This is a genomic window from Phytohabitans houttuyneae, from assembly GCF_011764425.1.
Lineage (GTDB): Bacteria > Actinomycetota > Actinomycetes > Mycobacteriales > Micromonosporaceae > Phytohabitans > Phytohabitans houttuyneae.
Genome location: NZ_BLPF01000002.1, coordinates 57672 through 173014, shown reverse-complemented (window position 1 = coordinate 173014; position 115343 = coordinate 57672). Strand labels below are relative to the sequence as shown.

At 72.2% G+C, this 115343-nt stretch carries 76 protein-coding genes and 11 pseudogenes (2 of these 87 cut by a window edge); 38 read left to right on the top strand and 49 right to left on the bottom strand.

Annotated features, from left to right (window positions below; genetic code table 11):
• Together Phou_RS24350 and Phou_RS24345 are read left to right on the top strand one after the other, a co-directional pair.
• On the top strand, positions 1–1086 hold the 3' portion of the coding sequence (locus tag Phou_RS24350; protein ID WP_173059248.1) for a VWD domain-containing protein. Its footprint begins 750 nt before the window's first position; the window shows 1086 of its 1836 coding nt (coding positions 751–1836); its start codon lies off the left edge, out of view; it ends in the stop codon at positions 1084–1086.
• Positions 1087–1294: 208 nt separating this feature from the next.
• On the top strand, positions 1295–2263 hold the full coding sequence (locus Phou_RS24345; protein ID WP_173059245.1) for an NAD(P)-dependent alcohol dehydrogenase: 969 nt from the start codon (positions 1295–1297) through the stop codon (positions 2261–2263).
• Between the two features lie 15 nt (positions 2264–2278).
• On the opposite strand, the gene Phou_RS24340 is transcribed toward Phou_RS24345, so the two are convergent.
• The 18 genes from Phou_RS24340 to Phou_RS24255 form a co-directional block, all read right to left on the bottom strand.
• Entirely contained in the window at positions 2279–3412 is a 1134-nt protein-coding gene (locus Phou_RS24340; RefSeq protein WP_173059242.1) for a cellulose binding domain-containing protein, read from the bottom strand.
• A gap of 75 nt (positions 3413–3487) precedes the next feature.
• The gene (locus Phou_RS24335) at positions 3488–4555 is read right to left on the bottom strand and encodes a Gfo/Idh/MocA family protein (RefSeq protein WP_173059240.1); all 1068 of its coding nucleotides are present in this window, start codon (positions 4553–4555) and stop codon (positions 3488–3490) included.
• On the bottom strand, positions 4548–5702 hold the full coding sequence (locus Phou_RS24330; protein ID WP_218579173.1) for a Gfo/Idh/MocA family protein: 1155 nt from the start codon (positions 5700–5702) through the stop codon (positions 4548–4550). Before Phou_RS24330 ends, Phou_RS24335 begins: the two co-directional genes overlap by 8 nt.
• 9 nt (positions 5703–5711) lie before the next feature.
• A complete protein-coding gene (locus Phou_RS24325) occupies positions 5712–6641 on the bottom strand; it encodes a hypothetical protein (RefSeq protein WP_173059234.1) in 930 nt (309 codons plus the stop codon).
• Positions 6642–6650: 9 nt separating this feature from the next.
• On the bottom strand, positions 6651–7505 hold the full coding sequence (locus tag Phou_RS24320) for a carbohydrate ABC transporter permease (RefSeq protein ID WP_173059231.1): 855 nt from the start codon (positions 7503–7505) through the stop codon (positions 6651–6653).
• Positions 7502–8404, bottom strand: a complete 903-nt coding sequence (locus Phou_RS24315) for a carbohydrate ABC transporter permease (RefSeq protein ID WP_173059228.1) — start codon at positions 8402–8404, stop codon at positions 7502–7504. The genes Phou_RS24320 and Phou_RS24315 overlap by 4 nt, the downstream gene beginning before the upstream one ends.
• A 70-nt stretch (positions 8405–8474) precedes the next feature.
• Positions 8475–9677, bottom strand: a complete 1203-nt coding sequence (locus tag Phou_RS24310) for an extracellular solute-binding protein (RefSeq protein WP_173059225.1) — start codon at positions 9675–9677, stop codon at positions 8475–8477.
• 146 nt (positions 9678–9823) lie between these two features.
• Entirely contained in the window at positions 9824–11110 is a 1287-nt protein-coding gene (locus Phou_RS24305) for an FGGY-family carbohydrate kinase (protein ID WP_173059222.1), read from the bottom strand.
• Complete coding sequence (locus Phou_RS24300) at positions 11107–12156, bottom strand: zinc-dependent alcohol dehydrogenase (RefSeq protein WP_218579172.1); 1050 nt, start codon at positions 12154–12156, stop codon at positions 11107–11109. The genes Phou_RS24305 and Phou_RS24300 overlap by 4 nt, the downstream gene beginning before the upstream one ends.
• A 17-nt stretch (positions 12157–12173) precedes the next feature.
• Positions 12174–12962: a class I fructose-bisphosphate aldolase gene (locus Phou_RS24295; RefSeq protein WP_173059216.1), complete on the bottom strand. Its 789-nt coding sequence runs from the start codon at positions 12960–12962 to the stop codon at positions 12174–12176.
• A 15-nt stretch (positions 12963–12977) separates the two neighbouring features.
• Positions 12978–13988 carry a zinc-dependent alcohol dehydrogenase gene (locus tag Phou_RS24290; protein WP_173059213.1) on the bottom strand — a complete coding sequence of 337 codons (1011 nt, stop codon included), beginning with the start codon at positions 13986–13988 and terminating at the stop codon, positions 12978–12980.
• Positions 13985–14965, bottom strand: coding sequence for an amidohydrolase family protein (locus Phou_RS24285; RefSeq protein ID WP_173059210.1), 981 nt, complete (start codon positions 14963–14965; stop codon positions 13985–13987). Before Phou_RS24285 ends, Phou_RS24290 begins: the two co-directional genes overlap by 4 nt.
• Complete coding sequence (locus Phou_RS24280; protein ID WP_173059207.1) at positions 14962–15918, bottom strand: acetylxylan esterase; 957 nt, start codon at positions 15916–15918, stop codon at positions 14962–14964. Before Phou_RS24280 ends, Phou_RS24285 begins: the two co-directional genes overlap by 4 nt.
• 1 nt (position 15919) lies before the next feature.
• The gene (locus tag Phou_RS24275; RefSeq protein WP_246273845.1) at positions 15920–16573 is read right to left on the bottom strand and encodes a type 1 glutamine amidotransferase domain-containing protein; all 654 of its coding nucleotides are present in this window, start codon (positions 16571–16573) and stop codon (positions 15920–15922) included.
• 17 nt (positions 16574–16590) lie between these two features.
• The gene (locus Phou_RS24270; protein WP_173059204.1) at positions 16591–17655 is read right to left on the bottom strand and encodes a phosphotriesterase family protein; all 1065 of its coding nucleotides are present in this window, start codon (positions 17653–17655) and stop codon (positions 16591–16593) included.
• A complete protein-coding gene (locus Phou_RS24265) occupies positions 17652–18071 on the bottom strand; it encodes a DJ-1/PfpI family protein (protein ID WP_173059201.1) in 420 nt (139 codons plus the stop codon). Before Phou_RS24265 ends, Phou_RS24270 begins: the two co-directional genes overlap by 4 nt.
• 81 nt (positions 18072–18152) lie before the next feature.
• Entirely contained in the window at positions 18153–18575 is a 423-nt protein-coding gene (locus Phou_RS24260) for a GlcG/HbpS family heme-binding protein (protein ID WP_173059198.1), read from the bottom strand.
• Between the two features lie 17 nt (positions 18576–18592).
• On the bottom strand, positions 18593–19339 hold the full coding sequence (locus tag Phou_RS24255) for an SDR family NAD(P)-dependent oxidoreductase (protein WP_173059195.1): 747 nt from the start codon (positions 19337–19339) through the stop codon (positions 18593–18595).
• A gap of 143 nt (positions 19340–19482) precedes the next feature.
• Here Phou_RS24255 and Phou_RS24250 point away from each other — a divergent pair, with 143 nt between their 5' ends.
• Both Phou_RS24250 and Phou_RS24245 read left to right on the top strand, forming a co-directional pair.
• Complete coding sequence (locus Phou_RS24250) at positions 19483–20577, top strand: C45 family autoproteolytic acyltransferase/hydrolase (protein ID WP_173059192.1); 1095 nt, start codon at positions 19483–19485, stop codon at positions 20575–20577.
• A 66-nt stretch (positions 20578–20643) separates the two neighbouring features.
• Complete coding sequence (locus Phou_RS24245; RefSeq protein WP_173059189.1) at positions 20644–21342, top strand: FadR/GntR family transcriptional regulator; 699 nt, start codon at positions 20644–20646, stop codon at positions 21340–21342.
• Between the two features lie 128 nt (positions 21343–21470).
• On the opposite strand, the gene Phou_RS24240 is transcribed toward Phou_RS24245, so the two are convergent.
• Genes Phou_RS24240 through Phou_RS24220 form a run of 5 tightly spaced genes read right to left on the bottom strand, consistent with a single transcriptional unit; the run spans position 21471 to position 24935 of the window.
• A complete protein-coding gene (locus tag Phou_RS24240) occupies positions 21471–21923 on the bottom strand; it encodes a S26 family signal peptidase (RefSeq protein ID WP_173059186.1) in 453 nt (150 codons plus the stop codon).
• A gap of 10 nt (positions 21924–21933) precedes the next feature.
• Positions 21934–23664 (bottom strand): ABC transporter ATP-binding protein, encoded by a 1731-nt coding sequence (locus Phou_RS24235; RefSeq protein ID WP_173059184.1) that lies wholly within the window; start codon positions 23662–23664, stop codon positions 21934–21936.
• Positions 23664–23840, bottom strand: a complete 177-nt coding sequence (locus Phou_RS24230) for a hypothetical protein (protein ID WP_173059181.1) — start codon at positions 23838–23840, stop codon at positions 23664–23666. The genes Phou_RS24235 and Phou_RS24230 overlap by 1 nt, the downstream gene beginning before the upstream one ends.
• On the bottom strand, positions 23837–24382 hold the full coding sequence (locus Phou_RS24225) for a hypothetical protein (RefSeq protein WP_173059178.1): 546 nt from the start codon (positions 24380–24382) through the stop codon (positions 23837–23839). The genes Phou_RS24230 and Phou_RS24225 overlap by 4 nt, the downstream gene beginning before the upstream one ends.
• A 19-nt stretch (positions 24383–24401) precedes the next feature.
• Entirely contained in the window at positions 24402–24935 is a 534-nt protein-coding gene (locus Phou_RS24220) for a MauE/DoxX family redox-associated membrane protein (protein ID WP_173059175.1), read from the bottom strand.
• A gap of 387 nt (positions 24936–25322) precedes the next feature.
• On the opposite strand from Phou_RS24220, the gene Phou_RS54520 reads away from it, so the two are divergent.
• Positions 25323–25448 carry a VOC family protein gene (locus Phou_RS54520; RefSeq protein ID WP_281365082.1) on the top strand — a complete coding sequence of 42 codons (126 nt, stop codon included), beginning with the start codon at positions 25323–25325 and terminating at the stop codon, positions 25446–25448.
• A gap of 327 nt (positions 25449–25775) precedes the next feature.
• Here Phou_RS54520 and Phou_RS24205 read toward each other — a convergent pair whose 3' ends face one another.
• Together Phou_RS24205 and Phou_RS24200 are read right to left on the bottom strand one after the other, a co-directional pair.
• Positions 25776–26765: a zinc-dependent alcohol dehydrogenase family protein gene (locus Phou_RS24205; RefSeq protein ID WP_173059172.1), complete on the bottom strand. Its 990-nt coding sequence runs from the start codon at positions 26763–26765 to the stop codon at positions 25776–25778.
• A 145-nt stretch (positions 26766–26910) separates the two neighbouring features.
• Positions 26911–27561, bottom strand: coding sequence for a hypothetical protein (locus Phou_RS24200; RefSeq protein ID WP_173059169.1), 651 nt, complete (start codon positions 27559–27561; stop codon positions 26911–26913).
• Between the two features lie 233 nt (positions 27562–27794).
• Here Phou_RS24200 and Phou_RS55610 point away from each other — a divergent pair.
• From Phou_RS55610 to Phou_RS24165, 7 genes and pseudogenes are all read left to right on the top strand, one after another.
• A pseudogene (locus tag Phou_RS55610) lies at positions 27795–27950 on the top strand (hypothetical protein); the annotation flags it as partial.
• Between the two features lie 22 nt (positions 27951–27972).
• The gene (locus Phou_RS52930; protein WP_173058948.1) at positions 27973–28203 is read left to right on the top strand and encodes a hypothetical protein; all 231 of its coding nucleotides are present in this window, start codon (positions 27973–27975) and stop codon (positions 28201–28203) included.
• Positions 28204–28328: 125 nt separating this feature from the next.
• Positions 28329–31142 carry a beta propeller repeat protein gene (locus Phou_RS24185; protein WP_173059166.1) on the top strand — a complete coding sequence of 938 codons (2814 nt, stop codon included), beginning with the start codon at positions 28329–28331 and terminating at the stop codon, positions 31140–31142.
• Positions 31143–31151: 9 nt separating this feature from the next.
• Entirely contained in the window at positions 31152–31964 is an 813-nt protein-coding gene (locus Phou_RS24180) for a carbohydrate ABC transporter permease (protein WP_173059163.1), read from the top strand.
• Positions 31964–33280 carry an ABC transporter substrate-binding protein gene (locus Phou_RS24175; protein ID WP_173059160.1) on the top strand — a complete coding sequence of 439 codons (1317 nt, stop codon included), beginning with the start codon at positions 31964–31966 and terminating at the stop codon, positions 33278–33280. The genes Phou_RS24180 and Phou_RS24175 overlap by 1 nt, the downstream gene beginning before the upstream one ends.
• On the top strand, positions 33277–34278 hold the full coding sequence (locus tag Phou_RS24170; protein ID WP_173059157.1) for an ABC transporter ATP-binding protein: 1002 nt from the start codon (positions 33277–33279) through the stop codon (positions 34276–34278). The genes Phou_RS24175 and Phou_RS24170 overlap by 4 nt, the downstream gene beginning before the upstream one ends.
• Positions 34279–34298: 20 nt before the next feature.
• Positions 34299–35174 (top strand): carbohydrate ABC transporter permease, encoded by an 876-nt coding sequence (locus tag Phou_RS24165; protein WP_173064416.1) that lies wholly within the window; start codon positions 34299–34301, stop codon positions 35172–35174.
• Here Phou_RS24165 and Phou_RS24160 read toward each other — a convergent pair.
• Positions 35155–36027 carry a DUF8832 domain-containing protein gene (locus Phou_RS24160; RefSeq protein WP_246273844.1) on the bottom strand — a complete coding sequence of 291 codons (873 nt, stop codon included), beginning with the start codon at positions 36025–36027 and terminating at the stop codon, positions 35155–35157. The two genes, Phou_RS24165 and Phou_RS24160, sit on opposite strands and share 20 nt — an antisense overlap.
• Positions 36024–37364 (bottom strand): choice-of-anchor B family protein, encoded by a 1341-nt coding sequence (locus tag Phou_RS24155; protein ID WP_246273843.1) that lies wholly within the window; start codon positions 37362–37364, stop codon positions 36024–36026. The genes Phou_RS24160 and Phou_RS24155 overlap by 4 nt, the downstream gene beginning before the upstream one ends.
• A gap of 263 nt (positions 37365–37627) precedes the next feature.
• Here Phou_RS24155 and Phou_RS24150 point away from each other — a divergent pair, with 263 nt between their 5' ends.
• The 3 genes from Phou_RS24150 (at position 37628) to Phou_RS24140 (ending at position 40621) form a co-directional block, all read left to right on the top strand.
• Entirely contained in the window at positions 37628–39403 is a 1776-nt protein-coding gene (locus Phou_RS24150) for a gamma-glutamyltransferase family protein (RefSeq protein WP_173059154.1), read from the top strand.
• Positions 39404–39758: 355 nt separating this feature from the next.
• Positions 39759–40220 carry a MarR family winged helix-turn-helix transcriptional regulator gene (locus Phou_RS24145; RefSeq protein ID WP_173059151.1) on the top strand — a complete coding sequence of 154 codons (462 nt, stop codon included), beginning with the start codon at positions 39759–39761 and terminating at the stop codon, positions 40218–40220.
• Between the two features lie 35 nt (positions 40221–40255).
• A complete protein-coding gene (locus Phou_RS24140) occupies positions 40256–40621 on the top strand; it encodes a VOC family protein (protein WP_246273842.1) in 366 nt (121 codons plus the stop codon).
• Positions 40622–40648: 27 nt separating this feature from the next.
• Here the strand turns inward: Phou_RS24140 and Phou_RS24135 are convergent, their stop codons facing one another.
• The gene (locus Phou_RS24135) at positions 40649–41146 is read right to left on the bottom strand and encodes a GNAT family N-acetyltransferase (protein WP_246273841.1); all 498 of its coding nucleotides are present in this window, start codon (positions 41144–41146) and stop codon (positions 40649–40651) included.
• A gap of 23 nt (positions 41147–41169) precedes the next feature.
• On the bottom strand, positions 41170–42027 hold the full coding sequence (locus Phou_RS24130) for a phosphotransferase family protein (RefSeq protein ID WP_173059145.1): 858 nt from the start codon (positions 42025–42027) through the stop codon (positions 41170–41172).
• A 3-nt stretch (positions 42028–42030) separates the two neighbouring features.
• On the opposite strand from Phou_RS24130, the gene Phou_RS51250 reads away from it, so the two are divergent.
• Entirely contained in the window at positions 42031–42261 is a 231-nt protein-coding gene (locus Phou_RS51250) for a nucleoside/nucleotide kinase family protein (protein WP_218579406.1), read from the top strand.
• 149 nt (positions 42262–42410) lie between these two features.
• Positions 42411–42638 (top strand): hypothetical protein, encoded by a 228-nt coding sequence (locus Phou_RS24120; RefSeq protein WP_173059142.1) that lies wholly within the window; start codon positions 42411–42413, stop codon positions 42636–42638.
• 49 nt (positions 42639–42687) lie between these two features.
• Here Phou_RS24120 and Phou_RS24115 read toward each other — a convergent pair whose 3' ends face one another.
• Positions 42688–43257: a hypothetical protein gene (locus Phou_RS24115; RefSeq protein ID WP_173059139.1), complete on the bottom strand. Its 570-nt coding sequence runs from the start codon at positions 43255–43257 to the stop codon at positions 42688–42690.
• A 163-nt stretch (positions 43258–43420) separates the two neighbouring features.
• A complete protein-coding gene (locus Phou_RS24110; protein WP_173059136.1) occupies positions 43421–44158 on the bottom strand; it encodes a hypothetical protein in 738 nt (245 codons plus the stop codon).
• Positions 44159–44206: 48 nt separating this feature from the next.
• Between Phou_RS24110 and Phou_RS55605 the strand changes: the two genes are divergently transcribed.
• The 3 genes from Phou_RS55605 to Phou_RS24095 all read left to right on the top strand — a co-directional run bounded on the left by Phou_RS55605 (position 44207) and on the right by Phou_RS24095 (position 47014).
• Positions 44207–44563 (top strand): transposase, encoded by a 357-nt coding sequence (locus tag Phou_RS55605; RefSeq protein WP_173064408.1) that lies wholly within the window; start codon positions 44207–44209, stop codon positions 44561–44563.
• A 136-nt stretch (positions 44564–44699) separates the two neighbouring features.
• Positions 44700–46376 (top strand): hypothetical protein, encoded by a 1677-nt coding sequence (locus Phou_RS24100; protein ID WP_173059133.1) that lies wholly within the window; start codon positions 44700–44702, stop codon positions 46374–46376.
• An 8-nt stretch (positions 46377–46384) separates the two neighbouring features.
• The gene (locus Phou_RS24095) at positions 46385–47014 is read left to right on the top strand and encodes a hypothetical protein (protein ID WP_173059130.1); all 630 of its coding nucleotides are present in this window, start codon (positions 46385–46387) and stop codon (positions 47012–47014) included.
• Here Phou_RS24095 and Phou_RS24090 read toward each other — a convergent pair.
• The 9 genes from Phou_RS24090 to Phou_RS24050 form a co-directional block, all read right to left on the bottom strand.
• Positions 47007–47384 carry an ester cyclase gene (locus Phou_RS24090; RefSeq protein ID WP_173059127.1) on the bottom strand — a complete coding sequence of 126 codons (378 nt, stop codon included), beginning with the start codon at positions 47382–47384 and terminating at the stop codon, positions 47007–47009. The genes Phou_RS24095 and Phou_RS24090 overlap by 8 nt on opposite strands.
• Positions 47385–47533: 149 nt before the next feature.
• Positions 47534–50212, bottom strand: coding sequence for a fumarate reductase/succinate dehydrogenase flavoprotein subunit (locus Phou_RS24085; protein WP_173059124.1), 2679 nt, complete (start codon positions 50210–50212; stop codon positions 47534–47536).
• A 12-nt stretch (positions 50213–50224) separates the two neighbouring features.
• Positions 50225–50950 (bottom strand): ABC transporter ATP-binding protein, encoded by a 726-nt coding sequence (locus tag Phou_RS24080; protein ID WP_173059121.1) that lies wholly within the window; start codon positions 50948–50950, stop codon positions 50225–50227.
• Positions 50947–51807: an ABC transporter permease gene (locus Phou_RS24075; RefSeq protein ID WP_173059118.1), complete on the bottom strand. Its 861-nt coding sequence runs from the start codon at positions 51805–51807 to the stop codon at positions 50947–50949. Before Phou_RS24075 ends, Phou_RS24080 begins: the two co-directional genes overlap by 4 nt.
• On the bottom strand, positions 51804–53225 hold the full coding sequence (locus Phou_RS24070; protein WP_173059115.1) for an ABC transporter substrate-binding protein: 1422 nt from the start codon (positions 53223–53225) through the stop codon (positions 51804–51806). Before Phou_RS24070 ends, Phou_RS24075 begins: the two co-directional genes overlap by 4 nt.
• A gap of 5 nt (positions 53226–53230) precedes the next feature.
• On the bottom strand, positions 53231–53458 hold the full coding sequence (locus tag Phou_RS24065; protein ID WP_173059112.1) for a 4Fe-4S dicluster domain-containing protein: 228 nt from the start codon (positions 53456–53458) through the stop codon (positions 53231–53233).
• A gap of 12 nt (positions 53459–53470) precedes the next feature.
• Positions 53471–54220 (bottom strand): GntR family transcriptional regulator, encoded by a 750-nt coding sequence (locus Phou_RS24060; protein WP_173059109.1) that lies wholly within the window; start codon positions 54218–54220, stop codon positions 53471–53473.
• A 596-nt stretch (positions 54221–54816) separates the two neighbouring features.
• Positions 54817–56859 (bottom strand): molybdopterin cofactor-binding domain-containing protein, encoded by a 2043-nt coding sequence (locus Phou_RS24055; protein ID WP_173059106.1) that lies wholly within the window; start codon positions 56857–56859, stop codon positions 54817–54819.
• Positions 56856–57365: a (2Fe-2S)-binding protein gene (locus Phou_RS24050; RefSeq protein ID WP_173059103.1), complete on the bottom strand. Its 510-nt coding sequence runs from the start codon at positions 57363–57365 to the stop codon at positions 56856–56858. The genes Phou_RS24055 and Phou_RS24050 overlap by 4 nt, the downstream gene beginning before the upstream one ends.
• Before the next feature lie 729 nt (positions 57366–58094).
• On the opposite strand from Phou_RS24050, the gene Phou_RS24045 reads away from it, so the two are divergent.
• Both Phou_RS24045 and Phou_RS24040 read left to right on the top strand, forming a co-directional pair.
• Entirely contained in the window at positions 58095–60809 is a 2715-nt protein-coding gene (locus Phou_RS24045) for a helix-turn-helix transcriptional regulator (RefSeq protein ID WP_173059100.1), read from the top strand.
• 110 nt (positions 60810–60919) lie between these two features.
• Positions 60920–62343: pseudogene (locus Phou_RS24040) on the top strand (acyl-CoA carboxylase subunit beta).
• 87 nt (positions 62344–62430) lie between these two features.
• On the opposite strand, the gene Phou_RS24035 reads toward Phou_RS24040, so the two are convergent.
• The gene (locus tag Phou_RS24035; protein WP_173059097.1) at positions 62431–62664 is read right to left on the bottom strand and encodes a DUF5988 family protein; all 234 of its coding nucleotides are present in this window, start codon (positions 62662–62664) and stop codon (positions 62431–62433) included.
• 153 nt (positions 62665–62817) lie between these two features.
• On the opposite strand from Phou_RS24035, the gene Phou_RS24030 reads away from it, so the two are divergent.
• Entirely contained in the window at positions 62818–63609 is a 792-nt protein-coding gene (locus Phou_RS24030) for a thioesterase II family protein (protein WP_281365117.1), read from the top strand.
• A 53-nt stretch (positions 63610–63662) separates the two neighbouring features.
• Here Phou_RS24030 and Phou_RS24025 read toward each other — a convergent pair whose 3' ends face one another.
• Positions 63663–64418: an AfsR/SARP family transcriptional regulator gene (locus tag Phou_RS24025; protein WP_218579169.1), complete on the bottom strand. Its 756-nt coding sequence runs from the start codon at positions 64416–64418 to the stop codon at positions 63663–63665.
• A gap of 294 nt (positions 64419–64712) precedes the next feature.
• Here Phou_RS24025 and Phou_RS24020 point away from each other — a divergent pair, with 294 nt between their 5' ends.
• The 15 genes and pseudogenes from Phou_RS24020 to Phou_RS23955 all read left to right on the top strand — a co-directional run bounded on the left by Phou_RS24020 (position 64713) and on the right by Phou_RS23955 (position 101761).
• Positions 64713–66050: a cation:proton antiporter gene (locus tag Phou_RS24020; RefSeq protein WP_218579168.1), complete on the top strand. Its 1338-nt coding sequence runs from the start codon at positions 64713–64715 to the stop codon at positions 66048–66050.
• Positions 66051–66114: 64 nt separating this feature from the next.
• Positions 66115–72474 (top strand): annotated as a pseudogene (locus Phou_RS52920) (type I polyketide synthase); the annotation flags it as partial.
• Positions 72475–72500: 26 nt separating this feature from the next.
• On the top strand, positions 72501–79607 hold the full coding sequence (locus tag Phou_RS54515) for a type I polyketide synthase (RefSeq protein WP_178134978.1): 7107 nt from the start codon (positions 72501–72503) through the stop codon (positions 79605–79607).
• Complete coding sequence (locus Phou_RS24000; protein ID WP_371872198.1) at positions 79604–86056, top strand: SDR family NAD(P)-dependent oxidoreductase; 6453 nt, start codon at positions 79604–79606, stop codon at positions 86054–86056. Before Phou_RS54515 ends, Phou_RS24000 begins: the two co-directional genes overlap by 4 nt.
• Before the next feature lie 3 nt (positions 86057–86059).
• Positions 86060–88605 (top strand): annotated as a pseudogene (locus Phou_RS51240) (type I polyketide synthase); the annotation flags it as partial.
• Positions 88606–88617: 12 nt separating this feature from the next.
• A pseudogene (locus Phou_RS51235) lies at positions 88618–90594 on the top strand (SDR family NAD(P)-dependent oxidoreductase); the annotation flags it as partial.
• 362 nt (positions 90595–90956) lie between these two features.
• Complete coding sequence (locus Phou_RS52910) at positions 90957–91268, top strand: acyl carrier protein (RefSeq protein WP_246273839.1); 312 nt, start codon at positions 90957–90959, stop codon at positions 91266–91268.
• The gene (locus Phou_RS23990; protein ID WP_218579166.1) at positions 91265–91720 is read left to right on the top strand and encodes a nuclear transport factor 2 family protein; all 456 of its coding nucleotides are present in this window, start codon (positions 91265–91267) and stop codon (positions 91718–91720) included. The genes Phou_RS52910 and Phou_RS23990 overlap by 4 nt, the downstream gene beginning before the upstream one ends.
• Positions 91713–92207, top strand: coding sequence for a nuclear transport factor 2 family protein (locus Phou_RS23985; protein ID WP_173059082.1), 495 nt, complete (start codon positions 91713–91715; stop codon positions 92205–92207). The genes Phou_RS23990 and Phou_RS23985 overlap by 8 nt, the downstream gene beginning before the upstream one ends.
• 105 nt (positions 92208–92312) lie before the next feature.
• Positions 92313–93737, top strand: a complete 1425-nt coding sequence (locus Phou_RS23980; RefSeq protein ID WP_173059079.1) for an NAD(P)/FAD-dependent oxidoreductase — start codon at positions 92313–92315, stop codon at positions 93735–93737.
• Positions 93738–93778: 41 nt separating this feature from the next.
• Positions 93779–98377 (top strand): annotated as a pseudogene (locus Phou_RS23975) (type I polyketide synthase); the annotation flags it as partial.
• Positions 98378–98390: 13 nt separating this feature from the next.
• On the top strand, positions 98391–99260 hold the full coding sequence (locus Phou_RS23970; RefSeq protein ID WP_173059073.1) for a 3-hydroxyacyl-CoA dehydrogenase family protein: 870 nt from the start codon (positions 98391–98393) through the stop codon (positions 99258–99260).
• Complete coding sequence (locus tag Phou_RS23965; RefSeq protein ID WP_173059066.1) at positions 99257–99541, top strand: acyl carrier protein; 285 nt, start codon at positions 99257–99259, stop codon at positions 99539–99541. Before Phou_RS23970 ends, Phou_RS23965 begins: the two co-directional genes overlap by 4 nt.
• The gene (locus Phou_RS23960) at positions 99534–100658 is read left to right on the top strand and encodes an acyl-CoA dehydrogenase family protein (protein ID WP_173059063.1); all 1125 of its coding nucleotides are present in this window, start codon (positions 99534–99536) and stop codon (positions 100656–100658) included. The genes Phou_RS23965 and Phou_RS23960 overlap by 8 nt, the downstream gene beginning before the upstream one ends.
• Before the next feature lie 20 nt (positions 100659–100678).
• Positions 100679–101761, top strand: a complete 1083-nt coding sequence (locus tag Phou_RS23955; protein ID WP_173059060.1) for an HAD-IIIC family phosphatase — start codon at positions 100679–100681, stop codon at positions 101759–101761.
• Positions 101762–101795: 34 nt separating this feature from the next.
• Here Phou_RS23955 and Phou_RS23950 read toward each other — a convergent pair whose 3' ends face one another.
• The 7 genes and pseudogenes from Phou_RS23950 to Phou_RS55590 all read right to left on the bottom strand — a co-directional run.
• The gene (locus Phou_RS23950) at positions 101796–102461 is read right to left on the bottom strand and encodes an O-methyltransferase (RefSeq protein WP_173059057.1); all 666 of its coding nucleotides are present in this window, start codon (positions 102459–102461) and stop codon (positions 101796–101798) included.
• A gap of 3 nt (positions 102462–102464) precedes the next feature.
• Positions 102465–103526, bottom strand: a pseudogene (locus Phou_RS56190) (beta-ketoacyl reductase); the annotation flags it as partial.
• Positions 103527–104279: 753 nt separating this feature from the next.
• Positions 104280–106862: pseudogene (locus Phou_RS56185) on the bottom strand (type I polyketide synthase); the annotation flags it as partial.
• A gap of 125 nt (positions 106863–106987) precedes the next feature.
• Entirely contained in the window at positions 106988–107734 is a 747-nt protein-coding gene (locus tag Phou_RS56075) for an acyl carrier protein (protein ID WP_246274064.1), read from the bottom strand.
• 57 nt (positions 107735–107791) lie between these two features.
• Positions 107792–108295: pseudogene (locus tag Phou_RS55600) on the bottom strand (ketoreductase domain-containing protein); the annotation flags it as partial.
• A gap of 51 nt (positions 108296–108346) precedes the next feature.
• Positions 108347–112540 (bottom strand): annotated as a pseudogene (locus Phou_RS55595) (acyltransferase domain-containing protein); the annotation flags it as partial.
• Positions 112541–112585: 45 nt separating this feature from the next.
• A pseudogene (locus tag Phou_RS55590) lies at positions 112586–115343 on the bottom strand (type I polyketide synthase) (its annotated part continues 539 nt past the right edge of the window); the annotation flags it as partial.

Sequence of the window (115343 nt, the reverse complement as noted above, 5' to 3'; positions counted from 1 at the left end):
GGATCCGATGCCATCTTCAACCCCGACAACCCCGACAACCCCGGTCACGCTGACTACCACGATGCGGACATGCACGTCCGCACGCAGATCAACTACGGTGGCCTCAGCAAGCCCCGATGCGTCAACGGCGGCTTCTCCGACGAGGCCAACAACCTCAACTTCGTCGCCTCCAAGCCCGCCGCGACCGGGACGGCGCCGGCCATTCTCGTGCATCAAGGCTCCACCGGTGGCATCGCGCTGAACGGCTGTGACGTGGCCGCGATCATCGGCGACACCCACCAGTACACGTCCGCCGGTCTCGCCTACGACTTCCAGGCCACGGGCGACTTCATCGAGGCGCAGGTCGGCACGATGTTCGAGGTGCAGACCCGCAAGGCGAACACGCCGAGCTGGGCGAACGCCTCCGTCAACCGGTCGGTCGGCGTACGGATGAGCGGCAGCCGGGTGACCGTGTGCGACGGTTCGCGCCTGGTGGTGAACGGCACCACCACCGGCCTGGCTTCCGGTGCGTCACTGCGGCTGCCCACCGGCGTGAACATCGAACGCGTCGACAACTCCTACACCGTCAGCGACCCGTCCGGAAACGGCGTCCGCATCACCGGCTACGGCAGCCACACCGATGTGAAGGTGGGTATCGCCGACCGGTCAGCGGCCGTGCGGGGGCTGCTGGGCAACCCCGACAACGACCCCACCCGCCTCGAAGCCAAGGACGGCCGCCAGTTCACCGTCCCGGTCCCGTTCAACCTCCTCTACGGCGTGTTCGGCAACAGCTGGCGGGTCAGCCCGTCCGCCTCCCTGCTGCAACCCTGCACGACCGTCGCCGCGGCCAACCCGTCGTCGCCCTTCTACGCCGGCCACCTTCCTTCCCAAATTCGCCAACGCGCACAAGACCTGTGCAACGCCCGCGGGACCGCGCAGGGCTGGCTGGACGCGTGCGTCCTGGACGTCGTCGTGCTCGGCGATCACGCCGTCGGCGTCTACACCGACCAGCCGGAACCCGCCGTCCTCGGCAACCCTCCGCAGCCACCGATACCCTGCTCGGGGTCGGGCCCCTGTCCCCGAAACGGTCCTGTCCAGCCTCGATAGCTCCACATCATCCGCTCCGAGGATGACCACCCGTTGGTCATCCTCGGCCACCCTCGCGATGTAAAGAGTCCTTGACATGGTGTCGAAGTTGCCATACCTTCATGGTGTCAAGTTTCTTTAACATCGCAGACGGATCGGACCTGCTGATCGTGCCGGGGCACGGACTCCGCTCGGCGGCCACGGGACGCCGTGTCCTGAGGAGACAATGATGAAAGCCGCTGTGTGCGCCGCCTACGGCCTGCCCGAGGTCGTGCAGGAGGCCGATGTGGACACTCCGGAGCCCGGCCCGAACCAGATACTTGTCCGGGTGCACGCGGCGACCGTCACCGCGGCCGACCGCGCCTTCCGATCGGGTACGCCTCGCTTCGCCCGTCTCGTCACCGGCTTGCGCCGGCCGAAAAAGTCCGTGCTGGGCACGGAGTTCGCCGGCGAGGTCTCGGCGACAGGCGAGGCGGTCACCCGATACACCGTCGGGGACAAGGTTTTCGGTGCCACCGACCTCGGCCTCGGAGCCCACGCGGAATACGTCTGCGTCAAAGAGGACGCGGCGCTGGCGGCGCTGCCCACCGGCCTCGACTACGCCGAGGCGGCGACACTGGTCGACGGCACCGCGTTGGTGTTTCTCCGCGACCACGCGAAGCTCCACAGCGGACAGTCCATCCTCATCAACGGCGCGTCCGGTAGCGTCGGGGTCCACGCGGTGCAGCTCGCCCGGCACTTCGGCGCCGGCGTCACGGCCGTGTGCAGCGGCGCCGGCGCCGAGCTCGTCGCCCGTCTCGGCGCTGACCGGGTCATCGACTACACCCGCACGGACTTCACCAAGGAGGGCCGCACCTATGACGTCATCTTCGACGTGGCCGGCGCCAGCTCCTACGGCCGTTGCCGGCGCCTGCTCAAGCCCGGTGGCCGGTACCTGACCACGGTGCCATCGCCGGCCATCATGGTGCAGGCGCCATGGACCGCGGTGGCCGGCAGCCGGCGAGCGGTCATCGCCTTCACCGGGCTGCGACCGGTCGAGGCGAAGGTGAAGGACCTGGCCCTGGTGAAGGAACTCGTCGAGGCCGGCCGGATCGTCCCCGTGGTCGACCAGACCGTCCCGTTGACGCGCGTCGCCGACGCGTACCGCCATCTCGACCGCCAGGGCAAGCGGGGTACCACCGTGCTGAAGCTTGCGTAGACCAGCCGGAAGCGTCTACGCACCAGCAGTGACGCAGGGTGCGCCGTTCAGGGTGAAGCTCGTGGGTGGCGGCTGGCTTGCCGTCGATGAGCCGTACATTCCGAACGAGGTACTGCCGCCGGGCGGGATGAGCTGGTTCCAGCCCGCGTTCGACACCGTCACGGCGGCGCCGTCCTGGACGAACGTACCGTTCCAGGCGCTCGTGATCCGCTGGTTGCCCGGGAACGTGAAGCGGACCGTCCACCCGCCGACCGGCGCGATCCCAGCATTGTGGACGGTCACCGTGGCCACGAAGCCGGTGGCCCACTGCGACTGCGTGGTGTACGTGACCCTGCACGTGCTCGGGGGCGGCGTCGTCGGCGTATCGGGGCGCTCGTGGATGATCGGACCGCCGGCGGCGGAGCGGTTGCCCGCGGCGTCCCGTGCCCTTACGTAGAAGCTGTTGTATCCCGGTGACAGCGGCACCATGTGTCTGGTGCCAGTCACTGTGGCCAGAAGCGCGGAGCCGAACAGGCCGTCGAACGAGAAGACCTGGTAGTCGATGACGCCCACGTTGTCGGTCGACGGCGCCCAGGTCAGCACCGCGCTCGACGCCGTCACCACGCTCAGCGCCAGGCCGCCCGGGGCCTGCGGGGTGATGGTGTCCGGGCCGGTGTCGGTGGCCGGCGTCATCACCGCGGCGACGTTCGACGCGGTGGACCGGCGGCCGCGGTCGTCGCTGGCGATGACCGAGAACCGGTACTCCGAATCCCGCGACAGGCCCGAGATGGTCGCTGTGGTGACGTTGCCGACGTCGAGCTGCCAGACGATGTCGGTGAACGCCCGGTTGTAGATGATCGTGTAGCCCACGATGGAGCAGCATCCGCTCGTCGAGGCGGTCCAGGTCAAGGTGACCGAACCGGTCGGGACGTAGGTGCCAACCAGGCCCGCCGGCGCGCTGGGCGGCGGGGTGGCGGTCGGCGACGACGAGGAAGGTGTCACCGGCAGCGAGCACTGCACCCCGCTTGACGGCGGCGGGCAGGTGCTCAGCAACGCCGGCGGTGCGACACCGGCCGCGGCGGGCATCGTCACGAGGGCCGTGCCCGCCACCACCGCCGGAATCGCCACGACGGCCAGCGAAGCCGCCCAAACCCGACGTACCTGCCGCATGCCTCGACCCTCCATGCCCCGAGGGTCCACAACACATCGACAACTGTCAAGATAAGGGGGCCAGAAGCAGACCTTTCACGACGCGACGGTCACGGCTCGTCCGGTCGCGACCGACTCGTAGTAGGCGTCGATCGCGCGCTGCACGTGCAGTGCCGATGCGGCGGTGACCGTCGCCCGCAGGGGCGTCCCGTCGCGCAGTGCCGCGAGGAAGTGCGCGGCCTCGGCGTCGTAGCCGGTCCGCGGGGTCACCGCGGCGCGCCATCCGGTCAGGCCGGGCGGCGCGGCGGCGGGCTCCCAGCCGGCCGGCCCTTGTTCGGCGGACGTGACCAGCTCGTACCGGTCGGCGTACACGCTGAGCGTGCCGGCGGTGCCGTGGAAGGAGTACTTCAGCGGTGCCGGCCCGATCTGCCCCCACCGGGTGTCGATCGCGGCCAGCGCGCCGCTGGCGTGGCGCACGATCGCCGCCGTGTTGTCTTCGATGCCGGCCGGGATCTCCGGGTTGACCGTCGCGGCGAAGCCACTGATCTGGTCGACCGGGCCGAGGTAGCCGACCAGCGTCGTCAGCAGGTAGCCGGCCTGGTCCACAAACGACCCGCCGCCGCCGCGGGAGCGGTCGGTCAGCCACTCGGTGAAGTCGTCGGAGACTCCGGTTGCCTTGAGGCCGGCGTGACCGGCAAGACCGCGCGCGAACTGCACGGTGCCGACCACGCCGTCCCGGACGAGCTGCCCGACCTCGTCGACGAGCGGGTCGAACGCGGTGTGGAAGGCGCACATCAGCAGCCCTCCGGTGCGCTCGACCGCGGCGGCGATGACGGCCGCTTGCGCGCCGGTGGCGGCCAGCGGCTTGTCCTGGTACACGGCGACGCCGCGGTCCAGCGCGGCGACCGCGATGGCCGGCTTGGCGGCGTTTTCGGCGCAGACCAGCACGGCGTCCAGCCGCTCAGCGTCCATCATGGACCCCGGCTCCTGGTGCTCGGCTAGACCGGGCACGGCGCCGGCTGCGCGCCGCCGCAGAGCCTCCTTCGGCTCCGCGACGGCGACGACCTCGACCGCGGGCTGTGCCCGCAGCGCGGCGATGAGCGCCCACACGTGGTCGCTGGTCAGCCCCACCACGCCGATCCGGATCGGGCGTGGCTCAGCCATGGATCAGCGCACCGTCGCGCACGGTCTTGTCGAACTCGGCCGGGGTGAACGTGGTCGTCAGCTCCACCGCCTGTCCGGTCGTGCTGGCCTCCTCGGCGGCGAGCATGATCTCCAGGCCGTGCCGGGCGATGTCGAGGGTGAGCTCGTTGGGCCGGGTGCCCCGGACCACGTCGACCAGGTGCTCGACGATCAGCGCGCGCTTGAGGTTGTTGACGTGCTGCTGCGCGAACGTCAGGTCGCGGATGTCCACATCGAACCAACCGCGGGTGCCGTGCTCGTGGTCGACCCGGTAGAGCTCGAGCTGCTGGCCCTCGGTCTCGTTGAGGTTGCGCCACATGTTGAGCACTCCCTCCCGGCCGAAGATCTCCATCCGCGGCGACTTGGCGGCCCATACGTTGTACGTGCCGTCGATGACGCAGAACAGGGAGTCGCCGAAGTCGAGCAGGACGAGGTTGTTGTCGTTGGCGGTGACCGGGAACGTCAAGCCGGCCACCGGACCGGACGGGACGGTGCGGGTGGCCTCGGTGATGCCGAAGAAGCCGAAGACCCGCTTGGCCGGCCGGTTCAGGATGCCGAGCACCTCGTGCATGCTGTAGACGCCGATGTCGAACATCGGGCCGGAGCCCTTCTGGTAAAACCAGCTCGGGTCGCTCGGCCAGGCACCGGCGGCGGGACCGGGGCCGGAGCTGCGGTGCCGGACGAAGGCGACCTGACCGATGGTGTTCGCGGCGAGGATGCGGCGAGCCTCGCGACGGGTGGGGTACAGCATGTTCGGCGGCGCGCAGACCACGGTGAGCCCCTGTGCGTCGGCCGCCTCGGCGAGCGCGTCGGCCTCGTCGATGGTGACCGCGACAGGCTTCTCGGTGGTCAGGTGCTTGCCCGCCTTCAGGATCTTCAGCGACGTCTCACCGTGTACCGGGATCGGCGTCAGGTTGACCACCGCGTCGAAGTCGCCGTAGTCGAGCATGTCGTCGAGGCTGGTGAACGCCTTCGGGATGCCGAACTTCGCCGCGGCGTCCTTGGCCTTCTCCTCGACCGGGTCGGCGACCGCCGTGACGACCGCCTTGTCCGGGATGTGGTGCAGGTTGGGCAGGACGCCGTTCGGCTGGATCGCGATGTTTCCCGCACCGAGGACCGCGATCTTCATGGGCTCCATCTAGCTCGACTTCCTCTCGTCGATTGTGGACAGCTTGGTGTCCTCCTGGTCGTAGACGAACTCGTCGGGTTCGATGCCCCGGTATGCCGCGACCCGTGCGGCGATTTCCTGCAGGCCCTGCGCGACCAGCAGCTGGCCGGCGAGGGGGTCGCCTGCCACGGCCCACCGCAGCACGGGTGCCGGCGCGGGCCCGGCGGCGAGCTGGGCGGCGACGCGGTCCAGCCGTTCGCCGCCGGCGAGCACGGTGAGGCCGCCTGGCGCGGACTCCATCGGGCCGTGCAGGTAGCGGCGGGTCTCCAGCGCCTCGGCGCGGATCCGGCCGACCTCGCGGATGATCAGCGCGCCGTACTCGGCGGCCGGGAGCAGGTCCGGGTCGGCGACGACGTCCACGAAGGACAAGCTGGCGGCGTCTGTGGCCGGGAGCGGCTTTCCGACCGGGGCGGGAAGGTCCGTGGCGACGCCGGCGCACCAGTCGGCGAACACGTGGCCGGCCACGAGCAGCGCGGTGAAACCGACCGTCGAGGCGCGGCTGTCGGCCAGCCCGCCCGCGTCGACCGCTTCGCCCGCCGCGGCCGCGAGTGGCGGCGCGACGGCGTTTGTCAGCGCGAGCCCGCGGCCGCCCGGGATCGCCTGGGCCGTGGCGACGAGTTCGGCACTGCGGCCGCTCTGCGACACCAGCAGCACCGGCCAGCCGGTGCCGGCCGCGAAGGCCGGAACGTCGCCCGGCGGCAGGCTCACCGCGGCGATCCCGTTGCGGCGCAGGCGGTCCGCGGTCGCGTCCGCCACCGCCGCGCTAGCGCCGATCCCGGTACAGATCCAGCCGGTGGCAGCCCGCCACGGCCCGGTGAGCGCGTCGAGCCGGGCGGGCAGGCGGCTGGCGATGTCGCCGAGCTGTTCGAGCTGCCGCGCCCGCCCATCAACGAAACGCACGGGCGACCCTCATCCCTTGACCGCCCCGACGGCCGCACCGCTTGCCAGGTACTTGCGGATGAGCACGAAGAAGACCATCACCGGGAGCGCGAAGATCGTGCTCGCGGTCATGGTGCCGCCCCAGTCGGTGCCGTTCTGGCTGGTGAACTGCTGCAGCGCACCGGGCAGGGTCTTCATGGACTCCTGCTGGAGGAACGTCATGGCCAGCAGCAGCTCGTTCCACGAGGTGATGAACGCGAAGATCGCGCTCACCGCCACGCCGGGCAGCGCCAGCGGGAAGATGATGTAAACCAGTGCCTGAAATCGGTTGGCGCCGTCGACCAGCGCCGCCTCGTCCAGCTCCATGGGGATGCCGGCGAGGAAGCCCCGGATCAGCCACACCGACAGCGCCAGCGCCAGCGCGGTGTGCGCGATGATCACACCGGTGTACGAGTTGAGCAGCCCCATCGTCCGGTACGCCTGGAAAAGCGGGATGACGACGACGATCGCCGGCAGCATCTGCACCACGAGCAGTGAGACGGCGATGACCGACTTCGCCCGGACGGCAAACCGGGACAGCGCGTAGGCGCACATCGTCCCGAGGACGATCGAGCAGATCGTCGCGCCGCCCGCGATGATCACCGAGTTGAGCAGTTGGTGGCCGATCGCCCCCTTGAGCAGGGTGGTGTACCGGGACAGCGTCGGGTCGCCGGTCCAGAACTTCGGCGTGACCGTGAAGATCTCCGACTCGGGTTTGATCGAGGTCAGAAACATCCAGTAGAAGGGGAAGATGCTGAACAGCCCGATCCCGATGGCCGCGAGGCTGAGGAAGAAACGCCCCACGTAACGCTTGGTGAGCTGGGCGCGACGGCCGGGATCGGTCATGCCGTCTCCTCCCGCTGCAGCCGCACGTACAGGGCCGTGACGATCGCCAGCACCGCGAAGGTCAGCATCGCCAGCGCCGAGCCCATGCCGCCGTCGAGGAAGGCGAACGCCTCCAGGTAGGTCAGCAGCGACAGGATCTCGGTGGAGTGGTTGGGGCCGCCGGGCGGCACCGTCATCACGTAGATGTGGTCGAACGCTTGGAACGCCTGGATCGTGGCGAGCACGAAGAGCACGATGATCACTGGCCGCATCACCGGCACCTTGATCCGCAGCAGCACCTTGAAGGCCGATGCCCCGTCCAGCCGGGCGGCTTCGACGATGTCAGGCGGGACCGACTTCAGCGCGGCGAGCATCGCGATCGTCAGAAACGGGATCTTCGCCCAGATGATGGCGACCGCGACGACGACGAGTGCCGAGTTGCCGCTGTTGAACCAGCCGTACCCGTCGAACATGCTCAGCCCGAGGCTACTGAGCAGCCAGTTCACCACCCCGTACTGCGAGTCGAAGGCCCACTTCCACAGGATCGCCGCGGAGACCCGGGGCATGGCCCACGGCAGCACCACCAGGATGGTCAGCAGCTTCATGCCGGGCAGGCCGGAGTTGAGCACCAGCGCGATGAGCAGAGCGGCGACCATCGAGCCGATGACGGTCACCGCGGTCAGCACGACTGTGCGGACGAACGCCGCCTGCGTCTGACCGTCGGTGACCATCTCGATGTAGTTGTGCAGTCCGACCCACTCGCCGGTGCGCAGCCCTCGTCCCTCGTGCAGCGACAGCCAAACGGTTCGCACGAAGGGGTATCCGATGACCAGTGCGATGCCCACCATCGTGGGGGCCATCAGCAGCCACGGGATTATCTTGAGCTGCGCCCGGCGCCGGGCCGCCGCATCCACGGTCACTTGCTGAACGCCTCCGTGATCTCGGAGTTGAGCTTGTCCATCGTGGAGTTGAGGTCGGACTTGCCACCCATCAGGGCCTGCATGGCGTTGACGAGCGCGCCGCTACCCTCGACCTTGCCCCAGCTCGGGTCCGCCGGTACGTAGCGGGTGTGCTTGGCCTGGTCGCCGAACGGCTTGAACAGCGGGTCCGCGAACGAGCCCGAGGTCTGCTCCTCCTGGATGCCGGCCAGCGACGCCGGAAGCATGCCGATGCCCGGGTGTAGCCGGTGACGTTGGCCGGCTCGGCCATGTGCCGCACCAGCGCCCGCGCGTCATCTGTGTACTTGCAGTCCTTGAACACCACCAGGTTGCTGCCGCCGGCGAACGTGTCGTTGTTGCCGCCCGGTCCGGTGGGCAGCTCGACGACGCCGACCTTGTCCTTCAGGTCGGGCGACTGGGCGAGCATCGACTTGAGCTGGAAGCTGGCGTAGATGCCCATCGCCACCTTGCCGAGCGCGAACGCCTTGGTGCCGTCGGCGGCGACCCAGTTGGCCGAGTCGGGCGGCGACAGCTTGTCGGCGGTCAGCAGCTTGGCGTACCAGTCGAAGGCCGCCTTGGCCTCCGGCGAGTTCATCGTGGCCTTCCACGAGTCGCCTTCCTTGACCGCGATCTCGCCGCCCCAGTTCCAGACCAGCGGCACGTACTGCCAGATCTCGCCGCCCATGATGCCGAAGCCCGCGATCCCGTCCTTCTTGTTGTCGTCGTTGAGCTTCTTGGCGGCGACGGCGACCTCGTCCCACGTCTTCGGCACCTGCACGCCGCTCTTGTCCAGCAGGTCCTTGCGGTAGACGAAGGCCCGGTTGCCCACGTTGTACGGGTACCCGTAGACCTTGCCGTCCATCGTCGCACTGTCCACCATGGACCCGACGAACCGCGACTTGGCCTCGTCGAGCTTGATGTCGGCCTCTTCCAGCGCGCCCATGCTGGAGAACTCCGGCGTCCAGGTGTTACCCAGCTGGGCAACGCACGGCGGGGCGCCGCCGGCCACGGCGGTCAGGTAGTTCTGGTGGGTGTCGGCGCCGCCGACGAACCGCAGGTTGATCTTGACGTTGCTATGCGTTGCCTCAAAGTCGGTCATTACCTTCTGGATTACCGGCTGTAGCTCGGTGCCAGGGTCGTTGAACCAGACATCGAGCGTGCTCTCCCCGGACGATCCGGAATCCCCGGAGCATCCGGCGACCGCACCCATCACGCCGACCATCGCCGCCGCTATGCCCAACTTCCAGCGAGCCATGGGTTTCCTCCCTAACTTCGCCGTCGCGGTCTCTTGCCTATGTAGTTGGAGCCGGTCTGCTATCTGCTTGCCTGCCTGCCTGACAAGTTCCCTCATCCTGGCCTTGCTCGCAGGGTTGCGCAAGGGCCTGGGCCGGAGATTGTCCATTACGATCCGGCCAGCTCGGCGCGAAGCTCCGCGAAGGCGGTGTGGCGTACCGGATCGGGCTCCACGAGCGTCGCCTCCACGCCCGGGTCGTGGTCCATCGGCAGGCCGATACCGGCGAAACCGAGGCGCGCCAACCCGATCAGTCCCAGATCGGTCTCGGCGGCGACGCTCAGCGGCCGCCCGAGCGCGTCAGACAGCAGCTGGGCGAAGGTGGCATCGCCGCCACCGCCGCAAAGCAGCACCTGGTCCACCGGGCTGGCGTCGAGGATCCGGCCGACCCGGTCGCCCACCCAGACCGCGATGCCGTCGACGACCGCACGCGCCGCGTCGGCACGCTCCGCCGCCAGCGACAGCCCGGTCAGGTCGCCCTGCCCGACCACCGCCTCGCGGCTGCCGGCGGCGCGCAGCGCGCGCGGCACGAACCGCACGCCGTGGGCGCCGGGTGGTGCCGCCGCGGCGAGCGCGAGCAGGTCGGCGACCGCACCGGACGGCGGGCCGAACACGCCCGCGGCCCAATCCAGCAGCGCGCCGCTGCCGACCGCGACGGCGAGGCAGTCGACCTCACGCGGTGCGGCAAGTGCCGACCGGTCGGCGAAACCGCCGTACGCCGCCGAGGTCCCGGCGTAGAGCACACCGCGCCCGGGAAAGGCCGCCTGGGCGCCCAGGCACACGGCGAGCCAGTCACCGCTGCCGGTGACCACGGGCGTGCCGACCGACAGACCGGTCCGGTCCGCGGCCCCCGGCGTCACCGTGCCGGCGACCTCGTCCGGTGCCAGCAGCGGAACAGGTTCCACGCCGAGCCGTTTCAGCAGCGCGGCCGCGGCGGGCGAGCGGAGCCCGGCACCGCCGGCGTCGTACGGGTCGCTGGCGAGCGCTCCGGTGAGCCGGTACCGCAGGTAGTCCTTGACCGGGACCGCGGCGCGCAACCGCCCCTCGCCCAGTTCCGCCCAGGCGGCCAACCGGGCCAGTGCGGCGCTGCCGCCCGGCGACCCCGCGTCGAACTCCGGCTCGCGGGCGACGCCACGCTTGTCGCCGGGCAGGAGCACCGCTCCCATACCGCCGCCGGCGAGCACCGGGACGAGGGTGTGCATGAAGCTGGTGACCGCGACGACGTGTACCTCGGAAAGGTCGCCCAGCGCCCGGACGGCCGCGCTGACGCTGTGCCACCACTCCCGCGGCCCAAGCGTCGGAGTGCGCGAGCGTGCCCGCACCCGGCCACGACCGTCGACCAGTGCCACCTTGACCGCACTGGTGCCCAGGTCGATGACGAGCGCCAGGGGCGTCATCCCGTGATCATCACCTTGACCGCCCCGGCGTCGCGGTCGGCGAGCGTACGGAAGCCGTCGGGCAGCCGGGCCAGCGGAAGGCGATGGGTGATCAGCGCGCCCGCGGCGACGTCGCCCGCGGCGAGCAGGTCGAGCGCGCGCCGGAAGTCGGGCACGCCGCCCACGCAGGCGCCGTAGCTGTTCGACCAGCGGACGGTGGCCTCGCGCCGGTACGCCAGGAACGGGTCGAAGCTCGGCGCCGCCGGGTGGACGCCGACCACCACGACATCGCCGCCGGGCGCGACGAGCCGTAGCGACTCTTCGAGCGAGTCGACGCTGCCGGCAGCGTCGAAGACCACCGGAAAGGCACCGGCGGCCGCGTCGCGATCCTTGCGGCCGGTGGCGGTCGAGGTGTCCCAGACGGTACCGGCGGCGCCCGCGCGCAGGGCCACGTCGAGCGTCGCGGCGCGGTGGCCGAGCAGGGTCACCGGATGCCCGGCCGCCTGGGCGACCTGGCCCAGCGTCTGCCCGATCGCCCCGCTGCCGAGCACCGCCACGGGCGCGCCCGGCGGCAGGCTCACCAGGTGCAGCGCGTGCACGCCGCACGCGTAGCAGTCCAGCAGCGCGGCCTCGGCCAGCCCCACGTGGTCCGGCAGCGGGTAAAGCTGGCCGGCCGGTGCCACGTCGTACTCGGCGAAACCCTTGCTGTGCACGTGTTTCCCGTGCCGCATCCCCCGCTCGGCGCACAGGTAGCCGCGGCCGGCCCGGCACAGCGCGCAGGTACCGCAGCTGAGCAGGTGGATCGGCTCGACCGCGACCCGGTCGCCCACGGCGAACCCGGTGACCCGCTCCCCCACCGCGGCGACCCGTCCGCTCAGCTCGTGGCCGTCGCCGTCCGGGTGCGCCGGGTCGTGCTGCCACGGGCCGAGGCCGCGGTACGCGAGCAGGTCGCTGCCGCAGATACCGGCCGCCGCGACCTCGACGAGCACCTCGTCGGCCGCCACAGCCGGCACCGGTACCCGGGTGAGCCGCACGTCGCTGCCGCCATGGAAAACGGCGGCCACCATGGTGGCAACTCGCTCGCTCACAGTGGCGCGTTGAGGTGTTTCGCCGCCGCGTCCACCGAGGCACCCCCGTGCACGATCTCCACGAGCGCCTCGACCATCAGGTCCGGCCGCTCGGCCTCGACGATGTTGCGGCCGTAGACGACGCCGTGCGCGCCGGCCGCGATCGCGTCGTGCGCCAGCTGCAGCGCGTCGCGCGGCGTGGGCTTGACCGGGCCGCCGAGCGCGAGCAGCGGTACCGGGCAGGTGCCCACCACGCCGGCGAACTCCTCGACCGTCCCGACGAACTGCGCCTTGACGAAGTCGGCGCCGGCCTCGGCCGCGATCCGCGCGCCGTCGGCGACGTTGGCGACGGTGTGCGCCTCGGTAGCGGCGAAGCTGACCGGGATCGGCTCGGCCATCAGCGGCATCCCCCACCGGTCGGCCTCGGCGGCCAGCTCGCGCAGCTCGCCGAGCACGGTCCGCTCCGGGTTGCCCGGGAAGACCTTCAGCTCCAGCGCGTCGGCGCCGTACCGCACCGCTTGCTCGACGCCGTAGCCGGCGGACGGGATCTCGCTGTCGAGGGCGAGGATCAGACCGCGCCCACCGAGCTCGCCGGCGGTCGCGCGGGCGAATCCGATGCCGGCCAGCACGGCGTCGATGCCGCCGTCGACGATCCGGCGCACCGCCGCCCGGGCGTCGCCCAGGCCGGGCTTGACGCCGTACTTGAGGCCGGCGTCCAGCGCCGCGACCACGGCCCGGCCGTCGGGTGCGAAGACGTGGTGCATCCGGCGCCGAGGCCACGCCAGCGTGTGATCGGTCAATGTCATGCGGTTCTCCCCTGTTCAGGCGACGATGATCGACTTGAGGCCGGTCTGTGTCCGGGTCGTCTCGAACGCCTTGGTGATGTCGGCGAGGTCGAACCGGTGGCTGATGAGCGGTGCGACGTCGACCAGGCCGAAGCGCAGCAGCCGCAGCGCGGTGCTGAAGTCGTGCGGTATGAAGTCGTGGCTCCCGTTGATCGACACCTGGTCGTAGTGCGGGATGTCGGGGTTCACCGCGATGCTGCCCTTGGGATGGGTGCCGGCGAACAGGTTGACCGTCGCGTTCTTGCCCGCCATGGCCAGCGCCGTCTGGATCACCTCGGGGATGCCGACCGTCACGATGACCGCGTCCGGCCCGTAGCCATCGGTGAGCGCGCGGACCTCGGCGGCGCCACCGTCCTCGTCGCCGGCCACCACGACGTCGTGCGCGCCGCACGCACGCGCGACCTCCAGCCGCGCGGCGAGCCGGTCCAGCACGATCACCCGCGCGCCCCGGCTGGCCGCGACCTGGGTGTGCAGCAGCCCGATCGGGCCGGCGCCGACCACCAGCACGTCGGCGCCGAGCTCGACCGGGATGGCGCGGTGGGCGTTGAGCACGCAGGCGAGCGGCTCGCCGAAGCTCGCCGCCTCGAACGAGACCTCGTCCGGCAGCCGGCGCAGCTGCCGCAGCGGCATCGCGGTGAAGTCGGCGAAGCCGGCGATCGGGTAGGAGACCACGTTCTCGCAGAAGTTGGCGGCGCCGCGCTGGCACTGCCGGCAGGTGCCGCACACCCCGCGCCAGTCGACCGCGACCCGGTCGCCGACCGCCCACGGCGCGGGTGCGTCGTCGCCGAGCGCCTCGATGACGCCGGCGATCTCGTGGCCCGGCGTCCACGGCGCCTTCGTGGCCTTCACGCCGGTGTAGCTGCGGATGTCGCTCGGGCAGACGCCGGACGCGTGGATCCGCACCACGGCCTCGCCGGCTTTGGGGGTGGGATCGGGTACCTGCTCGACCCGCAGGTCACCCGCTCCGTACAACCGCGCCGTTCTCACCGTGTCGGTCCCTTTCCGTTTCGCTGGATCGTGATTTCTGAGCGGCTGTCGAGCCCGATCAGCGCACGTGAGTTGGCGCCGAGTCCGGCCACGCCACCGACCTGCGCGAAGGTGTCCAGCCGCCGGAACTCCTCGCGGACCGTCTCCTCGTCGACGAACGGGTAGTCGGTACCCAGCACCACCTGGTCGGCGGGCACGACGCCGAGCAGGCCGCCGAGCCCCGATCCGCTGGCCGACAGCGCCGAGTCGTAGCCCAGCCGCGCCATCGTCGCGACGACGCCTTTGACCTGGGCCAGCTCCGGCAGCGGCTCGGCGATCTCCAGCCGGCGCGAGATGTAGGGCAGCACACCGCCGCAGTGCGAGAAGACCCAGGAGATCCCCGGGTACCTGTCGACAGCGCCGGAAAGCATCAGGTTGGTCAGTGCCCGGCTCGTGTCGAAGACGTACTCCAGCAACGACGGGCGAAGGTCGATGGCACCCTCGGGCCACCACGGCGGCAGTGTCGGGTGGATGTGCACGATCGCGTTCAGCGCGTCGAGCTCGGCCAGCAGCGGGTCGAAGGACGGATCGCCCGGGTAGCGGCCGGCGTAGTTGGTGAGCAGGCTGACGCCCGCGAATCCCGGTACGCCGGCGAGCCGCCGCACCTCCGCGACCGCGGCGTCGGCCGAAGGCAGCGGCACCGCGGCGAACGCGAGAAACCGCGGATCTCTCGTCAGCTCGGCCAGCTCGTCGTTGGTGTCCCGCACCAGGGCGGTCGCGAAGTCCTGGTCGCCGAAGTAGTACCCGGGTGAGGCGGTGGAGACGACCGCGACCGCGATGCCGAGGTCGTCCAGCGCGGCCAGCGCCCGGGCCCGATCCCAGGTGGGAAACGGGATCCCGGGCTGTGCCTGTACGCCGATCGCGGTCAGCCGCTCGACGTAGCCGCGCGGGATGACGTGCTGGTGCAGGTCGACCGGCCCTGGCGGAAAGGCTGTCATAGCGCGCGCACCTCGCGGATGACGCGCAGCTGGTCCTCGGGGCCGCCGCCCTCGTGACCGTTGAACTCCCACACCGTCATCCGCTTCTCGCCGGCGTAGTCGTTGTGTCCGGCGAACACGCTGGACGGCGGCGCGATGAGGTCGGCGAGCCCGACGCAGAACGAGGCCGGAGCGCGCCCGCGCCGGGCGAAGTACACCGCGTCGAAGTAGCCCAGCGTGTCGAACGCCTGTGCCGCCTTGGTGCGGTGGATGGCGAGCCAGCGCTTCAGCTCGCCGAGCGGCCCCTGCTCGGTGACCCGCAGCGCCCGTCGGAACGCGGACAGGAACGTGACCTGAGGCGCGAGCCAGGCGAGGTCGTCGCGGAGGCCGCCGACCGCGACCGACAGCGCGCCGCCCTGGCTTCGCCCGGTAGCGACGACCCGGTCGCGGTCGACCCCTTCCACGCCCTTGGCGACGTCGACGAACCTGTACGCGTCGATGTACAGCCGCCGGTAGTAGTACCGCTCCGGGTCGAGGATGCCCCGCGTCAGGTGGCCGGGCTGCGCCGGCGGAGTCTCCACCGGGTCCGGCGTCTCCCCGGTCCGCCACGTGCTGCCCTGGCCACGGGTGTCCATGACGAAGTGGGCGAAGCCGGCCGACGCGTACGCCAGGGACTCGATCGGCAGCCCGCGGCCGCCGCCGTAGCCGATGTACTCCACGACCGCCGGCAACGGCCCGCTGGCACCGGCCGGCCGGATCAGCCAACCCTTGACCCGCGCCCCGTCGTAGCCACCGAACTCGATGTCGTACACGTCGACGGTGCTGAGCTCGGACTCGACCTTAGTGATCACCGGGTCCAGCGGGTGCGCCTCCTGCTCGGCCAGCGTGCGGCGCCAGAAGTCGTCGAAGTCGGCCGGCTCGGGCTCGTCGTAATGGAACGTACGCAGCTCAGCGAGGGGCAGGTCGATGTGCATCTCAGGCGAGCTCGGCGTATGCGCGGTAGTTGGCCGAGCCCGGTCCGGCGGCGCGGTTCTTCAGCACGGCGACGCGGTCGTAGACCGCCGAGCTCGTCTCGTGTTCGGGCAGCGGCGGCCGCTCGACCTGCTCGGCCTCGTCGATGAAGTCGAGCACACCGGCCAGAAACGCGGGCAGGTCGTTGGGCAGCTGCGCGGTGAGCAGCTTGCCGTCGCGCACGACGGGCTCGTCGAGCCAGATCGCGCCGGCGTGCCGTACGTCGTCGCGGATTGTCGCCACCGACGTGGCCCGGCGACCCTTGACGACGTCGGCGGTGGCGAGTAGCCAGCCGGCGTGGCAGATCGCCGCTACCGGCTTGTCCTCGGCCACGCTCGCCTTGATGAAATCGACCATCGCCTTGTTGCGCCGCAGGTACTCCGGCGAGAACCCGCCCGGCACCACGACGGCGTCGAAGTGGTCCGGCGTGACCTCGTCGATCGCCACCTCCGCGACCGCGGGGTAGCCGAGCTTGCTGGCGTACACCTCGCCGCGCACCGGCCCGACGATCACGACGGTCGCGCCGGCCTCACGCAGCCGGAGCACCGGATACCACAGCTCCAGCTCCTGGTACTGGTTTTCACACAGGACGGCCACGCGGGCCTGCGAAACGTCCACGGTCAACCTGCTCTCTGCTATGCGGCGGCGGGCGCGGGGTCGGGTACCTCGATGGAGAAGATCCGGCGCGGGTTGTCGACCATGATCTTCCGGAGCTGCTCGTCCGTGACGCCCTTGGACTTCAGCCGCGGCACCCAGCTGGTGAACATGTAGCTCAGGTCGACCTTCTCGTTGAGCAGCTGCGGATCCTGCTCGGTGACGCCCGCGCGGGGGTTCATGAACCACCGGTCGAACGACATGGTGATCCGGTCGCCGTACCCGGCGTCGAGCAGCTCGACAAGCGCGACGGCCATCGCCTCGTCCAGCTCCTCCGCACTGCTGATCCGCCACGGGATGCCGACGTGGTCGAGCTGAACGTTGGCGCCCATGTCGAGCACTTCCTTCATCGCGCCGAGCTGCGGCGGGACGAACGCGTGCCCCAAGATCACCTTACCCGGGTCCAGCCCCTCCTCAAGGAGGATCTCCAGCTGCTCGCGCAGCGGGTTTGTCACGTCGAAGTCCATTGGGTCGATATGCGTGTTGATGGCACAGCCGACCTGTTTCGCCGCGTGGGCTGCCGCGCGGATCACCCGGTCTTCGACCTCGTGGATGTGCCGGCCGTTGGGGCCGAGCGGGCTCGGCTTCGGCGTGACGCTCTCCTGCCCCGTGGCAATCTTGATCGCGCCGGCCCGGTACGGCGTCTTGTGCCAGGCGAAGACCATGCCCTCGGTGAGGTCGCTGACGAAGAACTCGGTCAGCTCCTCCACCGTCTGCCGCCGCCAGTAGTACGGGATGCCCATCCGCTCAGGGAAGAAGCCGGTGATGGCGATGACGTTCATGCCGGTCTTCACGGCGACGTCGGCCATGAACTTCGGGTACCGCCCGACCTCCGGCGGCGTCATGTCCACGATCGTGCCGTAGCCGTGGTCCTGCTTACCCTTGCGGACCTGCTTGGCGACGAAGTCCACCGCCGCGTCGTAGTCCAGGGCCGCGCGGGGGTCGAGCTCGGCGCCCGGGTACCCGTAGAGCAGGTGCTCGTGCGACAGCATCAGCCCGGACGACTCGGCCGGGACGTCGCCGAGCACTGTGCGCAGCACCTTCATGCGCTCACCCCACTCGGGGACAGATCGGAAACCAGGGCCCTCATCAGCTCAGGCAGTGCGTCCGCGGACGCAAACCGCTGCGCGCCGGCCGCCTCCACCTGGCCCGCGGTGCCGAGGGTGTAGATGGGTTTGGACCCCGCCTCGGCCGCCCGCAATACTTTCGTCTGCGCCTCGGACAGCGCCGGGACGCCGGTCACCGTGCCCGCGACGACGACCGCGTCGAACCGGTCCGGGTCGGTGTCCTGGCCGACCGGGATCAGCGGGTAGCCGAGGTGGCTGGTGACCCCCGCGGGCTCGGACGTCACGACCGCGACGTCGGCCCCCGCCTCGCGCGCCCGCAGCACCGGGTACCACAGCTCGAGTTCCTGATATCCCTCACCGGCCAGCACGGCGATGGTCCTTCCGCTCAGCGACATGCGCTACTCCTCAGCGGCTTGGAAGTCCGGTTGTCCACTTGCCTGACAAGTTATCGAGCCGGCGCGCCGGGGCGCAAGGGATCATGCGGCCTCCAGTGCGGCGCAGCCGGCTTCGGCACACGCGAGGTCGACGGGCGGTGCCGCGCCGCTCACGCCGACCGCGCCGACCACCTGACCGCCGGCCCGGATCGGCAGCCCGCCGGGAAGCACGAGAATCCGGCCACCGGCGGCGTTGGCCATCCCCCAGTCGACCCCGCCGGGTGCGGTCGCCTCCGCCCAGTGGTGGCTGGGCGCGCCGAAGGCCACCGCCGTGTACGCCTTGTCGGTGGCGAGGCGCAGCGCGACAGCGTTGGCGCCGTCCATCCGTACGACCGCGATCGGCTCGCCGGCCGGATCGGTCACCACGACCGCCACGGCGACCCGGCGGCCGGTGGCCTCCGCGACGACCGCCGCGGCAACGCGCTGCGCGGTCTGGCAGTCGATTGTCGTGATCTGTCTGGTCATGGGGAAACCTCCCGTGCTCACGAGGCCAGCAGCCCGCCGTCGACGACGAAGGACTGCCCGGTGATGTAGCCCGCGTCCCGCGACGCGAGAAACGCCATCAGGCCGGCGACGTCGTCCGGCTGCCCGAGCGCGCCGCGCGGGATCCGTGCGACGAGGTCTCGCTCGGCCTGTGCGCGCTCGATGCCGACCCGCTCCCAGTACGGGTCGTTGAACGGCGTGTCGATCCAGCCGGGGCACACGCAGTTGACCGATACGCCGGACGGACCGAGCGCCACCGCGAGCGAGCGCACCAGCGCGACGAGCCCGCCCTTCGACGCCGCGTAGGCGAACGACCCGCCCCCGCCGCGGAACGCCGCCGTGGAACCGGTCAGCACCACTCGCCCGGCACCCGACGCGATCAGGTGCGGGGCGGCTGACTGAGTGATCAGGAAGGGCGCGCGCAGGTTGAGCGCCATGGTGCGGTCCCACTCCTCGACCGTGAAGTCGGCGAGCTCGCGCTCGACCAGCAGGCCCACGCAGACCACGACGGCGGTCAGCTCACCGGTCAGCTCCAGCGCGGCGGACACCGCGTCGGCGGCGCCGGCCGCGGCGGAGAGGTCGACGCGCGAGACCGAGTACCGCTCGGCGGGCTGGTCGCCCAGCGCTTCCCGCGCCGTGCCGTCGGCGATGTCGCTGACGTGGACGTGCCACCCGGCGCCCAGCAGCCGGCGCGCGACCGCGCGACCGATGCCCGTTGCTCCGCCCGCCACCAGGGCTGTCGGCATGCGTCGTCTCCGTTTCCGTATCAGCACTTGACCGGTTGTCTGGCTGCCAGACATCGTGCTTAGATTGCCCGGAACTCGCAACGTATCCGGCCGTGTACCTGTCTGACAACCTGACGGCCTGGCATTCTGCAGAGAGGACCTCCGTGACCTCATCGCACTCGTTCCCGCACTACCGCGTCAGCGGGCCGCCACGCGAGCGGGGCCGGGCCTACGGAGCCGTGGCGCGACGCGAGATCGAGAGCTCGATGGTCGGCTACGCGCGGGTCTTCGACCACTACCAGGGCTGGTCCTGGCCCGAGGTGCAGCGCCGGGCGCGCGGCTTCCTGCCGGTGATCGCCGACTTCTCCCCCGCGATCGCCGACGAGCTGGCCGGCATCGCCGAGGGCGCCAACCTCCAGATCGAGGACGTCCTCGCACTCAACACCCGCAGCGAGCTGATGTTCGGCAGCGGCAGCGCGATCGAGCCGTTGGAGTGCACCGCCTTCTGCCTCACGCCGGAGGCGACACGCACCCGCACGTACATCGCGGGGCAGAACTGGGACTGGATCTCACACGCCCGGCAGACTTCGGTGGTGCTGGAGGTGCGGCGAGACGACGGCCCGGACTTCGTGACCGTCGTGGAGGCCGGCCTGCTGGCCAAGGTGGGCTTCAACTCGGCCGGCGTCGGGCTGTGCACCAACACGTTGATCAGCAGCCACTCCGAGGGCAAGACGGCGGTGCCCTACCACGTACTGCTGCGGTCGGTGCTGGACAGCGACTCCGGCAAGCACGCGGCCGACCGGATCGCCGAGACGGACCGGGCCATCTCCGCCAACTACCTGGTCTTCGACCGCAGCGGCTTCTGCACCGACATCGAGACCACACCGGTGGCCGGCGGGTATCGGCGACTGTCACCGACCGGCGGTGTGCTGACACACGCCAACCACTTCCTGACCGCCGAGCTCACCGAGCGGGACGTCTACCTCGCGCGCAAGAAGCACACCGTCGACCGCCTACGGGCGATCGACGGCCAACTGCGCGGCCGGCGCGAACACACGATCGAAACGCTCAAAGCCGCACTCGCGGACCACACATACGAGCCGAATAGCGTATGCCAGCACCCCAACGCGAACATGCCGGAGGCCGAGCGGACCTGTACAGTCGCGGGCATCATAATCGATGTCGAAGAGGCGGCCCTGCACGTGGCACCGGGCAATCCGTGCACGACGCCGTGGTCGAATTACCATATTGGAATGTAACCATTTGGGGTGCGCTGAGTGGAGCGGGATATTGCTGTCAGACAACCAGACCGGTACGGTTCTGGCGTGACCATCAGGCCAGTACAGCAGCGGCGCGCATCGGAGGTCGTCCGGGCGCAGCTCATCGAGCTGATCGAAAATGGCCACTACGCGGTCAACGACCGCCTGCCTTCGGAGGCCGAGCTCGCTCAGTCGTTCTCGGTGAGCCGATCGGTCATCCGCGAGGCGCTCTACAGCCTCAACGCGCTCGGCCTGACCCGCTCGCACGCGGGCAAGGGCACGTTCGTCGCCTCCACCCACCTCAGCTCACAGCTGCTGATGGGTCGCTACCTGCCGGCGCAGCTCGGCGAGATCCGGCGCGCGCTCGAGGTCCCGTCGGCCCGGCTGGCGGCCGAGCGGCGCACCGCGGCCGACCTGAAGAAGCTTCGCCAGCTGGTGCAGCGGTTCGGCGCCACGCCCGAGGCGAGCAAGCGGATCGAGATCGACGCCGACATTCATATCGGCATCGCGGCCGCCACGCGCAACCCGCTCTTCGAGCTGCTGGTCGGCGACCTGCGGCAGGTGCTGCAGGACCAGGCGCTCACCCTCACGAAGATCGAGGGACGCGCCCACCGCGCCGACATCGAGCACCAGGCCATCCTCGACGCGATTGAGGCCGGCGACGGCCCGGCGGCGGCGGCCGCCATGGAGGCCCACCTCGACTCGGTCGCCGCCCTCTCCGAAGACGGCCCGCCCAACAGCAAGCCCCGCCGCCGCTCCCGTTAGCCAAGCGGAGTTCCCGGGTCCGCGTCAGCGGCGGACCGCTGCTCCCGCCGGAGACCGCGGCGGTCGGCGGCTCGCGCTGGGGCGCTCGCCGAAACCCCGACCCCCGCTGCCACCTCCGCGCGACAAGTTCAAACCCCGCCGGTCAATCGTGGCGCTCCGCCGGGCGCGGCCGGGGCCGGGATGGGCGGCCGCCGACCGAGGACGACCCCGACGACATCGCCGGTGGCCAGCGGCCCGAGCTGCCGGGAGTCCATGCTGTCCGGGGCCGTCCCGCGGATCAGCAGCATCCCGTCCGGCACGGTGGCGGCCGCCGTCACCGGCCGGAACTCGGCCGGCACCGGGTCACCCGCGACCGCCACGACCTGCTTCACCATCGGCGGGCCGAAGCGCCACGGGCGCAGCAGCACGATGTCGCCCCCGCGGCACCGTCGGGTGCGGCGGACCAGCACGCGGGTACCCGCGGCGATCAGCGGCCGCATGCTGTCCCCGTCGACCACGACCAGGATCAGCTTCGTCCGCGCGTACCCGGCCGCCAACGCCACCGCGCAGCCGATGATCAGGAGCGTCACAAGACCGGCCACGGCGCTCTCCTCACGAGTCCAGCCGGATGATCCCGCCGGCGTGCGCCAGGCCCACCACGTCATCCACCCGCTGGGTGACGCGATCGTCCTGATAGGACGTGGCCTGCAGGCTGAACAGGGTCGCGTACACGCCCTCCGCCGCCATCAGCTCGTCGTGCGTGCCGCGTTCCGCGACCTCGCCCTCGCTCAGCACCACGAGGAGGTCGGCGTCGCGCAGCGCCCCCAGCCGGTGCGAGACGAGCAGGCTCGTGCCGCCCGCCCGGCGGGCGCTGAGCGTGGCGTGCAGGTGGTGCTCGGCCATCGCGTCCAGGCCCGAGCTGGGCTCGTCGAGGATCAGCAGGTCGGCACCGTCGCGCAGTACCGACCGGGCGATCGCGAGCCGCTGCAGCTGCCCGCCGGACAGCATCACACCGCGGTTTTCGCTGGCGCCGAAGAAGCTGAGGCTCACCATCGTCTCGTACCCCTCCGGCAGCTCGTCGACGGCCCCGGACAGGCCGCAGGCGGTGGCGGCGCGGCGGACCCGGTCCGCGTCGTCCATCTTGGACAGATCGCCGATGCCGATGTTCTCCCGCACCGTCATGTCGTACGTGACGAAATCCTGGAAGGTCGCCGAGATCCGCCGTCGCAGCTGGGCCGCCTCGAACGTCGCGATGTCCACACCGTCCCACAGGATGACGCCGCGCTCCGGCGCGTACAGCCGGCACAGGATCTTGACCAGGGTGGTCTTGCCGGCACCGTTGAGGCCGACCAGCCCCACCGACTGTCCTACCGGGATGGTCAGGTTGACGCCCCGCAGCACCCACGGCCCCGCCGGCGAGTAGCGGAACCAGACGTCCCGCAGCTCGACGCAGTGGCGCAGCGGCGGCACGGGGTTGGTGCCGTCCACCAGGTCGTCCGTCCCGTCCATGACCGCGGTGTAGTGGCGCATCAGGAGCACGCCGGCCTGCACCCGGCCAAGGCTGGACAGCAGCCCGCCGAGCGCGCCCTGCAGTGCCGCGACGGCGGCCACGAACAGGGTCACGTCGCCGACGGTCGCCGAGCCGCGCGCCGCCCGCCACGCGACCACGCCGACGCCGATGCCGCCCACGACGGCGTTCAACACCGCGATTCCACTCTGGATCAGCGCCGCCCGGCGCTGCACGGCGAGTTCCACATTGGTGCCGCGGGTGAGCGTGGCCATCATCCGCCCGTGGAAGAAGTCACCGAGTCCGAACAGGCGCACCTCCTTGGCGGCGCGGCGCTCGGTCATCAGCGAGCGGTAGTAGTACTGCCGGCGCTGGACCGGCGACATGGCCTGGGCGGCCGCGGCGTGGCGGTGGGCGGTGGCCCGCTGCCCGAGGTAGGCCGGGACGGCGGCGGCGAGCAGAAGCAGGCCGATGGGTGGCCAGATCGCGATCAGCGTGCCCACGAAGCCGGTGACCGCTATGCCCTGCCGCAGCCCTTCCAGGGCGAACATCGCCGTCTCGTTCGGCGTGGTGTCGGCCGCCTGTGCGGCCAGGCGCATCCGGTCCTGATAGGACGGATCCTCGAAGTGGCGCAGGCCGACAAGCCGGTTCACCCGCCGGCTCAGCCCCGACTGCACGTGCAGCGTGACCGCGCGCTGGACCCGGGCGCCGACGTACATGGACAGTTCGCCGATCACCACCGCGGCGCCACCGGCGAGGGCGGCGCCCAGCGCCAGCAGCAGGATCGGCGCGGCGCCCTGGGGGCCGGCGACGAGGCGGTCGATGAGCAGCTTCATCAGCCACGCCCCGAGCGGGGCGGCTCCCCGGACAGCACGGCAAGCGCCGCCATGGTGGCGTACCCACCCGGCGCGGCCCGCAGCCCGAGGGAGAGGGCCAGCATCGCGGCCTGCCACCGCTGGCGCAGCGGCATCACCGACGGATCCTCGGCCGGCTGGGTGTAGAGGATGGTCACGCATGGCTCCCGGTGGGGACCGGGAGCGCGGCGGCCTGCACCACCTGCTCCAGCGTCAGCCCGACCGCCGTGACAACCGCGTCGGAGACCAGCATCAGCCGCGGGTATCCCTCGACGCCGCCGAACGCGTCGCCGACCTGCCCCGCGACCTCGGTGCGGGCCACGACCGCCCGAGGCAGCCGCGCGGCCACCGAGGCAGCGTCGGCGTCGTCACCGAAGACGAACACGAACAGCCGGCGCTCCGGCAGCGGCACGCCGGTCTCGAGCTGCGCGAGCACGTCCTGGCACGGTGGGCAGCCCGCCGAGACGAACGCCACCAGGCTGTCCCCGCCGTCCAGGTCCTGTTCGGACACCGCGTCACCGGCCACGGTCCACGCCTGGAACGAGCCGACCCGCTGGCCGGTCGCGAAGGCGGGCGGGCGGTGGTGCGTGTCGGCCGCGTCGCGCTCGCGCACGTACCGGATCAACGCGGCGGTCAGGCTGAGGTTCAACAGGGTCAGGATGAGCACCGTCAGCAGTCCGGCGAGAACCAACCAGGTCATAGCAATCCCGTCCTTCGTGTCAGGAACGTCTTGCCGGCGGCGCGATGACGAACGACAGCTCCGCCGGGTACGAAAGCGCGACGGCGGCCACACCGGCGAGGCCGAGCAGGAGCCCGCCGGTCGCCGGGCCGGGCGTCGCGGTCGTCACGGCCGACGACGCGGCTCCGGTGCCGCACACGAGCAGCAGCACCACGTTGCGGGCCAGGTGGGCCTTGCCGATCGGGCCGGCATCGCCGCCGAAGCAGTGACAGCGAACCTCGCGGCCCGCGCGGCGCGCGCCAAGCACGGCCACCGACACCGCCAGCACCAGCAGGCCGCCGAACAGCAGGCCGGCGGTGGCCGTCGCGGGGTGCAGGACAAGCCCCACCACGGTGGCCTCGGCCAGAACGACAAGCGCGGCGACGGCCGGCCACCAGGGGCGCGGCATCCACCCGAAGCCGCCCAGCGAAGCCTGGAAGTCCCGCCACGGGCGCCGCCCGCTCAGCTTGCCGACGACCGCGAGCGCCATGACGAAGCCGAGCACGCCTCGGCTCGCCAGCTGGAGATACGTCACGTGGGCCTCCCGAGCGGCCGGCCGGCACCGCGGGCGCCGGCCGACCATTGTGGAATCAGCAAGCTCCGAGATCACCTTGGTAGGTGCAGGAGTAGGGAACGCAGCCGCATTGACACGAGTACCGGTGGTGGCAGTAGAGCAACTCCAGCCTGCCGCCCGAGCAGACGACCACGTACTTGCTGGCACAGGGCCCTTGGCAGTAGTCGCACGCCCCGGCCTGTTGCTTGGGCAGCAGCCGGCTGAGCAGCCGGTCGCCAATCTGTGACAGTGCCGTTGACATCGATCCCCTTCGCTTCACGTGGGTGAACGTCACCCCAGGCGCCTGAGGGGTTTGGTCCAGGATCGGGTCGCCGAGGAGGGCACGCCAGGTCTTTCAGCCAGGATCGAATGTCACAGGTCCGCGGCGTGCGGCAGGTGTCGTCGTGGCTGACCGATCCCGACGGCCACAGGATCGAGCTCGTGCAATGGCCGGCCGGCCATCCGGCCGGCATGACGGCCGCCGACTTCGCCTGACGGTGTCGGCTCGCCGCCGCGCCACGGGCTCAGAGCGCGTCGTACTCCTCGTCGGTGACGTGCTCGAGCCATTCGACGACCTGCCCGTCGCGGACGTTTGTGAGCGCGAGGTGCGTCATAGGGCCGTCGGGGCCGGCGCCGTGCCAGTGCTTGACACCCGGTGGGCACCACACCACGTCGCCGGCGCGGAACTCCTCGACCGGCCCGTGTACGGCGCGCTGTCCTCGGCACCGAACAGCGGCTGGATCCGTACCTCGCCGGTGAAGGACTCCGCGGGGCCCTGGCTGGCCGGCTGTGATCCACTTCGAGTGATCATGCTCTGCTCCTTCACGGCTGCAACAGCACCTTGATCGCGCGGCGTTCGTCCATGGCCTTGTACCCTTCGGCGGCCTGTTCGAGCGGCAAGGTCAGGTCGAACACCTTGCCGGGGTCGATCCGCCGCTCGACGATGAGGTCGATCAGCTCGGGCAGGAAGCGGCGCACCGGGGCGGGGCCGCCGTGCAGGTGGACGTGGGAGTAGAACAGCTCCAGGCCGGGCAGGGCGACGTCGTGGGCGACGCCGACGTAGCCGACGTGTCCGCCGGGGCGGGTCGAGTGGATGGCCTGCATCATCGACTCCTGGGTGCCGACGGCCTCGATGACGCAGTGGGCACCGAGCCCGCCGGTGAGGTCCTTGATCCGGCCGACGCCGTCGTCGCCGCGCTCGGTGACGATGTCGGTCGCGCCGTAGCCGAGGGCGAGTTTCTGCCGGTCGGCGTGCCGGCTCATGGCGATGATCCGCTCGGCGCCGAGGTGCTTGGCGGCGAGGACACCGAGGAGGCCGACCGCGCCGTCACCGACGACGGCGACGGTCCTGCCCGGGCCGACCTCGGCGGCCACGGCGGCGAACCAGCCGGTGCCCAGCACGTCGGAGGCGGCCAGCAGGCCCGGCACCAGGTCGTCCGGCGGCGGCTCCGGCGTGGCGACGAGGGTGCCGTCGGCGAGGGGGACCCGCAGGTACTGCGCCTGGGCGCCGAGCCCGCCGATCCCGACCCGGTGGACGCACGAGCTCTGGTAGCCGGCGCGGCAGTTCTCGCAGGTGTTGTCGGAGGCGAAGAACGAGCCGACCACGAACTGCCCGGGCCGCACGGTACGCACGTCGCCGCCGACCTCCTCGACGATGCCGACGTACTCGTGGCCCATCGGCGCCGGCCCGTCGACCTGCGCGATGCCGCGGTACGGCCACAGATCTGAGCCGCAGACGCAGGCGGCGGACAGCCGGATGACCGCATCGGTCGGCTCGACGATCCGGGGATCCTCACGCTCCTCGACGCGCACGTCGCCGGGGCGTACAACATGGCTCCTCGCATGGGAGGCGTTCCTTTCGGCTCGGTGTAGCGGTGTCTCACCGGACGTGAGACGGCGCCTCCACCATGACGGCGACGGGGCCCGGCTGAGACGGTCGAGGTGGTCCACGCCGGGCTCAACGGTGCCAAGGGTGATGAGGTTGCCCGTCGTGGCCGCCGCCCGCGTTGTAGTGGAGGCCGGCGGCATGCCGTCGAAGGCGTGGACAATCGCGCCGAGGTCCGCGATTTCTATCCTCCGCCAGCCAAGAATCACTCCGGAGCAGGGGATTCTGCGTCACCAGTATGCGCAAGGGACAGCGGGAAGATCCACACCAGAAGCGGGGAGTCTGCCTCGGTTTGGGGGCTTCCACCGTGAGTTCGAGCTCCCACGGCACCGTTGGGGCCGGGTCCGCGTCGAGGAATGCGCTGACGATCGTCGCGAGGTCGTCGATCCTGCGGTAGTCGCTGCCGAACGGGAGGTCATCCGGCGGTCGAGAGGTGATCGAGCAGCGGAGTTGGGCGGCCTGCCGGTCGTGCCACACATAGAGGACGGCGGGCCCGTCTACCCGCTCGCGAAGTGCCTGAGCGGCTCGCCGCAGCGCTGCCACCACCTCGTCCACCGACAGGGCGGCCCGCTCTGCGGCGCTGGCCGCCAGCCAGTGCGTATTGGCGGACTCGGCCTGGAGATCGCCCGCTGCGAGCGTCACCGGATGCTCCGAGATCTCCGCGATCGCGTCCAGCAGCCCGCGTCGCCGCCGAAGACCAGACAGGCCGTCGTTGCTCGTCACGCCCCTAGCATCCCGAACCCGGGCTTCAGGACAGCTTCACCAACCGCCTATACCAGTCCCCCGCCGAATTCTCACGTTCACGTATCGGAACCCTCCCTCAAAAGGCAGCGATTCCTCGGAAAACGTCTGCGCGCGAGCATCTCGCGGATCGTTGGTTCTCCGACCTGGGTGGGAGATGAGGTGTGGTCTGCGGGGGGACGACCGAGACCCCCGCGAGCGGGACCGTTGCGGACATGGCGAAACCACTTCATCCACCCGGGCCTTCCGCGGTGCTCACAGCGAAGCGGCTCACCAAGCGATACGGCCGGCTGACCGCGGTTGACGACGTCTCCTTCGACATCCTGCCTGGCGTCGTCACCGGGTTCCTGGGGCCCAACGGCGCCGGTAAGACCACGATGCTGGCCGGGCCTGGTGCGCCCGACGTCGGGCCGTGTGCTGCTCGGCGGCACGCCACTGCGGGAACGCCCGCCCGAGGCGCGCACCGCCGGCGTGGTGATCGACTCGTGTGGCGCTCATCCGGGCCGCTCGGCCCGGATGAGCGGATCCTGGCCGGGCTCGCGGCTGCCGCGGACCCGGGTCGAGGAGGTGCTGGCGCTCTCGGGGCTGACGGACCCGCTGGCGGGGTGCACACGTCATTGGTAGGACTCGATTGTTATACCGGGTGGTCTTGATGCCCGGGTCTGGCTCTGGGACATTGCTGGTAGCTATGCCAGCGACGGCTGACGATCTCTGCTGCTCGCTGCGAGCGGTAGCGGAGGGGATCCCTGATGACCCGTAGACGTCGGCAGTCTCTCGCAGCTCTCACCGTAAGTGTGCTGGCCCTTTCGGCCGGTCTCGTCGCTGTTCACTACGCCGGCGCGCCGGCCGCGCCCGCCGCCGTGGTGGGCGAGGCGGAGGCGCCGGACGCCCTCGCCAAGCACCTGGAGAAGCGCCGCCAGGCCATGCCGGGCAACAGCGGCATGGCGCTCGAAGGGCCTGGCTCGGCCGCCGCGGCTGAGTACCTCAAGCGGGCCTACCCCGACTCGGCGATCGCGGTCAGTGAGATCGACGGGGCAAAGCGGGCATTTACGACCTCGCAGAGCCGCGGCTTCCCGCGCGGCAAGGCGAAGAAGGGCACGTGGCAGCCGGTCGGGCCGAGCCAAGCCCTGTACCCGGACACCCCGCTGCGCAACTCGTTCAACTACGTGCCCAACGACTACGTGGCTGGGGGGCGCACCACCTCGATCGTGGTGAGCGACCGGTGCTGGCCGGGCTTCTGCCGGGCGTACATCACGCCGGCCGGGGGTGGCGTCTGGCGCACCGACGACATCATGCGCAAGCAGCCGGAGTGGAAGTACCTGGCCGGGCCGCTGGACATCAACACCGCGGGCGCGGTGACGATCGACAAGAACGACCCGAGCCGCAACACGGTCTGGCTGGGCACCGGCGAGGCCAACATCTGCGGCTCCGGCTGCGGTGCGGGCGTCGGGCTGTACAAGTCGACAAACGCCGGCCGCACCTGGATCGGGCCGCTGGGCAAGGCGGAGCTGGGCGGCAAGGGCATCGGTGAGATCGTCATCAAGCCGGGCGACTCCCGCACCCTGTACGTCGCGACGACCACCGCGCTGACCGGCATGTCCAGCGTCTGCTGCACCGGCGTCACCCGGCCCACGCCGGGCGCGGCCAAGTGGGGGCTGTACAAGTCGACCGACGGCGGCCGCACGTTCAGCTTCATCCACAACGGCTCGGTGAACGTCGCCGACTGCACCGGCAGCGCGACCGAGTTCGCCAACGGCTCGATCTGTTCCCCGCGCGGGGTGCGCCAGGTCGAGCTCGACCCGGCCAACTCCAACATCGTGTACGCCGCGTCGTACGCGCGGGGCATCTGGCGCTCCTCGGACGCCGGCGCGACGTGGACGCAGATCAAGGAGTCGCTCAACCCGGCGATCATCCAGACCCGCCCGTCGTTCGACGTCACCCGGCTGCGCGACGGCAAGACCCGCATGTACGTCTACGAGGGCAACACCGGCACGCCGTACGCGCGGCTGCTGCGCAGCGACGACGTCGCCGCGGGTACGCCGGTGTTCACCGACCTGACCAGCGCCAACGTGGCCGACCCGGGCTACGCCTGGTACAACCTGTGCGGCGGTCAGTGCTGGTACGACGTGTTCGTCCACACGCCGGACGGGCATCCCGACATCGTGTACGCGGGCGGGTCGTACGCGTACGGCGAGACGATCGCCAACAAGCGGGCCGTGGTGCTGTCCACCGACGCGGGCCTGACCGGCACCGACATGACCTTCGACGGCACCGACGAGCTCCATCCGAACGGGCTGCACCCGGACCAGCACGACATCGTCACGCATCCGCGCAACCCGTTCCTGTTCTTCGAGGCCAACGACGGCGGCGTGATGCGCTCCAGCGGCACGTTCGTCGACCGGTCCGCCTGGTGCGACGACCCGGATCGCGAGCTGACCGCGCCGCAGCTGGTGCGGTGCCGGCAGATGCTGTCCCGGATACCGTCCAAGCTGGACGGGATCAACGCCGGACTGTCCACATTGCAATTTATGAGCCTGTCGGTGAGCCCGCACGACCCCGAGCTGCTGCAGGGCGGCACTCAAGACAACGGCACCTGGGAAAACTACGGCAACCGCCGGCTGTGGCTGAACACCATCATCGGTGACGGTGGGCAGTCGGGCTTCGACGTCAAGGTGAAGAACTTCCGGTTCCACACGTACAACGACACGACGCCGGAGGTCAACTTCAACAACGGCGCCACCGCCGACTGGATCTACACGGCGGACCCGCTCGCCAACCAGGCGGGCTCGCAGTTCTACTCCCCGGTGATCAGCGACCCGAAGGTGAGCGGCACGATGTTCGCCGGCACCGGCCGTACGGCGTACCGCACCAAGACCTTCGGGCTGGGCGACCGCACCCTGGCCGAGGCCAACCGGATCTGCAACACCTGGACCGGCACGTTCGACGAGACGTGTGGTGACTGGGTGGAGCTGGGACCCAACCGGCTGGTGGACCCGTTCTGGGGTGACCGGGCCGGCGGCGCGGTCGCGGCGATCGAGCGCACGACGCTCAACACGTCCAGCGCCTGGGCCGCCACCACGACCGGCCGCGTCTTCGTTACCTCGAACGTGGACGCCGAGCCGGCCTCGGCGGTGACCTGGACCCGGGTCGACGACGACGCGCCGGCGCCCGGCCGGTTCGTCAGCAGCATCTACGTCGACCCGAAGAACGGCAACCACGCCTGGGTCTCGTACAGCGGGTACAACGTCAACACCACGACGACGCCGGGACATGTCTTCGAGGTCACCTTCGACCCGGCCGCCGGCACGGCCACCTGGGTCGACCGGTCGTACGACTTCGGCGACATCCCGGTCACCGACCTGGTACGCGACGACGTCACCGGAGACCTGTACGCCTCGACCGACTTCGGCGTGCTGCGCAACGCGGCCGGCACGAGCACGTGGACCCGAGCGGCGCCCGGCATGCCCAACGTCGAGGTCGCCGGTCTCACCATCCTGCCCGGCAAGCGGATCCTGTACGCGGCCACCCACGGCCTGTCCGCGTGGCGGCTCAACCTTGACTGACCAGAAGGGATGAGGCTTCGCACCATCGGGGCGGTAGCCGTCATCGCGGTGTTCCTTCCACCACTGCTCATGCTGGTGGCCGGGTCACTCCGCGAGCCGGGGCTACCGCCCCCACCCGGTCCGCAGCTCGTGCCCGACCCGCTGTCCACCGAGGGGTACACCCGGGCGGTGGACCTCGGTGGTCTGCTCCGCGCGGGCCTCAACTCGACGATCGTGGCGGTCATCGCCGTGCCGGCCAGCGTGCTCGTGGCGTCGCTGGCCGGGTTCGCCATGACCCAGGTGCCCCGGTGGCTGACAAACGCCGTCGTGGTCGCGTCGCTGGCCGCGCTCGCGGCACCGGCCACCGCGCTGCTGGTGCCGCGCTTCGCGCTGTTTCGGACCCTGGGACTGACCGACACGCTGGCCCCGCTGATCGCGCCGGCGCTGCTGGCCACCTCGCCGCTCTACCCGCTCGTGTTCTACCTGGCGTTCCGGGCGATCCCGGCTGACCTGTACGACGCCTGCCGGCTGGAAGACCTGTCACCGCTGCGCACCTGGTGGCGGGTGGCGATGCCGCTGGTGCGTCCGGTGACCGCGGCGGTCGCGGCGCTGACGTTCGTACTGACGTGGTCCAACTTCCTCGACCCGCTCGTGTACGTCTACGACCGCGACCTGTTCACCCTGCCACTCGCGCTCCGCTCACTGTCCACACTGGATCCCACAAACTTTCCGGTCTTCCTGGCCGGCGCGGTGCTCACCACCATCCCGCCACTGGTGGTCTTCGCGCTGGCACAGCGGCACGCCCTGCGCCACTTCCATCTGCACCAGTACCGGGAGACATGATGCGAAAGCTCACCGCGATGCTCGCCGCACTCGTCCTGCTGGCCGGGTGCGGCGGTGCGGAGACCACGGACACCCCGGCGACCGTCCGCCTGCTGGTCTTCGGCGCGCCCGAGGAGCTGCAGGCGTACCGCACGCTCGTCGACGCGTACGCCAAGGCCGCGAACGGTGCCCGGGTGGAACTGGTCGAGGCCAGCGACCGCGCCGACCTGATCACCCGGCTCTCCACGTCGATCGCGGGCGGCTCACCCCCGGACGTGTTCCTCATGAACTACCGCTTCTACGGCCAGTTCGCCGCGAAGAACGCGGTGGAGCCGCTCGACGACCGGCTGGCGAAGTCCACCGTGGTCAAGCTCGCCGACCTCTACCCGCAGGTGACCGAGGCGTTCCAGTGGCAGGGCCGGCAGCTGTGCCTGCCGCAGAACGTATCCAGCCTCGCGGTGTACTACAACCGCACGATGTTCGCGAAGCACGGCATCGCCGAGCCCAAGGCCGGCTGGACCTGGAACGACCTGATAACCACCGCCACCGCGCTGACCCGTAACGCCAGCGGCGCCATCGTGCGCGGCACCGAGGCCGAGGGCGGCAGCGCCAAGGTCGCCGTGTACGGCCTCGGCGTCGAGCCGACGCTTATCCGCGTCGCGCCGCTGGTCTGGTCCGCCGGCGGGCAGATCGTGGACGACGAGCGCGAACCGACGCGGTTCACGTTCGACGCCGCACCGGCCCGGGACGCGCTGCGCGACTTCGTGGCGCTGCGCCTGGCGTACGGTGTGGTGCCGACCGACGAGGAGGTCGAGGCGGAAGACGACGAGACCCGCTTCAGCAACGGGCGGCTGGCGATGCTGCTGTCGTCGCGGCGGGTCACCACGACCTTCCGCACCATCAAGGACTTCGAGTGGGACGTGGCACCGATGCCGATGTACGGAAAGCAGCAGGCGGGCATCCTGCATTCGGACGCGTACTGCATGACCAGCGGTTCCAAGGCCAAGGACGCGGCGTGGCGCTTCATGGAGTACGCGATCGGGCCGGAGGGGCAACGGATCATCGCGGCGACCGGGCGGACGGTGCCGTCCAACATGGCGGTGTCCCGCTCCCCCGCGTTCCTCGACCCGGCCCAGCCGCCCCGCAACGCGCAGGTCTTCCTCGACGCGGTGCCCACCATCCGCCGGGTGCCGACAATCTCGACGTGGCCGGAGATCGAGGACGTCGCCGAAGGCATCCTGGAGAACGCCCTGTATCGCGGCGACCGGCTCGACGACGTGATCCGGCAGCTGGATGAACAGACCCGTCCCATCTTCGCCCGCGGTGTGGCACCGTGACGCTGTCGCTGCGCGGCGTGCGGGTCGCGCACGGCGGGCACGAGGTCCTGCACGGGATCGACCTCACGGTGGCGCGGGACGAGCTGCTCGTGGTGCTCGGGCCGTCCGGCGCCGGCAAGTCCACACTGCTGCGAGCGGTCGCCGGCCTCACCCCGGTCTCGGACGGCCGCGTCTCGATCGCCGACCGGGACGTCACCGGCCTGCGGCCCGGCCGGCGCAACGTGGCGATGGTCTTCCAGTCGTACGCACTGTTTCCACACCTGAGCGCCGCCGAGAACATCGCCTTCGGCCTCATCGTGCGGGACGTGCCGAAGGCGGAGGCGGCCGAGCGGGCCCGCCGGGCGGCCACCACCGTCGGGTGTGGACATTTGCTGGACCGGCGTCCCGGGCAGCTGTCCGGCGGGGAGCGCCAGCGGGTCGCGCTGGCCAGGGCGCTGGTCCGCGAGCCGGACGTGTTCCTGCTCGACGAGCCACTGTCCAATCTGGATGCCGAGCTGCGGGTCGAGATGCGGGCCGAGCTCAAGGCGCTGCACGCCCGGGTCGGCGGCGCCATGCTGCACGTCACCCACGACCAGGTCGAGGCGCTCGTGCTCGGCGACCGCATCGCGGTGCTGCGGGACGGTCGCGTCGAGCAGATCGGTACGCCGGACGAGATCTGGAGCACGCCGGCGACGACGTTCGTGGCCCGCTTCGTCGGATCGCCGCCGATGAACCTGCTCCCCGCGGACGGGCCGCTGCCCGGCCTCGGCCCGGCCGGCACGCTCATCGGGATCCGTCCGGGCGCGGTTGGTCTGGGCTCCGAGGGCGGCACGGCGGCACATGTCGAACGGGTCGAGGTGGTCGGCGAGGACGCCCACGTGTACCTGCGGCTGGGCGAACATACGGCGATCGCCCGGGTACCGTCGGCCCGGCGGCCCGCGGCCGGCGCCGAAACGTCCGTCACGGTCAGCGCAGCGGACGTCCACGTCTTCGACGCCGCCACCGGCAAGCGAGCATGAGGCGCCGCCAGCTGGGCCTGATGCTCGCCCCGTACGCCCTCGGTCTGGTCGCGCTCGTGCTGCTGCCGGCCGCCGTGACGCTGGTGCTGGCGTTCACCGAGTACGACCTCGTGCAGCCGCCGCGCTGGACCGGTACCGACAACTTCACCGAGCTCTCCGGCGACGGCATCTTCCGTACCGCGCTGCTCAACTCGCTGGTTTTCGCGGCGGTGGCCGTACCGCTGCGGCTCGTCATCGCCCTGGGCCTGGCCCTGCTGCTGCATCGGCGGGCCCGCGGTGTCGGCACCGCGCGGACCGCGGCCGCCCTGCCCACCGCGGTGCCGGAGGTGGCGTACGGCCTGCTGTGGCTCTGGCTCTTCAACCCCCTCTACGGCCCGATCAACCAGCTGCTGCGGGTCGGCGGGGAGAACGGGCTGACCGCGCTCGGCCGCACGCCGCCGCAGTGGCTGACCGATCCGACCGACGCCCGCGCCGCGATCATCATCATGAGCCTGTTCACCGTCGGCGAGTCCTTCCTGGTGCTGCTCGCCGCACGGCTCGTGCTGCCACCGGAGGTCTACGAGCTCGCGGCCGTCGAGGACGCCACGCCGTGGGACGTCTTCCGCCGGATCACGCTGCCACTGATCGCGCCGGTGCTGGGACTGCTGCTGGTGCGGGACACGATCCTGAGCTTCCAGATGTCCTTCGTACCGGCGCTGGTGGTGACCGACGGCGGACCGCCACCGTACGCGACCACGTACCTGTCGCTGTTCGTGTACCGCAACGCCTTCGAGTACCTGCGCTACGGCTACGCCTCAGCGGCCACGATGGTGATGCTGCTGCTGACGGTCGCGGCCGTCGTCCTCCAGTGGCGGATGCTGCGCCGCTGGCAACAGCTCAGGTCGCTATCACGGTGAACGCCGCCTGATGTACCTCGCCCATGACCTTGAACTGGAGAAACACGCGGTGCCGGCCGCGCTGCGGTAGCTGGGTGTGGAAGGTCAGGACTCCGTCGCGGGACGTTGCCCGCGTATCGGCCGGCACCGTGGGATGCAGGTGGGTCAGGCGCTGCGTCATCGATTCGAACACGGAGGCGTGGCCGTACACGCCGAGGTAGGGCTCGAGCGCGGTGACCGGGGCACCGCGGGCATCGGACACCTGGAAACGCATGGTGCCAGGCCGGCCCGCGGCAAGGTCCGCCGTGCCTTCGAGCCGGCTGACCGTGAACCCGCCGACGCGCACTGTCGGAGCGGGGGCGGGGAGCGGCACGTAGCGGGTGTCGCCGGCGATGACGAACGGCGTACCCAGCACGATGGGCACGCCGCCGGCGCGTTCCTTCGGGACGAACTCGGCGTACAACCGGTAGACGCCGCCGTCCGGCACGTCGACCGCGGCGGTCCACGTGTCACCGGTACGGGTCGGGTGCAGGTGCTGGTAGAAGCTGAGATCCTCGCGCAGCACGTACAGGTGCAGCGGTTCGCTCTGGACCGGCTCGTGCGGGACGGCCGGCGCGCCGTCGGGGTTGACGAGGCGGAAGGCCAGCGGCAGCCGGTCGCCGCGCCGGTCGGGCAGCACGACCGGCGACAGCGCGTACCCGTCGTGGTTGTCGGACAGCCCGTCGCCGCCGTCCGGCACGCCGCTGTGCTCGGCGTGGTCGGCTGCCGGCCGGGGTGGGAGCTCCCGGCCGGCGTCGAGTGGGTTGACGTAGACCACCGCCGCCACGAACAGACCCACCATGACGACCGGGATCCAGGGGATCCGGCGGCTCACGACGTGGGCAGGTTCGGCCGCACGACGAACAGGCCGCGCTGGATGCTGAAGATCGCCACGTTTCCGCTGGGGTAGAACGGATAGACGTGCCAGGCACCGGCGAACCCCGCGGCATTGCTGGACGGGTCGACGTCGAAGTATCCGGCCTCGGTCATCGTCGACGGGTTGGCGATGTTGGTGAGCCTCAGGATCCGCAGCCCGGCCCGATAGTTCGCCTGGTAGCTGTAGTTGCCCTTGACGAACTGGTTGTGGTCGGTGGCCGCTGTCGGGCCCAGGTACGTACCAACCAGCACCGGGGCGGTCAGGCTTGCCATGTCGAACACGTAGGTCTTGCTGCGGTGCCCGAGCCGGGTCTCGTCGAGTTCGTCGTCGAGCACGAAGTAGCGGTGGTTTTCGGTGAACCAGCCCTGGTGCGTGTAGCCGCGCCCCGCGTAGGTCTGCCGGGCCAGCCGCACCGGGGCGGCCTTGTTGGTCACGTCCCAGACCGTCAGCGTGTCTTCGTTGCTGGCCATGAGGATCTCGCGACCCTGGTACGCGGTGTGCGGACCGCGGTACACCACGGCCTGCGCGTCGTGGGTGTAACCGTCGCCGCTCACACAGCCGGCGAAGCTGGGACTGGTCGGGTTGGCCAGGTTGAACACGCGCGAGCCGCCGCTGCAGGTGTTCGAGCCGTTGACGTAGGCGTACCCCGTCGCATTGTTGATATGGATCGTGTGCCCGTTGTTGAACGAGGTGTTGCGGGCGTCCGCGGTGAACGTCTGCGGCGTCGTCACGGTGCGCAGCCGGGCCAGGTTGAAGATCTGCATGCCGTGCGCGCCGTTGTTGTCCGACACGATGTAGACGTGGTTGTTGTGCACACTCAGCTCGCGCCAGCTTGACGTGCCCGTGGCGCTCGGCAGGTTGCCCAGGTAGCGAGGGTTGACGGGGTCGCTGATGTCGACGAATGACGTGCCCGTGGTGCGGCCGACGATCGCGTACTCCTTGCCGGTCGACGCGTCCGTCCACCCCCAGCCCGCGGAGCCGCTGCCGCCACCTATCGCCGACAGCGGAAGGTTACCCAGCAGGTCCACGTTGGAGCATGGATAGCCGCCCGCCATCCCGCCGCTGCAGGACGCCTGCGCGGCCGCCGCCTGCGGTATGGACAACGGGTCCACGTCTTCCGGGCGATCGTGATCGTGATCGTGGCCGCCGTCAGCGCTGAGCCACGGCATCGACTTCAGGTCACGCGGTCCGGTGCGGTCCGGATCCATGGGAGCCGAGGCACTGGCGCCGAGCGAGACGCTCAGGATCGCCACGACGGACAAGGGGATCATGAGGTACAAAGGCCGACGCCGCATGGCGCACCTCCCGTCGCGGGCGTCGGGGATCGCCCTGTGCCCGCCCAAGGCGATCGCGCTCGGCATCGTCGACGGTCCGGCTCCACGACCCCGAGCGCGATCGAAGGTGGTCGCTATATCGATCGACGGTACGGCTTCACGGCGCGTCACTCAATAGCGACCTTACGCGACGATCTTCGTCAGGTCCGCTATCGTCGTCCTTGAATTGCCGCACGAGCTGGGATAGGTGGTCGACCTTGTCATCCGTCTGCTTCGGACGTTCGATGCGGCTCGTGTCAGTTCTTGCCGTGCTTTCCCTGGCGTCCCTGTCCGTCTCAGCGCCGGCGTCGGCCGCCGCGGCGCTCGGTCCGACCGCGTCCGGCTACGGCGGCGCGATTTCCACTGTCGACGCGACCGCGACCGCCGTCGGGCTCGACGTGCTGCGCCGGGGCGGCAACGCGGTCGACGCCGCCATCGCCGCCGCGGCCACCCTCGGCGTGACCGAGCCGTTCTCGGCGGGCATCGGCGGGGGCGGTTTCTTCGTCTACTACGACGCCAAGCGGCGTACGGTCTCGACCATCGACGGGCGCGAGACCGGCCCGGCCAGCATGACGTCGACCTACTTCATCGATCCCGCCGACGGCCTGCCGTACGACTTCGCCGAGGCCCGCGTCAGCGGCCTGTCCACGGGTGTGCCCGGCACGCTCGCCACCTGGCAGTCCGCGGCCCGCATGTGGGGCAGCCGGCCGCTGGGCAACCTGCTGCGGCCGGCCGCCTCGGTCGCCGACCGGGGCTTCGTGGTCGACGCGACCTTCCGCCAGCAGGTCACCGACAACGCCGCGGCGTTCGGGCAGTTCGACGCGACCGGTGAGCTCTACCTGCCCGGCGGCGCGCCGCCCGCGGTCGGCACCGTCCTGCGCAACCCCGACCTCGCCGACACCTACCGCCTGATCGCTCGCGAGGGCACCGGCGTCTTCTATCGCGGCCCGATCGCCCGCGACATCGTGCGCACCGTGCGGCAACCACCGGTCTCCGCCACGCCGACCAGCACCTGGCCGTACCCGATCCGGCCCGGCCGGCTCACCCTCGACGACCTGGCCGGATACCGCGTGAACCTCCCCGCGCCGACGAGGTCCGACTTCCGCGACCTGACCGTCTACGGCATGTCCACGCCGTCCAGCGGCGGCACGGCGGTCGGCGAGGCGCTGAACATCATCGAGCGGGCGGGCCTGTCGGGAGGAGACGTCACCCAGGCGTTGCACTGGTACCTCGAAGCCTCGGCGCTGGCCTTCGCCGACCGCAACCGGTACGTGGGAGCCGACACGCCGCGGGCCGTGCTCCGCAAGCTGATCTCCGACTCGTGGGCCGCGCAGCGGGCCTGCCAGATCTCGCCGGCGCGGGCGCTGGTCAAGCCGGTGCCACCGGGCGACATCAACGCGACCGGCTGCACCCCCTCGACCGTCGGCGGCCCCACCGACCAGGGCAAGAGCACCACCAACCTGACGGTGGCCGACCGGTGGGGCAACGTCGTGGAGTACACGCTGACCATCGAGCAGACCGGCGGCAACGCGATGGTCGTCCCCGGCCGTGGCTTCCTGCTCAACAACGAGCTGACCGACTTCAACTTCACCGGTACACAGGGCACGGCGCCCGACCCCAACCTCCCCGGCCCGGGCAAGCGGCCGCGCAGCTCGATGTCGCCGACAATCGTGCTCAAGCACGGCAAGCCGTTCCTCGCCCTCGGCTCGCCGGGCGGCGCCACCATCATCACCACCGTGCTGCAGGTGCTGCTCAACCGCGTGGTCCTCGACATGTCACTGCCCCAGGCGATGGCAGCGCCGCGCGCCTCCCAGCGCAACTCCGCGGGCATCCAGGCCGAGCCCGCCTTCCGCACCGCGTACGGCCCGTCGCTGACACCGCTGGGCCACACGTTCGCCCCGGACGTCGCCGAGCTCGGCGCGGCCACCGCGATCGAGCTCACCCCGTATGGCGGTCTCATCGCCTCCGCCGAGCCCACCCGCCGCGGCGGCGGGGCGGCCGCCGTGGTCCATCCGCGCTGATCCGCGGTGCCGCCTGCGAGTGCGGGCGGAGGTGCGAGGTCAGCGGGCACAAACCGCTGGACGTGCGGTGCTGCCTTCGCCCCGCGTCCAATGTCCTCGGTCGAGGCGCGTGGCGAGCCGGTGCAGCACCCCGGCGGTGAGCAACCGGAGCCGCCCGGGTGGTCGGTCCGGCACCGTCGGGCTGCACGGCAGGGCCGAGAGCGTGAGCCGAGTGTGCGCGCCTTTGACCAGCGGAATCATGGGAAGTTCCTGCATCGGACGATCCTCTTTCTGCGATGCGAGCCAGGCCAACATAGTTGCAGACGCGGGATATTGCAAGCGCGGTATACCTGCTGAAGCGGTGTACTCTGGCGGCATGGCGGTACGGGAGCAGGACGTCGACGACGCCGTGGCGTGCGCGCAGAGCTGGCGCGCGCTGGCCGGCTTGCACGCCCGGATCGAGCAACGGCTCGAACGTGCGCTGGAGGCCGCCATCGGGTTGAGCGTCGTCGAGTACTCGGTGCTCGAGCTGCTGTCCCGTCAGGAGCGCTGGCACATGCGGATGCAGCAGCTGGCTGCCGCGGTCGTGCTCAGCCAGAGCGCCACCACTCGGCTGGTCGCCCGGATGGAGGAGCAGGGCCTGCTGAGCCGTTACCTGTGCGAAAACGACCGCCGGGGCATCTACACCGAGGTGACCGAGGCCGGCCTGCAGCTGCTGGAAAAGGCCCGACCGACCCACGACCAGGCGCTGCGGCAGGCGATGCACGACGCTGAGCAGCTGCCCGAGTTCGCCGGGCTGGTGCGCGCGCTGCGCAGCCAGCCCGCCCAGCTGATATGACTGGCGGGCCGGCCCGCTTCGGCGGTCGGCATGACGTGGTGCTCGCGGTAGTCCTGGATTGCGCCGACCTGGATCGGTCAGCGACCTTCTGGTGCGGCGTGCTTGGATACCAAGCCGAGCCCAGCTCGCCAAGCCGCTACCGGCGATTGCTGCCTCCGGACGGCAGCGGCGTGGAGCTACTGCTGCAGCGGGTGCCGGAGCACAAGGTCACCAAAAACCGGATGCACCTGGATCTGCGGGTCCCCGACCTGGATGCCGAGACCGCCAGAGTGTCGGCGTTGGGCGCTCGGCGCCTCACCGCCGAACCCATCCAGGAGCACGGCTGGGCTTGGCACGTATTCGCCGATCCGGACGACAACGAGTTCTGTGTACTCCAGCCACCGGCAGCCCTCGACGAATGACTTCGTAGAGCCGGCGTTTGGGTACCCCTATGCGTTGAGCACGAAGATGAGCTCCTCGATGCCGTCGTCGGGTGCCGGCGCCTCCGCCTCCTGCTCGTGATCCCGCCGAAAGCCACACTTTTCCAGGACCCGTATCGAGCCGGCGTTGTGCGCTACAACGTGGGCGTACAGCGGCCGGGTCGACACCTCATCCACGAACTGGGTGAGCGCCTGAGTCGCGACACCGCGACCCCAATGCTCCCGTCCGAGCCAGTAACCGAGCAGACGCAGCCCGTCTTGCTCCCAGCTGCCGATATTGCCCGCCACCACGCCGTCTGCCACGATCGTGCGCACAACCACAGTGTCGTCGGCGCGGATCTTCGCCCAGTGCGCGGCGAACTTATCCGCGTCGCGAGCGGGGAACGCCGCCATCTCGGTCGCCTTCGGATCCGCCTGGTGGTCGAAGAACACGTCGAGATCCAGATCCTCCACGGTCCGAAGACGCACCTCAGGCGTCACGTCGCGAGGTCCGGTCATGTCGGCCATCCCATGCCTCGATTCCTCTTCCGCTACTCGGCGGCGAGCGTACCGAGGGTGGGCCACGGCGGACCTTGGCGGAGCAACGTAAGGATGTTTCGCCCATGCCGGTGCCCATCCGGAAACTCATCGAGGATGTCCCAGCGCCAGGCCGCGACCATCGCCAGCACGAGCCGTCGACATTCCGCCAGCAGCGCTTGATCGAGGTCCGGGTAGTGCGCGCTGACCTGCTCCGGCACGTGGGCGACATCAAACTCAACGGGTCCACGGCAGCACGTCTCGAAGTCGATGAACAGCAGGCCGTCACGGGTGTTGAGGAGGTTGCCGGGATGCGGTTCTCCGTGCAGCAGCTGTTCGGCGGCGCCGCGGCGGCGGATCCGTTCACGAGCGTCTTGCAGCGTGCGGAGCAGGAGATGCCGGTCGGCCTGCGCCAGCGCGGGGGTTTGGTCTGTCCGCGTGACCAGCAGCTCAGCCTCTGCGACTCGGTCGAGGAAGTGCGGGGTCGTCGTCTCGACGCCTCGCATGCCGGTGTGCAGGCGCTGGAGAACGTCCGCGTATGCGCCCGGCCACTCCGGGCCGGGAGCCACGACCTCGTAGTAGGTCCACAAAGTCACGGCGAAGCCGTCGCGCTCGTAGACTCGCGGCTCGACGTGGGGCGCAAGCGCTGCGACAGGGCTCGCGGTCGCGGCCAGTCGCCGAGCGAGCTCGACCTCAAGCGCGGCCACCTCCTGCCCTATCGGTGCTACGCGGGCGAAGACGTCGCAGGGCAGGAGACGTAGAGCGAGCTTGTTCGAATTCTGGAGCACGACCGCGTCGTCGACCCGCAGATACAGCTGCCCGGCCACTGCCCTCGCCGCAGCCACCGCACGCGAAACGAACTCCGCCTCCACAATATGGATCTTCGCACCTCGTTGTGGGTGGTGCCGGTCTTGACGGCTCGACACGGCAGCCTTCGGGAGAACAGGACGGGACAAGACATGGAGCACGGAACCCGGCGCTGGCGCGAGCGTTATATCCCCGCCCAGCAGTTCTACTTCGCAGCCGTCCGCCCGACCGATCACGTCGACATCATCGTGCACAACGACGAGCCCCAGAAGCCCGCTTGGGAGCATCGAACACATTGACGAGTTGGGCGCCGGCGAGTCGGCAGCGCTCCCGTTCGACCGGCAGCCGGTCTCATCCGATCACGAATCGAGAAGCGCTCGGCACGGGCCGACCGCCAGAGTTGTCACGCAAAGCGCCTTTGTGAGCTCGGTTTTGGTGGGAGGTTCCGATGAACTGGAGCAAGTGGATCCGGCAGGCTCACCGCTGGCTGGCCATCACCTTCACGGTGACCGTCATCGCCAGCGTCGTTGCGGCGGTGCAGCCCGAGCCGATCACCTGGGTGTTCTACGTGCCGCTGCTGCCGCTGACCCTGCTGCTGTTCAGCGGCTTGTACCTGTTCGTGCAGCCGTATGCCACAAACTGGCGGGCCGGGCGCCGCACCGCTGGCGCGAGCTGACCGCGGCATCGTTGTGCGGCGTCGCGCCGGTGCCCGGCCCGCGGGTTCGCTAGCGCAGGATGTCGCAGAACCCCGGCAGCGCCCGCCGGATGTCGAAGCTGCCGTCCAGGAGGCGGCGAATCGGGTGCGGTCCGGCGGCAAAGAGAATCTTGCCGGTCTGGCCGTCGATGACGATCGGGCCGCGGTCGACCAGGTGCTGGCTTCCGCGGCGCACGTTCACGGAGGTGCCCACGACGACGATGTGCGTGCGCAGCCCCGTCTCCGGATTGAAGATCGACGTCTGCACGAAGTCGACGGGACTGTCCGGCAGGGTGAGCCCGGTGACCGTGTTGCGGACGGTGTTGTCCTCCGTGATGTGCTGCACCATCTTCACGCGACGCCCGGTCTGGTCGAAGAACGTCAGGTTGACCGAGTGCAGGTCGATGTTCCACTCGACGCCGTAGTCCCCGCACGCGGCGGGATCGCTGTGCACGACCTGCACGTCGGTCTCGGTCCTGGTCGGTGGCGTAACCCCGGCGGCTTCAGCCCTCGCGGGGGCAGCCATCGCGGGCGCTGCCAGGCCCGCCAACGCCACCGCAGTCAGGGCCACCACCACAACGCCACGCCGAACGATTGTCATCGCGCCCTCCCTGGTCGATCCCCGCACGCAGGCTATCGCGCATTCGGTGCGATCAATTCAGCAAGACGCGAATCCGACCCCGGGTCACTGCACAGCCAGGCATCCGTACGCGGGCACTATCTCTGCCCTCGCGGCGAGCCAGGTCTCACTCCTTGGCATCAGGTCAGACGGGCTGGCCTTGTGCTGGTCGGTGCAGGCGTCGCGGCCGACGGCGGAGGCGCTGCTGCTTCGGGTCGAGGATTTCGATCAGTTCAACGAGTTGGTGTTGGAGTCGTACGAGGCGTTCATTGTCAGGATCTTCGGTGCGCACGTCGCTGATTTCGTCGCGCAACCGGCTGAGCCAGGACGCGAACTTGGGGTCTTCATCCAGGCGTTCACAGAAGGCGGCGTACCCCAGCGGCTCACGGAGATGTCCATCGGCGTGGGCAGGTGATGCGATCATGATTTCGCCGATCGCGCGTTGCTCGCCGCGAAACACACACAAGGGCTTGGGTAGATCGTCACGTGCCAGAGTGCCCTCGATGCGGCCAAGGCACTCGAACAGCCGCCGGTTGGCGCGGACGCCGCCCATGTCTACGAACCGCTGGTCACGCCGGGCGATCTCCACCCAGCACAGGAACTCGGCCAGCACGTACGCGGTGTTGTCCTTCGCGTACCGCTGCCGGGAGCCGTCGGCAGCGTGCAGGTAGGCAGTCAGAAAGCCGCCCTCAATGATGTTGGCCAGTCGCGACTGCAGCGAGTCCGCAGACCGGAGCAAGGGCTCGCTGTAACGCTGGAACTCGCGCTTACCCTGCATTCGCTCCTGAAGCAGGACGACGCGGTGCGACGAGATACCCGAGATCACCACACTGATGAGTGAAACGACGGCAGAACCGACCGCGATCGCAAGGTCCACAGGCACCAGCAGATGATGCCGTACCGGCAGCCTTGATCACCGTCCCCAGGACCCATCACCGAAGCCGAGCGTGGCAGAAGTCGAGCATTCGACTTCGGTGGCGGCAAGCGGCGGGCCGATGACCGGGCGGTGCTGGCGGCGATCGTGTACCTGGTCCAGGCGGGCTGTTCGTGGTGGAAGCTTCCCGCGCAGATGTTCGGGATCTCCCGGTCCACCGCGCACCGCCGGTTCACGCAGTGGACCGCGGACGGACTCTGGGAACGACTACATCAACAGTTCCTGCACCGGCTCGGCGTGGTCAGCGAGATCGACTGGTCCCCGGGCGGTCGTGGACTCGATCGCAGTCCGCACGGAGAAAGGGGGGACCTCATACACGCCTTATCGAGTGGATGCGGGCATGCGCATATTTGAGTGAGTGCGTTACTCTCGCGGCGTATCTGTGCAGTGAGAGTGTCGCGTGCGCTTCTCCGGACGTACCTAAAAGATCTCCGCCGGCAGGCGTCGCTACCTGGCTCGAAGTGGCTCCGAAACCCTCGGGGAGATCTACATGTCCGGCGACATCATCTACGACACGAACTTTTACGCCACCCTCGAAGCCGAGGTGAACGCATTCCGCGAGGCCCTGACGAAACGGTGGCGTGAAGAGGTCGCCACCGCTATCCGGGAGGGCCACACGTTCACGACCGGGTTCCACCGCTTCCACGCCCCATACGGGGAAGATCTCTGGGACTACTGGGATCCGATCAACCAGATCCACATTCTCTACGGCGCATGTGAGGTCATCGCCTGGGCACAGGGCGACCAGGAAGGCGAGGTGCCCTCCTGCCCGGGGCGCACCTCCAGCGCGGAGATGGGCAGCTCGCCGGCGATGACGTACGACCGCGACAACAACGAAGTGGCCGTGCCGCAAAATGTCGACTGCGGCATGAATTCGATCATGCAGAGTGTCGAGTACTGGGCCTACGGCGAAGGCAGCGCCATCCTCAGCAAGCTGCCGAAGTTCGACGCGCATGATCAGCGCGCGATCGAGGGTGCGCAGCAGGCGCTCCTCGCGATCGGCGGTGCCCTGGGCCTGCGGTCCGCCGGCGGCTCTGACTTCAGTTTCGACCCGTCGAGCAACGCCGACCTGATCAACAAGGTCGACAAGCTCATCGGCGCGAACGGCCAGGATGCGGACTGGTACCTGGCCTGGACTGGGCTGGCCGCCGACACCTTCAAGGACGGCTTTTTCGCCTCGATCGCGCCGACCCTAGGTAACCAGGCCCAGATCGCCGCGGGCATCCACAACCTCTACAGCGCCAGAGGCACCATCATCCAGGAGATGCGCTCCGGCTCGCTGAAAATCGTCGGCGACGCCAGCAAGGCGCTCGATGAGACCCATGTGGTCACCACCGATCTCAACCCGGTGTGGCAGACGTTCCAGGGCATGGGCACGGCCCTCAGCATCGGGGGCAGCTGGAACCCAGTCCTCGGGGCCGTTGGTGCGAGTGTCCAACTCATCGGCATCATCGGACAGAATTTCGCACCGGAAGCCAAGAACACCGAGTACGCCCACGAGATCGAGGCGGTGATGGCCACCCTCTGGGAAAACCTCGACGAGCAGTCCGACGACCTGTTCTCCCGAGAGAACGACTACAACAACGGCATCCACAGCCTCCGCGACACCATCTTCGGGATTGACAGCTTCAACCTCGAGTTTTACGACCTGACCGAGAACACCGCCACCGGCAGCGGCAGCCGGGAAGGAATCCACGTCAACATCGCCACCGTCTTGGAACTCGCCGACACCTGCTTCGAATGCGCCGAGATCTACGAGGGCCAGCTCATTCCGAAGATCGGCGACGTCCAAGCGGCCGACGCTTCGTTGGCCACCGAGGACGGATCCGAAGGCAGCGCCGACCCCAAGGTCAAGGCCCTGGTCTTGGAGTACCGGGAGTATTTGCGGACCGCGTGCGGGCGCCTCTATGTCGCGGGCGAGCAGATCCTGGACGCGGCCCGGTCCTACGCGGCGACAGACGCCGAGCACGCGGCCGCCTTCCGCACCGCCATGGCGGACTGGGACGAGGGTTCCGCTCCGGGCCACGCCCACGATTGGGCGCGGGACACCGACCGCAGCGGCTGGGAGGTGCCTATCCCGGGTGCGCCCTCCTATGCCACCGACACGACCCCAGGTGGCGCCGACGAAGGCGGGCCGGAATACGAGACGGAGGCGACCGGGGGATGACACGAGTTGTGGCAGGCGTCGCCGTCGTGCTTCTGCTGGCCGGCTGCGGCTCGCCAGCGGACCCCGGCGATGGCAAGTCAGCGCCCTCATCCGCGGCGGAGTCCACTGCCCAGGCCGGGGAAGCCGACCTCGGCGCCGTCTGCGACGCGCTGGACGATACGGTGAAGCTGCCGGCCGACGGGACCGTCCGGTACACCGCCAAGTTCAACAAACCAACAGGATGGGCGACCAACGCACCGATCTGCGATATCGAGCCGGACGGCGAATACTACGACGTAGCTGCCAAGGCCCCTGTCTTCGGCCGAGCCGAATTCAATTACGGCATCCTCACCGAGACACAGCTCCAGCAGCTGGGGTACCCGAAGTACACCCGCGAGACGGCGCAGAGGCTACTCACCCTCGATCAAGCGAACCCCGTGACCCACGACCTACCGTGCGCGAGCGAGCCGTGCAAGGACGGTATCCACGGCTACCAGTACAACTTCCGCTTCGAGACCACGACGGACGACATCGTGGTGATCGCGCGGTTCGACTACATCACCACCGACGTGGGTGGCGACAAGCAACCGCAATATCGCACCCAGGCGATCGATGCGTTCACCGCCTCGATGGACACCATCGTCGCCAAGCTCAGGTAATCAGCCCCATCTGGCGCTGGAAGTCCAGCTCGTCGAAGTAGAGATGGTGCTCGACAACCTTGCCGTCCTCGACGGTCGCGACATCGCAGGACCGCATCTTGATGTGCTTGCCCGTCGGCGGCATCGTCTCGCCCGAGGGCAGCTTGACCGGCTCGGTGTTGGTGCCTTCGAACCAGCCCTCGTCCACGGCCTTACCGCCCGCTTCGATCTTGCTCAGGTATCGGTAGCTGGCGTCCGGGAAGCCCTCGATGAACTGCCCCCAGTAGGCGGCGATCTGGTTCCGGTCCTTGATCTCTCCGGCGTCCGGCGTCGACAACACGGCGTCGTCGGAGTACATGCTCATCACCAAATCGACGCTGTGCGCCTCCACGGCCCGCCTTGGTCAGCTTGTCCAAGGCATCGCGTGCCTGTCCCATGGCTTCCACCTCCCAACCCCAAATTCTCCGCCGATACCAGAGCCCACCTCGGCATTTCAGCAATCTGGATAATCTCCAGACGGCCGTCCCCGGAGGTTTGCTGTCAGGCCGGCACGGTCAGTGCGCGCCGGGCGTACGCGCGTACATCCGCGTCGCCGTCGTCGCTGGCGGCCGCGCGCAACGCCGCCGTCACGTCGACCCTGTCGGCCCATCGCGCCAGTGCCTTTACCGCCGCTCGCCGCACGTCGTGGTTGCGGTCCGCGGCCGCCCGCAGCAGCGCTGTCACCGCGACGGCGGGGTCCGCCGCGGCCAGGCCGGCCGCGGCTCCCGCGCGGACCTGCCACGCCGGGTCATCGAGCGCGGCCACAGCCACCTCGGCCAGCGCGCCCGCGCAGCCGACCGCGCCGGCGGCGGTGAGGGCGGCCGCGCGCACGAGCGGGTCGGGGTCGTGGGCCAGCTCCACGAGGACGGAACCGCCGCCGGGCGATCCGATGCGCCCGAGCCCGTGCGCCACACCGACGCGTACCTCGCGTGACGGGTCGGCGGCCGCGCGCGCGAGGGCGTCCGCCGCGTCGAGCCGGACCAGCCCGCTGATCGCGGTGAGGCGCACGGCGGGGTCGGTGTCGGCGAGGCCGGCGGCGAAGTCGTCCACGAGGCCGGCGCCGGTCACCCGCAGCAGTTCGAGGACGACGGCACGGACCGCCGGGTCGGTGCTTGCCCGATGCGCGCGCAACGCCGGCGCCAGCTCGTCGGGCAGCACGTCGGCCAGCTCCCGCAACGCGGCGACGGCGGCCGAGCGCACGCTGGCGGAGGCGTCGGCGAGCACGTCGATCAGCGCCCGCGCGGCGCCGTCCGGCGTGGACTCGGTCAGCACGGTGACGGCGGCGCGCCGCACGCCGGGGTCCGGGTCGGACAGGTAGGGCGTCACGTCGGCCAGGCTCGGCTGCTCCTCGGCCAGGCGCAGGACCGAGAGCAGCCGCCCGGTCTCGACCGGCCGTGACGCGCTCGCCGCGCTCGCGGCGGTGGCGGCGGCGACCGGGACGAGCGCTGGCTGCGCTACCACGTGTGGCTCGAACGCCGGCGGATGCGCGAACTCCGGGACCGGTACCACGTAGGGTGCCACCGGCCGCCGCAGGAACTCCATCTCGCCGGCCGCGTCGCGGCGAAGGTTGAGGTGGCAGAACCATTCGGCGTCGTCGCGCTCCGGCAGGTCGGACCGGTCGTGGTAGAGGCCCCACCGGCTCTCCGCGCGTACCAGCGACGCCCGGGCGGCCATCTCGGCGCAGTCGCGGATGAACGAGACCTCGACGCAGCGCATCAGCTCGTGCGGCGTACGCGCGCCGAGGGCAGCGATCTCCCCTCGCATCCGCTCGAACGACTCGATGGCGATGTGCAGCTTGGCCGCTGTCTTGGCCGGTGCGACGTAGTCGTTGACGAAGCGGCGAAGCTTGTACTCCACCTGCTGCTGCGGCAGGCCGTCCGGGTTGGACAGTGGACGGTAGACGAGCTCGTGCGCTTCGGCTATCTGGTCGGCGGGCAGCTCGCCCGGCGGCTCGAAAGCGCCCGCGGCGTGCGTGCCGGCCAGCTCGCCGAAGACGAAGGCGCCGATCATGTAGTTGTGTGGCACGCAGGCGAGGTCGCCGGCCGCGTACAGGCCCGGCACCGTCGTGGCACCGTGCTCGTCGACCCACACGCCCGAGGCGGAATGGCCGCCGCACAGGCCGATCTCCGAGATGTGCATCTCCACGTCGTGGGTACGGTAGTCGTGCCCACGTCCACTGTGGAACGTTCCGCGGGTGGGACGCTCGGTGGTGTGCAGGATGTTTTCCAGCGCGGTGATCGTCTCGTCCGGCAGGTGGGTGAGCTTGAGGTAGATGGGGCCGCGTGCCGAAGCGATCTCCCGCGCGACCTCGGCCATCATCTGCCCGGACCAGTAGTCGCAGTCGACGAACCGCTCGCCCCGGTTGTTGACCTGGTAACCGCCGAACGGGTTGGCCACGTAGGCACACGCCGGTCCGTTGTAGTCCTTGATGAGGGGGTTGATCTGGAAGCACTCGATGCCGGACAGCTCGGCCCCGGCGTGGTACGCCATCGCGTAGCCGTCGCCGGCGTTTGTCGGGTTCTCGTAGGTGCCGTAGAGGTAGCCGCTGGCCGGAAGGCCCAACCGCCCACACGCGCCGGTCGCCAGGATCACCGCACCCGCGGCCACCGTCACGAACTCGCCCGTTCGGGTGTGCAGGCCGGCCACGCCCACCGCTCGGCCGTCCCGGGTCAGGACGCGCACGGGCATGACGCGGTTCTCGATCCGGACCCGCTCGCGCATACTCCGCTCACGCAGCACCCGGTAGAGGACCTTCTTGATGTCCCGTCCCTCCGGCATGGGCAGCACGTAGCTGCCGGAGCGGTGTACGCGGCGGACGGCGTACTCGCCGTACTCGTCCTTCTCGAACTTGACGCCGTACCGCTCCAGCCGGCGCACCATGTCGTACCCGCGCGTCGCGGTCTGGTGGACGGTGCGCTGGTTGACGATGCCGTCGTTCGCGCGGGTTATCTCCGCGACGTAGTCCTCCGGCGTGGCCTTGCCGGGTATCACGGCGTTGTTGACGCCGTCCATGCCCATCGCCAGCGCCCCGGAGTGACGCACGTGCGCCTTCTCCAGCAGCAGCACACGCGCGCCGGCCTCCGCGGCGGCGATGGCCGCCATCGTGCCGGCCGTTCCGCCGCCCACGACGAGCACGTCGCAGCTCATCTCCAGCCGGTCGATCAGCGACGGAGTCAACAATGGACACACCCTTCAGGACAGTGCGGAAAGGACGCGGCCGCGCGCCGCCGCAACCTCCGGCGCGTCGCGGAGGCCCATTTCACGCGGGTACGGGACGTCGACGAGCTCGCACACGCCGTCCGGCGCGAGCACGGCCACCCGGTCGCCGAGTAGCACCGCCTCGTCGACGTCGTGGGTGACGAAGACGACGGTGGCCGGGGTGGTGGCGAGCACGCCGACAAGCAGCCGCTGCATCGCGGCTCGGGTCTGCGCGTCGAGCGCGCCGAACGGCTCGTCCATCAGCACCACCCGGGGCGAGCCGGCGAGCGTGCGGGCGAGCTGGACGCGCTGCCGCATGCCGCCGGAGAGCTGGCCGGGCAGCCGCCGTTCCTGGCCGGCGAGGCCGACCCGGGCGAGCCAGTCGTCGGCGCGGGCGCGGCGCTCGGCCCGAGATGTGCCGCGGATCGCCAGCGGCAGCTCGACGTTGCGCCGCGCGGTGCGCCACGGCAGCAGCGCGTCGTCCTGGAACACCAGCGCCCGGTCGGGTGACGGGCCGCGCACCGGTACGCCGTCGGCGAGGATCGTGCCGGCCCGCGGCGGCAGGAGGCCGGCGAGCGCGCGCAGCACGGTGGACTTGCCGCAGCCGGACGCCCCCGCGATGGCGAGCACTTCGCCGGGCTTGACGTCGAGGTCGAGCCCGCGCACGACCGGTCCGCCGTCGTAGCCGAGGTCGACGGCGTCCATCCGGAGCGGGATCATCGCGCCCGTCCCCGGTCACGCGCCGGCAGCCAGCGGGTGGCCCGCCGCCCGGCGAGCTCGACGAGACCGGCGGTGGCCCAGCCGAGCACACCGATGGTGGCCATGCCGACCAGGACGCCGGGGTAGTCGACGATCGTGTACGACTGCCAGGTGCGGTAGCCGATGCCGAAGTCACCAGAGATCATCTCGGCGGAGATGACGCAGATCCAGGCCACGCCCATGCCGACCGAGAGGCCGCCGAAGACGCCGGGCAGGATGCCCGGCAGCACCACGTTGAAAAGTACCCGGCCGCGGCCGCCGCCCATCGTGCGCACCGCGTCCTCCCAGACGGTCGGCAGCGCGCGCACGGCGTGCCGGGTGCTGACCAGGATCGGGTAGAAGGCGGCGGTGAACGTGATGAACACGATGCCCTGCTCGTTTGTGGGAAAGAGCAGGATCGCCACCGGTACCAGCGCGATCGCCGGGATCGGTCGGAGCACCTCGAACAGCGGCTGTGCCAGGTCGGCCAGCACCCGCGAGCGGGCCACGGCGATGCCGGCCGCGACCCCGGCGACGGCCGCAAGGGCGAAGCCGGACAGGATGCGGATGAGGCTCTGCAGGATGTCCAGGTAGTACTGTCCACTCGCGAGATGGTGGCGCAGCGAGTCGGCGAGCTCGACGAGCGTGGGCAGCCGGTCGAAGCGGACGCCGAGGTTGATGTCCGCGGCGGTGACCCACTGCCACAGGGCGAGCGCCGCCGCCAGTGACCCGCCCCGCACCACCCACCGCAGCCAGGTCGGGTAGCGCCGCCGGGCCGGTGCGGATGCCGGGCGGCTGGGCGCGTCCTCGGCGGTGCCGGCGAGCGTGAGGGTGCTCATGCCGACCGCACCGCCTCGTCGTACGGTACGACCGCGGCGCCCGGGTGGGAGTCCACGTAGGACGCGGCGGTCGAGGGCGCGGCGAAGGGCTTGAGCCGCTCCCCCTCCGGCGCCTTCGGGTCGCGCACCCACACCGACTTGTCCGCGAACCAGCGGGTGCCGGTGGTGGCGTCCGGCACGTACACCGCGCGCGGGGCGGCGCCGAGGGCCCGCACCGCCCGCAGGGCGCAGGTGGGGGTGGCCGCCGGCTGGGTCGCCTCGCCGCCGGCCGGCCAGACCTCGCTGGCCAGCGCCGGGTCGGTCACGGGGCGGCCGCACGCCTTGTCGGTACCGGTGATGGCGGCGGGGTTGACCGTGCTGGCCGTATCTCGGTCGAGGTCGGCGCCGTAGACGGCGCGCAGGTGGCTGTCGTCGACAAAGGCGGCCAGGTCGACCTTCTGGAGGACGCCGATCGACGTGAGGAACGGGATGTCCTGCTCCAGCGCCGCGCGCAGCACCGGCTTGAGGGTCAGGTCGAAGGTGGCGACACCGTTCGCTCCGTTGTAGAGGTAGACGACCTCGGGCGGCAGGCCGGTGGCCTCGGCGACGATCCGCGCGGCGGCCAGCGGCTGCTCGTGCAGGTACTTCGTGGCGTCGAGCTGGGCCCGCAGGAACGCGCGCACCACGTCGCCGTGGTCGGTCGCGAACCGCTCGCGGACGACCGTACCGTGCAGCGTCGGCACGCCCAGCGCGCCGCCGTCGTAGAGCAGCCTGGCTTGTCCACGGTGGACGAGCAGGCCGGGCCACGCCACGAACTGGGACAGCGCCGCCACCGCCCCCGACTCCAGGGCCGAGGCGCCGACCTGGGGCTGCTGGTTTTCCGTCTTGAAGTCGCGCTCGGGGTCGACGCCGGCCTTGCGGGCGGCCTGCACCAGCAGGCCGTGCCCGGCCGATCCGACGCTGGTGGAGACCGTGCGTCCCTTCAGGTCGGCCAGCGAGCGGACCGGCGAGCCGGGCGCCACGACGACGCTGTTGAGCGCGCCCCGCACGTTGTAGCCGGTGACGGCCACGAGCTTGGTGTGCGTCTGCGCGTTCTGCTGGCCGCGGGCGGCGTTGATGAGCAAGGGGTAGTCGCCCATCGAGCCGATGTCTATCTTCCCGGCCATCATCTGCGCGGTGATGGGCGCGCCGGTGTCGTAGTCCTGCCACGTGACGGCGTACCGCTTGCCGGTCTCGCGGCCCAGGTCCTCCAGCCGCTTCTCGAAGTATCCCTGCGCGCGCAGGAGCGTGCCGGCGGTGACGGTGTTGATGGTCTTCGACTGGTATCCGACGACGACCTGTTCGGCCGCGCCGTCGGCGGTGGCGCCCGCGACCGAGCAGCCGGCCGGGACGACCAGGAGTACGGCGGTCAGGCTCGCGAAGGCGCGCACGCGATGCATTCCTCTCACCTCAGCAGGTAGGGCATGTTGACGGTCACGGCGCCGGTCGGGCAGCGGGCGGCGCAGGGTCCGCAGTACCAGCACTCGTCGACGTGCATGTAGGCCTTGTTGGTCTGCGGGTCGATGGCGAGCGAGTCGAGCGGGCAGACGTCCACGCAGAGGGTGCAGCCGTCGACGCAGAGGCTCTCGTCGATGGTCACAGGCACGTCGAGTCGCTGGTTCACCAATGCCATGGGTGGGCCTCCTCAGGCCGTATCGGAGTCGCGGCGCAGTTCGCCGCGCATGGTGACCCGGTCGCCGCGGAAGCGGACCCACTCCAGGTCGACGGGGCGGCCGTCGGCGAGGTGGGTGAGGCGTTCCACCATGAGCAGCGCGGCACGGTCCACTGTGTCCAGAAGCGCGGCCGTGTGCCGGTCCGCGTTGACCGCCTCCACGGAGATGTCGGCCCGTCCGAGCGGCTGACCGGCCGTCTGTTCGATGAGGACGAAAATGTCGCGGCGGGCGAGGTCCGCGTCCATGAGCGGCTCGCCGATGTCCCGCGGCAGGTAGGTCAGGTCGAGTGAGAGCGGCAGCCCGTCGAGGTGCCGGACCCGCTCGACGTAGACGACCGGCTCCTCGGGCGCGAGCCGTAGCCGCCGCGCGACGGCCGACGGCGCCCGGATCAGCGCCACCGTCCGCACCTCGTTGCTGATCTCACCATGCTCGTGCAGCGTCTCGGCCAGCCCCATCAAGCGGTGCAGCCCGTGCGGGTACTTCCCGGTGACGACGGTCGTGCCGATCCCCGGCACCCGCTCGACAAGCCCCTCACCGACCAGGAGGGCGAGCGCCTCGCGGACCGTGTTGCGCGAGACGCCGAACTCCCGGCACAACTGATCCTCCTTGGGCAGGTGCCCGGTCGCGAACGCGCCGCCGAGCACCTGGTGGCGCAGCACGTCCGCGACCTGGCGGGCGCCGTCGGCACGGCGCCGGCGCGCCTCGCTCAGCGTCAGGCCCATCGCCCCTCCAGGTCGCTCGTCCGGGCCCGGCAGACCCAGTCGTGCGTACCCTACAAACCAGGTGGGAATACTGGGAAGATGATCGGCGCTGCGCCACCTCCACCATTCGCGACAGCAGGTCTGAGCTGCCCGAACGCGCCGGCGACCAACCGTTACGCCACGCCCGCGGTCCACATTTCAGGACCGACCTCGCGCGGCCACCCGCGGACCAGCGACCTTTCGGCGCCAGGGTGCGGCGCGACCGTGGAGCCGTCTCAGAAGATCCAATTCGAAACAGATCGGGGCTACCGCGACGCCCGTCGTGGTCCAGACCGTTGCTCCCGCGGCCTCACCCTCCGCGCTGGCCGAGCCCAACCCCGGTTGCCGTTCAGATCGTGGACGTCTACTGCCCCTGGAGGGCAGCAAACGACCACGATCTGCCCTACTACCGTCAGCGACCATCCGTCGGGACCAGCCGCGCGGTCTGCTCAGGGCTGTGGAAGAAGCCTCTTCAGCGATGCCAGACCTGGCGGGGCGCGAACCCCTCACGTCGCAGCCAGCGCTCGGTATAGACAATCCGCTCGGCCTCCGCGCGAAGATGCCGATGGACGGGGTGTTCAGCCGACCTCGACGCCGTACGGCATTCCGGTGACCGGCTCGCCGTTGCCTGCGAGCGCCATCGCGATCGCCGCCGCGGCCGGTGGGTACGCGAGCTCGCCGAGCCCGCCGATGGGCGCGTCCGACTGTACGGTGACCACGTCGATGTCGGGACAATCGGTGATGCGCGCCCACGCGTAGTCCCGGAACGACGACTCGACGACCGCGCCGTCGCGCACGGTGATCTGTGCACCGAGCACAGTGGACAGTGCGTCGACCACCGTGCCCTCGACCTGGGCCACGACGCCGGAGGGATGGATCGGGACGCCGACGTCGACGGCCGCCGTGACCCGCAGTACCTTTCTCGCCGCCGGGTCGGCGGTGACGATCACCGCGATGGCCGAGTCGTACTCGAGATGGCATGCCACGCCCCGGCTCTGCCCGGCTTCCGGCGCGGGAGCGCGAAGGGCCGCGGCGTCGAGCACCGCGTGCAGGCGGGAGGCTGCCGGCAGCAGGCGGCGCCGGAGGTCCACCTGGTCGTGTCCGCCGCGCCGGGCGATCTCCCCGAGGAAGCACTCCTCGGCGTAGGCGAACTGACCGGCGTAGACCGAGCGCCAGAAGCCGGTGCGCAGCGGGGCGGGTCGCAGCGTCACCGACACCTCGCCGGGCACCGCGTACGGGAAGTGGTTGCCGCTGGCTCTGACCACCGCCGGGCTGCTGAACGGCGGCGATACGGTCAACGGCCAGGTCGCCACCTGGTGGACGCGGCTGGTGGGCACGCCGTCCGGGCCGAGTGTCGCGCCGAGCCGGTGCACCGACATCGGCCGGTACGAGTCGTGCCGGGTGTCGTCGTCACGCGTCCACCGCACGGTGACGGACTGGCCGACGGTCCGCGAGCAGGCCACCGCCTCCTGCACCGGGTCGACTTCGATGCGCCGGCCGAACGCGCCGCCGGCCAGCGTCGGTGTCACCGTCACCTCGGCCTCGGGCCGACCGAGCTGCGCGGCCAGTTGGGTGCGCAGCCCGCCTGGGTTCTGCACCGGCGCCCACACCCGCACCTCGGACGCGGTGACGTGGGCCGTGGCGTTCATCGGCTCCATCGGCGCGTGTGCGAGCAGCGGCATGCGGAACACGCGCAGCATGTCCGGGGTCCCCACGAGGGGCGGCAGCGCCGTCTCCAGGTCCGCCAACCAGGCGCGGCTGTCGGCCGCCGGGTTTCCGCCGGTCCAGGTGACGCGCAGCGCGTCCCGGCCGCGCAGCGCCGCGGCGGTGGAGGTCGCGACGACCGCGACCCCGCCCTGCCCGTCTCCCGGCGGGGTGAGCCGGATGACCGCGACCACGCCGGCCACGGCCCGCGCGGCGGCATCGTCGACCGTGTCGACCTGCGCTCCGATCCACGACGGCCGCGCGACGACGGCGATCAGACCGCCAGGAGGCGCGGACTCCACACCGTAGCGGGCGCGGCCGGTGACGATGGCGCGCGCGTCGGCCCTTCCGGCGCGGGTACTGCCGATCAGCCGCCACTGGTCGGGCGGCGTGAGGACGACCGGCACGGTGGCGGGATCGATCGCGGCTGCCTCACCGACCAGTTCGCGGTAGTGCAGCGGCCGCCGGCCCGGATGCTCGACCCGTCCGCGCCGCGCGACACACTCCGCGACGGGCACCTGCCACCGCGCGGCCGCTGCCGCCACGAGCAGGCACCGCGCGGTGGCGGCGGCGGTGCGCAAGGGCTGGGTGAGGTGGCGGCTCGACATGGAGTTGCCGACCGACTGGGAGCCGTACCGCGCGGTGTCGCCGAGTGCCTGCTCCAGCGTCACGTCGGCGACCTCGACGGCCAACTCCTCGGCGACCAGTACCGCGGCCATGGTCCGCACGCCCTGACCGGTGTCCGGCTTCGGAACCGTCGCCACCACCCGGCCGTGGCGGTCGACGCGGACGAACACCGTCGGTGCCAGGTCCGGCAGCTCGGCGCCGGGTGCGGCACTCGCGGGGCGCGCCGCCGTTGCCACCGGCACGGCCACCACCAGCGCGCCCGCCGTCAGGAAGGACCGCCGGGTGATCACCGGTCACCCCGGGCGATCTCGGCCGCCCGGCGGACGGCCGCCAGGATGCGCGGGTACGTCCCACACCGGCAGACGTTGTCCCGCAACGCCTCTACGATCTGCGCGTCGGTCGGATCCGGGATGCGGGCGAGCAGGGCCACGGCCGTCATGATCTGGCCGGGCTGGCAGTAGCCGCACTGCGCGACGTCGAGTTCCAGCCAGGCCTGCTGCACCGGATGGTCGTGGATCCCCTCGATGGTGGTGATCCGGGCCTGCGCGGAGTCGGCGACCGTCCGGACGCACGGCCGCGCGGCGGCGCCGTCGACGAGCGAGACGCACGCGCCGCAGGCACCGACGCCACAGCCGTACTTCGGTCCGGTCAGCCCGAGCTCGTCCCGCAACGCCCACAGCAGCGGGGTGTCGCCGGGGACATCGACCACCTGACGCCGACCGTTGACGTGCAACCGGTAACCGCCCACCACATCCCCTCCCCGCACCGTCCGAACGGATCGATCATCACACAACATCGACGCTCATGGATCACTTGATCAGGAAATGTGGCCGAACCGATGTGTACCTCCCGGGCACCCAGGCGAAGCTCTCAGCGGGCCGGACCAGCCCGTCGATATGAGTTGGACCAATGTCCCTGTCCGTTGCATGAAAACAACGTTTCAGTAGAGGCATAAGGCACGGGAATTCGATCGGGAGTACATCGTGGAGTCTTGTCGCCGCACCATTCCGGTCGCGTGAGTCGGCCGGTTACAGAGCGTCCCACTCAAGCGGAAATCCAAGGTTTCGCCAAGACTTCACCGCCGGGGTTCACGCTCCAGGCCCCCTCTTTTCGTGAATTATCAAATCCACGTTCAACTGTCCACGTTCGAGTGTCCAAGATCGCGTACAGCTCCGCGCCGGAGTCACCGATTTATGTTTCCGACACGTTGCCGGAGCCACATATCCCCCGGCCAGACACTTTTGGACTAGGTGAACGTGTAGGCAAATAACATCTGTGTACGTGTGGTCACAGGACGATGACCTTGTGTGCCTCCCGCGATGACTGGCATCATTGGCGACGGCTCGAGTTTCTGACGCCTCGGACCAAGTCGCATTGGCCCGCCATCCTTGCCGTGGCCGGTCGGCGCCTATGCCGTTCCGCCAGCGGCCCCTGGATGGCCGACACCGATGGGGTTCCTGCATACCGACGATGAGGTTTGCCCACGAGACCACAAGTCACCGCCACATGACACGGGGGAGGATGGGTGGCATTTGTCGAACGGGGGACGCAGTCGCAAGTCCTGAGCGGGCTGCTCGACGGCTGCCTCGACGGCACGGGTGCCGTGGTGTTGACGACGGGCTCGGTAGGTTCGGGTAAGACCCAGCTGCTACGCCGCTTCGCGGCGGCGGCGACAGATCGCGGGATGAGCCTGCTCACCGCGACCGCCTCACGCACCGAGCGCACGCTGCCACTCGGCGTCATGCAGCAACTTTTCGCCTGCGCCGACCTGACGCCGACGCAGCGCGAGCGGATAGACCAGCTGCTGTCCGACGGCGCAATGAGCGCGATGCTGCACGACCACGACTCCGAGACGACGCAGCGGGTCACCGCGAAGGTCCTTCAGGGCATGGCGGGCGTTCTGCTGGACCTCGCCGAGCGGACACCGTTGCTGATCGGCGTCGACGACCTGCACTTCGTCGACCTGGCATCCCTGCACTGCCTGCTCTACCTGATCAACCGCACCGCCCGGGCCCCGGTGATGATGGTCTTCAACGAGGCTGTCTGGGTCCGCCAGCCGTGGCCGGTCATCCGCGCCGACCTGCTCAGCCAGCCACAATGTCACCGCATCCGGCTCCGCCCGCTGACGCTGCCCGGCGTGACCTCCGTGCTGTGCGAGAGGCTCGGCGTGCGCGACGCCCGCGCCATCGCCCCGGCCTACCACGACATCAGCGGCGGCAGCCCGCTGCTGCTTGGCGCCCTGATCGAGGACGGCCGAGCCACCGGGCGGTCACTGCCCGGACCCGTCGCCGGAGACGCCTTCGCTCAGGCCGTCACGACCTGCCTCTACCGCGGCGACGCCACCGTGCTGCGGCTGGCCCGGGTGCTGGCGACCCTGGCCGAGCCGGCCTCCCCCGCGGCGCTCACCGATCTGCTGGACGTGGACGCGGCGGCGGCGACCCGCGCCATCGACACAGCCACCGAGTGGGGTCTGCTGAGGGACGGCTGGTTCCGGCACGGCCGTGCACGGGCGGCCGTGCTCGACGCCATGGCGCCCGAGCAGCGCTCGGTGCTGCACGCGCGCGCCGCCCACCAGCTGTACAAGAGCGGCGCACCGGCCCCCGCCGTGGCCCGGCATGAGGTCGCCGCCCGCCATGTGGGACCGGCCTGGTCCGCGCCCGTGCTACGCGAGGCGGCCGACCACGCGCTGGAGCACGACGACACCAGCCACGCGCTGGAGTGCCTGCGGCTGGCCCAGCGCGCCAGTACCACCGAAGCGGAGCAGGTGACCACGAAGGCGGCGCTGACGCGGGTGCAGTGGCGGTTGGACACACGGACAGCCAGCCGCAACCTCGACGAGCTGGTCGCCGCCGCCCACGCCGGCACGCTGGCCGGCAACCGGGCCGTCGAGCTGACCGACTACCTGCTCTGGCACGGGCGGGCGGCAGACGCGGTCGAGCTGCTGGACCACCTCACCAAGACCGCCCCGGCCACCGACCTCGACACCGCCACCGCGCTGTACAGCGCGCGCTCGCGGCTCGCATACACCTTTCCCGCGTTCGCCGACCGGGTGCCCGGTGGCCTCCTGCCGCCGCTACTGCCGGCCTTCGGCGCCACCACCCGGAGCGTGTCGGTGCGGGCGGCCGGGCTGGTCGGCCGGCTCCTGGCCGACGGGCTCACCGACGAGGTCCTCGCCGACGCCGAGGAGGTGCTGCAGCAGTCCCGGCTCGACGACACCACCTTCGCGACGATCATGCCGGCGCTGGAGATGCTGGTCTTCGGCGACCGGCTCGAGGCCGCCGCACGATGGTGCGCGCCGATGCTGGAAGAGGCGGACAGGCGCCGGGTGCCGACCTGGTGCGCGCAGCTGTCGGCGGTACACGCGATGATCTGCTATCGGCGCGGCGACCCCGCCGGCGCCGATCGCCACGCACGGGCCGCCCTCTCCTACTCCTCCACCCGCGGCCTGGGCGTCCGCGTGGGCCTGCCGCTGTCGATCCTGCTGCTCACCGACCAGGAGCACGACGCGCTGCACTGGCCATTGCCGGAAGCGGTGTTCCAGACCCCCTACGGGCTTCAGTACGTGCGTGCGCGCGGCCGCTACCACCTCGCCCGGGAAAACTACAGGTCCGCCATCGCCGAGTTCGAGGCGTGCAGAGACCTGATGATCCCCTGGCGGCTGGACCTGCCGGGCGTCGTGCCGTGGCGCACGGACCTGGCCGAGGCGTACCTGGGGCTCGGGCAGGCGAAGATCGCCCGGCAGCTGGCCCAGGATCAGCTGGCCATGCTCGCCGACAGCCAGTGGCGCACCCGCGGGCTGTCGCTGCGGGTCCTCGCCGCGGGCGCCGAGCCCGCCGAGCGGGCGGCCATCCTGGAAGAGGCCGCCGAGGAGCTGCGGTCCGGTGGCGACCCGGTGGAGCTGGCCCGCGCCGTCACCGCCCTCGACGAGGCGCGGCGCGCGGTCGGCGGCACCGCCGAGGCGCAACGCAAGCCGCTCGTGGCCGCCCTGCGCCGCTCCGAGCACCGGCCGCAGCCGCTCAAGGCGGAGCGCCGAGCAGGTGCCGAGCAGGGCCCCGCGCAGCTGAGCACCGCCGAACAGCGGGTGGCGGCGCTGGCCGTGCAGGGGCACACCAACCTTCAGATCGCCCGCAAGCTGCACGTCACGGTGAGCACGGTGGAGCAGCACCTGACCAACGTGTTCCGAAAGCTGCACGTGCGCCGGCGCACCGACCTGACGGTCAGCCTGCTGCGTGATCAGTAGTGAGGCTTTAGCGCGCGGCAGGCGCGGCGTTAGCCACCTGCCGCACGCTGAGCCGGTCCACGGTGGCCGGTCCGGCCGGTCGCCGCGCGCCCGCATACGGAGGGTGTCCGATGACCATTACGGCCGACGCGGTGACCTTGACCGGGACCGGGCAGGAGGATCCGCGGGCGCCGATGGTGCGGTTGGCGCAGCTGTTCGACGCGGCACCCGTACCGCTGCATCCGGCTGACACCAGCGGCGTCCTGGCCGCACACGGCACGGTCGACGGTCAGAAGGTCGTCGCCTACTGCACCGACGCCACCACCATGGGCGGTGCGATCGGCCAGGACGGCTGCCGGCGCATCGTCGACGCGATCGACTGCGGAATCCGCGAGCGCTGGCCGGTCGTCGGGCTCTGGCACTCCGGCGGCGCCAAACTGGGCGATGGCGTCGAGGCGATGCACGGAATCGGCACGATGTTCAGCGCGATGGTCCGCGCCTCCGGCCGGGTGCCGCAGATCTCCGTGGCGCTGGGCCCGGCCGCCGGCGGAGCCGCGTACGGCGCCGCCCTCACCGACCTGCTCGTCATGGCGCCCGCCGGCCGGGTCTTCGTCACCGGGCCGGACGTGGTGCGCAAGGTAACCGGCGAGATGATCGACATGGAAGGGCTGGGCGGCGCCGCGGCGCACGGCCGCTCCGGGGTGGTACACGTGATGGCCGACTCGGAGGCCGACGCGTACGTGCGCACCCGCCGCCTCTGCTCCCTGTTCGCCCGGCCGGGCCGGTTCGACCTCGCCCAGCCGTGGGACGGCATGGACCCCGGGCAGCTCCTGCCCGACCGGCCGCGGCGCGCCTACGACATGCGGCCGTTGATCCGGGCAATCCTCGACCCGGCCGACGGCGGGTTCGAGGAACTCCAACCCGCTGGGCGCCGAACATCGTGATCGGCCTGGGCCGCCTGGCCGGCCGTACGGTCGGCGTGGTCGCCAACAACCCGATCCGCAAGGGCGGGTGCCTGGACACGCTCAGCGCCGAGAAGGCCGCCCGCTTCGTGCGGCTCTGCGACTCGTTTGGCATCGCCCTCGTGGTGATCGCCGACGTCCCGGGCTACCTGCCCGGGGTGGGACAGGAACGGGACGGGGTCGTCCGGCGAGGCGCAAAGCTGCTCTACGCCTTCGCCGAGGCCGTTGTCCCGCGGGTCACGCTTATCACCCGCAAGGCGTACGGCGGTGCCTACATCGCGATGAACTCCCGCGCCCTCGGCGCCACCAGGGTCTTCGCCTGGCCGCAAGCGGAGGTCGCCGTGATGGGCGCCGAGGCGGCGGTGGGTGTGCTGCACCGCAAAGCCCTCGCCGCGGCACCCGACGCGGAGCGGGAGGCGCTGCGCGCCTGTCTCGTCGCCGAGTACGAGCGCACGGCCGGCAGCGTCGACCGGGCCCTGGAGCTGGGCGTGGTGGACGAGATCCTGGCGCCGGCGCAGAGCCGCCGGCGGCTGGCCGAGGCGCTCGCCACGGCGCCGGCCGGGCGCGGGCACCACGGCAACGTGCCGCTCTGACTCTCCTGTCCCGCCGCGCCTGCCGGCCGGCGGGGCACGCACACGTACGCCGCCGGCCACGGAAGCCGGCGGCGTGTGGTGGTACGTCTACTCGGCGACGCGGGTGCGCCCGGTCCAGCGGTAGACCGTCCGGTCACCGGCGGCCCCTTCGTACTCGAAGTGCTCGTAGCCACCCTGGTGCGGCACCTTGACCTTGTCGTCGACGCTGGCGACACGATGGGTGCGCAGCTCGGACGGCAGTGTCGCCGGGCCGCCCTCAAGCACGACTTGGATGATCACGCGATCGTCGCCATTGGACATCGCGTCAGGAGTGTCAATCATGGGCGTCCCTTCATACCGGGGTACGTCACCTCTCCACGACTCACGCTATCCAACCCCCAGTGGGTCGTACACCCCTGACAATCCCCAGTTCACGTCAATGCTTACGGGTTGGCCGCTTTCCGCACGCCGATTAGCATCTGGCACATGAGTACCATGCCGGCCGGCCAGGCAACCGACCATTCACCGTCCACAATGGACTCGGCATTGTGGATCCGGCGCTACCACCCCTCGCCGGACAGCCGGGTCCGGCTGGTGTGCTTTCCACACGCCGGCGGATCGGCCAGCTTCTACTTTCCGGTCTCCGCGGCCCTCACGCCGGGCGTCGAGGTGCACGCCGTGCAGTACCCGGGCCGCCAGGACCGCCGTGCCGAGCAGCCCGTCGAGAGCATCTCCGCGCTGGCTGACGCCGTCACCGAGGTGGTGCGCCCGCTGACCGACCGCCCGCTGGCGTTCTTCGGCCACAGCCTCGGCGCGATCCTCGGCTACGAGGTGGCGCTGCGCCTGGAGGCGGCCGGCGCACCGCCGCTGGTCCGGTTCTTCGCCTCGGGCCGCCGGGCGCCCTCGAGGTACCGGCCCGAGACCGTCAGCGATCGCGACGACCAGGCGATCCTCGCCGAGCTGCGCCTGCTGTCCGGCACCAACGGCGACGTCCTCGGCGACCCGGAGCTGGTCCAGATGATCCTGCCGGCGGTGCGCAGCGACTTCCTCGCCATCGAGCGCTACCGGCACACGTCCGGGCAGCGCCTCAGCTGCCCCGTGGTGTCGCTGATCGGCGACGTGGACCCTCGGGTCGACGAGGACGAGGCGCGCGCCTGGGCCGCGCACACGACCGGCGGCTACCGGCTGCGGATCTTTCCGGGTGGACACTTCTATCTGGTCGACCAGGCGGCGTCGGTCATCCAGGAGGTGTCCACCGAGCTGTCCGCCGCACTCAAGTCCTCATAGGACAAAATGAGGCCGGCCCGATCGGGCCGGCCTTCACTGTCCACAGGCGACGCTCAGGCAGCGACCGCCTCGAGCCGCGGGTCGCCCAGCAGGATCGCGCGCTGGAGGTCGCGCAGGGTGCGGCACGGCTCCAGTCCGAACTCGTCGTTGAGCACCGAGCGCGCCGTCTGGTAGACCTGGAGCGCCTCAGCCTGGCAGCCGGAGCGGTAGAGCGCGAGCATGAGCTGCCGGTAGAACGCCTCTCGAAACGGGTTCTCAGTGGTCATCGCGTACAGGTAGCCGACGTACTCGCGGTGCCGGCCGAGGTCGAACGCGCACTCCACCAGCTCCTCCGCGCACTCCAGCCGGGCAAGCTCCGCCCAGCCGGCGAACGCGGTCAGCACCGGGCCGCTGCGCTGGTCGCCCAGGGCCGGGCCGCGCCACAGCGCGAGCGCCTCCTGGTACCGCGTGAACGCCTGCTCCGGCAGGCCGGCCCGCCGGCTCGCCCGGCCGTCCGCCACGAGCCGCTTGAAGTCCTGCACGTCCAGCTGGTCCGAGCCGAGGCGTAGCACGTAACCGGGCTGCGTGGTCACGATCGGGCTGTCCGCCTGACCCGGTCTGGCGAGAAACTTGCGCAGCTGCGAGATGTACACGTGAAGTCCCGCGGTGGCGCGGCGGGGCAGATCCTCGCCCCAGATCTCGGTCATCAGCTGTCCGGGCGCGACAACCTGACCGGCTCGCACCAACAGCACCGCGAGCAGCACCTCGATCTTGCGAGCACTTACCTCGTGGGCTGTGTCCCCATCGAGCACCCGGATCGGACCGAGCATCTCGTAACGCATACGCCGCCCCCGTTTCTGGCATCGGCCTGGCCACGTACACCCTGGTAGGCGCCGGGGCCCACACACGTCCGTCCGCCTCAACGTATGCGCGCTCTCAGTCGCCCAACAACCCCAGACAACCCCTGACATGACCAGCGCCAGCATCGAGGGGCGTCAACCCCAGATGGTCTTTAGGGGGTTGCGGGCACCACCGTGATTGCCCTTAGGGCCGGCTTTAGCGAGCGACCCGATGATGCGCGCAGACCATGCCGACTGACGACGCGTTGACGTATGGGAGCCCCCATGCCGGTAGCACCGATCCCCGCCCACCCTCTGTTGCTCCTGCTGCTTCAGGTCAGCGCCCTGCTCGGCATGGCGTTCCTGTTGGGACGGCTGGCGACCCGCCTCGGCATGCCCGCGGTGGTCGGCGAGCTCAGCGTCGGCCTGCTGCTGGGCCCGTCACTGCTGGGCTGGGCGGCTCCGGCCGTTTCGGACTGGCTGCTGCCGCAGGCGTCTGAGCAGGTGCACATGCTCGACGCGGTCGGGCAGTTCGGCGTGCTGCTGCTGGTCGCGATCACCGGCATCCACATGGACACCGGACTGCTGCGGCGCCGCCTCGGGACAGGGCTGAGCGTCAGCGCCGCCGGGCTGCTCATCCCGTTCGCGCTCGGAATGGGCGTCGGCATGCTGATACCCGCCGGCATGGTCGGCGACCGGGTGGACCGCCCGGTGTTCGCCCTCTTCCTCGGCGTGGCCATGTCGGTCACGGCGCTGCCGGTGATCGCCAAGACGCTCAGCGACCTGAAGATGCTGCACCGCAACGTCGGGCAGCTGACCCTGATCGCCGGCATGGTCGACGACGCGGTCGGCTGGTTCCTGCTGTCCGTCGTGGCCGCGATGGCCGCGAACGGGCTGCACGCCGGCACCGTGATCGAGTCGGCCCTCTATCTGGTGGGCATCGTGGCGGTCGCCGCGACCGTGGGCCGGCCGGTGGTCCGCCGCGTGTACCGGCTGGTGGACACCACCCCCAACGCGGGACCGGCGGTGGCCTTGACCGTGCTGCTGGTCTTCCTCGCCTCCGCCGCCACGCAGGCGATGCACTTCGAGGCGGTGTTCGGCGCGTTCGTCGTCGGCGTGCTGATCGGCGCCTGCTCGGGGGTACGCCCGGCCAAGCTCGCACCACTGCGGCTGGTCGTCATGTCCGTGCTGGCGCCGCTGTTCTTCGCCACCGCCGGCCTGCGGATGGACCTGACCGAGCTGGCCCGACCGACGGTGCTGGCGGTCGCGCTCATCGTGCTCGCGTGCGCGATCGCCGGAAAGTTCGCCGGCGCCTACGTGGGCGCCCGGCTGAGCCGGCTCAACCGCTGGGAGGCGATCGCGCTCGGCGCCGGGATGAACTCGCGGGGCGTCATCGAAGTGATCGTGGCCATGGTCGGCCTGCGCCTGGGCGTGCTGACGACCGCCGGGTACACGATCGTCGTGCTCGTCGCGATCGTCACCTCGGTGATGGCACCGCCGATCCTGAAGTGGTCCGTGCGGCGCATCGAGCTGACCGCCGAGGAGGAGGCCCGGCGGGCCACCCACGACGCGTACGCGATCGAGGACGCCTCCGACCGCGCCGAGCGCCACCATGCCGGCTAGGCCCGGGTTAGCTGGGCTTTAGCCGACTGCCTGACGCTGAACCCGCGGCGTCCCGGATGCCGCTGTGCCTGTCGTGAAAGGGGAGTGTGGGGTGTCGGGAGGCAACGAGGCGAAGCTGCTCGACTACCTCAAGCGGGTGACCGAGGACCTGCGCCGGTCACAGCGCCGGCTGCGCGACATCGAGGCCGCGGCGCACGAACCGATCGCCATCGTCGGCATGGCCTGCCGCTTCCCCGGCGGCGTCCAGACCGCCGACGATCTGTGGGACCTCGTCGCCGCCGGCCGGGACGCGATCGGGCCGCTGCCCACCGACCGGGGTTGGGAAAGCGGCGCGCTACGGGTACGCCACGGCGGCTTCCTCGCCGCGGCGGGCGACTTCGACGCCGGGTTCTTCGGCATCGGACCCCGCGAGGCGCTCGGCATGGCGCCCCAGCAGCGGCTGGCCCTGGAGACCTCGTGGGAGGCGGTCGAGCACGCCGGCATCGACCCGACCGCACTGCGCGGCGCCTCCGTCGGTACCTTCATCGGCTGCGACCACCTGGACTACTGCGAGGACATCTCCCAGGTGCCTGACGGGTCGGCCGGCTACTTCACGCTCGGCAACACCGCCAGCGTGGTCTCCGGACGGGTCGCCTACACGCTCGGGCTCTCCGGCCCCGCCGTCACCGTCGACACCGCGTGCTCCTCGTCGCTGGTCGCGATGCACCTGGCGGCACAGGCGCTGCGCCGCGGCGAATGCACGATGGCGCTCGCCGGCGGGGTGGCGGTGATGTCGTCGGCGACCCCGATGCTCGGCTTCGGCGACCTCGGCACGCTGGCCCCGGACGGGCGCTCGAAGGCGTTCTCGGCCACCGCCGACGGCATGACCATGGCCGAGGGCGCCGGCGTGCTGCTGCTGGAACGGCTCAGCGACGCGCGCCGCTCGGGCCACCGGGTCCTGGCCGTCCTGCGCGGCTCCGCCGTCAACTCGGACGGCGCCTCCAACGGGCTCACCGCACCGAACGGACCGGCGCAGCAGGCGGTGATCCTGGCCGCGCTCGCCGACGCGCAGCTCGATGTGTCCGATGTGGACGCGATCGAGGCGCACGGCACCGGCACCACGCTGGGCGACCCGATCGAGGCGCACGCGCTGCTGGCCACGTACGGCGCCACGCGCTCACCCGACGACCCGCTGTGGCTCGGCTCGGTGAAGTCGAACATCGGGCACACCCAGATGGCGGCCGGCGCCGCCGGGGTCATCAAGATGGTGCAGGCGATGCGGCACGGCGTCCTGCCCGCCACCCTGCACGTCACCGAGCCGACCTCGCACGTGGACTGGTCGTCGGGCGCGGTGCGGCTGCTCACCGAACCGCTCGGCTGGGCCGACCGCGGGCACCCGCGCCGCGCCGGGGTCTCCTCGTTCGGCATCTCCGGCACCAACGCGCACGTGGTGCTGGAGCAGGCGCCCCAGCCCGAACCCGCACCACCGCTCGCCCCGTACGACGGCGCGGTGCCCTGGTTGGTCTCCGGCCGTACCGAGGGGGCGCTGCGGGCGCAGGCGGCCCGGCTGGTCGACGCGGCGGAGCGGACCGATCCCGTGGCCCTGGGCTGGTCGCTGGCGACCACCCGTACCGCGTTCGAGCACCGGGCCGTCGTGCTCGACGGTGTCGCGGGACTGCGGGCACTCGCCGCCGGCGAGGCCGATCCCGCGGTGCCGCTGGGCGCGAGTGACGCGCCCGGCCCGGTCGTGTGGATGTTTTCCGGGCAGGGCTCGCAGCGCGCCGGCATGGGCACTGAGCTGTACCAGCGGTTTCCCGCCTTCGCCGCCGCCTACGACGAGGTCGCCGCGCTCCTCGACCCGCACCTGCCCCAACCACTGAGCACAGTGGATCCCGGCCTGATCGACCACACCACCTGGGCACAGGCCGGCCTGTTCGCCGTCCAGGTCGCCCTCACCCGGCTGCTGGACAGCTTCGGCCTGAAGCCGGACGCCGTCATCGGCCACTCCATCGGTGAGATCGCGGCCGCGCACACCGCCGGCATCCTCACCCTCGCCGACGCCTGCCGCCTCGTCGGGACCCGCGCCACCCTGATGGGTGACCTCCCGCCCGGCGGCGCCATGGCCACCGTCCAGGCCACCCCCGACGAGCTGGGCGACCTCACCACCGCCTGCGTCGCCGCCGTCAACACCCCGCACGCCACGGTCGTCTCCGGCCCCGAACCCGACATCACCGCGCTCGTCGAACAGTGGCGGGAACGCGGCCGGAAGGCCCGAAAGCTCGCGGTCAGCCACGCCTTCCACTCCGCCGCGATGGATCCCATCCTCGACGCCTTCCGGAGCGCCATCGCCAGCATCGACCACCGCCCTCCACGCCTGCCCCTGATCAGCAACCTCACCGGCGAGACAGCCGAGCACCTGACCTCGGAACACTGGGTCAACCACCTTCGCCAGCCGGTGCTCTTCGCCGAAGGCCTCCGGCACGCACGGGACACCTGGCAACCCACCACCTGGCTGGAGATCGGCCCCGGTGGCGCGCTCGCCGCCGCCGCGTCGCAAACCGTCGAGGCACCCCTGGTCACCGCCACTCTCCCGGCGAAGCGGCCCGAGGTCGAAGGGCTCACCGCCGCCCTCGCCCACCTGCACGTGACCGGGGCGTCAGTCAACTGGGCGGCCTGGTACCCGTCGGACCCGACGCCACAGCCCGTGCCCCTGCCCACGTACCCCTTCCAGCGCCAGCGCTACTGGCTCGATCCGCCGCGGCGCCGGATGACGACCATCGACGGATGGCTGTACCAGGTCACGTGGAAGTCGCTCCCGTCCCCCGCCGTACCCCCGGCGCTGACCGGCACCTGGCACGTGCTCAGCGGCGCGGACGAGCCGGACGTCCTGCCCGCCGTGGTGGCCGCGGTCGAGGGTCACGGCGGATCGGTCGTCAAACACAGCGTGACGGACGGCACCGACCTGTCGGCCCTGCTCGCCGAGGACGACACACCCGCTGGACTGATCAGCCTGCTCGCCCTGACGGACGGCGACGCGGGCCTGAGCACCGGCGGTGTGCCCGCCGGGCTGGCCGCGAACGTCCGGCTGCTCCGCGCCGGCCTGCCCGGTCCACTGTGGTGCCTCACCCGGGGCGCCGTCACCGCGAACTCACTCGACCGCACACCGGCCCCCGCGCAGGCGGCCACCTGGGGGCTGGGACGTTCGGCCGCGCTGGAGCTGCCGCAGCGCTGGGGCGGCCTAATCGACCTGCCCGAGGGCTCCACCGTGGACGCCGCCAGCTTGGCCCGCATCCTTGCCGGCGAGCACGGCGAGGACCAGGTCGCGATCCGGGCCGACGCCACCTACGCCCGGCGGCTCGCCCACCGGCGGCCGCCGCCCGCCCGGAAGGAGTGGCGCCCCGAGGGCACCACGCTGATCACCGGCGGTACCGGCGCGCTCGGCGCCCGCATCGCCCGGCGACTGGCCGCCGGCGGCGCACCCCGGCTGATCCTGACCAGCCGCTCGGGCCTCGCCGCGCCGGGTGCCCCGGAGCTGGCGCGGGAGCTGGCGGCGATGGGCACCGACGTCACCATCACCGCCCTCGACGCCACCGACCGCAACGCACTAGCCCACCTACTCACCACCATCCCCGACACCCACCCCCTCACCACCGTCATCCACACCGCCGGCACCGCCGAAACCGGCCCCATCAACACCATCACCACCCAACAACTCCAAAACACACACGCCGCCAAAGCCCTCGGCGCCCAACACCTCCACGAACTAACCCAACACACCCCCACCATCACCACCTTCATCCTCTTCTCCTCCAACGCCGCCACCTGGGGCAGCGGACAGCAAGCCGCCTACGCCGCCGCCAACGCCCACCTCGACGCCCTCGCCGAACACCGCCACGCCAACGGACTACCCGCCACCAGCATCGCCTGGGGACCATGGCAAGAAACCGGCATGGCCGCCGACGAGTCCACTTTGGAGTACCTGCGGCGGCGAGGGCTCAACCCGCTGGACCCCGAGCTGGCACTCGACGCCCTCGTCGACGCGCTGTCCGGTACCGAGCCGTGTGTCACGGTCGCCGACGTCGACTGGGAGAAGTTCGCGGCGGCGTTCACCGCGCAGCGCCCGAGCCGGCTGCTCGCCGACCTCCCGGAAGTGCGCGGGCGGATGCCGGTCGAGCGGCAGGTGACCGGAGCGGACCTGGGTGAGACCTCGCTGCGCCGGCAGGTGACCGCGGCCGGCACCGACCGGGCCGCGACCGAGCTGCTGCTGGAGCACGTCCGGGCGCAGGCGGCGGCGGTGCTGGGCTACGCCGCGGCCGGTGACGTGCCGGCGGGCCGCCCCTTTCAGGAGCTGGGTTTCGATTCGCTGACCGCGGTCGAGCTGCGCAACCACCTCACCACCACCACCGGACTAACCCTCCCACCAACCCTCATCTACGACCACCCAACCCCACACCACCTCGCCACCCACCTACACACCCAACTCACCAACACCCAACCCCACACCACCACCACAACCACACACACCCACAACCCCGACGAACCAATCGCCATCATCGCCATGGCCTGCCGCTACCCCGGCAACACCAACAACCCCACCGACCTATGGAACCTCCTCCACCACCAAACCGACGCCATCACCACCATGCCCACCAACCGAGGCTGGAACCTCACCACCCTCTACCACCCCAACCCCAACCACCCCGGCACCACCTACACCCAACACGGCGGCTTCCTCCACACCGCACCCCAATTCGACCCCACCTTCTTCAACATCAGCCCCCGCGAAGCACTCGCCATGGACCCCCAACAACGCCTCCTCCTCGAAACCGCCTGGGAAACCTTCGAAAACGCCGGACTCACCCGCACCACCCTCCACACCTCAAACACCGGCGTCTTCTGCGGCGGCACGTACGAGGGGTACGGGGTGGGTGGCGCCGCGGCGGCTCGGGAGGTCGAGGGCTACCTGCTCGCGGGTGGGACGCCGAGCGTGATGTCCGGACGGGTGTCGTACACGTTCGGCCTGGAAGGCCCGGCGGTCACTGTGGACACGGCGTGCTCGTCGTCGCTGGTGGCTATCCACCTGGCGAGCCAGTCGCTGCGCCAGGGCGAGTGTGATCTGGCGCTGGCCGGTGGAGTGGCGGTGATGGCGACCCCGGCCACGTTCATCGAGTTTTCCCGCCAGCGCGGCCTCGCCGCGGACGGACGCTGCAAGCCCTTCGCCGCCGCCGCCGACGGCACCGGCTGGGGTGAGGGCGCCGGTCTGGTCCTCCTGGAACGCCTCAGCGACGCCCAGCGCAACGGGCACCAGATCCTCGCCGTGCTGCGTGGCTCGGCGGTGAACCAGGACGGCATGAGCAACGGCCTCACAGCGCCCAACGGTCCCGCTCAGCAGCGGGTCATCATGCGCGCACTGGCCAACGCCGGCCTCACTCCATCCGACATTGACGCGGTTGAGGCCCACGGCACCGGCACCACCCTCGGCGACCCCATCGAAGCGCAAGCACTACTCGCCACCTACGGCCAGGACCGCCCCGCCGACCGTCCACTGTGGCTCGGCTCGATCAAGTCGAACATCGGACACACCCAAGCCGCCGCAGGCGTCGCCGGCGTCATCAAAATGGTCCAAGCCCTCCAGCACCAGACCCTCCCCGCCACCCTGCACATCGAAGAGCCCACCCCACACGTCGACTGGTCCACCGGCGCCGTCCGGCTCCTCACCGAACCCGTCGCCTGGACACCCACCGACCAACCCCGCCGCGCCGGCATCTCCGCCTTCGGCATCTCCGGCACCAACGCCCACCTCATCATCGAAGAACCACCACCACCGGCCACCACACCCGAGCCCACCGAAAACCCCGTCACCACCCCATGGCTGATCTCCGCCCGAACCGAACCAGCCCTACGCGAGCAGGCAGCCCAACTCCTCGACCACGCCCAACACGCCGAACCGGCCGACCTCGCCTGGTCCCTCGCCACCACCCGCACCCACTTCGAACACCGCGCCGCCATCCTCAACGGACCCGAAGCCCTCACCGCACTCGCCACCGGAGACCCGCACCCGGGCGTGGTACAGGCGGTCGCGGCGCCGGCGGGCCGGACGGTGTGGATGTTCTCCGGCCAGGGTTCGCAGCGCGCGGGCATGGGAGCCGAGCTGTACCAGCGCTTCCCCGTCTTCGCGGCCGCCTACGACGAGGTCTGCGAGCTGCTCGATCCGCATCTGCCGCAACCGCTGCGCACGGTGGACGCCACCCAGATCGACCACACCACCTGGGCACAGGCCAGCCTCTTCACGCTCCAGATCGCTCTCACCCGGCTCCTGGACAGCCTCGGCCTCAGACCCGACGCCGTCATCGGCCACTCACTCGGTGAGATCACGGCCGCACACGTGGCGGGCGTACTGACCCTGACCGACGCCTGCCGCCTCCTCGGCGCCCGCGCCACCCTCATGGGGTCACTACCCCCGGCGGCTCCATGGCCGCCATCCACGCCACACCGGACGAGCTCGGCGACCTCGACGGGCTCGCCATCGCCGCCGTCAACACCCCCGGCGCCACCGTCGTCTCCGGCCCGAGCGACGCGGTCGCCCGCGAGGTCGACCGCTGGCGGCGAGCCGGCCGCAAGACCCGCACTCTCCAGGTCAGCCACGCCTTCCACTCCCCCGCGATGGAACCGATCCTCGAGGAGCTGCACCGCACCGCCACGACGATCACGCACCACCCGCCGCGCATCCCGCTCATCACCAACCTGACCGGGCAGGCAGCCGAGGAGCTCACCCCGGAACACTGGGTGGCCCACCTGCGCCAACCCGTCCTCTTCGCGCCGGGTCTGCGACACCTCGAAGCCACCTACCAGCCAACGACCTGGCTCGAGATCGGCCCCGGCAACACTCTGGCCACCGCGGCGGCGCAAACCGTCGACCCGCCCCTGGCCACCACCGCGCTGCCCCACGACACGGCCGAGACCGAGGGCCTCGCCACCGCCCTCGCGCGGCTGCACGTGGCCGGCACCCAGGTCGACTGGCACGCCTGGTTCGGCAAGGGACCGGCACGGCCTCTGGCACTGCCGACGTACCCCTTCCAGCGCCAGGACTACTGGCTCGCCGGCGCGCCCGAAGCGGCGGCCGACGACGCCGAGTTCTGGGCGGCGGTGGACAGCGGGGACCCGGAGATCTTCGCGCAGACCCTGGACGCGACGACCGACCAGCGACCGTTGCTCGACGCGGTACTGCCCAGCCTCGCCGCGTGGCGCCGGCAGCGCCGACAGCAGGCCACTGTGGACGAATGGCGGTACGTCGCCGATTGGCGGCCGCTGCCCGAGCCGGCCGGCACTCCCGCGCTCGACGGCGCCTGGCTGGTGCTGACCCCGAGCCCCACCGGGTGGGCAGAGGCAGTGGCGGCGGAGATCGAGACGTACGGCGCCGCCGCCACGGTCGTTTCCGCCGGCCCGGACACCGACTTCGCGGCGCTGCTGGAGCGGTCCGGGCCACTGGCCGGCATCGTGAGCCTGCTCGCGCTCGACGAGTCCCCGCACCCCGACCACCCGGCGGTACCGGCGGGCCTCGTCGCGAACACGCGGCTGCTTCAGGTCGACACCACGGCCCCGCTCTGGTGCCTGACCGAAGGCGCGGTCGGGCAGTCCCCGCACCCGGCTCAGGCGCCGATCTGGGGGTTGGGTCGCACCGCGGCCCTCGAGCTGCCGCAGCGTTGGGGTGGGCTGATCGACCTGCCCGAGGCGGGCACCGCCCTTGGCGGCCGGCTGGCTCGCGTGCTCGCCCCGGGACAGCCGGAGGACCAGGTCGCCATCCGCGCCGACGGCGTACACGTCAGGCGGCTGGCCCGACGCCCCGCGACCGCGGCCGCGACGCCGTGGCGCCCCGAGGGCACCACGCTGATCACCGGCGGTACCGGCGCGCTCGGCGCCCATGTCGCCCGGTGGCTGGCGGCGAACGGCGCACCCCGACTGCTGCTGACCAACCGCACCGGCCCGGACACTCCGCAGGCGGCCGCGCTGGCGCGGGAGCTGGCGGCGATGGGCGCCGAAGTCACCATCACCGCCCTCGACGCCACCGACCGCAACGCACTAGCCAACCTACTCACCACCATCCCCGACACCCACCCCCTCACCACCGTCATCCACACCGCCGGCACCGCCGAAACCGGCCCCATCAACACCATCACCACCCAACAACTCCAAAACACACACGCCGCCAAAGCCCTCGGCGCCCAACACCTCCACGAACTAACCCAACACACCCCCACCATCACCACCTTCATCCTCTTCTCCTCCAACGCCGCCACCTGGGGCAGCGGACAACAAGCCGCCTACGCCGCCGCCAACGCCCACCTCGACGCCCTCGCCGAACACCGCCACGCCAACGGACTACCCGCCACCAGCATCGCCTGGGGACCATGGCAAGAAACCGGCATGGCCGCCGATCCGCGGGCGCAGGCGTACTACGCCCGCCGGGGCACGCTGCCGCTCAGTCCAGAGCTCGGCATCCGGGCCCTGCACCAGGCGCTGACCGAGGGCGACACGACGATCACCATCGCCGACATCGACTGGCCGACGTTCGGCGGTGTCTTCACCGCGCAGCGCCCGAGCCCGCTGCTGGCTGACCTGCTCGACGCGGGTCCCGACGCCGATGGAGAGGGTGACGGCGAGGGCGGGACGCGGGCCCTGACCGCGCTGCGCCAGAAGCTGGCCGACACCCCGGCCGCGCGCCGGTCGCACCTGTTGGTGCGCCACGTACAGGAGCTGGCGGCGAACGTGCTCGGCCACGCCCGGCCAGACGACGTACCGGCCGGTGCCGCGTTTCAGGAGCTGGGTTTCGACTCGTTGACCGCGGTCGAGCTACGCAACCACCTCACCACCACCACCGGACTAACCCTCCCACCAACCCTCATCTACGACCACCCAACCCCACACCACCTCGCCACCCACCTACACACCCAACTCACCAACACCCAACCCCACACCACCACCACAACCACACACACCCACAACCCCGACGAACCAATCGCCATCATCGCCATGGCCTGCCGCTACCCCGGCAACACCAACAACCCCACCGACCTATGGAACCTCCTCCACCACCAAACCGACGCCATCACCACCATGCCCACCAACCGAGGCTGGAACCTCACCACCCTCTACCACCCCAACCCCAACCACCCCGGCACCACCTACACCCAACACGGCGGCTTCCTCCACACCGCACCCCAATTCGACCCCACCTTCTTCAACATCAGCCCCCGCGAAGCACTCGCCATGGACCCCCAACAACGCCTCCTCCTCGAAACCGCCTGGGAAACCTTCGAAAACGCCGGACTCACCCGCACCACCCTCCACACCTCAAACACCGGCGTCTTCTGCGGGATCACCTCGCAGGACTACATGTCGCTGGCCGGACAGGGCGACAGCGAGGTCGAGGGGTACGTGGCGACCGGCAACATCGGCAGTGTCGCGTCGGGACGGGTGTCGTACACGTTCGGGCTGCAGGGGCCGGCGGTCACAGTGGACACCGCGTGCTCCTCCTCACTGGTCGCGATCCACCTGGCGAGCCAGTCGCTGCGAAACGGTGAATGCGACCTCGCGCTCGCGGGCGGCGCCACCGTCATGGCCACACCCGGCGCGTTCATCGAGTTTTCCCGCCAGCGCGGCCTCGCCGCGGACGGACGCTGCAAGCCCTTCGCCGCCGCCGCCGACGGCACCGGCTGGGCCGAAGGCGCCGGACTCATCCTCCTGGAACGCCTCAGCGACGCCCAGCACAACGGACACCAGATCCTCGCCGTGCTGCGTGGCTCGGCCATCAACCAGGACGGCGCCTCAAACGGACTTGCCGCACCGAACGGTCCCGCCCAGCAACGGGTGATCATGCGGGCCCTCGCCAACGCCGGTCTCGCTCCCTCCGATGTGGACGCGGTTGAGGCGCACGGCACCGGTACCACGCTGGGCGACCCGATCGAGGCCCAGGCAATCATCGCCACCTACGGCCAGGACCGCCCCGCCGACCGTCCACTGTGGCTCGGCTCGATCAAGTCGAACATCGGACACACCCAAGCCGCCGCAGGCGTCGCCGGCGTCATCAAAATGGTCCAAGCCCTCCAACACAACACCCTCCCCGCCACCCTGCACATCCAAGAACCCACCCCACACGTCGACTGGACCACCGGCACCGTTCGCCTCCTCACCGAACCCGTCGCCTGGACACCCACCGACCAACCCCGCCGCGCCGGCATCTCCGCCTTCGGCATCTCCGGCACCAACGCCCACCTCATCATCGAAGAACCACCACCACCGGCCACCACACCCGAGCCCACCGACCCGCCGCGGACCACCACCGCGCCCTGGCTGGTCTCGGCCCGCAACGAGCCGGCCCTGCGCGCCCAGGCCACCCAGCTGCTCGACGTCGCCGAAGACGCCGACCCGGCCGACCTCGCCTGGTCCCTCGCCACCACCCGCACCCACTTCGAACACCGCGCCGCCATCCTCAACGGACCCGAAGCCCTCACCGCACTCGCCACCGGAGACCCGCACCCCGACCTGGTCCGGGGCACCGCCGTTCCCATCGGCCCCGGCCCGGTGCTGGTCTTTCCCGGCCAGGGTTCGCAGTGGGCCGGCATGGGCGTCGACCTCCTGGACAGCTCACCGGCGTTCGCCGAGCGGATCGCCGCGTGCGAACGGGCGCTGTCCCCGTACGTCGGCTGGTCGCTGACCGGGGTGTTGCGCGACGGGGAGCCGATCACCCGGGTCGACGTGGTACAGCCGGTGCTCTGGGCCGTGATGGTCTCCCTCGCTGAGCTCTGGCGCGCGTACGGCGTCGAGCCGGCCGCGGTGGTGGGCCACTCGCAGGGCGAGATCGCGGCCGCGTGCGTCGCCGGTGTGCTGTCGCTCGAAGACGGCGCAAAGGTCGTCGCGCTGCGCAGCCAGGCACTGCGGGCCCTGTCCGGCACCGGCGCGATGGCCTCCCTCGCCATCTCCGAAGAAGACGCCGCGGCCTGGCTCACCGGCCACCCCGACGTCCACATCGCCGCGGTCAACGGCCCCAACGCCACGGTCGTGTCCGGCCCGCCCGAACAGGTACAGACGCTGGTCGCCGACTGCGAGCTGGCCGGGCACCGGGCCCGCCTGATCGACGTGGACTACGCCTCGCACCACCCGCAGGTAGACGCGGTCGCGGACACCCTGCGCCGGCACCTCGGGGAGCTGGCCCACGGGGAGGGCACGGCCGCGTTCTACTCCACCGTCACCGGCGACCAGCTCGCCACCGGCGGCCTGGACGCGGGCTACTGGCTCACCAACCTGCGCCAGCCGGTGCGCTTCCTGGACACAGTGGACGCTCTGGTCCGCGACGGACACCGGATCTTCATCGAGGCGAGCCCGCACCCGGTCCTCGTCACCAGCGTGCAGGAGGCACTGGAGCGGTCCGGTACACCCGGCGCGGTGCTGGCGACCCTGCGCCGGGACCAGGGCGACACCCACCAGCTCACCCGCGCCGCCGCGCACGCCCACGTCAGCGGGGTACCGGTCGACTGGGCAGGCTGGTTCACCGCCGGCGCGCAGCCGCGGGCGATCCCGCTGCCGACGTACCCGTTCCAGCGCCAGCGCTACTGGGTCGAGCCGGCCGCACCGGCGCCGGGCCAGGGCAGCCGCACCAGCGGGCTGCGGTACCGGACCACCTGGCGGCCGGTGGCCGAGCCGGCCGCCGCACCCGACCTGACCGGTGACTGGCACGTGTTCACCGCCGGCCCGCACCCGGCGACGGACACCGTGCTCAACGCGATCGAGTCACACGGCGGCACCGCCACCGTGCACCGGGTCGACGCCGGCACGGACCTACACCGGCTGCTCGACGCGGCCGGCCCCGCCACCGGCCTGATCAGCCTGCTCGCCCTCGACGAGACGCCGCACCCGCGGTATCCGGCGGTACCGGCCGGCCTCGCCGCGAACATCCGGCTGCTCCAGGCCGAACGGGCCGCTCCACTGTGGTGCCTGACCCAGGGCGCTGTCGCCGTGCTGCCCGGCGACCCCACTCCCGCCCCGGCACAGGCGCACACCTGGGGACTGGGCCGGACCGCCGCACTCGAACAGCCCCGCCTCTGGGCCGGCCTCGTCGACCTGCCCGCCGAGGGTGGCGCGACCGACCACATCCGCCTGGCCCAGCTGCTGGCCGCCGAGCGCGGTGAGGACCAGACCGCGATCCGGGGCGGCGAGGCGTACGCCAGGCGGCTCGAGCGCGCCCCGGTGGACCGGCGCCCAGCCACCTGGCGCCCGACGGGCAGCACCCTGATCACCGGCGGTACCGGTGCGCTCGGCACCCACGTCGCCCGCTGGCTGGCCGCGAACGGAGCCCCGCACCTCGTCCTCGCCAACCGCACCGGGCCGGACACCCCACACGCGACCGCCCTCGCCGAGGAGCTGACCGCCGCCGGCGCCACCGTCACGATCGCCGCCTGGGACCCCGCCGACCCGGACGCGCTCGCCGCGCTCCTGGCCGACCTACCCGAGGACCACCCGCTGACAACCGTCGTCCACGCCGCCGGCGTACCGGAGAACGCCCTGCTGGAGCAGCTCGACGAACCGCACCTGGCCGGCGTGCTCGCACCCAAGTCGCTGGCCGCGGCCCACCTGCACGCACTGACCCGGAACATCCCCACGGTCACGGCGTTCGTGCTGTTCTCCTCCGGCGCCGCCTCGTGGGGCAGCAGCCGCCAGGGCAGCTACTCCGCCGCCAACGCCTACCTCGACGCGCTGGCCGAGCACCGGCGCGCCGCGGGGCTGCCGGCGACGAGCGTGGCCTGGGGACCGTGGGCGGAAGGCGGCATGGCGGCTGACCCTGCGGCGCTGGACTACTTCCGCCGCCGCGGCATCGCGCCGCTGGCGCCCGAGGTGGCGATCGAGGCGCTGCACGAGGTGATCAGCCACGGCGAGATCACCGCCACCGTGGCCGACATCGACTGGAAGGTGTTCCCGGCCGTCTTCACCGCCCAGCGGCCCAGCCCGCTGATCAGCGACCTCGTCCCGAGCCCGCACCCGGCCGGCGAGCAGGTCGAGCCCGAACAGGCCGGTGCGGCGCTGCGCGCACAGCTCGCCACCGTGCCCGCCGCTGAGCGGCACCACGTGCTGCTGCGGCACGTGCAGGGGTACGCCGCGAGCGTGCTCGGGCACGCCGACCCGACCAGCGTTCCGGCCCACCAGCCGTTCCAGGAGCTCGGCTTCGACTCGCTGACCGGCGTCGAGCTGCGCAACCACCTCAACGCCAGTACCGGCCTGCGGCTGCCGCCCACCCTCGTCTACGACTACCCCACTCCGGACGAGCTGGCCGGCTTCCTCGGCGGGCAGCTCTCCGGCGACCCCGGCGGGCCGGCGCTCGGTCCGCTGCCCGAGCTGGACCGCTGGGACTCCGCGCGGGAACCGTCCGATGTGGACGAGCAGACACGCCGTGAGGTGACCGACCGGCTGCGGGCGCTGCTGGCCAAATGGGGCGAGCCGGCTGGCGACGGCGCGCACCAGGACCTGGCGATGGCGAGCGCGGACGACATCTTCGACCTCATCTCCACCGAGTTCGGGAAGGCGTGACGATGGCGAACGAGGAGAAGCTGCTGGAGAACCTGCGCTGGGTCACCGGGCAGCTGCGCGAGGCCCGGCAACGGCTCACCGAGCTCCAGGCGCCTCCGGAGCCGATCGCGATCATTGGTACCGCCTGCCGGCTGCCCGGCGGCGTGCGCTCCGCCGACGACCTCTGGCACCTCGTCGCGGCAGGCGGTGACGCGGTCGGCCCGTTCCCCACCGATCGCGGCTGGGACCTGGCCAGCCTCTTCGACGCCGACCCCGACACCTCCGGCACCACGTACACCGACCAGGGCGCGTTCGTCACCGACGCCACCGGCTTCGACGCCGGGTTCTTCGGCATCAGCCCGCGCGAGGCGACCGCGATGGACCCGCAGCAGCGGATGCTGCTGGAGACCGCGTGGGAGGCGTTCGAGGACGCCGGGCTGCGCCGCGACGAGCTGCACGGCAGCGACACCGCGGTGTTCGCCGGGGTCAGCGCCCACGACTACCTGTCGGTGATCGGCGACATGACCAGCGAGGTGGAAGGGTACGTCGGCACCGGCAACCTCGGCAGCGTCGTCTCCGGCCGGGTGGCGTACACGTTCGGTCTGGGCGGCCCAGCCGTCACCGTGGACACCGCCTGCTCGTCGTCGCTGGTGGCGATGCACCTGGCCGCCCAGTCGCTGCGCCGCGGCGAGTGCTCGCTGGCGCTGGCCGGCGGGGTCACGGTGATGGCCACGCCCGGGGCGTTCATCGAGTTCTCCCGGCAGCGTGGGATGGCCGCCGACGGGCGCTGCAAACCCTTCGCGGCCGAGGCCGACGGCACCGGCTGGGGCGAGGGCGCGGGTCTTGTCGTACTGGAAAGGCTCTCCGACGCCCAGCGGCACGGACACCGGGTGCTGGCCGTGATCCGCGGCTCGGCGGTGAACCAGGATGGCACCAGCAACGGCCTGACCGCCCCGAACGGACCTTCCCAGCAGCGCGTGATCCGCCAAGCCCTCGCCGACGCGCGGCTCACACCGGACCGGGTGGACGTCGTGGAGGCGCACGGCACCGGTACCACGCTCGGCGACCCGATCGAGGCGCAGGCGCTGCTCGCCACGTACGGGCAGGACCGTCCCACGGACCGTCCACTGTGGCTCGGCTCGGTCAAGTCGAACATCGGCCACACCCAGGCCGCCGCCGGCGCCGCCGGGGTCATCAAGATGGTGATGGCGATGCGGCACGGCCTGCTCCCGGCGAGCCTGCACGTGGGCGCGCCCACACCGCACGTCGACTGGGACAGCGGCGCGGTGCGGCTGCTCACCGAGGCGACACCGTGGCCGGGCGAGCATGGGCCGCGCCGCGCCGGGGTTTCCTCGTTCGGCATCTCCGGCACCAACTGCCACGTGATCCTGGAGCAGGCGCCGCAGCCTCCCGCCGAGCCGCCCCCGCCGCGTGCCGCGGGCCCGGTCCCCTGGGTGCTCGGCGCGCGTACCCCCGCCGCCCTGCGCGCCCAAGCGGAGCGGCTGGCCGGGTGGGTGGACGGTGCCGACCCGGTCGACGTGGGCTGGTCCCTGGTGACGACGCGGTCGGCGTTCGAACACCGGGCGGTGGTCCTGGACGGCACGGCCGGGCTCGCGGCGCTGGCCGCCGGCGAACCCCACCCCGAGCTGGTACAGGGAGAGGTGGTCCCGCTCGGGCCCGGACCGGTGATGGTCTTCCCCGGGCAGGGCTCGCAGTGGGCCGGCATGGCCGCGGAGCTGCTGGACACCTCCCCCGCGTTCGGCAAACGGATGGCCGAGTGCGAGCAGGCCCTCGCGCCGTACCTGGACTGGTCGGTGACCGAGGTGCTGCGCCGCGGCGAGCTGCTGGACCGCGACGACATGACCCAGCCCGCGCTGTGGGCGGTGATGGTCTCGCTCGCCGAGGTGTGGCGCTCGTACGGGGTCACACCGGCCGCTGTCGTCGGGCACTCGCAGGGCGAGATCGCCGCCGCCTGCGTGGCCGGGGTGCTGTCGCTGGCGGACGGGGCGAAGGTGGTGGCGCTGCGCAGCCGGGCGCTCAGCGCGCTGGAGCCGGGCGGCGCGATGACCTCCGTCGCGCTCTCCGCGCACGAGGTCGAGGAGCTGCTGGACCGTTACCCGGGGCTGCACCTGGCCGCGGTCAACGGCCCGAGCTCGGCCGTCCTGGCCGGCCCGGCCGACCAGGTGACCGCCGCCGAGGACGAATGCGCGGCGGACGGGCGGCACGTGCGCCGGGTGAACGTCAACTACGCCTCGCACAGCCCGTACATCGACGCGTTGCGGGAGCCACTGCTTGCCGGCCTCGGCGAGCTGACACCAGCCGCCGCGCAGGTCGCGTTCTACTCCACGGTGACCGCTGGCCGGCTCGGCACCGAAGCGCTGGACACCGACTACTGGTACCGCAACCTTCGCCAGCCGGTGCGTTTCGCCGCCGCTGTGGAGGCGCTGCTCGGCGACGGCTACCGGGTCTTCATCGAGGCGAGCCCGCACCCCGTGCTGGCCGTACCCGTGCAGGAGGCAGCCGAGCGCGCTGTGGTGGTGCCGACGCTGCGCCGCGGCCAGGGTGACCTGGCACAGGTGCTGCGCTCCGTCGCCGCCGCCTACACGGCCGGCGTGCCGGTCCGGTGGGAGAGCTGCTTCCCGGCGCCGGGACGGCGGATACCGCTGCCGACCTACCCTTTCCAGCGGCAGCGGTACTGGGTCCCGGTCCGCGACGCGCGCGGCGGCGACCCCGCCGGCCTCGGCCTCGTCCCGGCCGGGCACCCGCTGCTGGGCGCGGCGACCGAGCTCGCCGAGGGCGACGGCTACCTGCTCACCGGGCGCCTCTCCGCCGCCGGACAGGGCTGGCTCGCCGACCACCGGGTGGGCGAGGCGGCGCTGCTGCCCGGGACCGGCTTCGCCGAACTGGCCCTGCACGCGGCGACGCGCACCGGCGGCGGCACCGTCGTGGAGCTGACCGTGCAGGAGCCGCTGCTGATCCCGCCCGCGGCCGCGGTGGACGTGCAGCTGAGCGTGGGTGCGCCGGACGAGGCCGGGCAGCGCCCGCTGGCCATCCACTCCCGCCCGGCCGGCGCCGCGGACACCCCCTGGTCCCGGCACGTCAGCGGAGCCCTGTCCGCCGCGGCCGGACCGCCGCCGCGGCCGCTGGATGGCGCCTGGCCGCCACCCGGCGCGACCGCGCTGCCGGTGGACGGGCTCTACCAGCGCATGGCCGAGCGGGGCTTCGGGTACGGGCCGGCGTTTCAGGGGCTCACCGCGGCCTGGCGGCTCGGCGACGACCTGTACGGCGAGGTCGCCCTCCCGGAGGCGGAACGCGCGGCCGCGGCAGGGTACGGAGTGCACCCGGCGCTGTTCGACGCGGCCCTGCACACCCTCGCCGCCGGCGCCACCGACGACACGGGGGACGCCGGCGCGGGCGGCACCGTGCTGCTCCCGTTCGCCTGGGCGGACGTCCGCCTGCACGCCACCGGTGCCACCGCCCTGCGGGTCCGGATCACCCCGGACGGCCCGGGGCGGCTCGCCGTCACCGCCGCCGACCCGACCGGCGCGCCGGTACTCGACGTGGGCACGCTGACCCTGCGACCGGTCGCCACCGACCGCGTCGGCCGGGACCGCAGCGCCACCCGCGACTCGCTGTTCCAGGTGTCGTGGCCACGCCTGCCCGAGCTCCCGCGACCTGCCGGACGGCTCGCGGTGCTCGGCACCGGGCCGCTGGCCGCGCTCCCCGACGCCGGGCACCACCCTGACCTGGCCGCCCTGTTCGACGCCGTGGCGGCCGGGGCGCCACCGGCCGACGCCGTCCTCGTCGAGTGCGGCACGGCAGCGGGCGCCGACCCGGTGGCCGGCCTGCGCGAGGCCACCACACGAGCGCTCGACCTGGTCCGGCGCTGGCTGGACGGGCCCTTCGCCGGCCGGCTGGTACTCGTGACCCGGAACGCGGTGGCCGTACAGGCCCACGAGGACGTGCCCCACCTCGCCGCGGCGGCCGTGTGGGGACTGGTTCGCAGCGCGCAGACCGAGAACCCGGGCCGGCTCGTGCTGCTGGACCTGGACGACTCGGACGCCTCACGCGCCGCCGTACCCGCCCTGCTCGCCACCGACGAACCGCAGGCGGCGCTCCGCGACGGGCAGGCGCACGTACCCCGCCTCGCGCCGGACGAGCCGGGCCGCCGCCTCACCCCGCCGGCCGGCACCGACACCTGGCGTCTCGGCCTGCGCGGCACCGGCAGCGTCACCAACCTCGCGCTCGTCGACGCACCGGACAACGCACGCCCGCTCGGATCGGGCGAGCTGCGGGTACGCCTGCGGGCCGGCGGCCTCAACTTCCGCGACGTCGTGGTGACCCTCGGCATGGTGGACGACAGCCGCCCGCTCGGCGGCGACGGCGCGGGTGTCGTCCTGGAGGCCGGCCCGGACTGCACGTTCGCCGTGGGCGACCGGGTGATGGGGCTGTGCAACGGGCTCGGCCCGGTCGTCGTCACCGACCAGCGGCTGGTCACCCGGATACCGGACGGCTGGACCTACGCCCAGGCCTCGGCCGCCCCGTCGGCGTTCCTCACCGCGTACTACGGCCTGGTCGAGCTCGCCGCGCTGCGCCCCGGCGAACGGCTGCTGCTGCACGCCGCGACCGGTGGCGTCGGCCTGGCCGCCCTCCAGCTCGCCAAGCACCTGGGAGCCGAGGTGTACGCCACGGCCAGCCCCGGCAAGTGGTCGCAGCTGCGCCGGCGCGGCGTGGACGAGGCGCGCATCGCCAGCTCCCGCACCCTTGACTTCGCGGGCCGCTTCGGGCCGGTCGACGTGGTGCTCAACTCGCTGGCCGGCGAGTTCACGGACGCGTCGCTGCGGATGCTCGGGCCCGGCGGCCGCTTCGTCGAGCTGGGCAAGACCGATCCGCGCGACCCCGACGAGGTCGCCGCCGCCCACCCCGGCGTCTCGTACCACGCGTTCGACCTGATGACCGCGGCCGGACCGGACCTGATCGCGCGGATGTGGCACGCACTGTCCACATTGTTCGCCGACGGCACGCTGCTGCCGCTGCCGGTCACCGCGTGGGACGTACGCCACGCCCCCGACGCGGTCCGCTACTTCAGCCAGGCTCGGCACATCGGCAAGGTGGTGCTCACCCTGCCCGCTCCGCCGGACCCGGACGGCACGGTCCTGATCACCGGCGGTACCGGCACGATCGGCGCGGCCACCGCCCGGCACCTGGTGACCGCACACGGCGTACGCCATCTGCTGCTGGCAAGCCGCTCCGGCCCGGCGGCCGACGGCGCGAGCGCGCTCGCCGACGAGCTGACCGCGCTGGGTGCGACGGTCAGCGTACGGGCCTGCGACACCGGCGACCGCGACGCGCTGGCCCGGCTGCTCGACGCCGTCCCGGACGCCCACCCGCTGACCGCGGTGGTGCACGCGGCCGGCGTCCTCGACGACGCCACCGTCGCCGCCCTCACCGCCGAGCAGCTTGACGCGGTGCTGCACGCCAAGGCCGACTCGGCCTGGCATCTGCACGAGCTGACCCGCGACCGCGACCTGACCGCGTTCGTGCTGTACTCCGCGTTCGCCGGGCTCGCCGGCGCGGCCGGGCAGGCCAACTACTCGGCGGCCAACGCGTTCCTTGACGCGCTGGCCCGGCACCGGCGCCGCGCCGGCCTCGCCGGCACCTCGCTGGCCTGGGGCTACTGGCGGCAGGCGACCGGGATGACCGGGCGGATGACCGACGCCGACCAGGCCCGCCTGGCCCGTTCCGGGATCCTCGGCATGGACGCCGGCGAAGGCATGGCGCTGTACGACGCCGCGCTGGAGACCGGCCACCCACTGATCTCGCCGATCCGGCTGGACCTGGCCGCGATGCGCCGCCAGGCCCGTTCCGGTGACACCCCGGCGCTGCTGCGCGGGCTGGTGGGGAGCGCGGCAAAGCCGGTGGCGGCCGCCGCGACCGTAAACCTCGGCACCCCCCTCGCCGGGCTGCCCCCGGAGGAGCGGCACGCCGCGCTGCTGGAGCTGGTTCGCGCGCACGCGGCCACCGTGCTCGGGCACGACTCACCGCGCGAGATCGCCCCGACCGGCCGCTTCCGGGACCTGGGCTTCGACTCGCTCATCGCGGTGGAGCTGCGCAACCGGCTCAGCACCGCGACCGGGCTGCGGCTGCCGGCCACGATGGCGTTCGACCACCCCACACCGGAGGCGGTGGCCCGGCTGCTCGCCGAGAGCCTCGCCCCGACCGCCGCCGCGCCGCCGGCCGAGTCGCCGCTTGCCGTCCTGCACCGGCTGGAGAGCGCCCTCGCCGCCGCCCCACCCGGCGCCGACGACCAGGCCACCCTCGCCCTGCGGCTCCAGGGCGTGCTGCGCCTGCTGACCCCGCGCGCCGAGCAGGTCGACGACGACCTGGACACGGCCACCGACGAGGAGCTGTTCGAGGTCCTTGACAACGAGCTGAGCGACGCCGACGAGGCCCGCCCGGGCCGGGGGTGAGCGATGGAAGACGAACAGAAGCTGCGCAGCTACCTCAAGCGGGCCACCACCGACCTGCGGCAGGCCCGGCGCGAGCTGCGCGACCTTGCCGAGCGGCACCGTGAACCGGTCGCCATCGTCGCCATGGCCTGCCGCTTCCCCGGCGGCGTGCGCAGCCCCGCGCAGCTGTGGGAACTGCTGGCGGCCGGCGGCGACGCGATCGGCGACTTCCCCACCGACCGCGGTTGGGACCTGAGCGCGCTGTTCGACCCCGACCCCGACAGCCGCGGTACCAGCTACGCCACCCAGGGCGGTTTCCTCGCGGGGGTCGCCGACTTCGACCCGGAGTTCTTCGGCATCAGCCCGCGCGAGGCGGTCGCCATGGACCCGCAGCACCGGCTGCTGCTGGAGACCGCGTCGGAGACGCTGGAGAGCGCCGGGCTGACCCGCGAGGCGGTGCACGGGCGGGACATCGGCGTCTACGCAGGTGTCGCCGTGCAGGACTACCTGACGCTGATCAACGCCTCCGGCGCGGACGCCGGCGGGCACGTGGCCACCGGCAATCTGGGCAGCGTGGCGTCGGGCCGGGTGGCGTACACGTTCGGCCTGGAAGGACCGGCGGTCACTGTGGACACCGCCTGCTCCTCCTCGCTCGTGGCCCTGCACATGGCGGTACAGGCGCTGCGTGCCGGGGAGTGCTCGCTGGCGCTGGCCGGCGGCGCCACGGTGATGTCCACACCGGGCGGGTTCATCGAGTTCTCCCGCCAGCGCGGGCTGGCCCGGGACGGGCGGTGCAAGGCGTTCGCGGCCGAGGCGGACGGCACGTCGTGGAGCGAGGGTGCCGCGATGCTGCTGCTGGAACGCCTCAGCGACGCCCGCCGCGACGGTCATCCGGTGCTGGCGGTGATCCGGGGCTCCGCGGTCAACCAGGACGGTGCCTCGAGCGGCATCACCGCACCGAACGGCCCGGCCCAGCAGCGGGTGATCCGCCGCGCGCTGGCCGCCGCCGGCCTGGTGGCGGCCGAGGTGGACGCCGTCGAGGCACACGGCACCGGCACCCGGCTCGGCGACCCGATCGAGGCGCAGGCGCTGATCGCCACGTACGGGCAGGACAGGCCGGCCGCCGACCGTCCACTGTGGCTCGGTTCGGTGAAGTCCAACCTCGGGCACACGCAGGCCGCCGCCGGCGCCGCCGCGGTGATCAAGATGGTGCTGGCCCTGCGCCACGGCATGCTCCCGGCCACCCTGCACGTCGACGAGCCGACCCCGTACGTGGACTGGGACGCGGGCGCGGTACGGCTGCTGACCGATCCGGTGCCGTGGCCCGCGTCGCCGCGGCGCCCCCGCCGCGCCGGGGTGTCCTCGTTCGGCATCTCCGGCACCAACTGCCACATGATCCTGGAGGAAGCGCCACCCGAGGAGGTCGAACCCGGTGCGGCCGAACCGGTCGAGCCGGCCGGTCCGGTGCCGTGGCCGCTGTCCGCGCACGGCGACGCGGCGCTGCGTGCCCAGGCCGCCGGGCTGCTGGCGGTGACCGCCACGGCGAGCCCGGCCCGGATCGGGTACGCGCTGGCCACCACCCGCTCCACCTTCGCGCACCGGTCGGTCGTGCTCGGTGAGGAGGGCCTCGCCGCGCTCGCCGCGGGCGAACCGCATCTCGACGTGGTACGCGGCGTGGCACCGGCCAGCACCGGCAAGAGCGTCTGGATGTTCAGCGGGCAGGGCTCGCAGCGGGCGGGCATGGGCGCCGACCTGTACACCCGCTTCCCCGCCTTCGCCGCCGCGTACGACGAGGTGTGCGCGCTGATCGAGCCGCACCTGGGCCGGAAGCTGCGCGATGTCACCGGCGCCGACGTCCACCACACCACCTGGGCGCAGGCCGGACTGTTCACCCTGCAGGTGGCGCTGGCCCGGCTGCTGGGCAGCTTCGGACCGCGCCCGGACGTGGTGATCGGTCACTCGATCGGCGAGCTGGCCGCCGCGCACGTGGCCGGTGCGCTCAGCCTTCCGGACGCGTGCCGACTCGTCGCCGCCCGCGCGACGCTGATGGGGCGGATGCCGGCCGGCGGCGCGATGGCGACCGTCCACGCCACCGAGGACGAGCTCGCCGAGGACCTCGCCGCGCACCCGGCGGTCGTGGTCGCGGCCCGCAACACCCCGGTACCACCGTGCTGTCCGGACCGGCCGAGCAGGTCGACCGGCTCGTCGACGGGTGGCGCGCACGCGGGCGGCGGGCCCGGCGGCTGGCGGTCAGCCACGCGTTCCACTCCCCCGCGGCCGAGCCCATCCTCGACCCGTTCCGGGCGGCGATCGCCGGGCTGGACTTCACCGCGCCGCGCGTACCGCTGGTCAGTGGCCTCACCGGAGAGCCCGCCGCCGTCCTGGACGCCGACTACTGGACGGCGCAGATCCGCCAGCCGGTGCTCTTCCACCCGGCCGTCGCCCACGCCCACCAGGCATACCGGCCCGGCAGCTGGCTCGAGATCGGCCCGGTCGCCACGCTCGCCACCGCCGCCGGACACACCCTGCCGCCGGACGGCGACGCGCTGATCACCACCACCCTGACCGGCAAGCGACCCGACGTGGAGGCGTTCACCCGGTCCCTGGCCCAGCTGCACGTGGCCGGCGTCCCGGTCGACTGGGCGAGCTGGTACCCCGACCCGAAGCCGCGCGCGGCGCCGCTGCCGACGTACCCGTACCAACGGGAGCGGTACTGGATCAGCGGACCGGGCACGGCCGGCACGGACGTCCGCGCCGCCGGGCAGGACCCGCTCGGCCACCCGCTGCTGGCAGCCGCGGTACCCCTGCCGGACGGCGGCCTGGTGGCGACCGGGCAGCTACCCGCGGCCGGCGGCTGGCTGGGCGACCACACCGTCGGCGGCCAGGTGCTCGTACCCGGCGCCGCGCTGGCCGAGTGGGCGATCCGCGCCGGCGACGAGGTCGGTGCGCCAACCGTGGAGGAGCTGACCCTCCAGGAGCCGCTCTCCCTCCACGCGGACGGCGGCACCCGGGTGCGGATCTCGGTCGGTCCGGCGGATCCGACCGGCCGGCGCGACGTGTCGATCCACTCCCAGCCCGACGGCGCCAGCGGCTGGACCCGGCACGCGGACGGCGTGCTCGCCGCACAGACCGAAGCGCCTCCACCCGACGACCGGGTGACCTGGCCGCCGGCCGGCGCCGAGCCGGTCGACCTGTCCACGTTCTACGCCGAGGCGACCGGCGCCGGCTACGGGTACGGGCCGGCCTTCCAAGGGCTGCGGGCCGCCTGGCGACTCGGCGCCGACCTGCTGGCCGAGGTGTGCCTGCCCGAGGAGGCCGGCGACCCGGCGGGCTTCGGCGTGCACCCGGCGCTGCTGGACGCCGCGCTGCACCCGGCGCTGCTGATCCGGGACACCGGCGACGGCCGGGTGTGGCTGCCGTTCGCGTGGAACGGCGTGCGCCTGTGGGCCACCGGGGCCGCCACGGTACGCGCCCGGCTGTCCCCGCACACCGACCGCAAGGCGCTGCGGGTGGAGCTGTCCGACACCGCCGGCGCGCCGGTACTCACCGTGGACTCCCTGATGATGCGCCCCGCCGCACCCAGCCGGCTGCCCGCGCACCCGCATCTGTACACAGTGGACTACGAGCCGATCGCCCCGGCCGGACCGGTCGCCGTCGAGGTGGCGCGCGTCGCCCCCGGCAGCGGCCCCGCCCCTGCCGCGCAGGCCCTGCGCCTGGTACGCGACTGGCTCGCCGCGCACCCGGACGGCGACGGGCGGCTCGTGCTGCTCACCCGCGGTGCGGTACCGGTCGACGGCGCGGGCGCGGACCCGGCCGCCGCCGGCGCGTGGGGCGTCCTGCGCAGCGCCCAGTCCGAGCACCCGGGGCGCCTCGTGCTCGTCGACATCGGCGACGACGGCGACGAGCGAGCCGTGGCCGGCGCCGTCGCGACCGGCGAGCCGCAGCTCGCGATCCGGCGTGGCCAGCCGTACCGGATCCGGCTCCACCCGGCCACCGGCGCCCGCGAGCAGGAGCCGCCGCGCCTGGACCCGGACGGCACGGTCCTCGTCACCGGCGGCACGGGTGCGCTCGGCGCGCTGGCCGCCGAGCACCTGGCCCGCGAATGGGGCGTCAAGCACCTCCTGCTCGCCAGTCGGCAGGGCCCGGCGGCACCCGGCGCCAACCGCCTCCGGGAGAGGCTCGCCGCCGCCGGCGCGGAGGCGACCTTGGCGGCGGTGGACATCGGCGACGAGGACGCGGTGGTCCGGCTCGTCGCCGGCATCGACCCGGCGCACCCGCTGACCGGGGTGGTGCACGCGGCCGGCGCGGTCGACGACGCGATGCTCGACGCGCAGGACGAGCGGCGGCTGGCGACCGTGTGGCGCGCCAAAGCCGGCGGCGCGGCCGCACTGCACGCCGCGACCGCCGGGCTCGACCTGGGCATGTTCCTGCTGTTCTCCTCGGCGGCGGCCACCCTCGGCTCGCTGGGCCAGGCGAACTACGCCGCCGCGAACGCCTACTGCGAGGCCCTCGCCGCGAAGCGGCGCGCGGCCGGGCTGCCCGGCCTCGCGATCGGCTGGGGTGCCTGGGCCACCGCCGGCGGCATGACCGCGGGGCTCGGGGACGCCGACCGGGCGCGGATGCGGCGGGCCGGGGTGATCCCGCTCGCCCCCGCGAGGGCCTGGCCCTGCTCGACGCCGCCTGCCGCCATCCCGCCGCTCACCTTGTCGCCGCCGCGTTCGACCCGAAAGCGCTGGCCGGTCTCCCGACCGAAGCGGTACCGGCGCCGCTGCGCGGCCTCGCGGGCACCGCCCGCCCGGCTCGGCGTGCCGCGGCCACCACCGCGACGCCGCCGACCGACTGGGCCGCCCGCCTCGCCGCGCTGCCCGAGGCGGAGCGCCACCGCGTCCTGCTCGAGCTGGTCCGCACCCATGCGGCGGCGGTGCTCGGGCACCGGGACGCCGCCCGCGTCGCCGCCGACCGCGGCTTCCTGGAGCTGGGCTTCGACTCGCTCACCGCGATCGACCTGCGCAACACCCTCGGAGCGGCGACCGGGCTGCGGCTGACCAACACGCTGATCTTCGACCATCCCAACCCGGCCGCGCTCGCCGACCACCTGCGCGACCAGCTGCTGCCGGCGCCCGCGGCGGCCGTACCGGACCCGGTGGCCGAGCTGCGTACCGCCAGCACCGAAGAGATCTTCGCGTTCATCGACCGGAACCTCGGCAGACAGCAGGTGGGAGGCGCCGCGTGATCGACGAGTACGCCCGCAAGAAGCTGGCCCTGGAGCACTCCCGCCTACTCAGCGCGGGAGACCTCGACGGGCTGATGCGGCTCTACGGGGATGACGTCACGTTCGAGGACCCGGTCGGCGCGGGTACGCGTACCGGGCGGGAGGCGCTGCGGGCGCACCTGGCCGAGGCGGTGGCCGCCGGGGTCCGGGAGACCGCCGGCGAACCCGTGGCCGGGCAGGACGGCCGGCACGCGCTGGTACCGGTGACCGCCGTGATGGACTACGCGCCGCGTGGCCCTGGGTACGCCCGGCGGGGCTGGCTGGCGCCACCGGAAGAGCCGGACCGGCAGCGGCTGCGCTGCGAGTACATGCTCATGATCCAGACCGGACCGGGCGGGCTGATCAGGTCGATGCGCGCGTACTGGGGCCGGTCCGACATCACCGTGCTGGACGCGGAGGCCGGCGATGCCTGACGAGGAGACCCGCAAACGGATCGTGCTGGAGTACGCCGCCCGGATGAACGCCGGCGACGTCGACCGGGTCCTGGAGCTGTTCGCCGACGACATCGTCTTCGAGGACCCGGTCGGCATCACCCCGATCGTCGGCCGGGAGGCGGTACGCCACCACATCGCCTGGTCGATCGCGTTCAAGGTGCACGAGACCCCGGGCCGGCCGGTGTGTGCCATGGACGACCGCCAGGTGTCCCTGCCGATGGTGGTGACCGTACAGATCCCGACCCGGCTGGCGTTCCGCATCGTCAGCGTGATCGAGGTCGGCGACGACGATCTGGTGCACCGCGCGCGGGCCTTCTGGGGGCTGACCGACACCACGGTCGGCGACGGTTCCAAACCGACCGGGGTGGCCGAGTTCATGGAGGTCACCGCGAGCCTGGCGCGGCTGAGCACCGAGCGTTTCGGCGCGGCCGGCCCGCCGCCGTCGCGCAACGGCGCCCTCCCGTGAGCCCGCGCCGGCGCTCGCGCAAGGGCGGCGCAAGAGCAGCTTAAGAACCGGCCACAAGCATCGACTACGGCGCGAGCCGCCGGAGGAAGAGGGCAGGGCGAAGCGATGAGCAGACCCGCACACGCGATCGTGCTGGGCGGCGGCTGGGCCGGGATGCTGGCGGCCCACGCGCTGTCCCGGCACCTGGACACCGTCACCGTCGTGGAACGGGACACGCTGCCGGACGGGCCGGAACACCGCAAGGGCCTGCCCCAGGCCCGGCACTGCCACCTGCTGTGGTCCGGCGGTGCCCGGATCGTCGAGGAGCTGCTGCCCGGCGCGTTGGACCGGCTCGACGCCGCCGGCGCCCGCCGCATCGGTGTGCACAAGGACCTCGTCACGCTCACCGCGCACGGCTGGCAGCACCGGTTCGAGGCGGCCCAGTACGCGGTGATGGTCAGCCGGCCGATGCTCGACTTCGTCATCCGCGAGCAGATCATGGCGCTCGGCCGGGTCCTGCTGCGGCAGGGCGTCGAGGCGGTACGGCTGCTCGGCGACGCCCGCCGGATCACCGGCGCCGAGGTCCGCACGGTGCACGACGGCACCACCGAGGAGCTGACCGCCGACCTCGTCGTCGACGCCACCGGGCGCGGCTCGCGGCTGCGGCACTGGCTCGCCGCGCTCGACGTACCGCCGATCGACGAGGACATCGTGGACGTCGGCATCGGCTACGTCACGAGGATTTTCCAGGCCCCCGAGGGTGCGAGCACCGGCTTTCCCGCGCTGAACGTGCTCGGCGACTACCGGGTACGAGAGCCCGGCTGCAACGGGGCCGTGTACCCGATCGAGGACGGCCGCTGGATCGTGACCCTCTCCGGCACCCGCGGCGCCACGCTGCCCGCCACCGACGCGGACTTCCTGCCGTTCGCCCGTTCCCTGCGCGACCCGCTGGTGGCCGACGTGCTGGAGCGGGCCGAGCCGCTGACCGGCGTGTTCACCTCGCGCATCGGCATCAACCGGCGGCTGTACCCGGAACGGTTGGAGGCGTGGCCGGACGGGTTGCTGGCGTTCGGCGACTCGCTGGCCGCGTTCAACCCGATCTACGGGCACGGGCTGAGCGCCTCCGCGCGCGGCGCCGCCGTGCTCGACGGCCACCTGCGCCGGGGCGAGTGGCGCATCCGGGACGTACAGCGCGCGGTCAGCACCGCGGTGGACGACGCCTGGATCATGGCGACCTCCCGGGACATCTGCTATGTCAACTGCCGCAACCTCGCCAGGGACCCCCGCCTCACCGGTGGCGCACTGTCCCGCCAGCGGTTCACCGAGGCGCTGGCGGTCAAGGCGATCCGAGCACCCCGGGTGTCCGAAGTGGTCACCGACGTGACCAGCCTCGCGGTGCCGCAGGCGGAGCTCGGCACCTCCCGCTTCCTGACGTTGATGCAACAGGACCCGCTGCTGCCGGAGCTGACCGGCCCGCCGCTGGACCGCGACGAGCTCGCCTTGGTGAACCTTGTCCCGCGCGGCGCCGTCGCCGCCGCACCGCGTCTGTGACCGTGCCGGTAAGGAAGGCCGCTGCGATGAGCAATGAAGAGAAGCTGGTCGAGTACCTGCGCTGGACGTCGTCCGAGCTGGCCCGGGCACAGCAGCGGATCGCCGAGCTGGAGTCCGGAGCCGGCAACGGGTCCGCGGCGGAGCCGGTCGCCATCGTGGGGATGGCCTGCCGCTACCCGGGCGGGGTGAACAGCCCGGACACGCTGTGGGACCTGGTACGCGGCGGGGGCGACGCGATCGGCGCCTTCCCCACCGACCGCGGTTGGGACCTGGACCGGATCTACCACCCGGACCCCGCGCACCGCGGCACCACGTACAGCCGGGAGGGTGGCTTCCTGGAGGATCCGGCGGCGTTCGACGCGGCCTTCTTCGGGATGAGCGCGCGCGAGGCGCTGGTGACCGACCCGCAGCAGCGGCTGCTGCTCGAGGTGGCCTGGGAGGCGGTGGAGAACGCCGGCATCGACCCGCGCTCGCTGCGCGGCACCAGCACCGACGTGTACGCCGGGCTGATGTACCACGACTACGCCGCCCGGCTGGACGAGGCGCCGGAAGGCCTGGAGGGGTACCTGGAGCACGGCAACGCCGGCAGCATCGCCTCCGGCCGCATCGCGTACGTGTTGGGACTGCAGGGCGCCGCCGTCACCCTGGACACCGCCTGCTCCTCCGCGCTCGTCGCGGCGCACCTGGCCGCCCAGGCGCTGCGCCGCGGCACCACCGCGCTCGCCCTGGCCGGCGGCGTCGCGGTCATGCGCACACCCGCCACGTTCCTCTCCTCCGCCGGCCAGCGCGGCCTTGCCGCCGACGGGCGGTGCAAGTCGTTCGCCGCGGACGCCGACGGCATCGGCTGGGGCGAGGGCGCCGGCATGCTGGTGCTCGAGCGGCTCTCCGACGCCAGGCGGCACGGGCATCCCGTGTACGCGCTCATCCGCGGCACGGCGGTCAACCAGGACGGCGCCAGCACCGGCCTGGCCGCCCCGAACGGACCGGCGCAGCAGCGGGTGATCCGCGCCGCGCTCGCCGACGCCGGCCTCGGGCCGTCCGATGTGGACGCTGTCGAGGCGCACGGCACCGGTACGCCGCTCGGCGACCAGATCGAGGTCAAGGCGCTCCAAAGCACCTACGGGCAGGGGCGGGACCCCGACCGTCCACTGTGGCTCGGCTCGGTCAAGTCGAACCTCGGACACACCCAGGCCGCCGCCGGCGTCGCCGGGATCGTGAAGATGGTGCAGGCGCTGCGCCACGACACGCTCCCGCCGACCCTGCACGCCGCCGACCCGACCCCGCATGTCGACTGGTCCGCCGGGGCGGTGCGGCTGCTGACCGCGCCGCTGCCCTGGACACCCGACCCGGCCCGCCCCCGGCGCGCCGGCGTCTCCTCGTTCAGCATCAGCGGTACCAACGCCCACCTGATCCTGGAGCAGGCACCGCCGCCCGAGCCGGCCCGACCCGCCGCGCCGCTGCCCGGCCAGGTCGCGCTGGTACCGCTTTCCGCCCGCGCCTCGGCCGCCCTGCGCGCGCTCGCCGGCGCGGTCGCCGCGCTGCCCGAAGCGGACCCGGCCGCCATGGCCTGGTCCGCCGTGACCACCCGACCCTCCTTCGAACACCGCGCGGTGGTGGTCGGCGAGAACGCCGCCGACATCCGCGCCGGGCTCGAGGCGCTGGCGACCGGCCAGCCGCACCCGGCGGTCATCGACCCGGGCGCGGCGGTGACCGAGGGCGGCGCGGTCTGGCTGTTCACCGGCGAGGACGGGCACCGGGAAGGCGCCGGCACCGCGCTACGCGCGGCGTTCCCCGCGTTCGCGGCCGCCCACGACGAGGTACGCGGCTTGCTCGCCGCGGCGAGCGAAGCGGGCGCGGCCAGCAGTGCCCCGGACGGCGCCGCGCTGGAGCCGGCCGCCGAGCTGTTCGCGCTCCAGGTGGCGCTGGCCCGGCTGCTGGCGACGTTCGGCCTGCACCCGTCCGCCGTGGTGGGGCACTCGGCCGGTGAGCTCGCCGCCGCGCACGTGGCCGGCGTGCTCGACCTGCCCGACGCCTGCCGGCTGCTCACCGCTCGGCTGGCGCTGCTGCGGTCACTGCCGGCGGGCGGCGCGACCGCGGTCATCGAGGCCAGCGCCGCCGAACTCGCCCCCGACGTGGCCCGCGGCGGTGGCGCGGTGGCGGTGTGCGCGGTCGACGCGCCTCGCGTCACCAGGCTCACCGGCGACGCCGAGGCGATGACCCGCATCACGACCGCCTGGGCCGGTCGCGGGCGCAGGGTTCGACACCTGCCGCAGGCCCAGCTGGCGCACTCCCCGCTGGTCGAGCCGGCGCTGTCCGCCTTCGCCGAGGCCATCGCCGACCTCGGCTACCGGACCCCGCACACCACCGTGGTCAGTACCCGCACCGGAGCGCCGGCCGGCGAGTCGATCGCCACGCCCGGCTACTGGGTCCAGCAGGTACGCGAGCCGGTCGCGTTCGGCGCGGCGGTGGCGGCGACCGCCGGGAGCGCCGTCGCCTACCTGGAGCTGGGCCCGGACCCGGTCGTGGCCGCCGCGGCGAAGGAGGCGCTGGGCCGCACCGCGCCCCCGGTGCTCGCCCTGATCAACCACCTGCAGGCCGAGCCGCGCGCGCTGGCGCTGGCCCTGGCCCGGCTGCACACCACCGGCGTGGACGTCGACTGGCGGGCCTGGTTCACCGCCGAGGCGACGCCGCCGGTGATCGGCCTGCCGACGTACCCGTTCCAGCGTGACCGGCTCTGGCTGGACCTGCCCGCCCCGGCCGCCGCGCCCGGCGACGGCGACGCCGAGTTCTGGGACGCTGTGGCCACCGGCGACGCCGGCGTCCTGGCCCGCGCGATCGGCGCCGACCCGGACGAGGCGGCGCTGCTGGCACCCACCGCCGCCGCGCTGGCCCGCTACCGGCGGGGCCTCGGCTGGCGGTACCGGATCGCGTGGCAGCAGCTGCCCGACCCCGTCGCGCCCCGGCTGGCCGGCGGCTGGGTTGTCGTCTCGCCGGGCGGCGCGGCGGCCGAGGCGGCGGTGTTGCGCGCGCACGGCGCCGAGGTCGTCGAGGTGACCGGTGCCGCCCCGGAGGCGGTGGCCGAAGCGGTCACCACGAACGCCGCCGCGGGCGTGCTCAACCTGCTCGACACCGCCGGCACCGTCACACTGCTGCGCCACCTCGACGACGCCGGGCTCGTCGCTCCGGTGTGGACGGTGACCCGCGGTGCGGTGGCGGTCGGCGGCGCCGACCCGGTGACCGACCCGTACGCGGCCGGCCTGTGGGGCATGGGCGGCGAGCTGGCCGCCGCGCACGCGCACTGCTGGGGCGGGCTCGTGGACCTGCCGGAGGCGCTGAACGAGCACACCGGCCGCCGCCTGGCTGGCCTGCTCGCCGGCGCCGGCGAGGACCAGGCCGCGGTACGCCCGGACGGCGTACACGCGCGGCGGCTGCTGCGCGGCTTCGCGACCGGAGCGGCAACGCCCTGGCGCCCGTCGGGCACCGTCCTGGTCAGCGGTTCCGGTACCGCCCTGGGCGCCCGGTTGGCCGACTGGGTCGCCGAGTCCGGCGCCGCTCGGGTGATCCGTGCCGACGACCCCACCGAGCTGTCCGGCGTGTCCGCGGTGGTGCACGTGGCCGGCCCGGACGATCCACTGCCCGCCGCCGAACGGCTCTGCGCGCTGGCGGTCGACGCCGGCCTACCCACGCTGGTGATCATCGCCGACGCGGCCGGCGCGTTCGGCGGCCCGGGAGCGGCGAGCGCCGCACGCCTGGCCGCGCTGGCCGAGCGGTGCCGAGGGCTCGGCGTGCCGGCGGTGTCCATACTGGTCGGTCCAGTCGGCGACGGCGAGCCGGCCGAGTCGGGCCTGCGGCCGCTGCCCGTCGCGGCGCTGCCCCCCATCGTCGCCGCGGCGGTCGGCGCCGGTACCCCGATCACAGTCGTCGCGGACGTGGACTGGGAACGCGTCGTCAAAGCCACCGAGCTGGGCGGCGGCCGCCTCTTCGCGGCGCTCCCCGACGCCGCACCCGGCTCCCGTACCACCGGCCCGGACACGGCAAGCGGCGCCCCGTTGCCGGAGCGGCTGGTCGCGTCGCCGGCGCACGAGCGCGAGCACCTGCTCCGCGAGCTGATCCGCGCCGAGGTCACCGACGTCCTCGGACACCCCGTCGACGACCACGCCAACTACCTCGAAAACGGCCTCACCTCACTGACCGCCCTCGAACTCACCCGCCGCCTCACCGACGCCACCGCCCTCGACATACCCCTGATCGCCATCGTCGACAAACCCACCACCAACGAGCTCGCCGCGCACCTGACCACCCTGCTGCCACCGCCGCCGCCGGATGCGGTGCCGCTGCCCGAGCGGCTGGCGGCCGCGCCGGGCGACGAGCGCGAGCACCTGCTCCGCGAACTGATCCGCGCCGAGGTCACCGACGTCCTCGGACACCCCGTCGACGACCACGCCAACTACCTCGAAAACGGCCTCACCTCACTGACCGCCCTCGAACTCACCCGCCGCCTCACCGACGCCACCGCCCTCGACATACCCCTCATTGCCATCGTCGACAAACCCACCACCAACGAGCTCGCCGCGCACCTGACCACCCTGCTGCCACCGCACCGGGGCGTACGGCCGGCCGGCGCCCTGAGCCCGGCCTGAGACGGAGGCGCGCATGAACGAGCGGGAGACGGCCCGCCGGGTCGCGGTGTTCGGCGGCGGCGTGATGGGCGTGGGCATCGGCACGCTGCTGGTCGGGCACGGTGTCCCGGTCACGCTGATCGAGGTGGACCGGGAGCGGGCCGCCCGGGCGCGCACCGGCATCGCCGGGCAGCTCAGGCACGCCCAGCTCATGGGCGTACTGCCGCCGGACCGGCCCGCCGGGGATCTGGCCACCGGCGTCTCGGTCACCGACGCGGCGGGCAGCACGGTCGTGATCGAGGCGGTCACCGAGGACAGCGGGCTGAAGGCAAAGCTCCTCGCCGAGGTGGCCGCGGTGGTCGCCGCCGGCACCCCGCTGGTCACCAACACCTCGTCGATCCCGGTGGACGAGCTGGCCGGCGCGCTGCCCGACCCCACGTCCCTCGTCGGCACCCACTTCATGAACCCCGCCTACCTCATCAAGGCGGTCGAGGTGATCCGCGGGTCGCGGACCGGCGAGCCGGCGATGGCTGCGGTGACCGCGCTGCTCACCTCGATCGGCCGGGCACCGACCGTCGTCCGCGACGCGCCCGGCTTCGTCACCAGCCGCCTGCTGCACCCGATGATCAACGACGCGGTACGCGTGGTGCAGGAAGGTACCGCCGGCGTCGAGGACGTGGACGCGTTGATGCGCGGATGCCTGGGCCACCCCACCGGCCCGCTGCGCACCGCCGACCTGATCGGGCTGGACAACCTCGCCGACTCGCTGCGGGTGCTGTACGAGCGCACCGCCGACCCCGGCTGCCAGCCCGCCGAGCTGCTGCTGCGCAAAGTGCGCGACGGCCACCTCGGCCGCAAGTCCGGCCGGGGCTTCTACGACGACTACGGGAGGGCTTTGCCGTGACCGACACACCGTCCGAGCGGCCGGGCGCGGACCAGATCGCAGCCGGGGTGACCGCGTTCCTGCACGAGCGCGTCAAGGTCACCCCGGATCCGGAGCAGGACCTGTTCGCCGCCGGGCTGGTCTCCTCGATGTTCGCCATGGAGCTGGTGGTCCATCTGGAACGGGAACACGACATCGTGATCGCCGGCCCCGACCTGGTGCTGGACAACTTCCGCTCGGTGCGCCGGATGACCGACCTGGTGCTGCGACTGCGCGAGGAACCGGTGGCCAGCGGTGCCTGACCAGTACCTGGCCGAGGCGACGGCACTCGTCGACGAGCTCGTCGGCGACCAGGCCGGAGCCTGGGACAGCGCCGGCGCGCTGCCCGAGCCGGTGCTGCGCAAGCTGGGCGCCGCCGGTCTGCTGTGCGCGCAGGTACCCGCCCGCCACGGCGGGCGCGGCCTGACCAGCCTCGCCAACGGCGAGCTGACCGCGCACGCCGGCAGCCGCGACAGCTCCCTGCGCAGCGTGATGACCTCTCAGGGGATGGCCGCGTGGGCGATCCAGCGGCTCGGCTCCGCGCCGCAGCGGGCAACCTGGCTGCCCGCGCTGGCCCGGGGCGAACGGCTCGCCGCGGTCGGCTTCAGCGAGCCGGGCGCCGGCAGCGACCTGTCCACGATGGACACCCGGATCGCGCCGGACGGGGACGGCGTCAGGCTCGACGGGGTGAAGGTCTGGATGACCGCGGCCGCGTACGCCGACGTCCTCGTCGTCTTCGGCCGGTACGGCGACGGCGGCGCCGCCGCGCTCGTGCCCGTGGACGCGCCCGGGGTACGCGTGGAGCCGGTGCCCGAGCCGATGGGCTGCCGCGCGGCCGGCCACGCCACCGTCCATCTGGACGGGGTCCGGCTGCCCGCCACGGCCCTGCTCGGCGGCCCGGGGCAGCCGCTGTCGCTGCCGGTCACGATCGCGCTCGCGTACGGCCGGATGTCGGTGGCCTGGGGCTGCGTGGGCATCCTGCGCGCCTGCCTCGCCGCGGCGGCCGGCCACGCCGCGACGCGTACCCAGTTCGGCCGGCCCCTCGCCGAGCACCAGCTCGTGGCCCGCCACCTGGCCGAGCTGTACACCGCCGAGCAGGCCGCCACCCGCGCCTGCGAGCACGCCAGCCGCTGCTGGGACGCCGGCTCCCCGGAGTCGGTGACCGCGACCGTGCTGGCCAAGTACACCGCCTCCACCCACGCCGCCGCCGGTGCCGCCACCGCGGTGCAGGTGCTGGCCTCGGCCGGCTCCCAGGACGGACACGTTGTCGCGCGGGCGTACCGGGACGCCAAGCTCATGGAGATCATCGAGGGCAGTTCCGAGATCTGCCAGCTCATCATCGCCCGACACGCCGTGGCGAGCGCCGCGGCGGGTGCCTAGACCGGAAGGACCGCGCTCCGATGGCCGACCCCACCATGGTGAAGTGCCTGATTTGGGATCTGGACAACACCCTGTGGCACGGCACCCTGTCCGAGGACCCCGAGGTGAGGCTGCGCGACGATGTGCTCGCCGTCGTCGCCGAGCTCGACGCGCGCGGCATCCTCCAGTCCGTGTCCAGCAAGAACGACCACGAGCCGGCCTGGGACCGCCTGGTGGAGCTGGGGCTGGCCGACTACTTCGTCGTGCCGCAGATCGGCTGGGGCCGCAAGTCCGACGCGGTACGGCGGATCGCCGAGCGGTTGCAGTTCGCCGAGGGCACGATCGCCTTCATCGACGACCAGCCGGCCGAGCGCGCCGAGGTCCTCTACCACGCACCGCAGGTGCGCTGCTACACGCCCGAGCAGCTCGGCACGCTGCTGCGCCTGCCCGAGTTCAGCCCTCGCACGGTCACGGTGGACGCCCGGCGACGCCGCCAGATGTACCAGGCCAGCTTCCAGCGCGAGGCGGCGCAAAGCGAGTTCGACGGACCGGACGAGGAGTTTCTGCGCTCCCTGGGGCTGCGGATGCGGATCGGCCGGGCCACCGGCGACGAGCTGACCCGCGTCGAGGAGCTGACCCTGCGTACCAGCCAGATGAACGCCACCGGCGTCCACTACCCGGACAGCGTCCTGCGTGCCCTGCTTGACGACCCCGACCACGAGGTCCTCGTCGCGACGATGGCCGACCGCTTCGGCCCGCACGGCGCGGTCGGTGTCCTGCTGCTGGCCCGCCACACCTCCGTCTGGCACCTCAAGCTGCTGCTCACCTCGTGTCGCGTCCTGTCGTTCGGCGCCGGCGCGGCCATCGTCAACTGGCTCACCGACCAGGCTGCCCAGGCCGGCAAGCACCTGCTCGCCGACTTCCGCCCCACCGCCCGCAACCGCATGATGGAGATCGCGTACCGGTTCGCCGGCTACACCGACGACCCGTGCGACTGCCGGGCCGACCTCGCCCCGGCCGGCGAGAACGTGCAGCGCCTGCACCTGCTTCCGGTGCGGCAGCCCGCCCTGACGACCATGAGCCTCGACGCCGTCGATCTCGCCGGCGCGGCCGCCGTGCGGTGAGCCCCGCGCGGGCGCCGCACGGTGGCCCCGGCGATCATCCGCGCCTGCGGGCCAGCGTGATGCCGTCGGCCATGACCAGCAGGGAGATCTCCACCCGCTCGTCGCCGTGGAGAAACGCGTTCAGCTCCCGGATGGCGACCGTGTCGGGGTCCTGCGCGGCGGGGTCGACGACACGGCCGAAGAACAGGGTGTTGTCCAGCACGATCAGCCCACCCGGACGGGTCAGCGTGAGCGCCGCCTCGTAGTAGGCGCGGTAGTTGCGCTTGTCCGCGTCGATGAAGGTGAGGTCGACCCCGCCGGCGCCCAGCTCGTCTTCGAGCGCGGGGAGGGTCACGGTGGCGTCGCCGACCCGCAGCCGGATCCGCTCCTCGACGCCAGCCCGGCGCCAGTAGTCGGCGCCGATCGCGGGCCACCGGTCGGTGATGTCGCAGGTGATCACCTGGCCGTCCGGGGGCAGCGCGCGGGCCATGCACAGCGTGCTGTACCCGGTGAACGTCCCGACCTCCAGCACCGTCCGCGCCCCGGTCAGCCCGACCAGCAGCGCGAGCAGCTGCCCCTCCTCGGCCATCACCTGCATGGCGCGGCCGGCGGGCAGCGCCGCGGTGACCTCGCGCAGCTCCCGCAGCACGTCGTCGTCGCGGAGCGAGACGTCGCGCACGTAGCCGAGCAGATCCGGTGACGCTTCGACCTGACTCGCCATGACTCAGCCTCCCAGTTCCCTGTCGATGAGTGCGAACATCTCCTCGGCGCTGGCATCGCCGAGGTCTTCTTTCTCCTCGGCCGGTCCCGGGTCGCCGCCGTACTTCCAGACCAGCGCCTGCAGCTCCCGCACCAGCCGGGTCCGCGCCGCGTCGCCCGGGGAGAGCGCCGCCAGCACCGCCTCCAAGCCGGCCAGGTCGCCGAACGCGGGTGCGCCGTCACCGCCGAGCTGGCTGAGCAGGTACCCGGCCGCGGCGTCCGGGGTGGGGAAGTCGAACACCAGCGTGCTGGGCAGCGCGAGCCCGGTCGCCGCGCGCAGCCGGTTGCGCAGCTCCACGCCGGCGATCGAGTCGAAGCCGAGCTCCTTGAACGGCCGGTGCGGGGCGACCGCGGCCGGGGTCGGGTGGCGCAGTACCGCGGCGGCGTGAGTGCGGACCAGAGTGACCAGGCGGGCGGCGCGGCCCTCCGGGTCGAGCGCGGCGAGCTCCCGCCGCAGCGGCGACTCGGACGGGCCCGCCTCGACCGGCTCCTCGACCGCGAGGCGGAGGTCGTCGAAGAGTGGGACGGGTCGTGCGGCGGTGAAGAGCGGCAGAAACCGGTGCCAGTCCGCGTTCACCACCACCGCGTGGTCGTCCCCTGTGGACAGTACCCGCTCCAGCGCGGCGAGTGCGGCGGCCGGTGCCAGCGGCAGCAGGCCCTGCCGGCGGGCGCCGGCTTCGCGGTCGCCGAGGGCCTCGGGCAGGTGCCAGAGACCCCAGCTCACCGCGGTCGCGCGCCGTCCCTGGGCGCGGCGCAGGCGGGCGAGCGCCTCGAGGTGGGCGTTGGCGGCGGCGAACGCTCCGTGGTCGCGGCTGCCCCAGGTCGCGGTCACCGAGGAGAAGTAGACGGTCTCGTCGGCGTCGACGTCGCCCGCCAGGCCGAGCGTGGCGGCCACCGACGCGGTCAGGGTGTCCAGGGTCAGCTCCGCCAGCGGCGCCAGGTCGCCGGCGGCGGTGGTGTGGATGACCGTACTGATCGGCCCGTCCGGCGCAGAGTCGACCACGCTGACGCCGGCGGTGCGCAGCTCCTCCGTGTCGGCTCTGGTCGCGGCGTTGTCCAGCAGCAGCACCCGCACGCCGTCCCTCTGGGCCAGCCATCGCGCCACCGGGCCGGCCTGCCCGTGGACGGGGCCGGTGACCAGGACCGTGCCCGCGGGGTGCCAGCCCGGCCCGTCCGGGGCCGCCGCGGGCACCAGCCGGGGCACCAGGGCACCGCCGGGACGCAGCGCCACCTGGTCCTCGATCCGGCCGGCGAGGGTGGCCCGCAGCAGGTCGGCGTCCAGGTCGTCGGGGTGCGCCGGCAGGTCGACGAGGCCGCCCCAGGTTTCGGGGTACTCCAGTGCGGCCACCCGCCCGAAGCCCCACAGCTCGGCCTGCTGCGGCGCGTCGGCCGGCACCTCGCCCGGCCCGGCCGGCATCGCGGCGCGGGTGGCGCACCAGAGCCGAGTGTCGCCGGCGGCCTCGGCCAGCGCCTGGATCAGGCACAGCGTGCCGGCGAGCGGCAGCAGCGACAGCACCCCGCGGGCGGCGCCGAGCTCGTCCGGGCGGCGCCGGAAGGCGTCGGCCTCCTCGCCGCTGGCGATCGCCATCGCCCGCGCGCCGCCGAGGGCATCGGCGCAGGCCTCCACCCACGGCTCTGGGGTGTCCGGCGAGCACACCACCAGCCAGGGACCGGCCGGCTCGGCTTCGCCAGGCACGACGGCCGGCGCTGGCCGCCACTCGACGCGGTAGTGCGCTCCTTCGGTGTCGCCGGCCGGTGGGGCGGGCGGGGTGACGAGGTCGGGCAGCCAGTAGCGCTGCCGCTGGAACGGGTACGTGGGCAGGTCGACGGTGCGCGGGCGCGGGTCGGCCGGAAACCACGCTCCCCAGTCCACGGCCAGCCCGGCCACGTGCGCCTCGCCGAGTGCCCGCGCCACCTGGGCCGGGCCGCCGTGGTCGCGGCGCAGGGTGGGTACCACGAGCGCCTGTTCGTCCGTCTCCTGGACGCTGGGCAGCAGGACCGGGTGCGGGCTGCACTCGACGAACGTCCGGTACCCGTCGGCGAGCAGCGCCGTCACGGTGTCGGCGAACTGGACCGGCTGCCGCAGGTTGGTGTACCAGTAGCCGCCGTCCAGGCCGCTGGCGTCGATGCGCGCGGCGGTGACCGAGGAGTAGAACGCGACCCGGGACGCGGCCGGAGACACGCCCGCGAGGTCGGCCGACAGCCGCTCGCGGATCCGCTCCACCTGCGGCCCGTGGGAGGCGTAGTCGACGTCGATCAGCCGGGCCCGCCGCCCCGCGGCCTCGACCGCCGCCACCACCGCCGCCACCTGCTCCGGCGGGCCGGAGACCACTGTGGACATCGGCCCGTTCACCGCCGCCACACCGACCTCGGGATGACCGTCCAACCACGACGGCACCTCGCCGGCCGGCACCGCCAGGGACGCCATCGCCCCACTTCCCGCGAGCGCCCGCAGCGCCCGGCTGCGCAACGCGACGACCTTCGCCCCGTCGTCCAGGGACAGCGCACCGGCCACACACGCCGCCGCGATCTCCCCCTGCGAATGGCCGACCACCGCACCGGGCGTCACGCCGTACGAATGCCACACCTCCGCCAGAGACACCATGACCGCCCACAACACGGGCTGCACCACGTCCACCCGGTCCAGCCGTTCGCCGCCACGCAGCACGTCGATCAGCGACCAGTCCACATAGGAAGACAGGGCACGTTCGCACTCGGCCATCCGCGCGGCGAACACGGGTGACCAGTCGAGCAGCTCCACGCCCATTCCCAGCCACTGCGAACCCTGACCCGGAAACACGAACACCGGACCCGCACCCAGCGGAGCGGCCACCCCCGCCGCCAGCGACTCCAGCGAGGCCAGCAACTCCTCCCGGTCGGCACCGACCACGACGGCCCGGTGCTCCAGCGCCGCCCTGGTGGTGGCCAGCGACCAGCCCACCTCGACCGGGTCGCGGTCGGCCGCCCACCCGGCCAGCCGTCCGGCCAGCGCGTGCAGGGCGTTCTCGTCGCGGGCCGACAGCACCCACGGCACCACCGGCACCTGCTCGACCCGCTCGGGCTCCGGGCGTGCGGGCGGCGGCTCCTCGACGATGACATGGGCGTTCGTGCCGGAGATGCCGAAGGACGAGACGCCGGCGCGGCGCGGACCGTCCTCGCGCGGCGGCCACCCGGTCGTCTCGGTGAGCAGGCGCACCGCACCGGAGTCCCAGTCCACGTGCGGCGACGGCTTGTCCAGGTGCAGGGTCGCCGGCAACTGGCCGTGCCGCATCGCCATCACCATCTTGATCACCCCGGCGACGCCAGCGGCGGCCTGGGTGTGGCCCAGGTTCGACTTCACCGATCCGAGCCACAGTGGATGGTCGTCAGGGCGGCCCTGCCCGTAGGTGGCGATGATGGCCTGCGCCTCGATCGGGTCGCCGAGCGTGGTGCCCGTGCCGTGCGCCTCCACCGTGTCCACATCGGACGGCTTGAGTCCAGCGCTGGCGAGGGCCTGGTGGATCACCCGCTCCTGGGCCTCGCCGTTCGGGGCGGTCAGCCCGTTGGAGGCGCCATCCTGGTTGATCGCCGAGCCGCGCAGCAGTCCCAGCACACGGTGGCCGTTTCGACGCGCGTCCTCGAGGCGTTCGAGCAGGACGAGGCCGACGCCCTCGGAGAAGCCGGTACCGTCGGCGCTGGCCGCGAAGGACCGGCAGCGACCGTCCGGGGCCAGCCCGCGCTGGCGGGAAAACTCCGCGAACGCGGTCGGAGTGGTCAGCACCGTGGCGCCGCCGGCGACCGCAAGTGCACAGTCGCCCTGCCGCAGCGCCTGCGCGGCCAGGTGCATGGCGACGAGCGAGGACGAACAGGCGGTGTCGACGGTGACCGCCGGGCCCTCGAAGCCGAACGTGTACGCCACCCGACCGGAGGCCACACTGGTCAGCGTGCCGGTGGTGGAGTACCCCTCGTACCCCTCGGGGATCGCCGGCAGCCGGCTCAGGTAGTCCTGACTGGAGATGCCGGCGAAGACCCCTGTGCGCGAGCCGCGCAGGACGGCCGGGTCGAGCCCGGCCCGTTCCAGCAGTTCCCACGCCACCTCGAGGAGCAGCCGCTGCTGCGGGTCCATCGCGGTCGCCTCGCGCGGGCTGATGCCGAAGAACGCGGCGTCGAAGCTGTGCGCGTCGTGGATGAAGCCGCCGTCCCGCACGTACGAGGTGCCAGGGTGGTCCGGGTCGGGATGGTAGAACGCCTCACCCGGCCAGCCCCGGTCGGCCGGGAAGGGGCCGATCGCGTCCCGGCCCTCGACGACCGCGTCCCACAGCCCTTCCGGGGAGGTGATCCCACCCGGGTACCGGCAGGCCATGGCGACGATCGCGATCGGTTCCTGCTGGCGCTCCTCCAGGTCGCGCAGCCGCCGCCGGGTCTGGCTCAGGTCGAGGGTCACCCGCTTCAGGTAGCTGCGCAGCCGCTCCTCGGTGTCCGCCTGCGTGGTCACACTCGCCTCCCCGGTCACGCCGACAACTCGCGGTCGATTAGCGCGAACATCTCCTCGTCCGACGCCGACGCGAGCACCGTCGCGTCGACCGCCGTTGTGGTGCTCGTGCCGTCGTTGACCCGCGACAGCAGCGCCTCCAGCCGCCGGGCCAGCTCGCCGCGGGCGTCGCCGTCGGGCAGGTCGGCGCTGAGCGCCTGTTCGAGCCGGGCCAGCGGGGTCAGCAGCGGGCCGCCCAGGCCGGTCGCCACCTGCCCGACTGGATCGCCGCTTCCCGGCTCCGGCCCGAGTTCCGCGCGGAGGTGCCCGGCCACCGCGGCGGGCGTCGGGTAGCGGAACACCAGCGTGGCCGGCAGCCGCAGGCCGGTCGCGGCGTTCAGCCGGTTGCGCAGCTCCACCGAGGTCAGCGAGTCGAAGCCCAGGTCCTTGAACGGCGCGTCGGCGCGTACCGCTCGCGGGTCGGCGTGCCCGAGGACGGTTGCCGCGCTCGCCCGTACCAGGTCGAGCAGCAGCCGCTCCTGCTCGGGCGCGGTGAGTCCGGCCAGCCGCCCGGCCCAGTCGACCGGCGCGGATGCGGTACCCGCGGCCGCCCGCGGGGCGTGCCCCGCAGCCGCGGCGACCGCGCGGAAGACCGCCGGCAGCCCGTCACCCGGGCGGGCCCCCACGTCGGCCGCGACCACATAGGACGCTCCATGTCGGGCCGCCGCGTCGAGCAGCCGGAGGCCGTGCGGGGTGCTGAGCGGCCGGACACCGAGCCGGGCCATCCTGGCCAGGTCCGCGTCGCCGAGGTGCCCGGTCATGCCGGACGCGTCCGCCCACAGTCCCCAGCCGATGCTCAGCCCGTCCTGCCGGCTCGCGACGAGCGCGTCGCAGAAGGCGTTCGCGGCCGCGTAGCCGGCCTGCCCGGGTGTGCCGGCCAGACCGGTCAGCGACGAGAACACCACCAGGAAGCCCAGCCGCAGGTGCGCGGTCGCGGCGACCAGGTTGGCCAGGCCGGTCGCCTTGGCCGCCCAGACCGGCCGTAGCCGCTCTGGCGTCATCGCGGTGACCAGCGCGTCGTCAAGTACCCCGGAGGCGTGCACGACACCGGTCACCGGGTGTTCCGGATCGATGCCGGCGATGAGCCGTTCGACGGCGGCGGCGTCGGTGACGTCGACCCGGGTGAGCCGCACCTCCGCTCCGGCGGCGGTGAGCCGCTCCACCAGCGCCGCGGCACCCGGGGCGTCCGGGCCGCGCCGGGAGGCCAGCACCAGCCTCCGGACACCCCAGTGGTGGGCGAGGTGCGCGGCGACGTGCCCGCCGAGCACGCCGGTCCCCCCGGTGATCACGACCGTGCCGTCGGGGCGCACCGGAGCGGGCGGGAGCAGCACGACCTTGCCGACGTGCCGGGCCTGTGACATGGACCGCAACGCCGTCCGGGCCTGCGCCAGCGGCCGCGCGGTGGTCGGCAGCGCCCTCAGCGTCCCGCCGGCGAACAGCGCGCTCAGCTCGCCGAACATCTCACCGACCCGCTCCGGGCCGGCATCGGAGACGAGATCGAACGCGCGGTAGCGGACGCCGGGATGGTCCGCGGCCACCTGCTCCGGAACGCGGATGTCGGTCTTGCCGAGCTCGACGAAGCGCCCACCGGCCGCGACGAGGCGCAGTGAGGCGTCGACCAGCTCACCGGCGAGACTGTCGAGTACCACGTCGACGCCCCGTCCACCGGTCGCGTCCCGGATGGCCGGTTCGAACGAGCCGTCCCGTGAGGACGCCCGGTGCCGCTCGTCGATCCCCATCCCGGCGAGCACCGGATGCTTGCCCGGCGACGCTGTCGCGTACACCTCCGCACCAAGATGCCGGGCGATCTGGATCGCCGCCATGCCGACCCCGCCGGTGCCCGCGTGCACCAGCACCGACTCGCCGGCCCGCAGCTCGGCGACGTGACGCAGCCCGTACCAGGCGGTCAGGAACGCGATCGGCACACCGGCCGCCTCCGCGAAGTCCAGCCCGGCGGGTATCGGCGCCACCATCCGCGCGTCTCCGACCACCACCGGGGCGAACGCGCCCGCGAAGACTCCCATGACCCGGTCGCCGGGCGCCAGGTGCGTGACGTCGGCGCCCACGTCGAGCACCACACCGGCCGCCTCGCCGCCTATCCCGGCCTGCCCTTCCACCAGGCCGAGGCAGACCACGACGTCCCGGAAGTTCACGCCGCAGGCGTGCACCTCGACGCGAACCTCGCCGGGCGCCAGCGGTGCCCAGGCTCCCGGCGCCGGGATCGCCATCACGCCGTCGACAGTGGACATCACACCGGTGTCCAGCCGCCACCCCTCGGTACCGAGCCCGCGCAGCCCCGGCTCGGTCGCCGGTGCCAGCCGGCCGGCGAGCACGGTGCCGCCCCGGACCGCCACCTGCGGTTCGTCTTCGGCGAGTGCGGCGGTGACCGCGGCGGTCAGGGCGTCGGGCTCCCCGGTGGCCGGGTCGAGGTCGACGAGCAGCAGCCGGCCGGGGTTTTCGGTCTGTGCGCTGCGCACGAGGCCCCAAGCCGCCGCCGCCGCGGGATCGGTGGTCGCGTCACCGCTTACCGTGACGGCGCCACGGGTGACGAGGGCCAGGCGTGCGGCGGCGAAGGCGGGACGCGACAGCCAGTCCTGGACCAGCGCGAGCGTGGACTCCACTGTGGCTAGTGCGCGGCCGGAGGGGTCCGGGCCGGGCGGTGCGGTCAGGTCGAGCAGCAGGACGTCCGGTACCGCGGCGGCCGCGACGGCGTCCAGGTCGTCGACGACCGGCAGGCCCCACGCGGCGGGTGCACCGCGCAAGGCCGCCCAGGTGCCTGGCGTGGCGGCGGGATCGGCGGCCAGCGGCACCCAGTCGAGTGTGAACAGTCCCGGCACCGCGTCCTGGCGTGCCGTCGCGGCCCGCAGCCGCTCCACAGTGGTGGGCCGGGTGACGAGCGCGTCGACGCTCAGCACGGGGGCGCCGGCGGGGTCCGTCACGATCAGCCGGAGCGTGTCCTCGCCGCTGACCGCCAGGCGCACCCGTACGCCGCGGGCGCCGGAGGCGAGTAGGGCCAACCCGTTCCAGGAGAACGGGAGCCTGAGCCGCGGGGCGGCGCCGGTGTGCAGGAGCAGAGCCGGGTGCAGTACGGCGTCGAGGAGGGCGGGGTGGATGCCGTACCCGTCGGTGTCTCCGGCCGCTTCGGGGAGGCTGACCTCGGCGACAATGTCGGTGCCGTCGCGCCAGGCGGCACGCAGGCCCTGGAAGGCCGGGCCGTAGCCGTAGCCGGCCTCGGCGGCACGCTCGTAGCAGCCGGTCAGGTCAAGCGGCTCGGCACCGGCCGGCGGCCAGATCCCTTCGGCGGGGGCGTCGACGGCAGTCGGCGCAGGGGCGAGCGTGCCCTCGGCGTGGCTGGTCCATCCCGCGCCGGCCTCGTCGGGGCGGGAGTGGATCCGGATGGCGCGCCGGCCGTCGTCGCCGGGTGGGTCGACCGCTACCTGGATCTTCAGCGCCCCGGTGGCGGGCACGATGAGCGGGGTGCGCAGGGTGAGCTCCTCGACGAGGGGGCAGCCGGCCTCGTCACCGGCGCGTACCGCCCACTCGGCGAGTGCGGCGCCCGGCACGAGCACGACGCCGCCGACGGTGTGGTCGGTGAGCCAGCCGGCGCTGGCGAGCGAGATTCGCCCGGTGAGCAGGATGCCGCCGTCGGGCAGTGAGGCGCCGGCGGCGAGGACGGGGTGGCCGAGTGCGTCGAGACCGGCGGCGGAAACGTCGCCGCTCCTGGCGGTGGCCGCGAGCCAGTAGCGCTGGTGTTGGAAGGGGTAGGTGGGCAGGTCGACGACGGCCGGGGTGGGGTCGCTGGGATACCAGCGCCGCCAGTCGATGGGGACACCGGCGGTGTACGCGTCGCCGGCAGCACGGGTCAGCTGCCGCAGGTCACCCTGGTCACGGCGAAGCGTCGGCACGGCGACGGCCTGCTCGTCCGCTTCCTGGACACTGGGCAACAGGACCGGATGCGGGCTGCACTCGATGAAGACCCGATGACCGTCGGCCAGCAGGGCGGTGACGGTGTCGGCGAACCGGACCGGCTGGCGCAGGTTGGTGTACCAGTAGCCGCCGTCCAGACCACCGGTGTCGATCCGTCCAGCCATGACCGTCGAGTAAAACACCGTATCGGCCGTGCCCGGGCGGAGCTGGCCGAGACCGGCCAGCAACTCCTCACGCACCGCCTCCACCCCAGGACCATGCGAGGCGTAGTCCACATCAATCAGCCGCGCCCGCTCCCCCGCCCCCTCGACCGCAGCCACCACCGCCGCCACCTGCTCCGGCGGACCGGACACCACAGTGGACACCGGCCCGTTCACCGCCGCCACACCCACCTCGGGAAAGTCGGCCAGCAGCCGAGCGGCTTCCGCCTCCGGAACCGCCAGCGACGCCATCGCCCCACTACCCGCAAGCGCCCGCAACGCCCGACTCCGCAACGCCACCACCCGCGCCCCGTCATCCAGGGACAACGCACCGGCCACACACGCCGCCGCGATCTCCCCCTGCGAATGCCCCACCACCGCAGCCGGCGTCACCCCGTACGAACGCCACACCTCCGCCAAAGACACCATCACCGCCCACAACACCGGCTGCACCACGTCCACCCGATCCAGCCGCTCGCCGCCACGCAACACCTCGACCAGCGACCAGTCCACATAGGAAGACAGCGCCCGCCCGCACTCGACCATCCGCGCCGCGAACACCGGCGACTGGTCCAACAGCTCCACACCCATACCCAGCCACTGCGAACCCTGACCCGGGAAGACGAAAACCGGACCCGGACCGAGCGACCCGGGCCTGCCCGACTGCAGCGAGCCCAGTCCGGACAGCAGCTCCTCCCGGCTGCCGCCCACCACCACTGCGCGGTGCTCCAGGGCGGCTCGGGTGGTCGCCAGCGACCAGCCCACCTCCACCGGATCGCGGTCGGCCGCCCAGTCGGCGAGTCGCGCGGCCTGGGCGCGCAAGGCGTTTTCGTCGCGCGCGGACAGGATCCACGGCAGTACGGTCGGCTGGTCCCGCGGGGGCGCGGGTACGGCCGGCAGGGGCGGCGGTTCTTCGAGGATGACGTGTGCGTTGGTGCCGGAGGCCCCGAACGAGGAGATCCCCGCCCGGCGGGGCCTGTCTCCGGCTGGCCAGGGCCGGGATTGGGTGAGCAGCCGGACGTTGCCGGCATCCCAGTCCACATGCGGCGTCGGCGCGTCCACATGCAACGTGACCGGCAGCTCGTGGTGCCGCATCGCCATCATCATCTTGATCAGCCCGGCCGCGCCCGCCGCGGCCTGGGTGTGGCCGATGTTCGACTTCACCGAGCCGAGCCACAGCGGCTCGCCGTCCGGTCGCTCCTCCTGCCCATAGGTGGCGATGATCGCCTGTGCCTCGATCGGGTCACCCAGCGTTGTACCGGTCCCGTGCGCTTCGACCACGTCGACGTCGCCCGGCCGCAGGCCTGCGTTGGCGAGGGCCTGCCGGATCACTCGCTGCTGGGACGGCCCGTTCGGGGCGGTCAGGCCGTTGGAGGCGCCGTCCTGGTTGACCGCCGAGCCGCGCAGCACCGCCAGGATCCGGTGGCCGTTACGGCGCGCGTCGGACATCCGCTCCAGCAGCAGCAGGCCGACACCCTCACCCCAGCCGGTGCCGTCGGCGGCCGCCGCGAACGGCTTGCACCGCCCGTCCTTCGCCAGGCCGCGCTGGCGCGAGAACTCGGTGAAGACCTCCGGCGTGGCCATCACCGTCACACCACCGGCGACCGCCAGCGAACACTCACCCTGCCGCAACGCCTGCGCCGCGAGATGCACCGCCACCAACGACGACGAACACGCGGTATCCACACTTACCGCGGGCCCCTCCAGGCCGAATGAGTACGCGACCCGCCCCGACACCACACTGCCCGCACCGGCCAACAACGAATAGCCCTCGACCTCACCACGACCGGCCATCCCCACCGCGTAGTCGTGGTACATCACGCCCGCGTAGACGCCCGTCGACGACCCTCGCAACGAACCTGGATCGATACCCGCCCTCTCGAACAACTCCCACGACACCTCGAGCAGAAGACGCTGCTGCGGATCCGTCGCCAGCGCCTCCCTCGGGCTCATCCCGAAGAACCCCGCGTCGAACCTGTCCGCGTCCGCGAGGAACCCGCCCGCACGCGCGTAACTGGTTCCCGCACGATCAGGATCGTCGTCGAACAGGCCCGCCAGATCCCAGCCCCGGCCCAGCGGGAAGCTCCCCACCGCGTCCCCACCGGCCGCCACCAGATCCCACAGGTCCTCCGCCGACCCGATCCCACCCGGGTACCGGCACGCCACCCCGACCACCACGACGGGGTCGCCGTCCACTATCGACGGCTGCCGGAGCGAGGAGTCCGGCCGGGACGCGCCCATCAGCATGTCCAGCAGAAACCGGGCCAGCGCGACGGGACTCGGATAGTCGAACGCGGCCGTCGCCGGCAACCGCAGACCCGTCAACGCGCCGAGACGGTTTCGCAGCTCGACCGCCAGCAGCGAGTCGAACCCCAACTCCTTGAAGCTCAACCCCCCGACCACCGAAGCAGCCGACCCGAACCCCAGGACCCCGGCCACCACGCCACGCACGAGCTCCAGCACCGCGGCGTGCCGGCCAGCCTCGTCCAGGCCCGCCAGCCGCGCCCGCAAGGCGTTGCCGTCATCTCCGGACGCCGCGGTGCGGCGGGTGGGGCGGGCCATGCCACGCAGCACGGCGGGCAGCGCGTCACCGGTGGTGAGGGCGGCCGGGTCGAGGTCGACACCGACGAGGACCGGATGGGCGGTACGCAGCGCCGCGTCCATGAGGGCGAGCGCGTGGGTGGTGGCGAGCGGGCGCATGCCGAGCGCGCGGAGCCGGGCCAGGTCGCGCTCGCCGAGGTGGCTCGTCATCTCGCTGGCCTGGGCCCACAGTCCCCAGGCGAGGGAGGTGGCCGGAAGTCCGGCGGCGCGGCGGCGGGTGGCCAGGGCGTCCAGGAAGGCGTTCGCGGCGGCGTACCCAGCCTGTCCGGCGCCGCCGACGGTGCCGGTGGCCGAGGAGAAGAGCAGGAAGAGGGCGAGCGGCAGCTCCCGGGTGAGCTCGTGCAGGTGCCACGCGCCGGTCGCCTTCGCCGCCCACACCCGGTCCAGCCGTTCCCGGTCCCACGCGTCGACCAGCCCGTCGTCAAGGGCGCCAGCGGTGTGTACGACGCCGGCCAGTGGCGCGTCGGCGGGCACCTGGGCGAGCAGGTCGCGCAGCTCGCGCGGGTCGGTGACGTCGAGGCGGACGATCCGGGTCCTGGCTCCCAGGGCGGTCAGGTGCTCGCGCAGCGTCGCCGCTCCGGGTGCCGCCTCGCCCCGGCGGGAGGCGAGGATCAGGTCACTGACGCCGTACTCGCGGACCAGATGCTCGGCCACGAGGGCGCCGAGCGTGCCGGTGCCGCCGGTGACGAGAACGGTCCCGGTCCGGAGGTCCACCGGCTGTGCCTCCGCGCCGGAGTCGGCGGTGGTGCTGCGGGCCAGGCGCGGCACGAGGAGCTGGCCGGCGCGGACCGCCAGCTGCGGCTCACCCTCCGCGACAGCGGCTCGCGCGACGTCCGGTACGCCGTGCTCACCGGTGCCGGTTTCGAGGTCCAGCAGCGTGAAGCGGCCGGGGTGCTCGGCCTGGGCGCTGCGCACGAGTCCCCAGACCGCGGCGGCGGCGAGGTCACCGTCCGGCGCGCCGTGGGTGACGAAGGTGAGCCGGGTGTCGGCCAGTTCCGGCCGGGCGAGCCAGGCCTGGATGAGCGCGAGGGCGCGGTCGGTGGCGGTACGCGCGTCAGGTTCGGCCGGCGCGGCCCCGGCCGGGGTCGGGTAGGCGAGCGCGACGCCGGACGCGGGCGGTGCCAGGGTGGCCACGTCGGCGGGACCGGCGACGGTGGGCCAGTCGTCGCCGGCGGTGGACACGGCGGTGGGGTGCGGCTCCCAGCGCAGGTGGTAGAGGCCGTCGACGCGGGCCGCGGCTGCGCGCATCTGGGCGGCGGTGGCGGGTCGGGTCGCGAGGTCGGCGACGACGAGTACCGGCTGCCCGGTGGCGTCCGCGACGCGGACCCGCAGGGTGTCGGGGCCGCTGGCGGTGAGCCGTACCCGGACCTCGGTCGCACCGGAGGCGAGGAGCGTCACGCCGTTCCAGGAGAACGGCAGCCGCAGCTCGCCGGAGGAATGCGCGAGCAGGGTGGGGTGCAGTACGGCGTCGAGGAGGGCGGGGTGGATGCCGTACCCGTCGGTGTCTCCGGCCGCTTCGGGGAGGCTGACCTCGGCGACAATGTCGGTGCCGTCGCGCCAGGCGGCACGCAGGCCCTGGAAGGCCGGGCCGTAGCCGTAGCCGGCC

Bases quoted from the DNA above. Each gene is read 5' to 3' on its own strand.
- Phou_RS24345 (WP_173059245.1), top strand. From the start codon at position 1,295: ATGAAAGCCGCTGTGTGCGCCGCCTACGGCCTGCCCGAGGTCGTGCAG.
- Phou_RS24340 (WP_173059242.1), bottom strand. From the start codon at position 3,412: ATGCGGCAGGTACGTCGGGTTTGGGCGGCTTCGCTGGCCGTCGTGGCG.
- Phou_RS24335 (WP_173059240.1), bottom strand. From the start codon at position 4,555: ATGGCTGAGCCACGCCCGATCCGGATCGGCGTGGTGGGGCTGACCAGC.
- Phou_RS24330 (WP_218579173.1), bottom strand. From the start codon at position 5,702: ATGAAGATCGCGGTCCTCGGTGCGGGAAACATCGCGATCCAGCCGAAC.
- Phou_RS24320 (WP_173059231.1), bottom strand. From the start codon at position 7,505: ATGACCGATCCCGGCCGTCGCGCCCAGCTCACCAAGCGTTACGTGGGG.
- Phou_RS24310 (WP_173059225.1), bottom strand. From the start codon at position 9,677: ATGGCTCGCTGGAAGTTGGGCATAGCGGCGGCGATGGTCGGCGTGATG.
- Phou_RS24305 (WP_173059222.1), bottom strand. From the start codon at position 11,110: ATGACGCCCCTGGCGCTCGTCATCGACCTGGGCACCAGTGCGGTCAAG.
- Phou_RS24300 (WP_218579172.1), bottom strand. From the start codon at position 12,156: ATGGTGGCCGCCGTTTTCCATGGCGGCAGCGACGTGCGGCTCACCCGG.
- Phou_RS24295 (WP_173059216.1), bottom strand. From the start codon at position 12,962: ATGACATTGACCGATCACACGCTGGCGTGGCCTCGGCGCCGGATGCAC.
- Phou_RS24285 (WP_173059210.1), bottom strand. From the start codon at position 14,965: ATGACAGCCTTTCCGCCAGGGCCGGTCGACCTGCACCAGCACGTCATC.
- Phou_RS24280 (WP_173059207.1), bottom strand. From the start codon at position 15,918: ATGCACATCGACCTGCCCCTCGCTGAGCTGCGTACGTTCCATTACGAC.
- Phou_RS24270 (WP_173059204.1), bottom strand. From the start codon at position 17,655: ATGAAGGTGCTGCGCACAGTGCTCGGCGACGTCCCGGCCGAGTCGTCC.
- Phou_RS24265 (WP_173059201.1), bottom strand. From the start codon at position 18,071: ATGTCGCTGAGCGGAAGGACCATCGCCGTGCTGGCCGGTGAGGGATAT.
- Phou_RS24260 (WP_173059198.1), bottom strand. From the start codon at position 18,575: ATGACCAGACAGATCACGACAATCGACTGCCAGACCGCGCAGCGCGTT.
- Phou_RS24255 (WP_173059195.1), bottom strand. From the start codon at position 19,339: ATGCCGACAGCCCTGGTGGCGGGCGGAGCAACGGGCATCGGTCGCGCG.
- Phou_RS24235 (WP_173059184.1), bottom strand. From the start codon at position 23,664: ATGAAGCTGCTCATCGACCGCCTCGTCGCCGGCCCCCAGGGCGCCGCG.
- Phou_RS24225 (WP_173059178.1), bottom strand. From the start codon at position 24,382: ATGACCTGGTTGGTTCTCGCCGGACTGCTGACGGTGCTCATCCTGACC.
- Phou_RS54520 (WP_281365082.1), top strand. From the start codon at position 25,323: ATGTCACAGGTCCGCGGCGTGCGGCAGGTGTCGTCGTGGCTGACCGAT.
- Phou_RS24185 (WP_173059166.1), top strand. From the start codon at position 28,329: ATGACCCGTAGACGTCGGCAGTCTCTCGCAGCTCTCACCGTAAGTGTG.
- Phou_RS24180 (WP_173059163.1), top strand. From the start codon at position 31,152: ATGAGGCTTCGCACCATCGGGGCGGTAGCCGTCATCGCGGTGTTCCTT.
- Phou_RS24175 (WP_173059160.1), top strand. From the start codon at position 31,964: ATGCGAAAGCTCACCGCGATGCTCGCCGCACTCGTCCTGCTGGCCGGG.
- Phou_RS24165 (WP_173064416.1), top strand. From the start codon at position 34,299: ATGCTCGCCCCGTACGCCCTCGGTCTGGTCGCGCTCGTGCTGCTGCCG.
- Phou_RS24155 (WP_246273843.1), bottom strand. From the start codon at position 37,364: ATGCGGCGTCGGCCTTTGTACCTCATGATCCCCTTGTCCGTCGTGGCG.
- Phou_RS24150 (WP_173059154.1), top strand. From the start codon at position 37,628: ATGCGGCTCGTGTCAGTTCTTGCCGTGCTTTCCCTGGCGTCCCTGTCC.
- Phou_RS24145 (WP_173059151.1), top strand. From the start codon at position 39,759: ATGGCGGTACGGGAGCAGGACGTCGACGACGCCGTGGCGTGCGCGCAG.
- Phou_RS24135 (WP_246273841.1), bottom strand. From the start codon at position 41,146: ATGGCCGACATGACCGGACCTCGCGACGTGACGCCTGAGGTGCGTCTT.
- Phou_RS51250 (WP_218579406.1), top strand. From the start codon at position 42,031: ATGGATCTTCGCACCTCGTTGTGGGTGGTGCCGGTCTTGACGGCTCGA.
- Phou_RS24120 (WP_173059142.1), top strand. From the start codon at position 42,411: ATGAACTGGAGCAAGTGGATCCGGCAGGCTCACCGCTGGCTGGCCATC.
- Phou_RS24115 (WP_173059139.1), bottom strand. From the start codon at position 43,257: ATGACAATCGTTCGGCGTGGCGTTGTGGTGGTGGCCCTGACTGCGGTG.
- Phou_RS24100 (WP_173059133.1), top strand. From the start codon at position 44,700: ATGTCCGGCGACATCATCTACGACACGAACTTTTACGCCACCCTCGAA.
- Phou_RS24080 (WP_173059121.1), bottom strand. From the start codon at position 50,950: ATGATCCCGCTCCGGATGGACGCCGTCGACCTCGGCTACGACGGCGGA.
- Phou_RS24075 (WP_173059118.1), bottom strand. From the start codon at position 51,807: ATGAGCACCCTCACGCTCGCCGGCACCGCCGAGGACGCGCCCAGCCGC.
- Phou_RS24070 (WP_173059115.1), bottom strand. From the start codon at position 53,225: ATGCATCGCGTGCGCGCCTTCGCGAGCCTGACCGCCGTACTCCTGGTC.
- Phou_RS24065 (WP_173059112.1), bottom strand. From the start codon at position 53,458: ATGGCATTGGTGAACCAGCGACTCGACGTGCCTGTGACCATCGACGAG.
- Phou_RS24060 (WP_173059109.1), bottom strand. From the start codon at position 54,220: ATGGGCCTGACGCTGAGCGAGGCGCGCCGGCGCCGTGCCGACGGCGCC.
- Phou_RS24050 (WP_173059103.1), bottom strand. From the start codon at position 57,365: ATGTTGTGTGATGATCGATCCGTTCGGACGGTGCGGGGAGGGGATGTG.
- Phou_RS24035 (WP_173059097.1), bottom strand. From the start codon at position 62,664: ATGATTGACACTCCTGACGCGATGTCCAATGGCGACGATCGCGTGATC.
- Phou_RS24030 (WP_281365117.1), top strand. From the start codon at position 62,818: ATGCCGGCCGGCCAGGCAACCGACCATTCACCGTCCACAATGGACTCG.
- Phou_RS24025 (WP_218579169.1), bottom strand. From the start codon at position 64,418: ATGCTCGGTCCGATCCGGGTGCTCGATGGGGACACAGCCCACGAGGTA.
- Phou_RS24020 (WP_218579168.1), top strand. From the start codon at position 64,713: ATGCCGGTAGCACCGATCCCCGCCCACCCTCTGTTGCTCCTGCTGCTT.
- Phou_RS54515 (WP_178134978.1), top strand. From the start codon at position 72,501: ATGGCCGCCATCCACGCCACACCGGACGAGCTCGGCGACCTCGACGGG.
- Phou_RS23985 (WP_173059082.1), top strand. From the start codon at position 91,713: ATGCCTGACGAGGAGACCCGCAAACGGATCGTGCTGGAGTACGCCGCC.
- Phou_RS23980 (WP_173059079.1), top strand. From the start codon at position 92,313: ATGAGCAGACCCGCACACGCGATCGTGCTGGGCGGCGGCTGGGCCGGG.
- Phou_RS23970 (WP_173059073.1), top strand. From the start codon at position 98,391: ATGAACGAGCGGGAGACGGCCCGCCGGGTCGCGGTGTTCGGCGGCGGC.
- Phou_RS23955 (WP_173059060.1), top strand. From the start codon at position 100,679: ATGGCCGACCCCACCATGGTGAAGTGCCTGATTTGGGATCTGGACAAC.
- Phou_RS23950 (WP_173059057.1), bottom strand. From the start codon at position 102,461: ATGGCGAGTCAGGTCGAAGCGTCACCGGATCTGCTCGGCTACGTGCGC.
- Phou_RS56075 (WP_246274064.1), bottom strand. From the start codon at position 107,734: ATGGCCCGGCTCGGTGTCCGGCCGCTCAGCACCCCGCACGGCCTCCGG.